The organism is Nocardia alba NBRC 108234, from assembly GCF_001612665.1.
Lineage (GTDB): Bacteria > Actinomycetota > Actinomycetes > Mycobacteriales > Mycobacteriaceae > Nocardia > Nocardia alba.
Window position 1 is genome coordinate 1,153,433 of the sequence record NZ_BDAX01000002.1, and the last position, 103,142, is coordinate 1,256,574.

The following is a 103,142-nucleotide window of genomic DNA, read 5'->3' on the forward strand; positions in this document are numbered from 1 at the left end:
TGGAGCCTTCGAAGCGGCAAGCCTATGACCGCGACCTCACCGCCGGTGGCGTCGCCGCACCGGCGGCGGTCCAGGGTGGCGGCGACTGGCTCGCCCAGGCCCGCGCGGCCCTCGGTCGCGGCGACTATCGCAGTGCCTCCTACGCTGCCAGGGAAGCCACCCACACCGCCGGGAACTCACCCGAGGCGTGGATCATCCGCGCCCGCGCCAATGCCGGTCTCGGACAATTGCAGGACGCGATCTACGAGGCGAGACAAGCTACGACGATCGCGCCGAACAACCCTGATTTCCTCTTCCAGACGGCGCTCATCCAGGAGCAGATGGAGCAGTGGTCCGACGCGCTGACCAGCTATCAGGCCGCCGCGCGGCTGGCGCCGAACGAGTACATCTACCAGATCGCGATCGGTGGGGTCTACCTGCAACACGGCCTGGCCGACAAGGCGCTCGAGGTGCTCGAGCCGGTCCACGCCGCCCATCCCGACGTGGCGCTGGTCGCGTTCTACCTGGCCAGCGCGCTGCTCGACAAGGCCGAGCAGACCCCACGCGTGCAGAACAGCGACTCCTACGCGGCGACCTCCGAAGCCGAGATCGCCACCATGCGTCAACTCGTCGATCGTGCGACGAGCCTGCCGAGCGACGATTTCGACATCGCCAATCGCGCACGAGACATCCTGGAATACCTCGACCGCATGGAGGAGATGACCTGGCAGGTGCCCGGCCTGTTCGGTTTCTCGAGTCTGCGCGCGGTCGGAATTCCCGCGGCCGCGGTGGTTCTGGCATTCATTCTGTTCAGCTCGGGTGCGGTCGGTGTCGGCTTTCTGCTGATCCTGGCGGCCGGCGGCATCGGCTTCCTCGTCTACAAGACGTGCTGGGTGCCCCGTTGGAAAGCGGCAAGTCAGTTGGCACGATGAGCGCACGCGTTATCGGCATCGATCTCGGCACCACCTATTCGGCCGTCGCCGCGATCAATCAGGCGAGGATTCCCGAGATAATCCCGAACCGCGACGGTGGGAGCCTGACACCGTCGGTAGTCCTGTTCGACGGTTCCGACATCGTCGTCGGCACCTCGGCGAAGCGACAGTCGAGCGCTTTCCCATTGGACACCGTGCAGTTCATCAAGCGGCAGATGGGAAATCCCGACTATCGTTTCTATCCCGAATCGACCGACTGCTCCTATCGGCCCGAGGAGATCTCGGCCTTGATTCTGAAATCCCTTGTCTCCAATGCGGGACGCGAACTCACCGAGTACGTCGCCGACGCGGTGATCACCGTGCCCGCCTATTTCGACGAGGCACAACGCACCGCGACACGCCAGGCGGGCGAGATCGCCGGCATCAATGTCATCGGCATCGTGAACGAGCCGACGGCGGCGGCGGTGAGTTTCGGACTCGGTCGCGACTACACCGGCACGCTCTTGGTCGTCGACTTGGGCGGCGGCACCCTCGATGTGACGGTAATGCGCTGCGGCAAAGACACTTTCGACGTTCTCGCCGTCGGCGGAGACCCGCAGCTCGGCGGCTACGATTTCGACAACGCGATCATCACCTGGGCGCTGGCGGAATTCGAGCGCGCGGGCGGTGCCCGGTTCGAGGAGGATTCCACTGCCGGGGCGCAACTGCGCGAACGCGCCGAGGACGCCAAACGGCGCCTGTCGACCGCCGAGTCGACCACGATCTTCATCACCCATCAGGAGCACTCCGCCAAGCTCCGGCTGACCCGGACCGAATTCGTCGAACTGTCACGACATCTGCTCACCCGGTGTGAGTACCTCGTCGAGGAGGCCGTGGAGTCGGCCGGGCTCACCTACCGCGATCTCGACAAGGTGCTGCTGGTCGGTGGGTCGACCCGGATGCCGATGGTGCGCGACCTCGTCGAACGAGTGACGGGGATGCCCGTCGATGTCTCGGTCCACCCTGACGAGGCCGTCGCGCTCGGCGCCGCGATCATCGGCGAACTCCGGCACGCACAGGCGGCCGGTCGAGCGCCGTCGTTGGCCGGTCGTCGGAATGTGGAAATTCGCGATGTGGTGTCGCACGGCCTGGGGGTGGTGGCCGACAACGAGCACGGCGTGGCGTCCAACGCGATGGTCGTGCGGCCGAACCTGACCGTTCCGTGTCAGGTCACCGCGGATTGGTTCTCGACGGTCGTCGATCGCCAGAAGTCGTTGTTTCTCCAGGTCACCGAGGGCGACGAGGACGGTGTCGACCCCAAGTACGTGCGTATTCTCGGCACCGCGCACCTCACCCTCGCCCAACGCCCGGCCGGATCCCCCATCCGCGTCGTCTTCTCCTGCGACCTCGACGGCACCCTGCATATCGAGGTGGTCGATCTGGTCGACGGAACCAACCTGGGCGAAATGGAGATCGACCGTGACGCCAACCTCACGGCGACCGACGTCGAAGCCAGCCGTTCCGAACTGATCTGGGCGAAGGTCATATGACCGACAACTCCGTCGCCGACCAACTCGACAGCATCCGAACGGAATTGGCCGGTCTGTCCGACCTGTTCAAACGCCGCCTCCTCGACGACCGCGGCTACCGCCAACTCGTCGAATCCCTTCAACTCCGCGCCGCCACCGCCGAAGCGGGCCTCGGCGCGGAGTACCTCCTTCCGGTCGTACTCCAGCTCGCCCGCCTGATCGACCGAGCCGAACACAACTCCGCCGATCCCTTCGTCACCTCCTTGATCGAGGAGCTCCACGCCATCCTGGAGACCTGCGGCGTTCAGTCCTTCGGACAGCCCGGGGAACCGGTCGATCCCGACACCCACGAAATCCGGTCGATCAATGGGGAACCCGGTGGGCCGCTCCATGTGGACGTTCTGGTCCGTCGCGGCTACACGTATTCAGGGAAGGTGGTGCGTCCGGTGCTGGTGGACGCGGTGTACCACGACGCCGAGTAGCACCCGGTCGACGTCGTCTCAGCCGGAGAACCGAGTCAGCGATTCGGTGACGCGATCACCGGTACGCATCAGCAAGCGCATCACCTGCACCATCGCGACGACCACCGCGGCGACGAGGACGACCCCGAGGAAGGGCGCGAGCGCGACCAGGCCGGCGATGATCGCCGCGATGTGCGCGGCACGGGTCCAGCCGTGGAACCGGTGAAACCTACTGGTGAGCAACGCATCAGCGATCAGGGCGCCCGCGCACAGGACGAGGAACCCCAACTGGACCGGACCGTTGACCACATGGGTCAACGCGTAGCCCAGGGTCCCCGGCGCGGATGTCGCCAACAGCCAGGCCTGCAGCGGGACCGCACCGACACAGCAGCCGAGAACGGTCCACGCGAGAGTGCGCCAGCGCGACGACCCGGTGACAATCGCGGGCCGGGTCGCGGCTGAGGCGCCGTATAGGTGAACGTCGTTGCGATACTGGTTGATAGTGACGTCGCCGCCGACAGTGCTACCGCGGATCTCGGCCCGGACGCCGGGCTGTTGACGGAACGCGCACATGCCTCAGTTGCCGTTCTGCTCGAGATTGATATCTCGACCGACAGTGGCGCCACGCACCCGCTGGACTCCGGAGTGTGTCATTCGCGCGTTGATCGAGCCATCGACGATCACATCCTCGACCACCATCGCGCTAGACGCCGACCGACCGAGCAGTCCGAGCCCGAACTGGACCGCGACGCAGGCCGCGAACAACGCGACTACGAACGCGATCCACCCGACGGTCCGGCTCTCGGTGAGCAGCGTCGTCGCCACATTCACGGTGCCGGCGACCGCGACCGACCCCACGGCACCGATTATCTGCCGAGTGAGCATTCCCATCTCATTATCCTGTCCGACAACCGATTACGGAACGCACGGTCACAAACCAGTGCGCGATGTGGAATCGACACGCGCACGCGCCGCGCGGTCGTCATCATCTTCTGGCTGCCGGTCCGGCCACCCTTCGGTACGGCGACGGTTGAGTTGGTCGCGGGCGTCGAGGTACTCGCGGTCGGCGTCCATTTCCCGCGCGAGCGCGACGCGGTTCTCCTCCTGCGCGATGCGGGCCTGCGCGGCGCGCTCGTCGGACTCGTCCGACAGTCTGCTCAACCGTTCGTAGGAGGTTTCCCCACCGATCGTTTGCAGCAGCTTCAACAGCACCGGCAGGAGTTCGATGGCGAGGAACGTCGCCCACAGCACCCAGCGCATGCGGTTGACCGACGGGCTTGTGTCACTGAGCGTGTCGAGAGCGTCCAGGCGGGCCGCGAGGCCGTCGCTGTCTGCTGACTTGACCCGGTACGCGTCGGTTTTGCCATCGCGGGCCGCACGAAGGCGGTTGAGTTCAGGTTGCACCCTTTGCAATTCGGCCTGTGCGGATACCGCGTTGATGTCCTCGGCGGCTTTCGCGTCGGCTTTCGCCTTGTTCAGAATCGCCAGCTTCTGGTCGACGACCCGCTGCTTCTCCTGTCGTGCGTCCATCGCCGCGCGCGCTGCCTCGCCGATGCCCTCGACGCCGGTGCTGTTCGGGCAGTTCCAGCCGGCACGCTCACACGTTTCATCCTTGACCGCCTGACTCAACTCCACGCTCGCCTGGTCATAGGCGGCCTGCGCCTGTTGCACAGCCGGATTCCGGTCGATCACCGCGGGGTCACGCGAGGCGGTCGCGCTCAACTCGGCGACCTTCTTCTCCAAATCGGGGATCGTCAGGTAGGCAGGGTCGGCCGCCAAATCGCGCTGATAGTCGGACTCGCTCCGTGACTGCTCCACCTTGATCTGAGTCTGGATCTCGCGGTCGAAGATCTGCAGCACGATCGGGGTCGAAACGACGACGCCGAGCAGGAAGGCGAGCCCGACGCGCGGCACCACCATCACTGTCGTACGAACCCAACCTCTTTGCTTGCTCATCCCGATGACCATCGCGCGGTCCAAAACGAGAATAAAAGCACCCCAGCCGATTCCGAGGAGCACAGCAAGGGGTAGCGGTGCCCGCGCTGCCATCCGGATGGCGAAGGTCATCGAGACCGCGGCGATCGTGGCGGTGCCGAGCAAGATCGCACCGAGGGACAGGTAGCGTGCCCGATCTGACGGCGCCTGTTCGAGGATGTCTTCTCGAATGCCGACCAGCGACAGTAGGAAACGGCTGAACATTGTGAGTCCTCTCGGTTTCGCCATCTCAATCCCGGCCACCCCAGGTCAACACCTGGTGGTCGCGAGTGCGGAGTTCGTCGTAGCGGCGCAACGCCGTGCCGAGACCGCTGTCGACACGGCGCAGCAGGTCGGCGGCTTCGGTGACGAGTGTTTCGACTCGCTCGAGGGCCGACGTATCGGCGACTCCGCTGAGCTGGTCGAGTAGCTGCTTGCTGATATCGGCGTGGATGGATAGTTCGGCGACCCGCGCGGCGTGGTCGTCGCGCAGGGTCTGAGCTCGAGCGCGCGCCTGTGCGCAGTGGTTCGCCGTGGCGGCGTTACCGATCTCGACTGCCTGGATCTGGGCCAAAAGCGCAGTCAGGTGCGAGGACAGTCGCGTCTGCTGGTCCTGCGCGAGAGTGAGCACACGCGTGCTCGTACTCGCCATGTCCCGCTCGAGCTCGTCGGTCGCGACAATCAGGTCGGCTTCCTTACCGAGCAGGGCTCGCTGCTGCTCGCGCAGCGCCGGTAGTTCAGCGGCAAGCGCGCGCAAGCGGTTGAGCTCGGTGATCCGAACTTCGATCTGTTCGTACTCCGCGCCGGCAGCCGCCAATTCGGCCTCGGTGTCGGCTACGCGCGCGAAATCAGCGCGGGCCGTGGCGAGTTCGGCGGTGCGGGCACTGAGCGCGTCGGTGCGTCGGGCCAGTATTTCTGCCACCTCGCCGCCGCTCATGGCGGCGGAGGCGAGGGCTGGTAGGCGGTCGGTCAGGTCACTCACCCGGTCGAGGACGTCATCGAGGGCTATCAGTAGGTCGAGGGCCGACTGGTCGGCACTGTCGCGGTGCGGGGTTCGGCGCGCCAGCGCGTCGGCGATGGTTGCCGCCGACCAGTCGATCGCCTGCCCTAGTGCGCGAACTGCCGGGAATTGAATTGTGTTGTCGGCCAACGTATCTCTGAGGCCGATACGCATTTGCTCGTCGTTCACGCGGCGATCCCCCGTTCCGGCTCGATGGGTATTTCGGTGCTGTCGCCGGAGTCGGCCATGACCCGCAAGCGGCCCCATTCGGTGCGACTCGGGTCGACCGAAAGCCGGTAGCGGCCCGCGGGGAACTGCCGGGCGGCCGACGTGTCCACGGCCAGCCAGCCGCCGTCACCGTCCACTCGAATTCGCATTGTCTGTGCGATCCGTTGCGGCTGCTTGCACTCGATGACCAGTTGCGTAACCGGCACGACCGGGACTGATTCGATGACCTGGGTGAGCAGACCGCCACAGATGCGATGGGTGAGCACGCCGACCACATGCGGATACTCGGTGACCACGCGCACAGCGCCGGCGGCAATCCGGGTTCTGCCGGTCTCGACTCCGGTCGCTTCGATCACTCGCGCCTGGGCGAGCCGTTCGCCGACAGCGATCCGGGCCGACTCCACCACGGGACCGAGGGCGCTGATGCCGGTGAGGGTGAGGTCGAGACGCGTCGAGGGGCTCGCGCGGGCTACGAGCGCGGCGATGACATCGGCGACGACCTCGGCCACCGGACCCAATGCGGCCAGGACAGTCGCCGCGTCGATGGAACCGCCGTGCGCGCCTGCGAGATACACCGGAGTCGCCAGATACTGACGGTGCGTCTGGGCCCGCGCGAGAAGCAGATCGGCGCGCCCGGCGCGGTGCGCGCGTTCGGTATCGAGCGCCGCGACGCGATCGGGGGTCGGCGTGATCCCGCTCGCGCTGAGCATGCGCGCGCTCGGTTCGGCATCGCCGAGCGGAGCGGATCGGGTGTCGAGTACGCGAAGCGCACCGTGCGACCTGAGCACGGCCGCGGCCACGACCGCATGTCGGCCGACCTGGCACACGAGGGTGTACCCGTCCTCGACAGTCGTCGCCGCAACCGCGGCTAGGAGGTCATCACTGTTCGATGAAGTCATCGCGCTCCCCTCGATGCTTCTTGTCGGCCTTGTTGCGACCGAAAGGACCTTTGACGGTCTCGCTGATGAGCTTTCCCCACCGGGAATCGTTGCTGCTCAGCGCTTCCGCCATTCGTTTCGACAGCTCGGTCTGCGCTTTCACATGGTCAGCGAGCCCGCGAAGGTTGTGCTCGCTCGGTTGACCGAATTCGCCGTCAACCCAGGCCGTGATCAGGAAAGCCCCCGGTTCGTATGGCCGCGCGAACTTCCGACCGACGAGCTCAGCGGTGACGAAGTTGGCCAACTCGAACCAGCCGAGCACATCGGGTCCCTGCCACGAGGTGCTACGCAACACCGCGACAAGGTCTTTCGAGGAAACCCCTGCGTTGCTTGCCTGCGCGATGGCGACGGCGAGGTCGGGCACTGACGCCTTGGGCCCGAGCGAGCGAATTCGTTGAGTGGCGATCTCCGGCGACATGGTGCCGGCAGCGCTCAGTTCGCGCTGCCATGGACTCGGCTGGAGCAAACCGGACAACTGGCCGTTGGTCGCTTGGTTCTCGACCTCGATGGCCCGAGTCACCGCCGATTTCGCACTCGCGTCGGTCTTGGTCAGATGGCTCAGCGTCCACAGCCCGTCAAGGGTCGATTGCGCGTTGCGCGCTGACCAGCGCAGACACAGTCGTGCCGCGATCGCGACGATCACCCCCGCCCGCTCCGACGGCGTCATCGGCGTTGTCACCACCAGATCGATCAACCGCGTCCGGTAGGTGTCGCTGGGTTCACTGAAACCCTGTTTCGGCCTGGCTTGCTTGCGGTAGAGGATGAAGTCGATCCGCGCCTGTCGGTCCGGATCGGTGACGAGAGCGTCACTGAGTTGCTCGAGCAGTGCCGAGGGAACCTCGGTCTTGCTGTTCAGCAATATCGACACAACGCGGTCGAGCAACGGTTCGACGATCGCCGAGTCGTGAAGGGTGGCGCGAGCAAGCAGTTCTCGCACCAGTTCTGGATCGATCTGCCACAGGTCCTGGAGAGCGGGACCAGTCGGCGTCACGCCGGCACCGGCATCCAGCGACGCTCTCAACTTCGACCACGGCGACTCGGGCCCGGCTACAGCGTTGACCTGTGCCACCCACTGGCCGCCCTGACCGCGTGTGAAGAACGCCGGTCGGGCGGCGACACGCGCGAAACCGGGAATCGCGGCGACGAGCGGCGCCAGCGCGGTCGTCCAATACTCCTGCTCGATCAGCGCCACCACCGCCTGACCGAGCTCAGTCGAATCGAAGAGTCGCTGGTCGGTGTTGTGCGCGCGGCGCAGCGCGTCACCGAGCATGTGCGCCAGGTCGACCGAGCGAGTGACCGCGGCGAGTTCGCTGAGCGATCGGGCGGTCGGCTTCTCCTCGAGCAACCGCAAGAGCGCGTCAGCGAATCCGTCCTGGTCGCGGTAGAGGTACGCGCCGATCAGTTCGCGATCCGCGACGAGGTCCTCGGCGAGCGCGACCTTGAGGTAGCCCGTCACCACGCTGGTCAATTGGTCGTCGGAGAGATCACCGAAGCGGTCCTGTTGCCCGAGCCTGCGAACTTCGCTGACATCGACGTGCCCGCGCTCGGCCTTCGCGGCGACGATGCTCACCAGGTCGAGGTCGGCCAGGGCCATCGCCACAGTCACCGGATCGCGGTCGCGCATCCCGGACTGCCGGCGCAGATGGTCGAGCACGGTGGGTTCTGTGTGCTCGGCACGCAATGTGTCGAACAGGTCGCGATATGACCGCGCCGCGGGCGAAAGTGGCGTTGGCCGAGCACTTTCCAGATCGATCACGGTGTCGCCACCACGTCCGCGTTGCGCGAAAATGAGCAGTGGCAGGCGGTTGACCGCCACGTCGGCCCACGAGCTCGCCGAAATCCATCGGCGCGCGCCGCCGGGGAGCAATTGCGCGATCGCGTCGAAGACGGCGAGTCGGTCGATCAGTTCGGTGGGGCCGTTGATCAGCGTTACCGGTGTCTCGGGCAGCGCGGCAGCCGCGTCGAGTATTGCCTGCGAGGTCCTCCAGCTGCCGATGGCCGGTGCCGTGCCGGTCAGCTCGAGGTCGGCCGGCTCACTCGCGCTGGGATTCACCGGATCGATCGCGAGCGTGAGCCGTTGCGCAGCAGCGTAGAGATCAGCGAAACCACAGCCGCTATCGATGAATTCATCGAGCTCGACGCAGACGAACAGATTGTTGGCGATCGGACGGTTGGTGCCGTCGATCCGATCGGTCCATTCACGGATCACGATGGACAGATAGCGCTTGTCGCGAATCAGTGGCTGGACGAACCAGGCCCACGGCAACGCCGACGGCCCTTGCTCGTGTACCACCGGCGGGTTGCCCGGACTGCGCGCGAGCACGAGTTCGCGAATGACCGCATCCGAGCACAGTTCGCGGCTCATGGCGCGCACCGAATAGTCGCTCTTGGTGCCGGCGGGCTTACTGACCACCGCCCAGCCAACGGGGATGGTGCGGCTCATGGCATACCGCGCAGGTTCTGATGCATCCACACCAGCGGCTCGAGCACATTGATCGGCTGCACCCTGCCTCTGATTCGCAACTCACCGGATTCGGCGCGAACTGTGTTGGCGAAGTCGCCGAGCACGAACCTTCCTGTAGGCGCGTAGAACCCGATCGACGAGGTGACGAAGAACTCGATGCGGCTCTCGTAGAAGTATTGTGTGAGGCCTCGATAGACCAGATCCGAGTAGGTGAAGTTGTCCTGGCACAGCCGCATGAAGAAATCCTTGGCGCGCCCGTTGTCGACGGACGGGAAGTACGGCCGCTCGACACCACTCACCGTGTAGCCGCGATTACGTGCGACTCGAAAGATCTCCTCGTCGTCAAATTTGGTGACGCACACGGCAACCCGGTGTGGTAGCCGCGGACCCGCGTTGTCGTACTGCATCATTCGCGCAGTCAGCTTCTCCATGATCGGATGGAAGTAGTCGAACGCGTCGCCATCGGTGGCATCGCGAACCGGATCGAAGAGGAAGACGATGCCCTGGCAGTCCTGCAAGTGATCGAGCAATTGGTCTTCACTGGTAGCCGCCGATTGCGCACCTCGAAAAGCGTCGTCACCGCCGCTCGGACGCGGCTCATCGTCATCCATACTCAACTCAGCCGCTATGGGGCGGCTGTCCTCGTTCGTTCGGCCCGTCGTCGCCGTCCCGTAGCTGGACCCCGGAACGTCGAGGACATCCAAGTCGAAGGCATCGCGTTCGATGATTGGTTCTTCGGGCGGAGCCTGTCTGCCCAGGAACCGCCGATTCGTCTTTTCCGGAATCACGGTGCGTTCCCCGATGAACTGAAAGAGAAAGTTCTGCCCGAGAATGGTGGAGGGCGGGAACTCACCCTTCTTGGTCAACAGTTCGGTCGAGTCACGCAGAAAATCACTCGATGCTTCATCAGTGCCGGACATCTTCCAGTTTCCCGCCAAGTCCGTCTGCAGCGCGGCGAGTTTCAGCGCCGCGAGGTACGTGGTCTTGCCGCTGCCTGGAGGGCCCCAGAGCCCGATCCGGACCTGAGCCGGCGGTCGCGGCGTTGCCTGCCCTGGACCTGTCATGTGCTGAACTCCTGCTTGATCGATTCGATGATCGGAAACTGAAGGACCACAGTGCTTTTAGCCGGTTTCGGCAGGCGCATCCGGTCGGTGAGCCAGGTCGGTGTCACCTTCCCGAGTTCGCGACTCTCGCCCGGCAGACTCAGCGCTCGCCACACTGTCGCCATCTGCCGACCGCGCCGCGCGACCGGGTTCAGCCCCGGCGGGGTGTCCCACACCGCGAGCACATCGATCCCGCTGTCGCGCAATCGATCGAGCGAGTCCTGCCAGCGCAACCGGTTCGGGCATGCGGTGTCGTCGCCATAGGGTGCGCGGCGGCCAACGATCAACAGCCGCCTCGGCACCGCCGGCGTTCGCCACGACAGGGTGGTGGCCAGTTCGAGGGCATCTTCGAGCGGAGCGAGGTAATCCGCGCCGTGCACCTGACTCGCCGTCAGGTCCGCGATGGTCGCCATTCGCTGTGTCGTCGAGTCGAATTCGTGCACGCGGACGACGCCGCGCGGTAGCGGTCCGTGATGGTCGTGGTAGCCGATGATCGCCACGCGCAGCCCGGTTCGATGGGCGGTTCGGTCGGCGATCTCGGCGAGCCAGTCCGCGAGCAGCCGCCTACGCTGTCCGACCTCGTCGTCGGTACCACACAGTTCGACGGCGAAAGCGATGTCGACCGCGCCCGTCGGCGGGCGGTAGCGTTCGGGAATCGCCTCGATCAGCGACGCCAGGTTCGCGGCGGCCTCGGCGTCGAGGGTCATCGCACCCGGCCCGCGCACCGCGACGTCGCCGGGCCCGTTGAGAGTGAATTCCACCGCCGCGGCGTCGGTGTCGGGCACATTCCAGCGCAATGCGCGAACCGCGTCGAAATCCCGCCGGGCAGCACCTGCCCGGTGAGTGGTGATCACGACCAACACGTCCGCGGCCCCGGCGGGGAGCTCGATCGTCACCGTGACCGGCGGCGTTTCGATGGCCACGGCGCCGGCGGGAAACAGCGGCACGTCGTGCGGCCGTGTCCATCCGTCACCGTCGATCGCAACCGCGAGTAGGTGATAGCCGCTGCGCAAGGGCGTGTGAGCCGCGAGGGCGCGGATGAGCTGCCTGCTGTCGCGCGAGCCGCTGACGTGGTGGGTGTCGGGCAAGCGAGCGGCGAGCCCGTCCGGCACACGCCAGCCCGAAAGTCGGTGCAGAACAACAGTTCTATCCGATTGGACACTGGTTGACAGCTCTCGATCGGCTCGCGCCGGATCGAGCAGGCAGCTGCGCGCGAGCACTCCGACGCCTCCAGCGAGCTGGAACATCGCCTCCTCCGAGACCGAGGACAGCCCGGATACCAGGTCCGTCCACGCGACAGCGCGCGGTACACCGACTTGCCGCACCGCACCGACCGCATCGGCGGCGAGCTCCAGCACCTCGATGCCTGAGCTGTCGATATCGATAACGGTCAGGGTTCGCTCCCCTGCCTCGACAAGCCACCCGAGCACCGACGTCAAGGCCGCGACATCGGATTCGGTCGGGCGCCGGTGCACAGGGGTGAGTTCATCCTCGGTCGCGGGTGCACCGCGGACGAGACCGAGAAGCATCGCGCGGCGCTGTGGCTCGATCACCGCGGCCGCGCGAGCGGCCGCGGTGAGATCGACGAGGCGGCACGCTCGCGTGAGTTCGTCGGCAAAGGCCTGCTCGCGATCCGGGGTGATCGCGCCGAGCCACGGCCCGGCCTCGAGAACCCAGCCGCAGGCCGGGCAGCTCGGGTCGTTCGACGCGGTCATACAGACCGGGCACGCGCACAGTGTCATCGCAGTTCCCGCGTGGTCGGCACGTCCGCGGCGGTGATCAGCACCGCGCCGTCGTTGTTCGCGGCGAGGCGGGTCGCGCAGCGCAGTTCGACCTCGTCGAACAGATTGCGGACCGCGCGCGCGTTGCCGAAGTGTTTGCCCTGCCGTGCACGCAGACCGTCCAGAGTGCGTCCGGCGGCGGCGAGGACACCTTCGGCGAGGTCGTAGCCTTCGTCCTCGGCGACCTTCGCGAAAATCTGTTCCAGTTCGGGTCGCTCGTAGTCGTCGAAGACAAGTGTTCTGGAGAATCGTGAGGTCAGTCCCGCGTTCTGCCTGACCCACTCGGCCATCTCATCCGGATAGCCCGCGGCGATCACCACCAGGCGACCGCGATGGGTGTCCATCATCGCCACCAACTCGTTGACCGCCTCCCTCGCGAAACTGTTCTGGCCGGTGGCCTCCAGCCCGTACGCCTCGTCGATGAAGAGGACACCATCAAGGGCTTGTTCGACCTTGGCCCTGGTCGCCTGCGCGGTTTGGCCGACATAGCCGGCGATCAAGTCGGCCGAGGTTGTGCTGACGACGTGGCCTTTCACCAGGAGACCGAGGGCGACGAACACGCGGCCCATCAGCCGCGCGACCGTGGTCTTACCGGTCCCGGGCGCGCCGGTGAACAGCATGTGCGGTGCGACCGGCGGTTTGCGGCCGCCCCGCTGCCGCAGCTCGAGCACCTCGACCAGACCCGTGATCGTGGCTTTGGCGTCAGCGAGGCCGATCAACGGCGCGAGTTCGGCGAGTACCTCTTTCACCGGCGCTGTCGTGGCGAGGAAGCTGCGGAGGTTCGCTGGAATGTCGTCGGTTGTCGCCGGTGGAACAGCAGTCGCGTCGGTGAGTTCGACGCGTTCGGCCCAGCGCCGCTTGATCGCCTGCGCGAGATTGCGCATGTCGCGGCCGTTGCCGAAGTCCGCGCCGCGGGTGCGATGAATATTCTCGATGAGCACGCCCAAGCTCTGCCGCAGCTCGTCGGTGATGGGTAGTCGTTCCTTGTCCAGGCGCCCGAGCAGGATCGACAGCAGCTCCGCCGGTGTGAAATCGGGGAAGACGATGCGATTGTCGTGCGGGAAGCGGCTGGCGAGCCCGGGGTTGGTTTCGATGAGTTCGTTGATCGGCGCCTGGTAGCCGGCGATGATGACGGCGAGGTCGTCGCGGTGGTTCTCCATCTCCGCGACCAGCCGGTCGATGGCTTCCTGACCGTGCCCGTTCATCAACTGGTATGCCTCATCGATGAACAGGACACCGCCGAGTGCTCGCTGCACGAGTGCGCCGGTGCGTGCCGCGGTCTCGCTGACATATTGCGAGACAAGGTCTTCCACGGTCGCGGGGATGAGATGCCCTGAACTCAGCAGGCCCATATCCCGATACAGTTCGCCGATCATATTGGCCACCACTGTTTTACCTGTGCCCGGCGAACCGCTCAGCGCCAGGTGCAGCGACATCGGCTCACCTTCGGGGCGGTCCTCGCCCCACAGAACTCGATCAGCGCGCACCGCTTTGCTGTGCCCGCGCAGGAACTCCTTGATCGTGGACATGCCGACCATGTCGTCGAGACGCTGCCAGATATCGCGGCTGTCGGGCGGCGCGGACGCGGTGAGGCCGAGCGCCTCGATGCTGAGCGCGATGCGTTGTTCGGCGAGCACGAGTAACTGTTCGCGCCAGGAGCGCAGCGCGAATCGCTGCTGGGCCATGGTCCTGATCGTGTGGTCGAGGGTGGTCCAGTCGGCGACGCGCAGGCCGCTGGTCAACCGCAGGTGGTGCACGAGCCGACCGATCTCGCGTTCGTCGGCGTAGCCGACCACCGCGGTCCGCGTCGGCGCCAGGTCCGCGAGCCCGGCGGCGAACTCGGGATAGCCGTAGCTCGCGATCGCCTCGACCGCGTCCGCGAATTCCGCACGGGCGAAGAGCAATACACACAGATTGCGGGGCGCGGCCTGGCCGGAGACCCAGCGCAACAGCATCTGTGAGGCGGACCGTCGTGACGACCCGGGAATCTCGGCCAACCAGGTTTCGGCACCCGGAATGACCAGCGCGGTACGGACATCCCGCTTGGTCATCAACCCGTCGAGCATCGTGAGCTGATGCGCGTCATTGGCCCGCGGCGCCGACACCGGCGACGGATTCGGCACCGTCGGTGGCCGGTCCAGCAGCATCGTGCCCATCGGACCGGCGAAACCGGTGCGTGCTCTCGGCTTCGACACCCGTTCGGGAAGTGGCTCACCTCTGGTCAGTGCGCGCGACCGCGCGTCATGGAAGTAGACGGCCCGACGGTAGTCGGTGAAAACCACCCGTTCGAAGCCGCTGTCGCGCAGGACCTCCCAGATCGCCTCGGCGAATTCGCGCGGGCACAGATCGGCACCGACAAAGACATCGGTGGCCCCTGGTCCGTGCACGATCCAGAACACCTCGCCGACCCGAGGTACCCGCGCGCCACGGAATCGTTCGGGGAAGGCGAGGTCGGACGCCGTCGGCGTTGATGTCCGCTCAGCCAAGCGACTTGGTCCCCGGCGTCTTGACAAGATTCGCGACATCGCGTCGCGTCCGGTCCGGAACTGCTGCCACCGTCGTCGACCGCAAGTCGATGCCGGTGCGGTCGTGCACGCTGTCATGGATCGAGGTGATACGTGCTTGTCGTTCCTCCTCGGCGGCCTCGCCATCGAAGCTGTGGATCTCGACCACCGGTGCGCGCGCGATGTCGTCATGGGGAATGATCTCGATGATCACCTCGCCGCCGGTGACCTGGTTGACGGTGCGGGCGAGGAAGGCACGGCGCTGATCCGCCTCGACGTATCCGGTGTCCTCGGCCCCGAGCACCTGGTATTGATGTTCGTCATCGAGTGCCTCGGCGATCAACTCAGCCAGGTTCGCACGCAACTGCGAGGCTCGCACCGCGACGACCGCCGCTTCGACGGTGTCGTCGAGTCGACGATCGAGTCCAGGAATCACGTTCTCCACCAGCGCTTGCAACGCCTCGGTCGACATGGGCTCCGCGTCGTCACGAACTCTGGTGAGCAACTCGGCGACCTCGGTGTCGAGATGGGCGAGCATGCCGTTCGACCAGTGGTCGACATCGGGCGCCTCGGCGGTGTCGACGCCGAACGTGGCGGCCGAATCGATGGTCGCGTTCCCGCGGATCAGCTCGCGCAATCGCACAAGACCACCCTCGGCGGCCAATCGATATGACCGCCACTGCGCGTCCAGAATGGCCAGCTCCGACCGCAATTCGCTCAGTTGCCGGGTGAGCGCGCGCGCCGGGCCGAGCAGAAAACCTGCCGCGACACCGCCGTTGAGCGTGCCGATCAGATCGGCTCGCTCGGCGTCGAGGCCGGCCAATCGGCCGGGACACAGGCGCTCGTGCGGGTAGTCGGCGGCCTGGTCGCGCAGAATTCGCGCGTCGGCGAGGTAGGTCACGGTCAGTTCCGCCGCGCGCGCACTGTCGGTCTGTAGACCAGCGACTCTGGTATCGATCGCGGCGAACTGCGCCTGGCGCTCGGTGCGTTCGTCGGCGAGCGCGCGCTCGAATACCTCGCGCTGCGCACGCAACGCCGTGGCGTTCTCGGCACGCAAGGTCGCGCCCTGGTCGCGCAGCCTCGTCATGATCTCGTGCGTACTCGCGCGCAGCCGCTGATCCGACCGCTGTTCGCTCATCCGCACGTGCTCGCTCAGATCCGCGACGGCGCTCTCGAAACCAGCTTGCCGCCGCGACATCTCGGCCACCGCGCGCTGCGCGCTCTGCTCCGTCTGCTCTTGAATTCGGGTGAGCAGCCCGGGCAGGTCACGATTGACCTGGGCCAGATCGCGCGCCTGGGCTTGCAGCCGATTCCATTCGGTCTCCTCGACATAGATCTGTTTGCGGCCACTCATCCCAGTACCTCACTGACGATCTCGGGCCCCGCTGATTCGAGGGCCAACGGTGTGCGCGGCGCGTGGCTCGTGTGCCGAGCACGGGCGGCGTCGAGGGCGGTGAGCAGTCCGGGTGGCGGCACCCCGACCAGGGTCACCGAGCGCGCGTCGACGTGCAGTTCGGCTGTTCTCGGACGGTCCGCGAAGTCGTATTCGCTGCCGCGCAGCCGGTCGGTGAGGTGGTTGATCGCTTGGTTGTCGCTGCCCCGCAGACCGCGTCCGTTGTCGCGCGCGGCCACGTACGGTCCGTCGATCAGGACGTCGATTACGGCCAGTAGCTCCGCGACCGCAGGCGTCGGCGGATTGTCACGCAGGCGGGCGAGGGTGAATCCGCTGAAGCAGATGACGTCGAGGTCACGCACCGCACGCACGCGTCGCACGACGTCGGCCAGAGCCGCGGCCTGGAGCATGGGTTCCCCGCCGCTGAGGGTCAGCCCACCGATCCGCGGCATGGCCAGGATCTGGGCAGCGAGCGCCTCGGGCGTAACAATCCGATTCGTCTCGAGTGGAATCCAGTCGGGCGCGACGCAACCACGGCAGTTGAGCGGGCATCCCTGGACCCAGACCACGGCGCGGCGACCGGGACCGAGGGAATCCGTCGCGACAGCCGTCGCCGCCAGATTCACCGTCGCTGTCACCATTTACCTTCTCGCACAGTCACTTATCGCCGAACGCCATCCACACAATTGGGCAGCCTACGGACCACGATCGCTCTGCGCTGTACGCCATTCGACCGACATTGCCTGTGCCAAAACGGACAAAACCCCGCGGAACCGTGGACCAGTCCTCGACAAAACGGTCATAGAGGTTCGGTGAACAGCCGCTCCAGGGCCGACGCCGATTGTTGGCAATTGCTGGCATGTTTGATCAGCACCGTATTACCGAGCGCCAGGTTCGGGGCGGCGAAACGAACAACACCGTCGATGGCCACCTCACAGCGCGGGGTGGCCGTTTCGCACCGCGCCAGGTCCGCGCGCCCGAGCACCCACCAGCTCCGGAAGCCGCCTGGTACGACCGCTAGTTGGCCCGCAGAGGCGACGCTACGGCGGTGGGCCCAGCCAGAGCGGAACAGGGCTACGAAGACGTTAGTTCTCCTACTCGAGAGTAATATTCTCCAATTTCGAGCGCGGAGGCCGGGATACGTCCATCATCGTGTCGCCGAACATGTGCGATCCACCCAGAAGTACGCCCAGTTCACCTGGAACATCACTTGCAGAAACCGAGAAGACAAGTAACATGACCCAAGCGTCGAAGCATAGACCGCTCGATGCATCCCCAGACCGACCGGAATGCCTTGCGGCAGCGACGTATCGCGCACATACCCAGCGCATCGATGTGCTCGGGGTGTGCCACGGAGTCCGGCGCGCCGACCTCATCGATCATCGAAACCCTCACTGCGACAGTGATATCACTGGGCACGACGCGGAAAGCACGATGCAGAAGCCGATCACCACCGACCACCACCCGTCTTCGAGCGACCCGACACCGGAGCACCTCCCGCAGCTGTGTCGGCAGCGTTTCCCACACTGGAAGCAGCGCACGGACAGCAGATACCTGCGCCCGTCGGTCGATGTGAACAACGTCGCCACGCAGTTCGGCGCCTCGATTGACTGACCTCGACGAAAACGACAGGCACGCACCGACCATGAAGCGCCGTTCGGCACACCCCGACCGGCAGCGACGGTTCGCGAGGTGGTCGGCGAGATCCGGGGGAATCCGTACCAAGGTTCTCGCTATCGCGCTCGTACCCAGCCTGGTTCTCCTGATCATCGGTGTCGGCGCGACGACATACCTGGTGGATGTGGGACAACACGCCAAAGAGTATGCGCAGAGACAGGAAACGAATCTCGGCCCGACCAGGGAGATGGTCGCCGCGATCCAGCAGGAACGGATGCTCTCGCTGCGGCGACTGGCAGGCGAGGACGTGGATCCATCCGCGCTCGCGGCAGCGAGAACGCGATTCGACAACGTGCTCGCGGCCCTCGTACCCGACGCCAAGCGATTTCAGGACCTCGGCGGCACCAGCTTGGACAGCACCGCCGACGCCTATAACCAGGTAAAAACCGCACTACCGTTGCTACGGGCCGGTGTAGACGTCGGCGCGGTGCCCATCGTCGACGTCTACACCTTCTTCGGCAAAATGCTCGACGGGTTCTCCAACCTGGGTATGGCGGTGGTGCAACGAAACGCACCGGATGCGAATTCGGCCATCGGACTGACCCGCAATATCGAAATACTCCATGTGGTCGAATCGATGTCGAGGGCTAGTTCGCTGACCGGAGCGGCCGTGAAACCCGAGGGTTTGCCGCCCGCGTTGTCGACCGACTATCACAACCTCGTCGGCTACTACCACTCTCAAATCACGTTCCTGCAAGCCGAAATCGACGGCGAGAGCGCACAGCGCATCAAAGAGATCACCACGACACCGGCCTGGCAGCAGGTGACCGCGATGGAAGACGCGATCATCCGTCCGGTATTCACCAAATCCGCTACGACGCCGGTACTTCCGATGAGTATCGAACAGTGGCGAGATGCCGCGACCGAGGTCTCGGATCAGCTGATGGCGTTCTGGGTCGACCAGAACCTGCGCTCGCAGCGGCAGGCCGCGGAATACGGCGACCGCACCGCGAGAAATTCGTTGCTGGCCGGCAGCGCGGTAGTCGTTCTCGTCGTGCTCACTTTCGCGTTGTCACTGCTGCTGGCCGGACGGTTGATCGGCCGGTTGAAGCGATTGCGCACCGAAACCATCGCGCTGGCCGAGGTTCAATTGCCCGAGACCATGCGCCGACTCGGCGCCGGTGAACCCATCGACCCGGAAACCGAGGCCGCGCACCTGGATTTCGGCGACGACGAGATCGGCTCGGTGGCCAAGGCGTTCAACGGCGCGCACACCGCCGCCGTCTCGGCCGCGATCACCGAGGCCCGCACCCGCGAGGGTGTACGGGCGGTGTTCCTCAACATCGCCCACCGCAGCCAGGTCGTCGCGCATCGGCAACTCGAAGTCCTCGACGAAGCCGAGTCGAAACAGGAGAACCCGGAGATGCTCGAGATCTTGTTCCGCCTCGATCATCTGGCCACCCGTGAGCGCCGCAATGCCGAGAATCTGGTCATCCTCGGCGGCGGGCAGCCAGGGCGGCGGTGGCGCCGGCCCGTCCCGTTGGTCGATCTCGCACGCAGCGCTGCGGCGGAGACCGTCGACTATGCCCGGGTACACACGGGCAAATTGCCGCAGATCTTCGTCATCGGTTCCGCGGTCGCCGACCTCATCCACCTTCTCGCCGAACTCGTCGACAACGCCACCTCCTTCTCACCACCACAGGCGCGCGTCGAAATCACCGGCAACATGGTCGGCAAGGGCGTGGTGGTCGAGATCAGCGATCAGGGCATCGGTATGGCGCCCGAAGATGTGGCACGCGCCAACGAAATGCTCGCCAACCCACCGCACTTCGGTGTCGCGGCGCTGTCGGTGGACTCCAGACTCGGGCTCTTCGTGGTCGCGCAACTCGGTGTCCGGCACGGTATTTCGGTGCGGCTCGGCGAGTCCGACTACGGCGGCATCAGGGCGGTTGTGCTGATCCCGTCGGCGGTCATCACCTCCGAAGCCGGGGGCGTCGACCACGCACCGCACTATCTGTCGTCTGCGCCCGACCTCGCCGGCGCGCGCACCGAAGTTCCGGGTACGGGCATGAGCAATATTGCCGCGAACACCGAGAACAGCTCCACGGCAACCGCACTGGACAGCCCCCGACCGCACGTGCAGCACGCGCCTTCGCTCGCTACCGAGGACGACCGGCCCGCGTTGACACGTCGCACACGCCAGGCGAGCGTCGCTCCGGAACCACAACCGGACGTTTCTTCCGAACCACCGCGCAGCCAATCAGCAGCCCAGGCGCGGGACCTGTTCTCCGCGATCGAGAACGGAACGCGACAGGGCCGGCGGGCCACTCCCGATCCATACCCCTCCTCATCGCGGCTGCCTACCACCCCACCTCCGGATCGACAGGACGGCGACGGTGACATCTTCTACCGCAAGTAATCTCGATTGGCTCCTCGACGACCTCGTCGAACGTGTGGTCGGTGTCCGGCGCTCTGTCGTGCACTCCACCGACGGCCTGCTGCTCGGCCGGTCCAAGTCCATGTCACGGGAAGACGCCGAACACTTCGCGGCGATCTCGTCCACCCTCTACGGGCTTGCCCGTAGCGCGGGCGCCCGCTTCGACGGCGGCGGTGTCCGGCAGGCGGTCATCGAACTCGACCGTGCTGTCCTGTTCGTCACCGCGGCCGGCAGCAATTCCTGCCTGGCCCTACAGGCCGAGGACAGCGCAAACTTCGGCATGGTCGCCTACGAGATGAACCTCACCGTGCAACGCGTCGGTAGCTACCTCTCCACCGCACCACGCCGAACTGGTGCTGAGACAGGCCCGTTCCCACTGTCATGAGCGGCGATGATGACCACTGGTTCGTGGACGATTCCCCACTGGTCCGTCCCTACGCGGTGACCCGAGGCCGGACCTCCGGGGCCGACCGAGACGTGGACATGCTGACCACTGTCGCGATCGCCCGGCCCAGCAGGCGACTGCGCCGTACCGAACCCGAATACCTCGCGATCATCGAGCTCTGCAACACACCGGTCACCGTCGCGGAGGTTTCCGCCACCTTGAAACTGCCGCTGGCGGTGACCAGAATACTTATCGGGGATCTCATCGCCGAGGGAAACCTGATCTTCCGGCCCCCCGCCGATACAGGCAACGCATCCAAGGAACTCAACGTATTGCGAGCGGTACTCGATGGAATCCGCAATCTCTGACGTGAACGCCGTACAACCGGCCGTATCGGTCGAAATCTGATCGTCGGTGGCTCAGCGTCGACAAGACCACCATCGGATAGAACCCCGAGTTTCGGGCTGAAGCCCGTAGCGAGTACAGAACAGGAGTCATCGGTGACGTCACGATCGTCGGCTACCGCGCTCGGCATAGGTATGGTCGCCAAGGAGGCGATTCGCGTCGGCTTCGACCGAACCATCGCCGGCCGCAAAGGGATTCCGTTGCGCGTCGAACAGGTGACCGCGCAGTGGCTGGGCGACGCGCTCGAGCTCACGCCGGGGGCCATCGAATCGGTCCGTGTCGTACAACAGGATTCCGGGACGGCGGCCCGCGCCCGTATCGCGGTGAAGTCCGATGCCGATATTCCCGATCACCTGTTCTTGAAGTTGGCGCCGCGCAACTACTTACAGCATGTGCTGATGAACGTGTTCGCGCTCGGCATCCACGAATGTCTCGCCTATCAGGCCTTGGGCAGCAATCCGCCGGTTCGCATACCGCGATGCCATGCCGTCCAGGTCGACCTGGCCACGCAACGCACTTTCCTCGCGCTGGAAGACCTCTCCGAAACAGCCGAATTCCGCACGGTCATCGACTCGGTGACTCGAACCGAGGCCAGTGCGGTCGTCGATGCCTTGGCCGACCTCCACGCGACGTTCTGGCGCACCGACCGGTTCACCCAGGACTTGGCACCACTCGCCGTGCGTTCGGCTGCCGAGATCCGCATCGGCGACATCATCCGCCGCCGGTTCCTCGGCGAGATCACCGGTCACACGGCCGACCTGATACCCGAACCGATAAAAAGACAGTGCCGCATGCTGTTCGAGAACAGCACCGCTATCGACGCGTTCTGGGAAAGCCGGCCACAAACTCTGATTCACGGCGACCCGCATCTCGGTAACCTGTTCTTCGAAGGCGCGAACCCCGGCTTCCTGGACTGGCAGGTCGCGAAAGCGGGCGCCGGTATCCGCGATGTCGCCTACTTCGCGAGCGCGTCGGTCGAACCCGATCTACTCCGCACGATCGAACGAGATCTGGTCGAGCGCTACGCCGGCCGGCTCGATGCGGCGGGTATCGCGGTAGATGGTGATGACCTGTGGTCGCAGTATCGCGCGGCCATTACGGAGTTCTTCCTCGCCGCGGTGTGCACAGCGGAGGCCGGTGCGCGGATGCAACCGCTCGACGTCTCCCGAGTCGGCGTCGAGCGCGCTGTCGCCGGCGTCGTGGCGCACGACAGTTTCACCGTGCTCGCCGCCTTCACCGATGGCAAGCCAGTCTGATACGGGGCCCATGCAGTGCGTGACAGCTGACGGGTCAGCCGCCGAGATCACCAGCGGCGACCCGATACCTGTTGCAGCTCAATACCTTACGGGGCTTCCCTCGGCCTCGATCTTCGTCGGAGCAGACACGAGTCGCGACTGAATGCTCTTGACTTCCTCCCGTGACCGCATTCACACTACTACCCAGTAACAGGACAGCACTGTCCGGTTACGATCCAGCGGGCTGAACGGCGCGTCGTTCGGCTCGCAGCGGGGAGTTGGTGAGAGTGGATCGCTATCACAGCATCCGCGCAGCTCCGGTAGGAACGATTCGAGGGGAACGAACTTGAGGAAAACACGCACCGCCACGACGATGATGTCGGCGATTGCGGCCATGTCGATCGCCTTCTCGGCGACAACGGCATTCGCGCCCGCAGCGCAGGCGGCGACAGACGCCTTCTACACCTATCGCGGCGCCACCCCACTGGGCACGCTCGCGCCCGGCACCGTCCTGGACACCCGGACGCTCGCTTATCACGTCGTCGGTATCCCCACCCCGGTGACCGCCGTTCAACTGCTCTATCGCACCACCGACGCGCAGATGAATCCCGTCGCCAACGTGACCTCCATCCTCATCCCGCCGGGCGCCGATCCATCGAAAGCTGTTGCCTACCAGTCGTACTACGACTCGCTCTCGCCCGAGCACAGTCCGTCGCGCGCGATCGCCGGTGACCTCAGCCTCGGCTCTAGCGTGATGAGTTCGGAGTCACCGTTCGTGGCCGACCTGCTCGTCAACGGATACACCGTCGTCGTCGCCGACACCGAAGGTCAGCAGGCCAACTTCGCCGCGGGCCCCGAGTACGGCATGAACACCTTGGACTCGCTGCGCGCTGCCACCTCGTCGGCGACCACCGGGCTCGACGCGGACACGCGCATCGGAATGGTCGGGTACTCCGGTGGCGCGATCGCCACCTACTGGGCCGCGGCACTGGCGCCGGAGTACGCCCCGGATGTGAACGCGAGACTCGTCGGCGCCACCTCCGGCGGGTTGCTGGTAAACCCGGCACACAACCTCCGCTATGTGAGCGGCAGCCTCGGCTGGTCGGGCGTGGCGGCGATGGCGATCCTGGGCATCTCCCGCTCCTACGACATCGACTTCACGTCCTACCTCAGCCCCTACGGCGCCGCGCTGGTATCGAAACTGCACGCGGCCTCGATCGCCGATGTGCTGTTCCAGTACCCGGGCCTGACCTGGCAACAACTCGTCCGCCCTGAGTACGCCGATCCCAACAGCGTCGCGCCGCTGGTAGAGAAAGTCGACCAGGTGAACCTGGGTTACGCTCCGACACCGACCATTCCGCTCTACCTCGCGCAGGGCGCACACGGCGATCTCGAGGGTTCCAACGGCAGCAACCCGACCGTCGGGCGCGGCGACGGCGTCATGATCGCCGGTGACGTCCGCAGCCTGGCCCGCCAGTACTGCGCCACCGGCAACCGGCAGGTCGAGTACCACGAGTACAGCGACCTGAGCCACATCCCCACCCTGGGCGTGTGGGGACTGGGGATGACCGCATGGATCAACGACCGCTTCGCCGGCGTCCCCGCGGGGTCGAACTGCGATGCCATCGCCCCGGGAAACCCGCTCACCTCCGACCTGTAGGCATATCCACGTCGGGAAACGCCTGTGGGCTGCCAGCGCGCGCTGGCAGCGCACAGGCGACGAAGGACCCGCTGTAACAGGTGTCCAGACCGGCGCAGGCACGATCATGAGGTCGACAGGGTGGCCTCTCGATCGGTTCGCTCGGGCACACGCCCGTGTCCACGGGTCGGGATGTACCAGTTCCAGCGACCGAACAACGACACCGTCGCCGGCAGCAACAGCGACCGAATGATGGTGGCATCGAGCAGGATACCCAACCCCAATCCGGTCGCCATGATCTTCAGATCGGTGCCGGGACCCGTCGACATCGCGGCGAAGGACAGGAACAGAATCAACGCCGCACAGGTCACCAGTCGACCGGTGCGCCCGATCCCCTCGACGATCGCGGTGTCGGTGTCTCCCGTGCGCAGATACGCCTCGCGGATGCGGGCCAGGATGAACACCTCGTAGTCCATCGAGAGCCCGAACAGGAACGCGAACACCAGGATCGGTACCCAGACCGTGATCGCGCCGGTCGCGGGTAGGCCGTAGAGCAGGTCCGATCCGATGCCCCACTGCCAGCACAGCACCATGGCGCCCATCGCCGCGCTCAGCGACACGATGTTCATCAGCACCGCTTTGAGTGCCAGTACCGGCGACCGGAACGCCCGCGCCAGGACCAGGAAGATCAGGATCGACAGCGCCGCGATGACCCAGCCGAAGTTGTCGTAGACCGCCCGCTGGAAATCCGCCCGCGCGGGACCGAGACCGGTCAGACCGATCACCGCGTCCTCGCCCGCGACAGCGTCGGTGGCCCGATCCACCACCGTGGTGCTGGGGCCGCTGATGGTCTGCTCGTACGGAAACGCCAGCACCATGGTCACCTGCGGCCCGGCGCCACGCAGCGGACGGTTGAGCAGTGGATCGGCGCCGTTGGCGGTCACCACCTTCCAGATCCCGTCGACCCCGGCCAGGACCGCACTCGTCCGCGCCGCGGCATCCGAGTGAACGAGTACTTCGATCGGGGTCAGGGCGCCGGTGGGGATTCCGTCGGCTTTCAGCCGCTCGTAGGTGGTCTGCTCGGGCCCACTACGGGCCAGCGACTCAGCCGATGCGACCCCGAACTCCGCGCGCAGGAACGGCACGGTCGCCCCAGCCAGGAGCAGAACCCCCAGCGCGGCGGCGAGCCATCGGCGTCGGACCACCAGGGTGGTCCAGCCGCGCCAGCCCGGCCCGATCTCACGATCATCGCGCCGTCGCGGCCAGTCGAGCTTCGGTCCGACAACGATCAGGATCGCCGGAGTCAAGGTGAGCGTGGCCAGAACCGTCACCAGGGGAATCAGGGCCCCGCCCACCCCGACCGTGCGGATCCACGGCACCGGCAACAGCAACAACGCCAGCAGACCGATGGCGACGGTGATCCCGCTCATCACCACCGCGTGTCCCGCGGTCTCCATCGCGGCCACGACCGCGCCGCGATTGTCGCGTCCGCGTTGGCGTTCCTCCCGCCATCGGGTGACCAGCAGCAGCGAGTAGTCGATCCCGAGCCCGAGCCCGACCAGCGAGATCAGGTACTGCACGACGAAGGAGATGTCGGCGGCGTAGGTCATCGGCAGCAACAGCAGCAGTGCCGCCGGGATCGACACCATCGCTGTCAGCAGCGGCAATACCGCCAGGAAGGAACCGAACACGTACGCCAGCACCAGCAACGCGCCCACGCTAGCGATCACCAGTTCCAGCATCACGCCGACGCCGATGTCGCTGCCTTCTCCGACCGCGAGCGCGTCACGCCCGGTCAACCCCAGTTCCCAGCCCGCAGGCAGGGATTCACGCAACGGTTCGAGCTGCTGGGCCGGAGGAACGGGAACCGCCGTGCGCGGTGGCGGATAGAACACGTACGCGAGCGCCGTTCGCCCGTCACCGGTGACGAACGCCGAGGGGTCGGTGCTGTTGCCCGCGTGATACACCTGCAGTGGGGTGTCGAACATCCGCGCGGTCGAGAGCGCCTCGAACATGGCCGCGATCTGGGGACGGTGCTCGGCGACGGACTGTCCCTCGGGCACCGTGAGGGTCACGATCAGCGGCGAACTCGCCTCTCCCGCCGTTCCGAAAGTCGAGACCACCGCCTTGCCCGCGGTGTCGCCGGGTTGTCCGGGCAGGGCGAAGTCGACCGCGAGCCGGTCGATGGTCGTTTGGGCCAGCCCCGCCCCGGCGAGCAGGACGACGAACCAGATTCCGATCAGAACTTTCGGCAGGGCCACGACGACCTCGGCGAACCGGCGCACGGTGGTGCTCTTTCCTCTGTGTGGGGGCTGTGTTCAGCTCGGCAACGGCCGGGCGACGGCCGCGCCGGGGACCTCGGCGCCGGGATGGATGCTCACGCGCTGGCCCGAGACCGTCGCGATGCCCGGCATCATGCGGGGCTTGGCGGTGCCGGTCATCTCGTCGCCGTCGATCCGGACGGTGATCGAGAGGTTCAGGCGGACAGGCTTTTTGATGAGCTGACGCCACACCAACGTGTCGCCGCTGTACTCGACGTCCCACACCCGAAACGATTCGCCGGTAGCGAAGCTGCGCGCGGTGCCGGTCAGCGATCCGTCGGGCTGCTGCGCGATCTCCACGATGCCGTCGGCGTTGCCGAGTGTCGATTCCATCTTCAGGCGCCAGGTTCCGAAAGCGCTCATGGTGCAATTACCTCCTGGTGAATACGGCGCGAAACCGGTTGTGGGTCAACGCAGTTCGGGGGGAAAACTCGCGTACACACCGTCGATCAGGTCGTCGAGGCCGTTGCGACGAACCGGACGAGTGTCGGTGCGGGTGGTGAGAATTACGCAGTCGTAACGGGATTCGTCCTGCCGGTACCACGCGGGCAGATATCCGCGCACCGTGAAGCGCCGGGCGGGTTCGCGGGGCGAGCACAGTTCGGTGACCACGTCGAGCTTGTCGGCCAGCACGTAGAAGGTCATGTGCTCGATCGGGCCCGCTGCCGGTACGGCACCGTCGAGCACCTGCCACACCAGCTCCCGCACCGCGGCCGGACTCTCGGCGAACACCTCGGTGACGAACGCGGTGCGACTGGGGGCGAACACCGAGAATGCCACCGACCCGGCCGCTGATTCGTGCACATACTGTGGTGCGCCACCCGGCGCGATCCGGGACGGGTAGATCCCCGGCACCGTCCGCACAGCCAGTTCGCCCACCTCGCGATCGACCGGACTTCCGGCTGCGACGACGGTCTTCGGTGGCAGCACCCGCACAACGCTGCACGACGGGTTGATCGAGACCCCGATCAGGTGCTCTTCCCGGTCGCCCAGGAACAAGTGCTGTCCCCCGTCGGTCCCGACCCAGCAGATACGGTGCGGCACACGAGAGAACAGCCGGCGGGCACGCTCCGAACGCGCGTACCCGTAGACCAGCTCGCAATCGGGCTCGGCCAGGGCTGCCTGCACGGTCATGTCGAACATCACCGCGAAGTTCCCGCGACCGGTGTAGTCGTGGCGCACCGCGGCCCGGCACAGCTCATAGGTGTGGTTCTGCGGCTCCGGCCGCCCGACCGAGGCGCCGACCACCGTGGAACCCGCGACGGCGAGAACCCAGATGTGCGCGTCGTCGGCGAGGATCTGTTCGATCAGCGCGGGATCGGTGCACTCGGCGATGGGGTACGAACCCAGGTACACGTCGTGGTAGAGCTCCGCGATGTCCCGCGCGTCCGCGGGTGTCGCGAGCCGGAACTCGATCCCGGGGGCCTGCGTGGCGCCGGCCTCGGTCTGCACACTCATGCGTTGACCTCCGCGCCCCTGGCCTCGGCCCTGACCACCAGGTGCTGATCGAGCGACCGGCGCGGGCTCGGAACGGCGGCCTGTTCGGTCACCCCGGCCACGACCCGGAACACCACCGCGACCAGCGCGTTCGAGCCTTGCAGCAAGTCTGTGCGCAGCGAATCCATCTGGGTCTCGATCGCTGCTCGCTCGGCTGTGTCGAACACCTGCGCGGAGGTCAACAGCAGTTCGGACTCGCACAGCAGCGCGGTGGTGGGGTGGATGCCCACTCCCGCAGCGGTCGCGGCGACCCAGAGCCGCTGGAACGCACGCCCGGCTTCCACCACATCACGGCGTGAATCCCCCGCGCAGGTCAGCGCTCCGACCATCGCGGCCTGCTCGGCCCAGTCCTGACTGAATCGCAGTAGCGCGGAACCCTCTTCGCGCTCGTGCAGGAATCGGGCCACGGGCGCACGCCGCAGCAGTCGAAACGCGGTGCTCTCGGGGAAGCTCAGTTGGAGGTTCTCCACCGGTACCCCGTCGAGCCGGTCGGGGTGATCGGCGTGGAAGTAGAATTCGTCGAATGCCTCGGTGTGCATGTCCTGCACCAGCACCCGCAGCCGGTTACCTACCGCGACACCGTCACCGAATCGACGTTTGACCTCCGGGTCGGCACTGAGCCACAGCTCGGCGGAGAATCCCCCCACCGCGTCGGTCAGACTCGCGTGCTCGGGCTGGGTGAGCTCTCGACTGGTCTCGCGGCTGCGCTGCGCGAACCGGCTCCGCAGCGCCGCGGCCATCGCCGCATCATCCGGATCGACTGCGGCGTCGGCGTATTCGCTCAGCGTGACCCGGGTGTAGATGTCACTGTCGGGACCGTGGGGGTCGTATTCGACCGTGGCGGTCAGCCCACGTGCGCGCGCGCTGATCACGATGCTCTCGGTGACCACGCCCATCACGAGTCGATGCGCGTTGCCGCGGCTGTCCATCAGCGGGTGGGTCGCGGTGTATTCGGGAGCGTGGGCCACCTCGATCGTGCGGCCGTGCACCAGGAATCGCCATTCCTGGGAATTGCCGCCCGAGGGCGACCGCATCGCGTCCTCGAGGATTTCGCGCAGGTCGTCGGGCAGTCGCACCGCCGAGGGCGCTGGTGTCACCGGCGCGGGCGGGGTCGGTCGTCGGGTGAGATCGGCGCTGATACCGAAGGGCAGCTCGGAGTTGCTGCGCCCCGAGGGCACCGGCTGACCGAGCAGGATCGCGCGCACCGCGGTCGCGACCACCGCGCCACCGTGGGTGACCTCCGAGGCCAGCTGCGGCCAGGTGATCAGGGTGCGATCCATTTCGATCACCGAGGCCGCGATCCGGTCGGAGATGTCGTCGACGCCGATCATGGTGGCCATCGCCGCGAGTTGCACCTCTACTGTCGCGTCCTCGAGCATCTCGGTCGTGAGATCCCCCAGGAGTCCGTGCATGATCGGGCGGTCTCGCTCGAGGTCGAACCGTTCGATGTCGAGCACGCCACGGTCGCTGGCTTCCATCACCACCGCAATGCCCAGTTCTCTGGCGTGTTCGCGCACCAGCAACTTCACGAACGGCATGTCGCACTCTTCGACCACCACGTCGACGTGCAGATCTCCGCGCAGGAACTCCCTGATGTTCAGGTCGTCGACGCCGTCCTCGTACACGCGCACATCCAGATACGGGTCCAGCTCGGCGATCCGGCGTGCGGCGAGCACCGCCTTGTTGGTCCCGATATCGGCGATCCCGGCGGCGAGTCGATTCAGATTCGACAGCTCCAGCTCATCGAAGTCCGCCAGTTTCACCGCACCACAGGATCTTTCGAGTGCCAGGGTGAGCGCCACCGCACTCCCCACCGACAGTCCGACGATGCCGACGGTCTTACCCAGGAGCAGATCTTGTTCTCGGGTGGTGAGCTTGTTGCGATTGGCCGCGGTACGCACCTCGACGAACTCGTCTTCGTCGAGGGTGTGCACCAGCGTCTGTGACCACGGGTAGTAGACCCACACTCCGTACTCGCGCTCCGGGACGCCACCCAGCAGCTCCTGCACCACATCGAGGCGGCCATCGAAGCGGCCCCGTTCGGGAGTACGGATGGCGGCGAGGTTCTCGAGCTGGGAGGTGAGTTGATCGTGGCGGTGGGCGATCGCCGAATTCGCTTCGAGCTCGCTCAGCACTCGGACGTCGTCGGGGTCGTCGAGTCGCAGGATGATCGGTCGGTAGTTCACGAGTGGCCCTCCTCGGTGCGACGGGCAACGACGATGCGATGCATGGGTGCGTCGATCAACGCCACTCGTTCCAGCCCGGTGGTGGACAGCCACTGGTCGTAGTCGGCCAGGGTGTAGGTGCTTCCCCCACCGGTGACCAGCATCGACACCGCGAACAGTGCCGCGAATCTGTCTTGCGGTGAATCGCTTTCGGTTCCGCCGACCGCGATGTTGTCGACGATGAAGACGAATCCGTCGTCGGCGACGGCGTCGCGGGCCTTGTCGAGTAGTTCGAGGGCGCCGGCGGGATTCACCAGATGAAAGATGTTCGCGAACAGCACCGCGTCGTGCCCGGTCCCCCAGTCGTCGCGCCAGAAGTTCGCGGTGCGGAGCCGGAACCGGTCGTCCACACCCAGTTCCACACTTTGACCGACCGCGAGACGACCGATGCTCTCGACATCGAGCCCCACCGCCACAGCGCGGGAGAAGTGGCGCAGCAACAACTGGCTGTAGATGCCCGAACCGCACCCGATGTCCAAGAACTTCCGCGATTGCTCGCGGCGCCATCCGGTCCGAGTAGTCCAATCGATGAGCTTGTCGACGATGGGTGGTGCCCAGAAGTTGATCCCGGTGACCAGGTCCTCGTAGGCGTGGGCGGTGATCTCGTTGTTGCCGATCCCGTCAGCTGCGCGGACCCCGTCACGCACGGACTGGTCGAGGGTGCGCCACGCGCTACGCGACAGCCCGCGGTTGTAACCGATCTTTCCGGTCAGGCTGAAGATCGAGTCCGAGCTCAGGCTCGCGGCCACCGCGGGGTCCGCGCTGTAGCGCGAGTTCTCCCCGTCCGGAATGCTCGTGACCCAGCCATAGGCAACGAGTGCGTCCAGCAGCACCTTGACTGCGCGCGTGTTGGTGCCGGTGACAGCGGCGATCTCCTCGGCGCGCAGCGGCCCCGCCCTGAGCGCACCGAAAAGCCCTAGGCTGCTGGCAGTCTCGAGCATGGCGGGCTGCCACTGCGCCACCAATGCCGCATAGATCGCGTGCGCTGATTCGCTCGTGCGGTCGGTGCCGATCTCTTCGAAGTCCACGACCGAGTCGAACCGGAAGTGGTGATGACTGTCGACTGTTCTTTGCAATGCACAACTCCTACGTTCTCGATGCTGTAGCTGCGACGCCGAAGCTGCGAAACGGTGTCATAAAAGTGAGTCCCCTCGGTTTCAAAGTACACCAAGGGATTTCAATTGCCGAACGATGTGCCCATCAACACATTCGGCCGAAACAGGTTGCCGGGCAACAGGACACAACGATTCTTCGTCGACCGACAGGTCGGCTGACCAGGTCCGGACAATCAACTCGATACACATTGGATTTCCCGACAAAAAAGGGAAGTACCCGCAATCCATCGCCCCGAGTCCACATTCAGGACGGGCCGCCCGAATTGCCCGATTAATGAACGTGTAAGCGAATAGCGCTGCGGCCCAAGCTCCTTTCGATGCCCCTCGAACAGTCGGCATCAAGAAGGACAGGGAACCTGCAAAAGATCGAGCCGACGTTGCGCCCGGCGGGATGACCGTTCCGACGGCGCATCGCCGGTGGCCGACTGGACCTAGCGAACTGTCGCGGCTACTACGCCGGGCGTCCTGCCGCGAGCCGCTGCTGCAAACCGGCGATGATCACCTCGAGATCGAAGGCGAGCCGATCCTCCTCGGCGCTCCGGCCGACACCCTGACTGACGGCGACTACCTCGCGCAGCCTCGGAAAACCCGTTTCCGCAACCACACTCAGCGTCGCCGCCAGTTCCGCCACCGCGGGATCTCCGCCTTGTCGCGCGGTGAGTGCCCCTCTTCCCGCCGCAGACACTCGGCACGCTCCCACCGACCGCCGTGGTGCAACGCGTGCCGGGGCCTGCCGAAACCTCAACAAGAACATACTTATCTAGAATGAGAAGTACTTTTTCGCATGTGAGAATTATTTTTCCCGCTACAGGGAAAATCATGGCCGAAGCGCCCCACCGGCACGATCGCGGTAGTAGACAAGACCCGTGCGGCCCGTGACCTGGACGGCATCGCACACAGTCGCCGCCGAGGCGCCGGCCAGCATCACTCTCAGCAGGGAAGAGGTACGCCGATGTCACCCACCGAGTACCGGGTCGTCCAATGGACCACCGGCAATGTAGGAACGAGTTCGGTGCGAGCGCTCGCCGCCGACCCCACCATCGACCTGGTGGGCTGCTTCGCGTGGTCACCCGACAAGGTCGGACGCGACATCGGTGAGCTGGCAGGAGGCGACCCGCTGGGCGTGGCCGCCACCGACGACGTCGAAACCCTGCTGGCATTGAAGCCCGACTGCGTGGTGTACAACCCGATGTGGTTCGACGTCGACGAAGCGGTGCGGATCCTGTCCTCGGGGGCGAACATGGTGACCACCGCCTCGTTCATCACCGGCCACAACCTCGGTGACGAGCGCGAGCGACTGGAGCAGGCGTGCCGGCTCGGCGGGTCGACCCTGTTCGGTTCCGGGGTCAGTCCCGGCTTCGCCCAACTGCTCGCGATCGTCGCGGCCAATGCCTGCGACCGGGTCGACAAGATCACCATCGCCGAGTCCGCCGACACCACCTTCTACGATTCCCCGGCCACCGAACGTCCGGTCGGCTTCGGTACCCCGATCGACGACCCGAACCTGGCGGGCATGGCCGCCAGCGGAACCGCGGTGTTCGCCGAAGCTGTTCGGCTGGTTGCGGATTCGCTCAGCATCACCCTCGACGACATCACCTGCCAGGCCGAATACGCCCAGACCACCGAGGACCTCGACCTCGGCTCATGGACCATCGCCAAGGGGTGTGTGGCCGGTGTCGCCGCGAGCTGGCAGGGCCGCGTCGGCGATCGCGTCGTCATCGATATCAATGTCCGCTGGCGCAAGGGTCAAACGCTGGATCCGGACTGGAAACTCGATGGCGACGGGTGGAAGATCACCGTCGCGGGCCGACCGACGGTGAACATGAGCGTCGGATTCCTCCCCCCGCCCGATTTCCAGGCCGAAACCATCGCCGACTTCATGGTTCTCGGCCACATCATGACCGCGATGCCGCCCATCCACGCGATCCCCGCGGTCGTCGCGGCCGCCCCGGGCATCGCGACCTACACCGATCTCCCACTCACCCTGCCTCGCAACATCATCGCGCGGACATGATGAGCAGTTCCCTCGCGAAACCGGCCGGACCAGCAGGACGGTCAGGTGGGGCTGAGGGTGGCGAGGACTATTTCCAGGGCTTTGCGCATGTCGTCGGCTTCGATGCGCATGAGGGTCGCCTCGTCCAGAGCGTACGGGTCGAGAGATTCGTTCATGGCCAGGCGGTATTCACGTTCTTCCTCGGCCGCTTCGATGATGTTGCGGATGAAGCGGCCGTTGCCCGCGAGGTCGATGCCGCGGCGCGGGAGGCCGCTTTGATCGGTGTCCTCGGCGGTGTAGAGGTCGGCGCAGGCGGCGCGGAGAAGGTCGATGGCTTCGTCGGAGGTCGTCGAATCGCGTTTCTCGGCGATGAAGCGACCGATTTCGCAGAGCTCGTCCGGTGAGTAGGAGTCGAATTTGACGCGTTTGGCGAAACGGGAAGCCAGGCCGTCGTTGCTGGCGAGGAACCGGTCGATCTCGCCGTCGTAGCCCGCGATGATCACCACCAAGCGATCGCGATCGTTTTCCATGCGGGCCAGCAAGGTGTCGACAGCCTCGCGGCCGAACGCGTCACCGCCGGAGAGACCGCTTTGGATCAGGGTGTATGCCTCGTCGACGAACAAGACGCCGTCCATCGCCGAGTCGATGAGCGCGTTGGCTTTGATCGCGGTCGAGCCGAGGTGCTGACCGACGAAGTCGGCGCGTTTGGCTTCGACGACCTTGTCGGTTTTGAGCAGGCCGAGGCCACAGTAGATCTTGGCGACGACGCGGGCGATGGTCGTCTTGCCGGTACCCGGCGGTCCGGTGAAGGCCAGGTGCTGGCCGCGCGGCATGCTGTTGAGGCCCTTCTCGGCGCGGATCTTTGCCATGGTCGCCGACGATTGCAGCTTGGCAACCTGCACTTTCACCGCGGCGAGACCGATTTGCGCGGTCAATTCGGCGCGGGCGGATGCCAGGATCGTCTCGGCTCGGTGGTGCTGTTCCTCTTCGGCTGCTTCCTCGAGCGAGGGCGCCGACGCGGGGTCCCAGCGGTTGGTTCGCGCCTCGATCTGCTCACGGTTGGTGACCAGGATGCGGAATTTGGGGTCGGACATGGCCTGGGCGTTGGAAGCGAAGCCGGGGACCTGGGTGTACACGGTCTCGAACAGGGCGCGCGCCTCGTCCTCGTTGCCCTGTTCGCGCAGCGCCAGCCCGCGGCAGTACATCGCGGCGGTGCGGGCGGACGGGATCGGGCCGCGTTCGGCCAGTTCCAGGCGGCGCGTCGCCTCACCGAACAGGCCGAGGTGCGCGCAGGCGGTGCCGACCATGACGTGCGCGCCGGCCGCCATGTACTGGTCTTGCCATTCGGCCGAACCGGCGAGCACCGCCATCACATCGGGCCACAGTTGGGCGGTGAAGTACAGAACGCCGCGCGCGTAGGCGCAGACCCGGTCGTCGACGACGCGATCGGGATCATCGGCCAGGGTGGCGCGGCGCTTGTCCAGTTCGGTGAGCAGTTCCTCGGCCTCATCGAACTCCTTGTCCTCGATGAGTCGCATGGCCTGCGCGAGCCAGATTTCGGTCAGGCCCGCCACCGGGTAGTCGATGAACTGGCCGAGGTGGAACCGGCCCGCGAGCTGGCGCGCCGGGAGGCCGAGGCGACGCTGCTCGCGCAGGAGGGAGGTGGTCGAGGTGCGGTGCAGGTGACGCAGGGTTTCCTGGGTCAGTTCCCCGGCCGCTACCCGGCCGAGCCAGGCATCGCACATGTCGGGGTCGAGTTCGGTCGCCCGCCGGAAGGCGACCTTGGCGTAGTCGAGGTTCTTGGCAGCCTGCTGCCCGTCGACCGGCAGACCGAGCGAGAGGACGCCCGCGTCGAAGATCTGTTGTGCTTGCCGAATCGCTGACATGCCCGCGAACCTAGCCCGGGTGGGGGCCGGTGGCACCCCCGCGCTGATCTCGACCACCCCGGGTTCATCGGCAGTTCACGCACCGCGACCGGCCTTTTCGCGATAACCGCACGTCGCGCTCTGGTCGACGGTTACGACGAGGCGAACACCTCCGGCACAACCTGCCGCGCCCGGTGTGCGTTGCTACGGTCCCGAACGTCGCAACCAGGGAATTCGGGAGTCGTCACGTGATGGAGTCAACGGCGATCGAGCCGCAGCTGTGCCGGGTCTCGATCATCGGCGGAAACACCCAGGTCGATGTGGTGCTGCCCGCGACGGTCCCGATCGCCAATTTCATTCCCGACGTTGTCGATCTGGTTGCCTCGCGCAATCCCGACCTGTCGGAGAACGAGGAAGACGGGCCACTCGCCGCGCAGCACTGGACGCTGTCTCGGCTCGGCCACACCGCGATCGACCCGGTCCGCACGCTGACCGAGGCCGAGGTGTTCGACGGCGACCTGCTCGTGCTGCGCGCGGTCGATTCGGTCGAGGCGCCCGCGCTTTTCGACGATGTCATCGACGCGGTCGCCCGCCTGACCGACAACGCCTTCGCCAGCTGGACCGCCGCGACTGCCGGTCGGGTCGGGCTCGCCGGCACGGTCGGGGCAGTGCTCGGTGCGTGCCTGCTCCTGCTCGTCGCCGCCGGGGACGGGCTCGGCGTCGTCGCGGGTGTGAGCGGGCTGAGCGTGGGATTGCTGACCCTGGTCGGCGCCGGTCTTGTCGCGCGCTTCTACGCGGCGACTCTGCCCGCGACCGTGCTCGCCTTCTGTGGGCTCGCCCTCGCGGGGACAGGGGCCGTCGCGCTCGTCCCCGGCCCGCTCGGGGCGGCGCACGTGCTGCTCGGCTGCGCCGCGGTGGTGCTGCTGTCGGTGATCACGATGCGGTTGCTGGCGGTGCGGCCGACCATGTTCACCTCGGTCATCACCCTCGCGTCGTTCGGCACCGCGGCGACCGGTATCTCGACGGTGTGGTCGGTCGAACCGGCGAAAGTGGCTGCGGGCGTGATCTTCTTCGCGCTGCTCGGGATCACCCTCGTGCCCCGCATGGCGGTGGCGGCGGCGCGGTTGCCGGTGCCGCCGGTGCCGACAGCCGGTGGGGTGATCGATCCGCGCGATCACGAACCGCGACCGACCATCGAGGGCATCGGCGCGATCGGCGCGACGGCGATTCCGTCGGCCGCGGGACTGGGTGAGCGGTCACGTCTGGCCAATGACTATCAGACCGGGATGGTGGTCGGCATCGTCGTCGCGACGGTGTTCTCGACGATCATGGTCGTCACCTCCGCAACCGAACATCTGTGGCAGACAGGGCTTTTGGCGATCGCGGTAGGGATCGTGCTGGCCAGACGCGGGCGGGCGTTCTCGGATATGACGCAGGCCGCGGTCATGGTCCTCGGCGGGTGTGTCGCGCTGATCGTGCCCACTGCGCTCTTCGGCATCGGTCTGCACGACTCAGCGCTGCTCATGGCGGGCGCGCTGCTCGTTGTCGCCGCCTTGGCGATGCTCATCGGAGTGGCCGGACCCAATCTGGAGATCTCCCCGGTGGTGCAGCGGGCCGCCGAGTTGTTGGAGTACTTGATGATCTGCCTGATCGGGCCGCTCGTCTTCTGGATCATCGATATCTACGCGATGGCCCGCAATGGGTGAGGCGCTGCGCGCGCTCGTTGTCGCGGTGGCGCTGACGATGATCGGGGCGGGCGCGGCGGCGGCGATCGAACCTCCCGTTGTCGACCCGGGCGCGTTGATCCTCAGCGCTCCCGTCGCGCCGCCCGAACCGGCCCAGCAGCGACTGCTGTGTTCGCAGCCGAACTGGACCGGGCATCAGCCGGTCGGTGTGCCGCCGGTGCAAAAGGCGCTCGGGCTCGCTGACGCGCACGCGTTCAGTCGTGGTGAAGGACAGGTCATCGCGGTGATCGACACCGGGGTCAACCGACATCCGCGTCTTCGGGTCGACCCCGCCGGCGATTACGTCGCCGACTCCGATGGAACGGCCGACTGCGACGGGCACGGCACCCTCGTCGCCGGGATCATCGCCGCGCAGCCCGCGCCCGACGGGGGGGACGGGTTCGTCGGCGTCGCACCGGCCGCGACCGTACTCGCGATCCGCCAGACCAGCCTCGCCTTTCAGGGCAAGAACAGCTATGCCGCCAACGACCAGCCCGGCGGCATGTCGGCCGGCGGGTACGGGACGGTCACCACGCTCGCCAACGCGGTCGTGCACGCGGTCGATTCCGGCGCGACGGTGATCAATATCTCCGAGGTGTCGTGTCAATCGGCCGGGACCAGCTCGGTCGACGGCGCTCTCGGCGCGGCGTTGAAATTCGCCTACGACCACAATGTCGTCGTCGTCGCGGCGGCGGGCAATCTGCAATCGCAGGGGGCGTGCAAGGAACAGAACGGAACGGCTGGCTGGAGCGCGGTGCGCACGATCGCGACACCCGCGTGGTTCGCGCCGTATGTGTTGTCGGTCGGTTCGGTCGAGCTCGACGGGTCGCCGTCACCCTTCACCCTGTACGGGCCGTGGATCTCGGTCGCCGCGCCCGGCAGCAACCTGATGTCGCTCGATCCGACACCGGGGGGGACGGGCCTGGTCAACGGCACACCGCAGGCCGACGGCCGGATCGCGCCGGTCTCGGGCACCAGTTTCTCCAGCGCCTACGTCGCCGGGCTCGCCGCGCTGGTGCGTGCGCGTTTTCCTTGGCTGAGCGCGGGACAGGTGATGGAACGCATTGTCGCGACCGCGCACGCGCCCGGCAACGGCCATGACGCGCGCACCGGTGCCGGCATGATCGACCCGGTCGCCGCGCTCACCGCCGTACTACCGGCCGCCACCGCGAAACCCTTGTCGGCCATGGCAATAGCAGGCCCCACCCCGACCGTCCCGGTGAGTCCGTGGCCGCGCCGGATCGGCATCGGCGGCGCGACCGCGTGCCTGACGGTCCTCGCGCTCGTGCTCGCCTTCTCGATTCCCTTCCGGCGCAGACAGCGCGCGCCGCTGGTGCTGCCAGGCGACGACTAAGGAACAGCGATGAGTACACAAGGTTTCATTCGACTCGCCCGCATCGCCCCACCGCGTCCGCCGGGCGGTGAGGTGGTACTCAACGCACCGCCGGAGATCACCGCGCCGGTCCCGGCACCCCTGTGGCAGCGGCTGCTGCCGCTGGTGATGGTGGTCGCCATGGTCGGCATGATGGGGTTGATGTTCACGATGAGCGGCAAGGCGATGCTCACCAACCCGCTCACCATGATGTTTCCGATGATGATGCTGATGTCGATGGTCGGCATGTTCGCGGGGCGTACCGGCGGCGGTGGCAAGAAGGCGGCCGAGCTCAACGAAGAGCGTAAGGACTACTTCCGCTACCTCGACCAGCTGCGCCGCGATGTGCGCGGCACCGGGGTCGCGCAGCGCGAGGCGCTGATGTGGAGTCACCCGCATCCGGCCGACCTGGGCGCGCTGGTCGGAACCCGGCGCATGTGGGAGCGCAGACCGACCGATCCCGACTTCGGACACGTCCGGGTCGGCATCGGCAGCCACCGCGTGGCGACCAAACTTGCGAGGCCGGAGACCGGCCCGCTCGAGGATCTGGAGCCCGTCGCGACGGTGGCGCTGCGACGGTTCGTCCGTACCCATTCGGTCGTGCACGACCTGCCGACGGCGATCTCCCTGCGCGCGTTCCCGGCGATCAATATCGAAGGCGACCGCGAACACGGCAGAGCGCTTGTTCGCTCGATCCTGATGGAGCTCGCCACCTTCCACGGACCCGACTCGATGATCTTCGCGATCGCGACGGACGAACCCGACGGCCAGGCGTGGCGGTGGACGAAATGGCTTCCGCATCTGCAACATCCACGCGACACCGACGGCCATGGCACGAGTCGGATGCTGTACCAGTCGCTTTCCGAGCTGGAGACGGCATTGTCGGAGGAGTTGCTCGAACGGGGCCGATTCCTGCGCAACGCCGCGTCGACACCGGGCCGGTTGCATGTGATCGTGGTGATCGACGACGGTTACGTGAGCAGTTCGGAACGCACCATCAGCGACGCCGGACTCGACTCGGTGACGGTGCTCGACCTGACCGCCCCGCAAACCGGGCTCGCGGTGCGCCGCGGCCTGCAACTGGTGGTCGGCGCCGAGCGGATCGGCGCGCGCACCGGCGGCTCGGTGGAGAACTTCGCCGGGCCGGACCGGGTATCCCACGAGGTGGCGGCGACCTTCGGGCGGACGATGGCACGTTACCGGATCGCCACGACGGCACAGATCGTCAACCTCGGCGAGGAGACCAGCGGCGACCCCGGCTTGATGGCGTTGCTCGGCGTCGCCGACGCGGCGACGATCGAACCGGACGCGGCGTGGCGACCGCGCTCGGCGCGCGAGCGGTTGCGGGTGCCGATCGGGATCACCCTGGATGGCACGCCGGTCGATATCGATATCAAGGAGTCGGCGGAGAACGGCATGGGCCCGCACGGGCTCTGCATCGGCGCGACCGGTTCCGGCAAGTCGGAATTCCTTCGCACACTGGTGCTTTCGATGGTGACAACCCATTCGCCCGACCTGCTCAATCTCGTTCTCGTCGACTTCAAGGGTGGCGCCACCTTCCTCGGCCTCGACCCGCTCCCCCACGTCTCGGCGGTGATCACCAACCTCGAGGAAGAGCTCTCCATGGTCGACCGCATGCGCGACGCGTTGGCCGGTGAGCTGAATCGGCGCCAGGAATTGCTCAGGGCGGCAGGCAATTTCGCGAACGTGACCGAGTACGAGAAGGCCCGGACCAACGGCGCCCCGCTCGACCCACTGCCCGCACTGTTCATCATCGTCGACGAATTCTCCGAATTGCTCTCGCAGAAACCCGATTTCGCCGAGCTGTTCGTGATGATCGGGCGCCTGGGACGGTCGCTGCGGGTGCATCTGCTGCTCGCTTCGCAGCGGCTGGAGGAGAACCGGCTGCGTGGGCTCGACTCGCACCTGTCCTATCGGATCGGCCTGCGGACCTTCTCGGCCGGCGAGTCACGGCAGGTGCTCGGGATCACCGACGCCTACCACCTGCCCGGTCAACCAGGCGCCGGCTACCTCAAGAGCGACGCGTCGGATCCGTTGCGGTTCAACGCGACATACGTGTCGGGCACCTATGTGCCGCCGGTGGCCGGCGACGGCAGCCGCCGAGGCGCGACGACGGCCGCCGGCGAGGTCGGCCTGTTCACCGCCGCACCGGCGCAGGCCCGTGCGGTCTCCCGCGACCCGGTGCCTGTCGAGCTGCCCGATCTCTCCGAATTGCTCGGTGCGGAGCCCGCCGATGCCCCGGCGCAGGAACGCTCACTGTTGCAGGTCGTCGTCGAACGGCTGACCGGGCACGGCCGACCCGCGCACGAGGTGTGGTTGCCACCACTCGACATCTCGCCGAGCGTGGACATGATGCTGCCCGAACAGGATTGGCGTGACGAGGGCAATCGCCTCGGGAATCTGTGGCTGCCCATCGGCATCATCGACAAGCCCTATGAGCAGAAACGCGATGTGCTGACCGTCGACCTGGCGGGTGCGCAGGGCAACGTCGCGGTGGTCGGCGGACCCCAGTCGGGCAAGTCGACCACATTGCGCACCATCATCATGGCCGCCGCGGCGACGCACACACCCGAACAGGTGCAGTTCTACTGCCTCGACTTCGGTGGCGGCACCCTGTCGGCACTGGCCGGATTGCCGCACGTCGGGTCGGCGGCGGGTCGGCTGGAAGGCGACCGGGTACGGCGCACCGTCGCCGAACTGTCGACGCTGCTGCGCCAGCGCGAACGTCGCTTCCTCGACCTCGGCATCGAGAACATGCGCGACTTCCGCCGACTCGCCGCGCAATTGGCCGAATCGCCCGCCGAGGAACGTCAGGCTCATCCCCTCTCCGCCGACCTCTTCGGTGACGTGTTCCTTGTCATCGACGGCTGGGCCGCGTTCCGCGAGGACTTCGACATGATCGAGTCGCAGGTCCTCGCGCTCGCCGCGCGCGGACTCTCCTACGGAATTCACCTCATGCTCGGTGCGAACCGGTGGGCCGAGATCCGGCCCGGGGTCAAGGACCAGATCGGCACCAGAATCGAACTGCGCCTCGGTGATCCGTCGGATTCGGACATGGACCGCAGGGCCGCGGTCGGGGTGCCGATGAACCGGCCGGGCCGGGGTATGACCAAGGACAAGTTGCACATGCTCATCGCCCTGCCTCGCCTCGACAGTGTGGTCGATCCGGCGAGCCTGGCCGAGGGCGTCGCGGCCGCCAAACGCGAGTTGACCGAGTTCTACGGTGATCGCCGCGCGCCGGCGGTGCGGCAACTGCCCCTCGAGCTCGACCGGCCGCAGGTCCTCGCCGAGGTCGAGGCACACGGCATCGGCCTCGACCATCGGCGGATCGCGATCGGGCTCGGTGAGTCCGAACTGGCCCCGGTGGTGCTCGACTTCGAGCAACAGCCGCATCTGCTCATCTTCGGCGATATCGGCTGCGGGAAGACGACCCTGCTGCGCAATATCGCACAGGGCATCGTCGCCAACTCCCAGCCCGACGAAGCGCGAGTGATCCTGGTCGACTACCGCAGGACCATGCTCGGGGCGATCGAGGGCCCGCACCTGGCCGGGTACTCGACCTCGGCGCAGACCTCGGTGCCGACTATGAAGGAAGTCGCCGGGTTCGTCTCCCAGCGCATGCCGGGTACCGACATCACGCCCGCGCAATTGCGCGATCGCAGTTGGTGGACCGGGCCCGAGGTGTATGTGATCGTCGACGACTACGACATGATCGCGTCGAACAACCCGCTGCTGCCGCTGGTCGATCTGCTCCCCCAGGCCCGCGACATCGGCCTGCACCTGATCATCGCACGTCGGGCCGGTGGCGCCTCGCGCGCGCTCTACGATCCGGTGCTCGGCCCGTTGAAGGACATGTCCGTCGACGGCTTCCTGATGAGCACACCCAAGGACGAGGGCGTGATTCTCGGTGACGTGCGACCGGCCCAACATCCGCCTGGGCGTGGACTTCTGGTCTCGCGCATCCACGGGCGCGAGCTCGTGCAGGTCTGTCAATTGCCGCCGGTGTGACCGGCGTCGAGCGCGAGAAGGGGCACATGTCGATGGTCGAGTTCGCAGAGCAGGGGGCCGAGTCGCCCGACATCGGGTTCGCGCTGGCGTCGGCGATCGTGCCGACCGATCCCGCCCGCGCGTTGATCGAGGCGATCGGTGAGCCGGGTCCCGTTGGCTGGCAACGGTTTACCGCGTCCTTCGCGATCACCGTTGTCGCCGCGGTCGGGGCGGTGAGCTACTTCGACGCCGAGGAAAGGCACACCAGTATCGACGCTTCGGCGGCGATGCTGGAGGCGGCGCGGGGACTGCGGGAGCAGTCTGTCGGCGCGGAACGGGGGCCGTGGTGGCGGGTCACGGTGACGGCCGAGGCCGACGGCGGGTACGAGGTCGACTACGACCACGGTGACGAGCCGTTTCCACCCGAGCACCTGTTCACCCCCGAGGCGTATCTGTTCGACCTGCACACCTATCCGCGCTCGCGCGTGCCGGTGTGGCTGTCGGCCTACGTGTTCCACAACACGTGGCAGCTACGCAGTGCGCGGGCCGCCGCTGATGCTGCTGAGCGACCACCTGTCCCGGCGCCGGACGAGTTCCCGGCGCTCGGGGTGTTCTTCACGCGGTGGGCCGCTATCGCGGCCGCGTTCGTGGCAGTGGGGTCGGAGTACGGGCCGCGAATCCTGCCCGCGCTCGGAGTCTTCGAAGGGGCCGGTCGCAGCGGGTCGACACTGCACGTACTGCCCGGTCGACGGGCCGTGCTCTCGGGCGGTGTGTGGAACGCGCCCGAGCTCGATGCCGCTTACAACGATGGCACGCCCTATCCCGATCTCTACGCGGGTGCGCCCGCGTGGGTGACCGATCAGGTCCTCAATCCGCGCGCGAGTACGGGACTGCTCTCGTTCTGTTACTGGTGGGAGGGCGGGAGCTGGTATCGCGGGCAGTCGCCCGGCGCGGCCGCGGTGAGTTCGGCCGTACCAGGGGTGTGGACGGTCGCCGATGTCGCCGAGGTGATGTGCGCGGTCGCCTATCCCGATGCCGCGCGGCCGCCGCGCGCCGCGATGCTCGACCTGATCGCGGCGGCCGAAGCGGGCACGGTGACGCGCGAGCTGGTCGAGAAGTGCTTCGCCGACCCCTCGCACGATGTCGCGGGCGCGTTCGCCGAGTTGTCGATGGCGGGACCGATCAGCATGTGAGCGCGCTCAGCGGAAACCGGCGCGCGAGTCCTCCTCGGTAGCCTCGACGCCCCCTGCCGCACGGTGCATACCGTGAGCGAACTCGGCCAGGGTGCGCGCTACGTCGAGACCGCCCTGCAGCAGATTCGTTCGCATCCCCACATAGCCGTTGGCGCCCGTGGCGAAGGACTTGCCGTAGGAGTCGGTGCCCCATGGCGGGTTGTCCGACGACCCACTCACCACCTCTGGCGCCGTGGCGCCACTGTCGTTGACCGCGAACGGGTCCCCCGCCACGGACAGGGTGCGAATCAAGGTGTTCACCGCGTTGCCGACCGCCTCCGCCACCTCATCCATGGCCGTCGCTGCCGCCTGCAACTCGCTTGTCGAGTCGACAATGATGCGCTGCGCCATCGGTTTCCCCTCCGTCACGGTGTGTGGGGAGTCGATTGTGGTCGGCACGGTCGGCCAGGTTCGGACACCTGAGCCGACACCACGGAAACACTGCGTTAACTCACGTCTCGAAACGCTAATACTGTTGTGTCAGAAGATATTTCGGATACTTCGCGAACCAGCATGCACCGACGGTTATCCGGGCCTCGGGGTCGCCGGGTCACACAGGATCGCCTGGCCGCCATGGATCGCCCGGCAGCCGTGCATCGCCCGGTAGCCGCGGGTCACCCGGCAGCCGCGGGTCGTGCGGCTCGCGCGGATCACCGGGGAATCTGGGGTCACCCGGTAGCCGCGGATCATCCGGTTCGCGCGGGTCACCGGCGAATCTCGGGTCGCCCGGCTCGCGCGGATCACCGGGCAGCCGTTGGTCGCCGGGCAGTCTCGGGTCGCCGGGGGCGCGTGGGTCGCCAGGCCTGCGGGGTTCGCCGGGGTCGCGAGGTTCGCGGGGTTCGCCGGGGTCGGGCGGGGTCGTGGGAGTGGGGGTTGGCCGGCCCCAGGCATCGGGGGGTGGGGCGGTGGGGGCGTGGTAGATGGGGACGGGTTCGTTGTGATGTTTGTCGATCTTGGAGCGGGTCTTGCCGCGTAGGTCGGTGCCTTTGCTCTGGTAGCGGTCGGTGCCCTCGCCACCCTGTCCGTATTCCTTGCCGATGCGTTCACTGCGCATCAGCGCGCGCTTCCACCAGGTGTTCTCGTCGGCGCCGGGTTGGGTGATCTTGCGGGCCTCGCTGTCGGCCTTGCGGTCGATCGCGTCGCGGTCGACGCGGACCATCCGGACCTCGTCGGCGCGGGTTTGCGCGGCGTCGGCCTTGCGTTGCAGGTCGTCGGCTTTGGTCTGGTGTTCGTCGGCGCGGGTCTGGTGCGCGCTCGCCCGTTCGCGGGCGGTCGCGAGCTCGTGCACCGCTTCGGTGTGGGCGGTGCGGGCTCGGGCCAGAGCCTGCTCGGTCGCGGCGACGCGTTGGGGGTTCGGCGTCGCGGCATCCCGCGCACTCGTGAATTCCGCTTCCGCTGACCGAACTCGGGCGCCGGCGTTCTCGCTCGCGGTTCGCGCCTGTGCCACGTTCGCGTGCTCGCTCGCGGCCCGTGTCTGTTGCACGGTCGCGCGCTGCTGGGCGTTGTCGGCGCGGCCCTGCCACTGGTCGGCGCGCTGCTGGGTCGACTCGGCGCGCTCGTGCATGGTGTGCGCGCGGTCGCCCATCCGACGCCCCCACGGCGGCTGCCGATCGCCCGCCTGGTCCGTGTCGGGGCGACCGACCGCGCGGGCGCGTTGCTGTTCAGGGGTCGTCGGGTCGGCGGTGCCGCGCAGCCGGGGTTGGGCTTCGCGTATCTGCCGGTTGTGCTCGCGCAGGTTGGCGGCATCTTGTCGATCGAAGGCGCGCGCCGCGCGTTGCCGAACGGCCGGATCGGCATCGGCGGCGCCCGACGGGCGAGCGACCGGGGCAGGTTTCGGAATGGGTTCGCGTGGTGCGCCACCCACCGCGGCCAACCTGTTAGACGGCACGTACACGTTGCCTTCGGCGTCGAGCTGAAAATGCCGGAGGAAGCCGGTGGCGGCCGATCCCTTCGGTACCCGATTCAGCTGGAACAGCCCGCGCGCGCCACCGGCGACCCCGCCGCGCACCCCGCCGCCGACCAGCGAGGCCGCGAATCCGCTCCCGCTGAACGCGGCCTGCCAGTCGCCGGTGTTCATCGCCGAGGCCATCGCACCGCCGAGCGTGCTCACCTCACCGGCGAACGCGCCGATCGCCACACCGCGCGCGACCCCGGCGACGGGTCCGAGCCCATTGGTCAACCGCCCGATCGACGCGTCGAAACCGATACCGCCCCAATGTCCGGCGGCGCGCCCGAAAATGCCGCCGAGCATGGACGACCCGAGCGAGAGCGCCGCCTGATTGCCGTCGAAGTGGCGGCGGGTGCCCGCCGCGAGCTGCCCGCCCTGCACCAATCCGTCGATGATCAGCGCCTGTCCGCCGGACACGCTCGCCTTGACGGTGTAGGTCGCCAGATTCTTGACCACGAGTTTGGTCCACGCCCGTTGCCCGACCGCGCCGACCGCCTTCAGGATCGCCTGCTCGATCCGGCTGACCACCGCGTCCTCGAGCGCGCGCAGACTCGACCGCGTACCCGAGACAGCGGCTGCCTCGAGGGCGGGCGCGGTCGGCGGGAACATCCACGCCCAGGTGATCTCGGCGAGCAGCAGCGCGTAGGAGATGATCATCATCAGCTTGGCCGCTTGCACGGTGGTGCCGAAATCGAAAGCGGCGTTGCCGACTTCGTCGAAACTCGCGGCCAGGTCGGTCAGCGAGCTGTCGCCGTCGAGCAAGGCGGTGAACAACGCGTCGATGGTCTGCGCACCTTCCCCGCTACGGTAGGAGCCGCTCGCGGTCCGCCGCACCTGGGTCAACGGATCTACTTGCGCGGCAATCTCCTTCGCGGCCCCGTGCCAGGCTCTTCCCATGGTGAAGAGCACATCCTCGTCGCCGAGGGGCGGGTCGACGCCGACGAGCCAACCGAGCCAGCGCAGGTCCGGTGGGATGTGAATGCTCACGCCAGGCCGAGCGCGGTCGCGGGGTCGAGGGTGGTTTCCGCGTCGTAGGCGGCGGCGTAGCCACCGAGGTAGCTCGCCCATGCCTTCTCGATGATGGCGGTCCACAGGGGTTGGTCGTCGTCGATGGCGGCGTAGCGGGGCGCACCGGTCGTGGCGTCGGTGTGAAAGGCGCGGTTGACGGTGATGTACTCGACGGTGCCGTCGGCGGCGGTGACCCGGACTTCGAAGGTGTCGTCGTCGAGGACGGTGATCAGCTCCCTGATCCGGTCGGGTCGTGTGGCTGCCGCGTCCCGCAACGCCCCGAGCAGGGCGGACTCCCCGAGCGGGCCCGGTCGTACATCGGCGGGACCGACGGCGTCGCCGAACGCCGGATTGGTGAACACCCGCTGACTCGCGTCCGGGAATTGTCCCGGCATCGTGCGCGCGGGCGGCATTGTGGGGTCGTCGTGCTCGATGATCTCGACGGTGACGTGTTCACCCCACTGCTCACGGTGCACGGTGTGCCCCGATCTCGTTCGCGCGGGGTTCGCCACGACCACCGCCGGATGGGGCCTGCTGCCGTCGGCGGCCGGCTTGCCGGCGCGGCCGAAGACTCGGCGCCAGATCGAGCCACCGAATTCCTTGGTGACCTGCCCGACGACGAAGCCCGCGAGGCGAGTGACCGGGAGCGGGCTGACCAGAGCTTTGGTGATCTGGTGTCCGGCGACCGCGGCCGCGAGTTCGGTCGGCACACTGGTCGGCAGCGCGAATTCGCCGGCGCGCACCGCACGCAGGACGGCGGCCAGGCGGGTGCGCACAGTCGCCACGTCCTGGCGCAGCGCCCAGTCGCGAACATCGGTCACCGGTTGCTGGCCGGCGAGCGCGGCGAGCAGGTCATCGCCGCCGACGCGACGGATCAGTTCGACGAGAACCGCACTCGACGAGGTCGTTTCGTCCACCGGCGCGGCGCTGTCGGCAAAAACCCACTGCGCCAAATACTTTCCGTACTGCCACAGGGCCCACGTCGCGACCGAACTCACCGGGTAGTCGCTGAACAGCGCCTTCGCGAGGCCGTCGATGTCGTATTCGGCGAGGATCGGGGTCGTCGGGGTTTCGATGACCGGCGGGTTCGCGACAACGGCGGCCGCAACCACCGTTCGGTCGACCGTGCCGTCATGCCGTACCCGGTCATGTCGCGGACGCCGCCCGAACACGGTCGGCCCGGCGCCGAATTCCGTGGCGAGCCTGCGCGTTACCCACGCGGCCGATTCCAGGAAGACCGTGTCGCTCAGTAGCGCTTTCGACAGGTCGTGCGCCGAGACGTAACGCAGTGCCCGTTCGGTGAGTGAATGGTCGGACGCCGGGAAGGCGAAGGTTCCCGCCTCGACGTCGGCCAGGAAGCCGGACACCTTCCGCCGCAGCGTCGCGGGGTCCTGCGCGGCCGCCCAGTCCCGCACCGAGCTCACCGGAGTCGGTCCGTGCACGGCGGCGGACAGCTCGGGGCCGCCGATCCGCGCGAGAGCGAGCGCGCCGGTACCGGGGTCGGCGGGCGGGCGGCCGAGTGCCTTGTCGGCGGCCCAGCTCGCCCATTCCCACAGGTACTGGCGCACAGCCCACGCCGCGACGGAACCGACGGGGTAGTTGCCGGTCACCGCGCGCGCGAGCCCGTCGAGGTCGAGAGGTTCGGGAATGCGGTCGAGCCACTCGGGTGTGCCGACGAGTTGGTCTAGGTCGGCGACCGCGATACCGATCTCGTTGACGAGCGCTTCGGTGCGGGTGGCTTGCCGGACGCTCGGATGCGCGAGTGCGCCGTCCATCGGCGCGGCGTTCGCACCGGGGGCGAGCACTCGTGCCCGCGCGCCGCGCACTCGGCTCTTCACGGCGGAGGCGATCTCACCGGCCGTCTGTCGACCCAGCCACGCGGCCAACTCGGTCACCATCGTGTCGCTCAACAGCGCTTGCGGGACGGGGTGCGCGGCGAGTGCGCGCAGTGCCGACGCCGGTGCCGTGTGCGCTGTCGCCGGGTCGAATTCGCCCCGCTCGACCGCCTGAAGAAGCTCGCGCACAGCAATTTTCAGCTCGGTGATGTCCTGTCGGGCGGCCCACCTACGCACGGCCGAGACCGGATAGGGACTGTTGATCACAGCGACGAGTTCCTGGCCGCCGATCGCCGCCGCGATGCCCATGCCGAGACCCGGGACCGGCGTCGGCACAGCGGTTGGTCTGAGCCAGCCCCAGCGTTCGGCGAGGTGCCGGTTGAGCGCCCAGATACCGACCGCCGCGACGGGGAATTCCCCGGCGAGGCCACGGGCGAGGCCGTCGAGGTCGTAGGCGGTGATCCAATCGGTCGCCGGGGTGGTCGGGATGGGTGCCACGACGGCGGCGACGGGCGCCTCGGTGGTATCCGGGTCGTGTCCGGCGAGTGGGACCGAACCGTCGATGACCATCGGGACTGCCGACCGCACTGTCGGCGCGGATCGAATCGCGACGGTGTCGGCCACTGGTTGAGCGCCGCTCGTCGCTCCGGTGTGCGGCGCGGCCACTATCGGTGGGGTGCTGCGCGTCAACCGTCGCCACCAGCGACGGAAGCCGGAACGTCGCGAATCATTGTGGGCCACAATTGTTTCAGCGGAAGTCTGGACAGAGGCCGGGCGTAGGCGGCGCAGCGCGCGACTCAGTCGGGTGGCGATCGAGCCGACCTGAATCGGGGCGGAGGCGCCGAGCGGGGGCGTGGACCCGAAGGCGGCGAGGGTGCCCGGGCCCGCCGTCCCGAGCACGCTGAACAGGTTCGCGTGCGCTATCTCGACGGGGATCTCGGGTCCGCCGAGGGGGTCGCGCAGGACAATGGCCAGCGGTTCGCTGTGCCGCCCACCGGTGCGCAGCACCGCCGCGACCGAGTAGCCGTGCGCGGGGCGTAGCCCGAGTTCGTTCGCGAGCTGTTCGGGCAGAACAGCTTTGGTGCCGAGGTTGACCGTGTCACCACGGTCGAGCAGGTAGTCGATGCGGTCGGCGAGCCAGCGCTTGGCCGGATCGGCGCTCAACGCTTCGGTCGACTCCCACGCGGCAAGCTCGGCGACCAGCTTCGCGGTCGCCGCGGCCGATCTCTCAGACAGTAGAGCGGCGAACGTCGGGAGGTCGTCGGCGCGCGGGTGCGCCGACCACACCGGCAGGAGCTCGGCGATGACCTCGGCGACCGCCTCATCGCCGAACAGTTCGGTGAGCGCGGTCCGATCGAGCCCGGTGATGGCGTGGGGTGTCAGATCCCGCGCGCGCATCGCTTCGGTCACGCCGGCCACGACCGCACCCATCGCCGCGTCGAGCACCGCGCCCACCGAGGCCGCGTCGCGGATCGCCGTGAGCTCGGCGAGGGTGCCGGAATACCAGTTCACCACCATGCGCGCGACGCCGGCGCTACCGATGAGGTCGGTCATGGTGTCGAGGTCGAGGTGCAGGGCCGTGGTCGCGAGGGGCGCGTCGATCGCCCTGGTCGGCTGACGCCGTCCACCCGCGCCCGCGGCGAACGGTGGCCGCAACCACTCGGCGGCATCGCCGAGCGCGCCCATCGCGATGCCCGCGTAACCGAGCCCGCCGCCGCGCAACTGGGCCCACGCCTTCTCGATCACGGCCGCCCACAGCGGCGTGTGCTCGTCGTGCGCGGCGTAGATCATCTGACCGTCGGCGTCGACGGGGAAGGTGTCGTCGACGGTGACCCAGGTCGGGCCGCCCGTGCGTGGATCGTGGAAGCGGACGGTGAAGGTGCGCTCGCCGTCGGTGCGCTGCTCGGTGATCATGTCGGTGATCAGGGTCGGGTTGTCCTCGGCGAGGCCGATGAGGTTGGCCAGGAGGTAGCAGTCGGCGACCCCGCCTTGACGGACATCGGTCGGTCGCGGCGTCGATCCGTTGAACAGCTCACCGCGCGCGACGCCGAGACCGACCTGAGCCGGCGCGCGGTGCGCCGACGACGAGCCGACGTGGTCGGGGCGATAGTTCGGGGGCGCGACATCGGCCTGTGGTTCGACGAGGTCGTGGTGTTCGGCGAGCCACGCGTTACTCAGCACCGCGGAACCGGAATACCCGGCCAGGGATACGATATTGGGAATCGGTTGTGCTACAGGTGATTCCATGCGCGACACCGCCGCCTGCGCGGCGATGACGAAGTGCGCCCACACGGGGGGCGTGGTCGGGGTCGCCAACAAGGCGATCGGCCACTGCCCACTCACTCGGCTGACCCGCACCCAGCGCGCCCGCCCGTCGACTACCAAACGGACCTCGACGGTGTCGGTCACCCGGTTGTCCGGGGTTTCCCGCAGCGACTCCCTGATGATCGCCGGCGTCTCGGCCGCGAGCGCGCTGAGTTGCGCGGCGGCGTCGTGGTGCTCGGCGAGCGCGGCGCCCTCCTGCCCAGTGCGCGCCAGCGGGAGCGGCCCGCTCGACCCCCACAGCGGATGGCCGAGCCGCCACGCCCCGCCATCGACCGGAACTGTCGACAGGTCGATCACCGGGTCGGCCGGGTCGACGTCGCTCGCGGTCAGCCGCAGCGGTCCGGTGGGGATCACGCCCGATGCGTAGACAGGCGCACCGGCGAGCTGAAGTCGATCGTTTCCGGTAGCGGCATAATCGGGCAGCGCGGTTTCCTCGACCAAGCGCGCGTCGAACTCGGCGAGCCACTCGTCGTTGACCAGGCGTCGGGTACGGGGGTCGGCCGGATCGCGGATGTCGTAGTGGTCGACGCCGTCGATGATCTCGGTGCGGCCGTTCCAGAACACCTCGGTGCCGCCGTGCTCGGCGCGGCTCGAGTCGTCCTGGTCGATCGTGTATTCGTCGGCGGCGCGGTTGGCCAACAGGATGAGTAGGGGCCAACTCGCCTGGGTGGCGGGCCATTCGAATTCGCCGTCATAGTACGGTTCGACCCGCACCCAACGCGGCCGACCCTGTACCGCGAGCAGCACATCGATAAGGGTCGCGGTCGCTTCGGTCGCTTCGGTCACCCGGATCATCGCGCGGATCGCGGCGGGATCGGTGCCGACCAGCTCGCGCAGCGCGGCGACCGCCGGTGTCTCGGGGAATCCGAGCAGGTCCTCGACCGATGGGCCGTTCGCGTGCCACAGCGGGCCGGTCAGCGGGCGCAGTCGGTAGAGGCCCGCGCGTGCCGCGTCGTGCGGGTCGACCCAGAACGCCGCCTGACGTGCCTGATCGTGGGTCTCGGGGCGGTGTACGAGGAGGTGGTCGGGCAAAGTCGGGTGGCGCGCGGTCGGGTCGACGTAGATCGCGTCGCCGTCATCGAAGCCGTCGGGCGCGCCTTCCGGCAGCCAGCGGCGCTGGAATTCCTGATCGTCGGGCGAGTAGCTGGTGAAACCCGCGTCGTAGAGGTCGTCCTCGCGGACCCAGCCCGACCCGTTCGCCCCGGTGACATAGAGCCACGTTCCATCGGGACCGGTGTGCGAGGCATCCTGGCCTTCGTTGTGGCCGAAGGTGTCATCGTCGGTAGGTCGCAGCACCTGGCCGCGGTCGGTGACCACCGGCGCGTTCGACATCGCGACACTGGCGTTGGTTCCCCACACGATCGGCATCGAGGGAACGCGGATGTCGGGCAGCGGACCACGGCCCTGCGGGTAGACAGCAGCGTTGGCGATCGGTGCCGGTAGCGCGGGTGCCAGGGTGAGCGGATGGCGCTCGCCCGCGACCCCGACTCGTGAGCGGATGGGCATCGTCACCACGGGAACATCCGGTAGCGGCGAGGCCGGCACCGGCTCGACGAGCCCGAAACTATTGCCGTTTCCGGCTTCTCGGGTGAGTGCGGCCGCCGCGGCCATGGCTTCGAGGACGATGGCGGGCCAGATCACGGCGTCCGGGTCGGGCCAGGGCAGACTGGTGAGGCGGTCGACGCGCAGCCAGCGAGCGACGCCGTCGACGAGCAGGTGGACGTCGTAGGTCATCGTCTCGTAGTCGGGTCGAACCATCCGCCGGATCGCCACCGGGTCCTGTTCGACCAGCGCGAGCAGGGCGGCCAGATCGGGCGAGTAGGGCAGGTCGTCCAGGTCGGCGGCGACCGGTCCGTCGACGTCCCAGGGTCGGCCACGCAGATAGTTGGGTGCGCGCAGCCCGAGCATCTCGCAGCGATCGAGCCGAGCGAGCCATTCACGCCCCGCGTGTGTCAGCCAGAGGTGGGCCACATCGCCTTCGAAATGCGGGGTCGCCTCGATCATGACCAGGTCTGACCCGCGCAGGGTGAGCACGGCCGGCCCGGTCTCGGTGTTGTGCACCGCCAGGTCGACCGTGCGGTGCAGGGCCGAGCCCTCGGGATCTGTGTGATATCCGTTGGCGCGCAAGGAGGTGAGCCACACCCAGCCCGAACCGCGCGCGCCGTGCACGAACAGCTGTTCGGCGCCGTCGACAAGGCGTCGTGAGGTGGGGCCCGGCTCGTGGACGAGAGAGCCGTCCGGGTGTGGGCGAAGGGCGACGCCGTCGACGGTGGCGAGCGCGAAGCGCGAGAACGTGACTCGTGCGCGTGCGCCATTGATGCGCACGAGGTCGGAGTCGGTCGGTGGCCGCGTGCGGTCGGCGTCGAAGGAGGGGTCTGCCGGGTCGGGTGTGAGTTGCTGGAAATCATCGGCCAGTCGCAGTCCGGCCCTGCGCAATTCGGCGAGCAGCGCGTCATTGTGCTCGGCCGTGATCGGGTATTGGCCGCCACGATCCGAGAGCGCGCCCAGCACGCCCTGGTCGACCATGATCTCGGCGGCCGCGTTCGCCGGGCCGCCGTCGAGCAGGGCGGCATGTGAGGCGTCCCCGGCTTGTTCGGGAGTCGGCACGAAGATCACCGAGAGCCGGTCGGTGACGATCGGCAACCACCCCGAAGGCGTTGCCGTCGTGTCGACGACAGCGCCGGTCTTCGCGTAGCGCAGGAGCCCGTCCGCGCCGACGAGCACGCGGGCGTCGGCCCGGTCGGCGAGGTGTGCGAACGTGGTCGACACCGGTCGAACAAGGACGGGTCCGATGTCCTCGCCGACCGATGAGGCGGAGTCGTCGGTCACGGTCGACGCGGAGTCATCGGTCACCGACGCGGTGTCATCGATCGCCGCCGACGCGATGTCATCGGTCACCGGCGTGGGGGCATCGGTCGCGGGCTGGGTGTCGGCGGGGGCATCGGCCACCGAGGACGGCGAATCACCGGGCTGCGTGAGCCAGCTCGCCATCTCGACATCATCTATGCTCGAATTATCTTCCAGCTCAATGATATTCGGGATGATGAAGGCCTGGCTCTCGCGGACGAGATTGCTGTAGTGGTTCTGGCCGGTGCGCAACAACCACAGCCCCGCCACCGCGGCGCTGTTCTGCTGATGGGCCCGCAGTGGCACGCCCTGCTCGGCGACTACAAACACCCGCAGGTCGTAGGCGATGGCCAATAGGATCGGCGCGAGATCGCCCGCCTCGACGGCCCACCGTCCGGCGGTGGTGAGGTCGACGGCGATCCGCTCGACGTCGTCGTCGGTGTAGTTATTGCCTTGGGACAAGGCTTGCAGCGAGGTGCGGGCGACCTCGGCCAGCCGCTGCCGCAACGCGGTGATGGCGGCGGCCTCATCACCGGCCGGACGCAGGTGCGCGGGCATGGCACGCACGACCGCGCGATAGAAGCAATCACCGTCGGCCTCGACCTCGATCGCGCGCAACCGCTGATTGCGCAGGAACACGCGCTGATTCACCGTCATCGCGCCGAGCGAGACGAGGGCGCCGATATCGCCACGACCGCCGGGAATCCCGTCGGGACCCCAGATATCGGTGCCGATATCGGTGCCGGTCTGACCCCAACCCACCGGTTCGGTGTCACCGACAACGACGAATTCCTGGCGGTCGATGTCGAGTAACGCGACGAACTCGGCGAGCGGCAGCGTGACCGGCGCCGGGTCGAGCCGCGACCGCAGCACAATGCCCTCTGGGTGCACGGTGGCAACCAGATAGCTGTGACCTGTGCCGAACGCGAGCTGGGTACCGGCCGGAAAATGCCCGGTCAGCACCTCAGCGAGCGTGGCGAGCCGCGCGGTACGACCGAGGTCGATGCGCGAGCTCTCGCGCCAGGACGGCAGTTCGACGCCACGCTGACGTTTCGCCGACGGCTCCGGCGTCGGCTCGTCGTCGGCGCCGCGTTTGGCCGGCGCGGCACCATCGGCCGGCGCGAAGTTCAGTATCTCTTGAACGCGTGGCGCGTCGTTGCCGTAGGCGGCGCGCGTGCCCGTTCCCGCCGAGGTGAGTCGCGCGAATTGGTTGAGATGACGCAGTGGCACGACGATCACGCCCTGGTGCAACGCCCGCGAACCGTGTGGATCAGCGAGCGACACCGTGACCACTTCGCCGGTGACCGCGTCGCGTTCGACGCCGACGACGGTGTGCGCGTGGTTGCCGAGAAGCATCGTGTGCGGCAGGCGGTCCTGTCCCGGCGTGGGCCCGCGGGTGCCGAGAGTGACGGTATCGCCGTGGCTGAGCAAGCGGGCGATCCGCTCGCCGACCCAGCGCGCGATCACCGAGTCGGTCAACGGGTCGGTCGACGCCCACTGCTCCATCGCGATGCGCAGCGGTTCGAGTGCCGGCGCGATGGCGGCGAACTCGGCCGCGCCGAGCTGCTCGATCAACGCGGCCCGTTCGGCCTTGGTCATGCCGGGGCCCATGGTTCGCGTCGCCGCGACGCCGAGGGCGGAAACGAGCATCGCGGAGAACCCGGTCCACGTCGACGCGTTCTGCGTCTTCAACCACTCTTCGTGAGCGAGGACAGGGTCGGTGACCGAGGGATCGGCCCGCAACCGCGCGAGTTCGTCCGTCGCGCGTTTCCAGCCACTGGCGTCGCGCCACAGATCGGTCCAATCCGACCACTGTTTCTCGAACCCGGCGATCCGGCGGGCGAGGGCAGCGTTGCCGAGCAGCTCGGTGAGCGTGTCGACGCCGAGCGTCATGGGGTGGGCGAAAAACGGATCACCGACCGATTGGATGCCCTGTGTACGCCCCGTCCAGCGTCCGATCACGGTCCGTGGCCAGATCGCCCCCGCTACCCGCTGTTCATCGTTGCCGTAGATTCCGGCGTATCCGCGTTCCTTTCCTTGATAGAGCGCCCACGCCTTCTCGATCAGCGCGGCCCACAGCGGATGCCCCGGCCGGTGCGCGGCATAGGCCGAGGTGCCGTCGAAGGTATAGAAATTCCGATCGACCGGGACCCAGACCTCGCGGCGGCTCGTCGGGTTCTGGTGCCCGTCGTCGAAGAATCGGACCGCGTAGCCATCGCCTTCGACACGGATCATGGCCTCGATCATTTCCGGATGCGTCCGCGCGAGACCGATCAGCACAGCGAGGACCGCGCAGGTTCCGGCCGCGCCCTGGACGACATCGTCCGGTCGCGGACGCCCTGTCGCCCCGAACAGCGGGTTGTCGGCCTCGACCAGCCCGAGCACCGGCAGGCGGTTGGCCGCGAGCAGGTCGGCACCGACCCAATGCCACGCGCCGGTCGGCTCGGCGAGCGCTACCTCGCCCGGTCGGGCCTGGTCGAGTCGAACCGCGACGATCGTCCCACCCTCGAACGACACCGACCGGCCGGCCGAGACGAAGGTCAGACCTGCTGTGGGGATCGTGAGCATGCCCGCCGGCACGGTCGTCACCTGGCCGTTGGTGTCATGGGCGACGACGGTCGAGTGTCGCCCGATCTGCACGAAATCGTCGCTGACCGCAAGACCGAGTTCGGTGATGAGGTAGTGCAGCGACCTGTCGTTGATCCTCGGGACCGGCCTGCCGTATTCGGTCGAATCATCGGCCATCAGACGCAACGTTCCCGCGACGACCTCGATTTCGGCGACCGCCGCCGCGACGTCACCGCGCAGGATCGTCGCGGGGGTCACCGTGACCGCCGCCGCCGAGATTCCCGAGACGTAGATGTTGGCGCGGCGGTCCATCACCATCCGCGCGCGTCCGCCGAGATCGGCTGTCGTATCGAGCAGAGTTCCGTCGGTTGCCCGGTACAGCAGTCCATCCGGCCCGATGACGACCCGCAGGTCGGCTACGGCGTGGTCCGACATCGTCAGATCGGCTGGGTCATTGTCGGGGAAGATGCCGGGGAGCCTGTCGACGTCCTCGGTTCGCTCGGGCGGGACCGGCGCGTTCGTGGTTCCGAGGGTGACGGTGTGCCGCGGACCTGGTTGCGGCACTTCGGCGAACAGTTGGGTGAGGTCGGATCCGTGGTCGGTGACCGCACGCAGTGACCGCCAGGCGACGGCGTTGTCGAAGACGGCTGACCTCGCCGAGTCCAGGTCGGCCAACTGTTGGGCGTGCAGGAAGAGCAGTGGCCAGATCGGGGCGGCGGGCGGCAGGTCGATCGGCAGTCCGGTCATGCCGTCGACCCGCACCCAGGTGGCCCGGTCCGCCACCTTGAGCAGCACGTAGATCCTGCCGTCGTCGAAGGACTGGATCATCGAATTCAGTACGTACGCCGGCTGATCGGCCAACTCGGCCAGCTGCTCGATAGCCTCGGTCAATCCGAGCGCGCGAAGGGCCGCGCTCTGCCGGAACGGCTCCAGGTCCTCACCCCGCGCGCCCTGGGGTGCGGTGATGAGGCCGCCGATCTGTCGGAGCAGCTCCGTCGACGCCTGCGCTGTCGGCAGCACGTACACCTGGGTATCACTGGCGACCAGCAGCTGGCCCGCGTCTTCGGGGTCGGGGCTGAGGAGCACCGACGTACCCACCGGCAGCTCGACCACTTCGGTCACGGTGATCGTGTCGGTGCCGAAGGGTTCCTGCCTCGGCATCGTGGTGACCGCGAGCGGGGCCGACAGGTGGACTGCGCGCGCCGTAGGGGTCAGCGTGGCGCTCGTCGGAGTTCCGATCGGCGCGAGCGCGATCGGACCGATCGGCAGTGGCAGGCTGGGTTCGGTGACCTCGTCGAGGGAATAGACCGAGCCGATCGCGGAATGGACGGCGTAGTTGTCGAATCCACCGAGCGGGCCCGCGTGCCAGCTCGAATCGCTGTCGGAATCCCAGTGCGCGACCGGTTCGGCGGTCGGCGCCGGGACCTGTGGTGCCGCACCGAACGCGCCGTGCGTGCCCGGCCCCGACGAGCTCATCGCCGAGAACATGTTGAGGTTCGCGAGTGGAATGGTCAGTTGCGAGGCGGGCGAGTAGGGGTCGACAACGACCAGCCCCGTCGGCGACCCACTGCGCTCGACACCACCCGACCACACCACGCGCACAACGGAATACGCGTGCTTGGGGAACAAGCTATTCGCTATCGGGTTGCGGGGCAGTGTGGATTTGGTGTTCGCGGTGACGGTGTCGCCGCGCTCGATCAGGTATTGGGCGCGTTTGGCGAGCCAGCGGGCCACTGTTGTGTCACGCATCGTCCGCCCCGAACGCCACGCGCGAACCTGGTGTTCGAACGCGGTCAGCCCGGTGTTCAGATGGTCGGCGATGAATGCCGCGAAGGTGGTGTGGCCGTGCGGATCAGCCTGCCATGCGGTCTGGGCCGAGGTAACGATGCGAGCGAGTCCGGCGGCATCGAAAAGATCGGCCACCTCGACCTCGGTCAGCGTAGATGTCGACGAAAGACCTTCGCGTGCAATTGCTTCGGTGACTGTCGCGACGGCGGCCGTGGCCGCCGCACGCACCCGGTCGAGCAGGGGCATGGTCGTGTTCGTCGATGACGAGGGCGCCTGCGCCGACGCGAGCAGCCAGTGCGCCACGTCGTGGTCGCCGATCAGCTCGGCGAGCAGGTCCTGGTCGAACTGCAACGGCCAGGCGAAAACCATCTCGTCGACGCTGCGCGTCGGTTGGGCACGGCCGGACTCGCCGACGATGGTGCTCGGCCGCAACTTCCCCGCGGCCGCACCCGGCAGGCCGACCTCGGCGCCGTGATACCCGTGGTCGCGGCCGTGGTAGGCGGCCCACGCCTTCTCGATCACCGCGGGCCACATCGGCTGACCCGAGGTGTGCGCGGCGTATTTCATCGCGCCCGCGTTGTCGGTGTAGAAGGTGTCGTCGACTTTGACCCACACCCACCCCTGTTCGGGGTCGTTGAACCGCACCGAGAAGGTCCGCGCCCCGTCTGCACCGACTGTCTCGGTGACCATGTCCGTGATCATGTCCGGATGGCGTGTCGCGAGGTCGATCAGGGTGGACATGAGATAGCAGTCGCCGACGGCGCCCTGCTTGACATCGGTCGGCAGTACGAGGCCATCGATGCCGAAAAGTGGTCCCGTCGCGCGCGCGGACCCGATATTGAGCGGGAACGGGTTGCTCGCGCGCAGCCATCGACCGTCGCCGGGGTCGAGTTCGAACAGGGCCGGATCGGTTGAGGTGAGCCGCAACGGAATTCGTGAGCCGGGTTCCAGGTGCGCGGCGCCCTCGGCTGTCGCGACAACGAGACCTTCGACCTTCGCCCGCAGTACGCGTTTGCCGCCTCGGTTGTGTTCGGTGAAGGCAGCGGCGAGCACCGAGGCGGAGATCGTGGCGAAATACCCTGGAAAGGACTCGATTTCGTACCAGGTCCCCTGCAGATCGGTCCATGTCTGGCTGACCGGGATGGACTTGCTGACGTCGACAGTGACGAGCGCCCTCGAGTCGGTGCCGACGACAAGGCGCCCCCGTGGCGCACTCACCACGGCGGTCGGCGTCGAGACCGGCAACTGAGGCGGCGGCTCGGTCCTCGTCCCTGGCAGCACATGCGTGGTCGGCGCGGCTGCTGCCGCGCTGACGGTGATACCTGTTGTCGCACTTGCCAACCGACTGGCCATAGCACCCGCGACGAAGGGCGAGTCCGCCTCCGAGTGAACCGATATCTCCGCGGCGGCGAGGTCGAGCATATGAGCCGGTGTCCACCCGGTGAACGGGTTCGGCCTTGTGGTGCGTGGGACGGGCGGGGGTGCGATGGGCGCGGCGCTGGGTTCGTCGCGCGAGGGGTGCTTGTCAGCGCTCGATTCGGAATCGTAGTGCGGGTTGGCGACCCAGGCGACGGTAAGCCCCCGCAGGCGGATGAACCCGTCGATGCCTTCGGCGCCGATCGCGACGGCGACATCGTTGTGGTCGACGACCTCGATCGCCGACCCGGTCGCGTTGATCCGGACGGTGTAGCGGTGGTGCGTCGCGTCGCCGAGCAGCACCTGCTCCCCCGCGTCGAACTGGCGGGTGCCGACCAGGGCGAGCGGTGCCGGTTCCATGGCAGCGCGGTGGTTGACGACTGGGGTGTCTTCCGCGTCCCAGACCCTCGGCCCCCTGACGGGCTGGGTAGGAATCGTCGGCGCGCCGTCATCCGCCGTGGTCTCGGCACGGGCATCGGCGTCGCGAATATCGCTTTGCCACTGCGCAATTCGGTCGGCAAGAGTTCGATAGCGGGCAGCGTCGGGGTAGCTCGGCAGCGGCCGGTTGGTGCCGATGGCGACCTCCGCGTCGGAGAAGGCGAGTGCCTCGTCCTCGCGCTGACCGTTGGTCGCCGCGTGCGCTTCGAGAATCGCGGCGGCCCATGCGGGGACACCGTGCCAGGAGGCCGCCCACGACGGCGCGGGCAGGTCGGTCGCGCGGGGCACCCGGACCCAGGCCGGGCTGCCGTCGACCATCAGGTGCACATCGATCTCGTCGCCCACGTGACGCACCATCGCGACAATGGCTCGCCGGCCCGCCGGATCGGCGATGAGTCGGCGCAGCTGACGCAGTGGCGCCGAGTCGGGCAGGTTCGGCAGGTCGGCCACGCTCGGTCCGGTCGGTGCGAAGAGCATGCCGGTCAGCGCCGAGACCGGAGCGAGGCCGTGCCGTGCCGCTTCGGCCGGGGTGAGCACGAAACTCACCCCGTTCGGGCGTTCGACCCATAGCGTCGACGCGTCGAGCCAGCTGACCCGCAACCGTTCGGCCGCGTACACCCGCGTAACTCCCCCGGTTGCTACGGTCACATCAACGCGCTGCGCGAATCTGCCTATGTCGGCGCGCGATTCGAAACCGGCGGCGGACAGCGCTGTCTCGTCCACCCAGCCGGTACCGTTCGCGCCACTCACCCAGCGCCAGGTGCGACCGGCGACGTGGCGGACCGTCGCCTCGCCCGGCACGTGGTTGAACAGGCCGCCGGGGATCGGACGCAGTTCGATGCCGGTGTCGGTGCGCAGGATGGTCGCCGGTGCGATGACGCGTCGGCCGAGCAGTGCGACCCGGCGCGCCGGCGCGTGGGTCACGGTCCCGATGGGTACGAGTGCGACTGGCGGGTCGACGACGGCGGGTTCGGTGATCGCCGCCGCCGCGACGGCGAGCTGGTCGTCGCTGGTCACCTTAGGCAGGCCCACCGCTTCGTCCATCGACGTGAGGTCGGCAAGCGGTCGCAGGTGCGCGAAGCGGTCGGGGTCGGTGGCCCGGCGGAAGGAGCGGGAGAGGTCGTCGACGAGGAATCGGGCGTTCATCGTCGGGTCCGCGTCGTATTCACCACCGCGATCGACCAGCGTGCGCACCGTGCCCGCGTGCACCTCGATCTCGGCCGCCGCGATGGCGGCCGCGCCGTCGAGCAGCGCGGCGTGGGTGATCCGGTGCGGGCCCGACTGCGCGGACTCGGGCACGGCGTACATCGTGCCGTTGGCGTCGACCACGAACAGCGCCCGCCGGTTCGCCGGGTCCTGATGCCACTGCGCGTTGCCCGTCGTGGTTCGTCCCTCGCCCGGCCGGGCACCCCAGGTGGTGTCGAAAAGTCCGTTGTCGCCGGCTCGGCGCAGCAATCCGTCGGTGCCGACGACGATTCGGTAGGCGTCACGCTGCGCCGCGGTGAGTCGCGGGAACGCCGCACCGGGTGTGGGGTGTGTCTCGGTGAGGCCGGCGGCCGGTGGGTAGGTCGGCGGGATCGGCGCGTCGTCGGTGCCCAGGACGAACGCGGTCCGTGAGCCGACCGAGCCGATCGCGCGAAAACGGTTGAAGTAGGCGGACCTGACCTCGATCGCGGCACCGTCGTGCGGGTCGATCAGCCGCACAGAGGTCACCACCGGCGTGCCGTCGACGTCCTCGACGGTCACGCCGGCGACCGCGTACACGTGCGATCCGCGCAACCAGCCGAGCAGACGCTCCTGGCCGACCGGGATCGGCTTGGTCTGCACGGTGAGGATGTCGCCGGAGCGCAGGACAGCGTCGGCGTCGAGGAATCGGGTGTCGCCGGGGACGCGTCGAGTATCCGAAGGTGCGAAAAGGGCAGCCAGACGATCGCCAACCCATCGGGTGAGCGCCGAATCATTCTGGCGAGCAGGCGATTCCCAGTCATCCATCGCCTGCGTGAGCGTGGCGAGCACGGTATCGGGCACCTCGTGCTCACCCAACCGGTCGCCGAGGAATGCGACGAATCCTGTCGATGTCGCCAGCTCCGGCTGGTCGGGAAGCATTGTCCGCCAGTGTGATTCCAGATCCAAGATCGCGCGCGCGGCGGCCTGGTCGCCGAGCAGGTCGGTCAGCGCATCGAGGCTCATGGCCATCGGATGGGCGAAGTAGTGATCGTCGACGGCGCGGATCGCGTGCGCCCGGCCGGTGCGCTCACCGACCGGTTGTGGCGGTCGCAGAGCAGCGGCGGCCGCACCCGGCTGACCGCCGTAGATGCCCGCGTAGCCGCGCCCACCGCCTCGATAGACCGCCCAAGCCTTCTCGATGACCGCCGGCCACAGCGCGCGATCGGTCGCGGCGTAGGCCGACTCGGCGCCATCGGCATCGCCGAAGGTGTAGAACTGCCGGTCGACGACGATTGTCGTGGTCGATCCGTCCGGTTCGGTGAATCGCACCGCGAACCCGGCGTCGCCGGGCAGTTCGGTGATCATCTGGGCAATCCACTGCGGGTTGGTGTTCGCGAGGCTGATCAGATCGGCGAGCAGATAGCAGGTGCCAGCCCGGCCCTGGCGCACGTCGGCCGCGTCGATGGTCGGCCCGAACAGCGGCGTGTCGACCCTGCGCAGGACCGGGACCGCTTCGGTGAAGGCTTCCTCGGCGGCCGGTTGCCACTGCTCATCGGCGCCGGGCGAGCGCATCATGAGCTGATCGGTCACCGTGTCGCGCCGCACCGCGACCTTCGTCCCGCGCTGGAACACCCAGCGCCGACCCGACCCGTCGGCCCACGGCACGACGAGCGCGGCGGGAATCGCCATCGCGGGCGGAGCCACTGGTTCGGGATACCCGGGCAACACCGGGTCGGCGGCGATCACCGCGGCCACGTACGCCTCGAGGATCAGCGATGCCCAGATCGGTGCGTTCGGGTCGTTCGAGAACGGCATGGTCGAAGCACGATCGACCCGCACCCATCGGTTGCGCCCGTCGATGGTGAGCAACACATCGACGCCGACGACCTGCCGATCGCTGACGATGGTCGCGCCGCCGCCATCGACAACGTTGCCCAGTTCGTCGACCGTATTGCCAACAGCGGCAACGACATCGGCTCGGACTGTCGTGACCTGACGACCATCATCGACGACATAGCGCATGATGTTCATGACCTGCTGGGGCGTCATCGCCCGCAGTCGCCGCGCCACCGGCCAGGTCGGCAGGAACGCGGCATCGGCGGAGCGCGGGCCACCGGGACCGAAAATCGGGCCCGCCAGCAGGGTCGGCCGCCGCAGTCCGACCTGTTCGGCGATCGTCGAATCGATCCAGTGCGATCCGATTTCGGTGTGCAGCAACACCTTTCCGCCAGCGCCGACCGCGGCGTCGACGACGACGCGCTCGCGCTCCCAGAGCGCGAGGTCGGCTCCGAGCTCGACAATCCGCCCGTACGTGCCGGTCAACTGGTCCCAGCGGTAGCCCGCCGCCGTCAGCGCGGTCAGGGTCACCCAATGCTGACCGTTGGCTCCGATCACCGCCACTTCGACCACACCGTCGGGGCTGCGGGTCGGGTGGCCGGGCGGGACCGTGAGGGTCCCGTCGGGCAACGGCTCGACGGGTGCGTCGGACACCGCGACGAGCGCGGATCGGCTCAGCGTCATTGTGGTGCCGCTGACCTGTGTCAACCGCAACCAGTGTGCCTCGGCGGCGGTCGTCCATACCCGCCCGCGACCGGTGTGCACCGCGACCCGCGTGGGGTCGGGCTGCCATGGCCCGACGAAGACGGTGTCGGTCTCGAAAAGTATGTCGCCGCTGACCAATCGGAGGCCACGGCCGAAGTGACCGAGCGTCTCGTTCCAGTAGAAGTGGTAATTGCCGAGCTGTTCTCGCGAGATATTCACCCGCCCGTTCACAGCTTCGACCTCGTACAGGTCGTTCCCGTTGCCGTCGGTGTACTCGCGCAGCAGACGCAACACGCCGCCGGGATGTGGCTCGACGAGGTGACCAGCGGCGACGAACGGCGGATGTGTCGTGATTACCTGCCGTGGAATGCCAACCGGTGGGAGGTGCTCGCCCGCAGGCTCGTCGGGGCGCGCGCCGATAGCGGGCAGGGTGACCCGGTCACTCGCCAACGCCGACGGCGCGGCGACGGTTACCGCGCGGCGCGGCTCGAGCGTGTATCCGAAGCTGGTGACACTCGCGAACTGGTTGAGCGCGTGCGCGGGGACCGTGACCCGGGTCCCCGTCGCGTCGACAACCACGATCTCGACGACCGCGCGCGAACGACCGTCGACCACAACGGTCTCGACCCGATAGGCCGAATCGGCGAGGAGCCCGGGAACTGTCGCCTGATGCGTGGATCCAAGCTTGGTCGCCGCCACGAGCATCGATGTCCGTTCGAACGTCTCCCGGATGAAGGTTTCCGCCGACCAGGTCAGCGCCGATTCGCCCTGCGGCACGCCTTCTTCCCACGCGCGCATGGTCGCGAGCATCGGGCGCAGGTCAGGGGCGGCGGCACCGGCGAGCCGTTGGACGAACTTCTCGAAACCGTCCGCTGTCGTCACGTGCGTGCGGCGCAGCACGTCGGCCAGCGCGGCGCTCGGATCAGCGTCGGTGTTCGCGGCGGCGATGGCGTCGAACAGCGGCGTGAGTAGCGGGATCGCGTGCGGGGCACGGGCGAGGAGTTCGCGCAGTCGCCGTAGCGCCACGATCTCGGTACGCGTGCCGGGTCCGTAGATGTCGCGCAACAACCGGTCGAAGGCGCGGTCGTCGGTACTCGGGTGCTCGCCGAACCACGCGCGCACCAGGCCGACCGCCAGCACCGGGTCGGGGGCGCCGGCGAAGGCTGCTCGTGCCCGTTCCCATACGTCGTGCTCGGATTGCAGGAAAGCGACAGCGCGCCACAGCTCGACCGGCGCGACGCGATGCCACGCGGTGGTCAGCACCGTCGCGAGATCGGCGCCGAGCCAGGCGTGCAGAAGCTCGGGACTCAGGTACATCGGATGCGCTAGGACGCGGTGGTTGGTACCGGTGAGCGGGGACAGCTGACCGGCCGGATTCCACCCGTACGGCGGAGTGAGGGCGGCCGGAATCGTGGTCGGCTCGCTGGCGCGATAGCCGGGGAGCGGACCGGTTTCGGTTGCAGGCGACTCGCCGAACAGATCGGCCGCCGGATCGTTGTCCTGATACACCGCCAGCGCCTTGGCGATGACAGCGGGCCACAGCGGTTGGCCGCGGGTCGTGGCGCGATAGTCGGCGTTGCCGTCGACGACCGGGAACTGGCGATCGACGACGACGCGTGCGACAGTCCCGTCCGTACGGTGGAAGACCACCTCGAAATTGCCGTCGGCGCGTTCGCGCACCAACTGTGCTACCCAGCCAGGATGGCGCGCGATGAGCGCGCGCAGGGCGGCGGCGTGCGGTTCGACACCGTCGGGAGCGAGGTCGCTCGCGGCCGGTCGACCGGTCGGACCGAAGAGCTTGTGGTCATCGCGGCCGAGTGTCGTGAGCTGACTCGGCCACGAACGCGGCTGGGCGAGTTGGTGATTGATCGGTCGGTCGGCGGGGTGCGCACGCGACGAGCGCGCCGACGGCGTGCCCCACATGTCGTCGACCACTTCGATGTGCGGGGCCGTCCCGCCGCGTTGGACGCGGCCGGTCCGCAGTGCGCCCATGGCCGCCTCGAGGCGGGCCTTGCCGTCGCGCGGAGCCGCCGCGACCGCCGACTTGATCCAGGTCGCGACCGAGGCTCGGGGGGTCGACGCGCGGTCGAGCCAGACGATGGTCGCGGTCGACCCCTTACCCGCCAGCTCCTGCACGGTCGCCGCGTAGAGCTCCACACCGGTGTTCGCCGCTGTCGTCGGTGCGACGCTCGCCCCTGGGACATGCCAGGTAACGACCGACGCGGTGACCGGATTGCCGATGCTGAGCACCAGTGATCCGGCGCCGTCGAACGCCGACGGTTCGACCCGCAGCAGGAACGCGCGGGGCGCGGCGGTGGCGCCGCGGCCGGGGAGCGCGGCGGCTTGGGCGTCCGCGGTCGCTACCGCTCGGTCGAATCGGGTGAGCACGGCAAAGCGCAGCGCGTTCGCGGTAGCGGACTTTCCGGTCCCCGCGCTCGCGCGCGAACGGGCCAATTCGTGCCGCAGGAAGCTGCGGTTCATCGTGTCGCGGACGCCGACCGGCAGGCCGTCGGATTTGCGTAACCGGTGATATTCGGTGACCAGCCGATACTGGTCGGCGTCAGCGAGCTCGTCGAAGCGCAGCGCGGCCCACCAGGCGCGCCCGTGCCGTTCCCACCAGTGCGCGGCCTGGCGCGCGCGGGTTGTCGCGTCGGTGAACGAGCCGTTGACATCGAGGTCGGCGGGAAGTTTCGGCGGCCGTTGGTATGCGGGTCGCGGGCGCTGCCGACCGCCGAGCGGGCCGACGATATCGACCGTGTGCGCCACCGCTGTCGTGGTGGCTCGCGCACCCGAGGGTTGCTCGACGAGCGATGCCGTCGGATCGATCACCCATGGCTGCCTGGTCTGAATGCTCGACGGCAGCACCGTCCGCGCGATTTCGCCATCGCCGAGAACGAACTGGGTGGCCGGTCCGGCGGAAGAGATGTAGATGAGCTGGTTGAAGTGGCGGACCGACAGGTCGGTTGTCGTCCCGTGCGGGTCGCGCAGGAGCAGGTGGGTCACATAGCTCGGGTCGTTCGGGTCGGACCGCAGTCCGACCACGGTGTACGCGTGGTCGGGTTGCAGGCCGGTGCCCGGGTGCCTGGCGCCGGTTGGGGTCGACTTGGTCGCCACCATCACGGCGTCGCCACGGGTCAGCAGCGCCTTGACGCGGTCGCCTGCCCAGCGGGTGAGCACGCGGGTCGCCTCGTGGGTGTCGTCGAGTTCGGTCTCCGATTCCCAGGTGGTCATCAGGTCCATGACCGGCTCGAGTACCGGTTGCGCCGTGGCCCAGTCCTGCCCGAAGTTCGCTGCAAGAAACTTCCGGAAGCCGATGCCGGTGCGCGCGTCGTTGGCACGCAACCACGTGTCGCGGTCGATGGTGGGGTGCCCCATCGCCTGCCGAAGCGCGTTCTCGGCGTTCCAGGTGGCCGGACTCAGCCAGCTCTTGGTCCAGGCGAGCCACTCGTCCTCGAGATCGAGCACCGTGTGCGCTATCGCGAGCGCGGCGGCCACGGTGACGGTGACGGTCGAGTCGTTCGCGGCGATGATGAGATCGGCGAGCGCGTCCGGTCCGAGCATCATCGGATGAGCGAAGTTGCCGTCGTCGACGCCGCGGCTCGGCTGCGCACGTCCCTGGCTCGTGACCGACACAACCGGCCACAACGCGGTCGTGGCCGCGCCGGACTTTCCGCCGACGACACCCGCGTACCCGAGTGCGCCACCCTGGTGAATCGCCCACGCCTTCTCCACGAGCGCGGGCCACAGCGGCTGCCCCGGTTCGGCGAGCGCGTAGGCCATACGGCTGCCACCGCCGGTCTCGTAGACGTAGAAGCGACGGTCGACCGGTACCCATTCCTCGACACCGTCGCGGACGAAACGCACGGCGATTTCGCCGGTTTCGGAGTTCACGTCGAACATCTGCCGCACCCAGCCCGGATGCGCGTAGGCCATCGCACTGAGTCCCGCGTGCAGGTAACAGGTGCCGAGGCCGCCTTGCACGACGTCGGCGGCCGAGATCTGCGCCCCGAAGATATCGGCGTCGATGACGGCGAGTCGAGGCATCACGAGCCCTCGACCCGCCAATTCGGTCGCCGAGATCTGGCGCCACTGACCGCCGTCCGGTTTTCGCACCCAGATGTGCTCGGCTCGCTCGCCCGGCGCGGCGAGTTCCCATCGGGCGGCGAGCTTGTCGCCCGAGGCAAGGTGGATCGCGTCGCTGCCGGTCCCGATGACGAGCCCATCGGCGGGCACGATCAGTTCGGCTGAGGGTGCCGAGTCGGTCACCTGGTCGACGTCGGCGGCGACCGCGCGGACCGCGACGGAGACCGGCTCGACCTCGTCGAAGGAGAAGCTGAAACCCCCCATGAAGGCGTCGTTGTCAGCCAGCTGCTGCACTGGTCGACCGACCGCGACCGAGGTATCGAGTGCCTCGTCAGCGGTCGTTTCGTTCAGACCCGCGATGAGCCGACCCTGGCGACCGCGGGTATCGGCGTAGGCGGTAAGCTCGGCGATGGCCGCGTCCTGCTCGATCGCCAGCACGCTCGCCTTGGCCGCGAGCAGCAACACCGGCCAAATAGGCTGTGCTACAGCACTGTTCGATGGTCCGGCGAACCAGTCGATCGGTAGCTTCGTCGACCGATCGACTCGCACCCACTGCGGTGTGCCACGCACCGTGAGCAGCACATCGAGTCCGGCGACGTCACTGTCGGGCAGTGGGTCGTCATGCCCGACGGCGGTTCCGTCGGTGAGGACGAAGCGGGTCATCGATAGGATCGTGGCGGGATCGGTCGCCAATGCCGCGAGTTGGTCGAGAATCGGCCAGGTCGCCGTGCCCGCCAAGCCCCGATAGTGCTCGAGGTCAACCGATTTCGGCCCTTCGGCGCCGAAGATGGGCCCGCGCGAATCCCGATCCGGAACGAGGCCGACACCGGCCGCGACCTCGGCCGACACCGTGTGCGTCATGTCGCCGACGGCGAGCAGCACGGTTGTCGCGTCGGGACCGGGCGCGACAACGACCAGGTCGTGCTCGAACACCTCGACGCCTTCGGCGAGGGTGAACGCCCTGGCGTACCACTGCTTGTCCGGCTGCCAGCGGTACCCGGCCACCGCGAGGTCGGTCGGCGAGACCCACGCCGTACCGTTCGGTCCGGCAACCGGGATCCGGTCGACTCCATCGACTCCCGGGACGAATCCATCCTCCGGCAGCAGGATCGCGCCGATGTGCCCGGGGACCGGCAGATTCGACGACTCGACGAGCGTGGGCCGCGACCCAGCCGGAGCACGCACCACCGTCGTACTCGTCGCTGCGGTGGCAACCAACGGCCACGCGACCGTGGCCCCGAACATGGCGGCGACGGCGCGACCAGGGTTTCCCGTCGCGACAGTCGGCGCGACAGCACCTGGGGGCACCGCCCGCGGCTGCGACCGCGACGGCGGAGTCCAGCCGCCCACCAACAACTCGATATCGGCATCGGTCATCGGCGCGGTGAGCACGGGCGGTGGCGTCGTCGACGCGATCGACTCCGATGTCGACGTCGCATCGAAGGGCGCGATCGACTCCGAGGCCGGCAGCGCATCGAACGGCGCGAGCCGCGAAATATGTTCGGCGACGATCGCATTCGCGGCGAGTACCACAGCGGGCCAACCGGCTACCGCCTCGTCCGCACCGGGGACCAGAGTCCTCGACCGGTCGACACCTACCCAACGCGGCTCACCGGCGACTTCGAGCAGGACCTCGATCGCGATGACGTCGGCGTCTTTGAGCACCACAGCACCGTCGGCACCGTCGGCACCGATGATGTCTCCATTGTCGTCGACCCAGTTACCCTCATCGTCCACCACCGACCCCGGAACGCGCAGAAGCTGGGCTCCGGAGCGAACCACAAACCGCAGCATCGACCCGATCACCGCCGGGTGCCTCGCGTGTTCACGCAACTGCGCGACGACGGGCCACCCGGGAAGCGTGTCCAGATCGGTCGCGGCCGGTTTGTGCCCGCCGAAGATCGGGCGTGGCAGGCGATTCGGGCGCAGGAGTCCGACCGCCGCCGCGTCCGCCTCGCCGAGCCAGTGCGCGCCGCTCGGCAACCGCACGAGCACTTCGCCGGGTCGGTCCATCCGTGGATCGACGACAACGCTCTCGTACTCCCACCAGGTCACGCCACCGACCGTCACGGTGCGCGCGAATCCCCCGCGCGCCGTATCCCACGTGAACCCGCTCGCGGTCAACGCCTGCCCGGTCACCCAGTGCTCGCCGTTCGCCCCGACAACCAGGTACTCGGTGGCCGTCGACGCCGCCACGGTCAGAACTCCGTCGACGACCACGGCGACGTTCTCGCGCGAACGCAGTAGCGGCGCGAGCGAGGTAGCGCGGTTGGACGGCAACAGGATCCCGGTGTCGACGGCGAAGGCACCGATCCCGACGAACGGTATCGATCCATCGACCGCCAGCTTCCGCTCGATCGACCGCGTTCGGTCGGCCGCCGCGCGCGCCCGGCTGTCTGTCACCTGCTCCGAAGGCGCGGGCGAGGAACGCACAACTGGTACCTGGCCGTCGGCGTCGAGCCGCCGCAGACCAGCCGCCGCTGGTCGCCCGATATGACCGACCGCATGCCAGCCGCCCGGCTGCTCGAGCGCGGCGAACTGTTCGGTGCTCAACGACGTCAGGTCCATCGTCAGTTGATGGAAATCGGCGTGGACGTGCAGGCCCTGCGCGGCCCAGCGGTCGAGTGCCTGGTCGATCCGCTCCCTGTTCTGTGCCCTGCCGAAGAACTCGTCGACAGCCGTGTAGGTGATGCCGTCGTGGATCTCGAGTTGCAGCAGCGTGCTCGCCCCGACCTCATCGAGCGCGGGCTGCCATCGACTCGGATCACCGGTCGCGTCGCCGGGCAGCAGATAGGTGCGGCCGTCGGTGGTGACCGCGACATTCGCGCGCCTGGTGCGTGGCGAGTTGAGCTGTCCCCACCCGGTCTGCGCGGGCAGCCCGAAGGGGGTGACCCAGCGCCCGGTCGCCGCGTCGATCACGATCTGGTGCGACGCGAGCTCCACGGTGGTGAACGCGGCCGCGCCGAGATCGGTTGCGGTCGGCTCCAGTCCGGGTGCGATCTCGCTCATCGACTGCGCCGTGGCATGTCCCGGTGACACCGCCGACCACAGGTATCCGTCTGCGCCGTGCTCGGCGAACAGCACGGTCACCGGGTCGTCGTCGTTCCCGTCGCGCAGTCGGGTGACGCTGCCGTCGGGATGGTGGACATCCAGGTTCAGGTTCAGCGCCGAGGCGCCGGCCTCGAGCCGCTCCGACATCGTCGCGACGGAAGCGCTCTCGGCCCGCAACACGTCGTACGCGGCGACCGACGTCGCCTCGGGCTCCGTGAGCAGCAGATCACGCGCGAGTATTTCGAGCAGCCCGTCGGTGCCCGGCTTCGCTGCTCGCTGCCACACCAGGCTGTCCGGTGCTTCGACGCCGTCGATCGAGGGCAGGACAACTCGCTCGTCCCGGACGGAATCGTCAACGGTCGAGCGTCGGTCTACGTCGCGGTCGGCGGTGTCGTCCGACTGGTGCTCGGAGTCCGGGGGCAGCACCCGCCGGTCACGCGATGCCGTCTCGGTCGGCTCGATCCGGCCGTCGACCGGGCCGGTCAACGCGGGGACAACACCGTTGGAGAGGAGGGTTCGGCGCGCATTGTCGGACTGCAACGATGTCGCGAGCGCGACAATGTCTGTCTCGGCGGCCCGACGTGTGGCGAGCGCGTCCGCGAGGTCTTCGACCGCACGGGCATGGGCAGCCTCGGCGGCCGGCCGGTCCTGCTCGGTGGCGTCGTCGAGCGCCTTCTTGGTCACGCTCTCCGTGGTGACCGCGTCCTCGTGCGTGGTGACCGCGTCGGTGTAGCGGGTGATGGTGATGGCGTGGTGCGGCGACTTGGCGAACAGGGCGTCGTCGGCGGCCAGGAAGTACTCGACACTGCCGTCCTGCCCATTGCGCGCCGCGCGGCTCTCGGCCTGGACATCGATATCACGGAATTCGGACTTGCCCGAGATCTTGACCTGCAGACCGCCGTCCTCGGCCACCTTCGGACTGATCTCGATATCGACGCCGCGACCACCCTGCCGGTTGATCACCAGGATCTTGCCGCGCTCACCGGCGGTCGCCAGGATATCGGCGAGATCGCGCTCCCAGTTCTGACCGTGTTCGACCATCCACTCCGCGTCGATCGACTCGAACCGATCGCGCGCGATCCCCATGGACTCCAACAGTTTCGAGATCGCCGAGACCTCGCTGTTGCGGTTGGCGATGATCAGTTGTGGCAGCGCGTTGTTGCCGCCATCGGGCGTCTTGCCCGCCTCGTAGGCCGCCGCCACGCGGGCCGCGATCGCCCGATGCTTAGCGGCTTGGTCGACCGCCGTATTCGCATCGTGGGTGACCAGCTTCGATTCCTCACGACGCGGAATCGAAATGACTTCCGACATCCCGTATTTGGTGACCAAGATGTCGGAGAGCCCGGCCACGGTGCCCGAAGCGCCCGTCAGCGACTTGTAGTTCTCGCCGAGCATGTCCTTGGCCGTCAGCGACTGGCTCGATGCCGAGTCACCGCGAATGTGGATGCCGTGCTTCGCCTCGATCGCCTGTGCCAGCCCGCCGTTCCAGCGGCTCTCGGTCGAGGTCTTCGGGTCGAACATCACCGCGTGGGTCATCTGGTCGATGATGTAGACCTTGCCGTCCGAACCGATGACGTAGTGGTCGCCCTCGACGAATTCCCAGCGCGCGGTCGCCGCCGACTGCACCCGAGCAAGCAGGTCGTCGACGTCCTTGGGTGTCGCGTTCGGGAGGTCCTGCTGGATCAGTTCCTTGACAGCCTCGGCGCCGTCCTTGGTCATCGTCGCCGGACCTGACGGCTGGTCGGCGGTCCGACCGAAGTGCTCCGGGGTGAGACCGCCGGATTTCAGCTGCGCGGTGAGGAACTCGTGCGCGTATTCGACGCGTTCCTTGACCTGCGGCGTCGCGTCACTCGGCCCGTCGGCGATGATCCAGGTGGTGTCGGAGTAGTGCAGTGCCTCGTCGATCTCGTCGATGACGGCGATATCGCCGGCCATCTTCTTGTTGCGCAAATGGCCGAAACCCGCGTCGCTGAGTGTGCCGACGAAAACCGTTGCCCGGTCCAGGTTTCCCGAGCCGACCACGCCATTGGGCGACATCCGCACCAGGTTGTAGGAATCCTCGCCGAGCACCTTGAAAACCTGCTCGTAGAGTCGCATCGCGTCATTGGCGAGGGTGTCGCGGGTGGTGAAGACGTGCACGTTCTTCCCGCCCGCGGCCTTCATCATGGCGTCGGCGAGGAACACCATCGTCTTGCCCTCACCGGCGGCCATGTTGATCGGGCCGTTGCGCATGGCCATCGCGCCCATCACCTGGGTCGCGTACATCGTCTTGCCGTCCTTGATGACAGCGCCGTCGGCGTCGTACTTGGTCGTGCCACGGCGGATGACCTCCGTCGCCGCGGTCACCGCCCTGTGATACTCGGCCATTCCTTCGGCATCGCGCGCCGCCCACTTGGCACTGCCCGCCAACGCCTCAGCCAGCTCTTGCGGGGTCCGCTTGCCCCACTCGACCGGGTCGTACGCGGCGAGAATGTCCTCGGCTTCGGCCATCAGGTCGCGCGGCGGTCCGTCGGGTTTGTCCTCGACCGCTTCGTCGCCGCGCAGCGCGCGCAGCGATTCGAGCGTTTCCTCGTCGAGGCTCGGCCGACGCGGCGCCGCTTCGGGCCAGGAGTCGACGTCGGTGTGCTTGGTGCCGTGGTGATCGAAATGCTGAACCCGGTCGTAGATCCCGAGCTCGTCGAGCGCCGCCTTCACTCGGCCCGGGGCCGGCTGATAGGCGCCTGCCCAGTCGTGCACCGCGACCAGTTCGCCCTTGACGAATTGGCCACGGAACGCGGCGTACACACCCGCGTTGTGGAACGCCTCGTGTTGCAGCGTGCTGCTGACGTACCACTGCCCGTCGTGGTCGACCACGATCGTGCGCATCGCGTCGGCGGTGCCGCCTGCCCAGCGCTGCAGCAGCGGTCCGCTACGCGGGGTGTCGATCTGGCTGCGGCCGTTCTTGGCGATGACTTCGTCGCCGTCCTCGCTTCGGGGCCGCGCCCGCCCCTCGGCATCGCTTGCCTTGCTCGTCTCCTTCGCACCCTCGGCCTTGGGGGCGGGTTGCGGCCCGTCTTTGGTCCAGGTGTTGTTCTCTGCGTCGAATTTGTAGCGGTAGTCCGACATTTCGTCGCTGTTGAACCGGAAGACGCCGCGCGACAACGGCTTGTCACGACCGCGTACCTCGCCGGCTCCCTCCACGGGCGGGGTCGACGGCTTCTCCTGTCCGTACAGCGGACGCAGCGGTTGATCGCCGTCGCGGTACTGCCGGAACAGTTCACGTCCCTCATGGGGAGACTTGTTGCCGTGCAGCGCTTCCCAGATCTGCTGGAAGCCGATGACGCCACGGGCGAACTGCTTGAACCCGGGCCAGGTCGGCCCGAGCAACGCCGAATCGACGAGCCGCCAGCGATTGCCGGTCACCGGATCGTGGGTGCCCGCGTTCGACCCCGCTCGCCCGCCCTCGCCGCTCGGCTTGCTCGACTCGCTCAACTTGTCGGCCTGAGACTTCGACCCGTCGCCGGTGTCCGATTCGGGGCGGTTGTGCACCACCGATTCCGCGCCCTCGCGGTGGCTGTTGACCGGTTCGACTTCGACCCTCGAGGTGATGGACGCGCCGTCGTCATCGCCGCGCCGAGAGCCAGGTGCGACCTCATCGGACCGGTGACCAGCCGAGATGTTCGACTCGTGCGATGTGCTCGCCGAATCGCGGACTTGCGACTGCGGGGTCGCGCGCGTCAACTCCGGGCCAGGCTGTGTCATCCGGGAATCGGCACTCTGGCTGCGCGGACTCGACGACGGGGTGACCGAGCGCTCCGAGGTCGACGGCGGCTTCGCTGAGCTCTGCGCAGAATTGTCACCGGTAGGTCGAGTCAGCTGTTCATGCTGTCCGGTCAGCCGCGGGTGCTGGCTCACGACCGAATCACTGACCGGCGCATCATTCTTGGGTGTCGTGGCCGAGGTCGAGTCGCTATCATGTCCGCCTGCGCGATTGCCCGAACTCTCGGACGTATCACGCGAACCGTCGGTGTGCGTGCTCGCGGACGAATCATGCGTCGTGTCGCGAGGATTGGTCGAGCTAGTAGTACCGGTGCCGTCGTGGCCGTCCGACCGGTCGCCGGTCGCACCCGCGTCATCGCCGGTCGACCGGCCGGAGTCGGTCGCGTCCCGGCTCGCGGTGTTCGGATTCGGCACATCACTGTCGGCCGACGACTTCGACGGCGTCGCACCGTCGCCGGACGGCACCGATCCCGGCTTCGGCCCGACCCCATCGGTGCGCGGCGGCGGCGTCGAACCACCGTCGTGCACACCGACGTTCACGTCGACGTGGACATTCCCGCCGCCCGAACGGAGTCCGCGAATACCCCCGCTGAGCGCACCACCCGCACCCGCACCGAGCATGCGTGGGTCGAGCGTGAACGGTCCACCTTCGATGATCTGCTTGGCGACGCCGCCGCCGACCATACCGCCGAAAGCACCACCGACGCCCTGGCCGCCCAGCTGCAGCACCTGCTGCCAGGTCTTGTTGAACTCGGTCCCGGTGATCTTGGCGCCGCCGTGCTTGATCAGGTCACCGGTCGCCTTGCCGAACAGGGCACCGAACGCGCCACCGAGCGCGCCACCGAGCGCGAAATGCCCGACCGCGTTCCAGTCGACCCCGTCACGGTGGTCGGCGGCCATCTGACCCAGCTGGATCAGCAGATCGAGAATCACCTGCTGGAGCATGGCGTTCAACGCCGCCTGGATCACCTCGAGCAGCAGGCGCTTGAGCCAGGCGAAGACCAGCTGCCAGAACGTCATCGCCGCGGTCTGCACGGCGGGCGCGGTCGGCGGGAAGAACCACGCGATCGCGATCTCGACGACCAGCTGCACCAGACCGGCGATGATCATGATCTTGTTCTCTTGGATGGCGCAGCCGACCTTGTCGCACGTCGACGCGACATTCTTCATCGACGCCGCGATCGCCTGCAACGACGAGGTGTCGGATTCGTCGATAAGGCTCTCCAACGTCTTCGCCATCGAGCCGCCCTTGGCCGAGCTGTAGCTGGCGATGATGTCGTCGATGACATCGCTCAGGCTCTCGACCAGATCGGTGAGCTCGGCAGCCGACCCCGACCACACATCGGCCAGCGCGAACATGCCGTTCTCGCTGCCCTGCGGCCAGGCACCGCCGGCGAGGTAGCTGAGGAATTGCAGATCCTCGGGAATCTTCAGGTCGGATTTGGCGATCGCGTCGGGAATTGCCATCTACTGCCCGCTCCGCCAACCGGCCCGCTGCCACGCGTCCTGCGGCGTCGTCTCCTGTTCGACCTCCTGCGCCGGCTTGCGCCGTTCCTTTCGCTTGTTCTTGCTCTCCCCCGCCGCACCGCCCTGCGGGGACGCGCCGGTCGCTGGCATACCCGGCATACCGGGCGGCATCATCGTGGCGGATGCGCCGGCGCGCTGCCCGGTCGTCGCCGCCGTCGCCCGGGTCGCCAGCTTCTCACCGTCGTAGGCGGCCTCGGTGACGCGACCCTGCAGCGTGCCCGGCACGGTCGGACCACCACGTCCGCCGCCCGGCGACCCGCCACCCGGTGCGCTCTTGTCCACCGGCAGACCGGTTGTCGGATCGATGGCGCGATAGCCGAGCGGGGCAACCACACCCGGCTGGCCGTCGGTTCCGGTCGTGATGGCGTCGGTCAGGGGTGCGCCGGACACGGACCCGAGCGAGCTGCCGAGGTCGCTGCCGGTATCGGCGAGACCGGACACGGTCGACCCATCGGGTGCGGGCGACTGGGCGTAGTTGACGACCGGCGCGCCCCCGCTACCCAGACCGGTTCCCGCGCCGCCGGGCGTCGGGGTCCCTGATCCGCCACCGGCCCCGGAGGATCCACCCGAGGTGCCGCCACCAGAATTCCCGCCGCCACCACCGGATTTCGGCGGGTTGTCGGCATCGGAGTTCTTGCCGAAGTTCGGGTCCGAACTGAGCGGGCCCTTGTACGGGCCAGGATTGCCGTGCGCGTCCTCGTTGACATAGTTGGTCAGAATCCACTGCGCGTACAGGTCCTCACCCAACGAGAACGCCTTGCCCGCCGCCTCGACCGACCGCCCGTAGTTCACCAGCAGTTGACCGAAGACCGGGATCGCGCCTTCGGCATTCGACCCGGTACTCGCATTGCCGACCAAGGCGTCGACCGCCGAGAGGTAGCCCTTATCGCCCGCGGCGAACTGTTCGCCGAGTTCGTCGTCGCCCCAGGGCTGACCGAGCCGGTCCAGGTTGTCGCTGAGGCGCGTGAGGATGTCGAAGAGCCCACCCGAGAGGCTCGGAAACTCGGCAAGGCGTTTGCCGCCCTCCATCAGCTTGTCGGGCTCGACCTCGATGGGCGCACGGGAGGTGTTCGACGGCGAGGTGTACGAACCGCCCGAATTCCCACCGCCGGAGTTGCCACCGCCGGAATTCCCACCGCCCGAATTCCCACCACCGGATGGGCCACCGCCCGAGTTACCACCTCCGGACGGGCCGCCACCGGATCCTCCCGAAGACGGCGTATCGGGGTCCGAACCCGACTCGTCGTCACGGTCGTCCTCGTGGCTCGGCTGTGACGGTGACGGAGTCGGCGAACCGCCCGAGTGTCCGCCGGAGCGCTGACCGGGCTCATCGCCGCCGGGGTACTTCGGATCATGGGGACCGTGCGGATGTTTCGAATCGTCGGGGTCGTGCGGATGTTTCGGATCGTTGGGATCGTGCGGACGCTTCGGGTCGTGCGGATGCTCAGGGTCACGCGGCTCCCACGGCCACCGCACCCGCCCATCAGCATCGGGCCAACCGAAACGACCACCGGGACCGAAAGGAGAGTTCCAGCCTCCGGGCCCGGTGGGCTGGGGCAGGAACGGATTGCGCACGGGGTCGGGAAAGGGCGAGGTCACCGTCGCCCCTTGTTCTCCGCCGCGTCACACACCCCGCCATCGTTGCCCCGACCGCGCGAGGGCGTCCGGTGGCGAACGCGGAGTTCACCTGCGATTCAGCTGTTCACCCAACCGTAAGCTCGGCGGCCGTCACCACGGGGAAACTCGCGGTCACGACAAGCCCGTGCGGTTCGGCGATATCGACGAAGAAGAGCCCGCCGTACTGCGTGACCAGCGTCGCCGCGATCGACATCCCGAGCCCCGACCCGCCCGATGTCGCCTGCGCCCCGCGAAAGAACCGGGTGGTGAGCTGGTCGAGCTCATCGGCCGAGACGCCGATACCGTTGTCCGACACCGAGACAACGACCGATTCGCACTCGCGGCCGACACTGATCACCGTGCGCGCGTCCCGTCCGGCATACCGCACCGAATTGCTCAGCGCCACATCGAGTACCTGACTGAGCACACTCGCCGGCACCGTCGCGATCAGCCCCTCGTCCACGGTGTCGGAGGTCAATGTCATGCCCGCGCGCACGTACGCGTCGAGCCAGGCGTCGATCCGCTCGCGCACGACCACGACCGGGTCACAGCGCGGTGCGGCGGGCACCGTCGACCCGGCTTCTCCGCCATTGCTGAGCAATCCATCGAGTAGTTGCGACAACCGGTCGACCTCGCTCACCACCCCGACGAAGGTCGCCGCCGCCTCATCGTGGGCAACCATCGGCCGCAACGCCTGGAGGCGAACGGCCAACGCGGCCAATGGATTTCGCAGCGAATGGGCGGTATCGGCAACAAGTTGGCGTTCGGCGGCGGCCAACTCGGCCACCGCCCTCGTCACCGTCTGCACCCCCACCGCGAGTTCGGCGATCTCGGGCGGTCCGGCCGCCCGCCTGGTCGGTGCCCCGTGCGCGCGCACCGGCAGGGTCGAGGTCAGCGCACCGACCTCGCGCAACAGTTTCGACACCGGCCGCAAGATCCACCCGGCGACCCCGAGCGCGAGCGCGAGAAAGACGAGTATCGCGGTCAACGTCACGCAGCCGAGTTGGATCCAGCTGTCGGCGATCCCGTGCCGCGTCGCCTCGGTCGAGATCGCGATCACCACCACCCCACCCGCCTGCGGCCAGGTCCCGATCGGCTGCGCCACGATCATCGGGCGCTCGGTCCACGGGTACAGCGGCTCGGGCGGCACGAATTGGTGGGCATTAGTCGTCACTTCCACCACCCGTTGGTTGCCTCGGTCGACCCCGAGGTCCACCATGACCCGCCCGCTGTTGGCGATCACGAGCAGCCCATTGCCGGTCTGCTCGTAGTACGACTGTGCGGTGGCCTCGAGTACACCGGGGCTCGCCGAGGCCATCGCGGCGAACCGGTTGGCATCCTGGATCCGCGCGATGACCAGACCCTGGGTGCGGCTACCCGCGATCGCGTAACCGATTCCGGTCGCGAAACAGATCATGCAAATCGCCGCGAGCAACGTGAACGAGGTGACCAGCCGAACACGCATCGCCGCTCACCGACACCAGCGGTAGCCGAAGCCGTGGATCGTGGTGATCAACCCGGGCCGATTGAGCTTGGCGCGCAACGCGCCCATGTGCACGTCGAGCGCCCGCGAGGTCGACGAGGTCTTCTCACCCCAGATCTCGAGCATGATCGTTTCGCGACTGACCGCGACCCCGACCTGGTCGGCGAGAACGCGCGCGAGCGCGAATTCCTTCTGCGTCAACGAGACCGGTGCACCGGCGACCTCGACGTGGCGGGCCGCCAGGTCGACGCGGACATCCCCGGTCTGCACGACCGTCACGACCTCGTCGACCGGGCTCACGCGCCGCACGATGGTCTCGATGCGCGCAGCGAGCTCGCCGACGCGCGGCGGCTTGACCATGAAGTCGTCGGCGCCGGCCCGCAAGCAGGACACGACGGCGAGCTCGTCACCTTCGGCGGTGAGAATGATGACCGGGATGGAACTGACCTTGCGCAGCTGGCGTAATACCAGGTACCCGTTCACATCCGGCAGCCCGAGGTCGAGCACGACCGCGTCGTAACCGGTGTGCGAGGTGAGCACTTCGAGCCCGTTGGCGAAGTGGTCGACCACGGCGAAACCATGCGCGCGAAGCCCTTCGACGACCGCGGCCGCCACACCGGCGTCGTCTTCCACAACCACTACCCGCACGACCCTGGTCCCTTCACACACGTCCAGGAGCTACCTGAACAAGGGGTGAGGATACAACACCAAGATTTTCCAGCCTTGACAGAATTGCCAACTATCGAGTAGTGACACAATGCCATTAAATGTCACATCGTAGCGCGATCCGGCAGGTCAGGCGGTGGCGCGACCGGCTGTCCCCGCGCCGGCGGCGCCGAGCTGAGGCGGGACGGCGATCGGCTGGAAGCCGACCAACCGCGGCGCCGGCGGCAAGCTGGTGAACCGGCGACGAAGATTACTCAGTTGCCGGAACACCTCACGCAGTTCCTCGTGCAGCAGGCGGATCTCCTCGTGCAACTGCTCGGCCTCCTCGATCAGGTCGGCCTGGAAGATTCGCCCTTGCTCGAGCTGTGCGCGCTCGGCCCGCGAGCGGGCGAGCGTCTCCTCGGCAGGCGTCCGTCCCGGCATCGACCGAGCGCTGAATTCGGCACTCCGGCGGCGAACCGAAGCGACCCTTTCGATGTCGCGCATCCCAACACCCAACCTTTCGATCTTTTCTCGAACCCGTATCGAATTAAGCGCTCCCCCTTCCGGAAGGTCAATAGTCAAGCCATTTATTTAGTATTCACTTTGCATGCCACTGCGGATCCCTGGGAATCTTTAGATTTCCTTGATAAACCCTGGAATCCCTTGAGGAGCATCCTCGTACACAATTGAGACCCGGTCTGATCACCTACACCGAATCGGACGGTAACCCGCTCGACACAAAACAACCGGATACTTTCTGTAAACGACGACGACTGATACGCGAAATCGCGCATCCCGGTCACGGTCAGCTCAACCTGTCGACCTGCTCGCGCGCGCGTTCGGCCGCGGGCAGCCGCGCGGCCAGAATCAGGATCACCGCCATCATCACGACAACGAGGAGCAGGAGCGCGACGACACCGTGCCGGAAGCCGACGAGAAACGCGGTGCGCACCGCGCTCGCCAGTTGCCAGCCGAGTTGGTCGTCGACCGAGATCGCGGTCGCGACACTGCGGCCGAGTGGTTCACCGGTGACGGTGAGCCCGTCACGGGCGGCGACCTGGGCCGGTACCACGAATTTCGCCTTGTACCCCTCACCGACGAGGCCACTCACCATCGCGACCCCGAGCATGCTGCCCAGCTGCACGACCACCGACTGCGCCGCGAACGGGATGCCGTGGCGCGTGGCGGGCAGCGCCGCGCTGATGGCGCCGAGCGCGACGGTCATCACGATGGCGAGCCCGGCGTTGACCACCGTCGCCATCACCACGATCGGCACGAGTCCACCGTCGACATCGGCCAGCAAACCGACAGCGAGACCGTCGAGAACGGTCGTCAACCCGACGATCAGCGGCACGATCGAATTCGTGCGCCGGTAGAGCGCCGCGCCGGCCCACGCGCCGAAACCCGTCGCCGCGCAGGTCGGCCCGAAAATCGCGAAGCCGGCGAGGACCGGGTATTCGGTGCGTACCGCCTGCAGGTACTGGACGACGAGAAACACCATGCCGAACGTGGCGACAACCGCGGTGGCGAGTGCGAACATGGCCGGACGTACGCGCGGCTCGGCCCGCAACAGCCAGTCGTGCGGCAGTTCGACCGCGCGCCGCATCATGGTGGCGACCACCAGCAAGCCGGTGCTGGCGATCAACGTCACCAGCACCGCGGGCGAGGTCCAACCCCAGTCCGGCGCGGTGATGAAGCCGAGGGCGAGCAGTGCCGCACCGGCGACGGTCGCGATGACGCTGGGCCAGTCGACAACCGCGTCCGGGTCCGGCCGCGAGGCGGGAACGAGCACGATGATGCCGACGAACAACGCGATCGCGATCACCGATTCCACCGCGATCACCCGCGTCCACCACACGTGCCCGAGCAGCAACGCGCTGATCAGCGGCACCACCGTCACCCCGGCCGCGATCGCGGCGCCCCACAGCAGAATCGCTTGCGCCCGTTGCAAACCCGGGGCACTCGCCCGCAACAGCGTCGCCAACGCCGCGGGCACCATCGCGGCGGCGCTCACGCCCATCAGGATCCGGGCGATCATCAGCGGCAGCGAGGTCGTCTCGAGGGCCAGATGGGCGAATTGGCCGATCAGATATCCCAGGTAGCCGTAGGTGAGCAGCGGTTTCGGGCCGAAACGGTCGCACAGCACGCCGCCCAGCATCAGAAACGCCACGTGGGAGATCACATACGACTTCGGGATCCATAGCGAGAAGGCAAGGACATCGCGGTCACCGAGCTGCTGGAGCAACGTGGGCACCGCGATGGCGTGCATCGAGATGTCCTTGCTCACCAAGAATCCGGTCGCGCACACGATCAACAGGACCGGCCAGCGTCGACGTGGCAGCCCGACCTGGTTCGGCGCGGGTTCAGCCGGTGCGGACCTGGTCGAGCGGAGGCTCCGAACTGTCACTTGTACCCTTACTGGCCGCGCGGTTCCCCTGCGGAGCAGTTTCGGCCATCGGCGCCAATCCCGCCAATCGACGTGGCGCGAGCAGTTCGTCGACCTCGGCGCGGGTCAACACGCCTTCGGCTACCACCAGATCGGCCACGCTCGTCCCGGTGGCAAGGGCCTGTGCAGCGACTTTCGCGCACTCGGCATAGCCGAGCTCGGGTGCGAGCGCGGTGACGACACCGACCGATCGGCGCACGCCCTCGGCCAGATACTCACGGTTGGCGGTGATGCCCGACACGCAGGCCGTCGCGAGGGTATCGACGGCCGCGGTGAGGTGGGTCAGCGACTTCATGATGCTGTAGACGATGACCGGCTCGAAGGCGTTCAGTTGCAGCTGTCCGCCTTCCGCGGCCAGGGTGACGGTGAGGTCGTTGCCGATCACCTCGAAGGCGACCTGGTTCACCAGCTCGGGGATGACCGGGTTCACCTTGCCCGGCATGATCGACGAACCAGCTTGAGCGGTAGGCAGATTGATCTCACGCAGCCCGGCCTGCGGGCCGGAGGAGATGAGCCGCAGGTCGTTGCAGATCTTGGAGAGTTTGACCGCCACCCGCTTGAGGATTCCCGAAACCTGCACGAAGTCACCGCAGTCCTGCGTCGCCGCGATGGGATTGTCGGCGAGGGTGACCAGTTCACCGGTGATCTTGCGCAGATGGCGGCAGGCCAGCTCCGCGTAGTCGGGGTGGCCGTTGATGCCGGTGCCGATGGCGGTGCCGCCGATATTGCACTCGAGCAGCAGTAGCGTCCCCTCGGCGAGCCGGTCGCAGTCCTCGCGCACCATGGTGGCGTAGGTGCCGAATTCCTGGCCGAGGGTCATCGGCACCGCGTCCTGCAACTGGGTGCGTCCCATCTTGATGACGTCGGCGAATTCGATGGCCTTGCGGTCGAAGGCATCGGCGAGGCCGGCGAGCGCGGCGACGAGTTCGCGCAGGTAGCCGACCAGGCACAGCTTGATCGCGGTCGGGTAGACGTCGTTGGTCGACTGGCCGAGGTTGACGTGGGTGAGCGGGTGCAGTCGGTCGTAGTCGCCGCGCGCGAAACCGAGCAGCTCGAGGGCCCGGTTGGCGATTACCTCGTTGGCGTTCATGTTCGATGACGTGCCCGCGCCGCCCTGGATGGGATCGATGGGGAACTGGTCGAGCAACGCCCCGGCCCTGATCTCCGCGCACGCCGTGCTGATCGCGTCGGCGCGGCGCGGGTCGAGCAGTCCCAATTCCCGGTTGGCTCGGCACGCGGCCTGCTTCACCGCCGCCAATGCCGCGATGAGCAGCGGGAAATCGCCGATCGTGGCGCCGGTGACGTGGAAGTTCGCCAAGGCTCGCGCGGTGTGCACGCCGTAATAGGCGCTCATGGGCACGGCGAGGGCGCCGATCGAATCATGTTCCAGTCGGGACTCGGCCATCGATTGCGCGGTCGACATCAGCACTCCTTGCGATTGTCGTTTCGACGCCGGCGACAGCGCGCTCGGCGCCACGACGTCGAGACAGAGTGAAGCATCGGCGCGACAGTGCCGACGTCGCGAGAGAGCCTCGTGGACAAGGTGTTCATCTGGATGAACACCACCAACGCGGAAAGCACACTCACCTAACAAGGAATTAACGGAAAGTCGACAGCTAGTTGATTATCGCGCCGGTAAGCTCCGTTGCTCGACGACAAGTGAGGGCGAAACCATGGCTGAAACAATTGTTATTTCGCCGGGTGAAGTGCGCGCCGGCGGCAACGAACTACTCGCCGCGAAAGCCGACTTGGATGCCGTTCTGACCACCCTGCGAACGGTGGTCGCCGCCAACGGCACCGAAACCTGGGGTGATGATTCCTATGGTCGGCAATTCGCCGACGGGAAAACCGGGTATCGCAGCTCCCGGACGAACCTGCTCGACGGTATCCGTGAATTCGCGACCACGATCGGCGAGTTCGGGACCGGCTTGATCGGTGCGGCCGACCGAACCGATCGCACCGAGACCGGCAATACCGCGCGCTTCTGAGGCGCACCTGTGTCGCTGCACTGGCCGTCCGAGTTACGGCTGCTCACCTACGTCATCGGGCAGGTCTGGCCCGACGGCGACGAGGACAAGATGTTCGCCATGGCCCAGGGCTGGCTCGACGCCGCCGCTGTCATGGAGTCGAGCGTCGCTCCCGCGCTGCGCGCTGCCGAACAACAAGCACTGCGTGGCTATGTCAGTGGCAGCGGGCGCGCTTTCATCGCCACCGAACTCGACAAACTGGTGGTCGGCGAGCAGTCGATCGAGCAGCTGGCCGCCAACTTCCGCCAGATCGGTACGTCCACACGGCATGCGGCGACCACCATCGAAGAGACCAAGATCATGATCATCTTGTCGGTCACGATGCTTGCCGCGCAGATCGCCGGCGCGTGGTTGTGGCCGCCGACCGCGCCCGCGGTCGAGGCCGCGGCGATCGGTGCCACGCGCGCGACGGTGTACCGGGTGAGCAATCGCGCGCTCGCGGTCATCGGCGAGATCCCGCATCTGGGTGAGCAATTGGTGAAGGTACTGCGCTATCTACCACGGTTGTCCGATGAGCCGGGACGCGTCGCGCGCATTCTCGCCCAGCGACCGACCGCTGTGGCCGCCAGAGCGACTCCTGGTCTCTACGAGGGTTTCGTCGGCGCCGGACTACGCGGCACCACCGCGCGCGCGTTGGCCGAGCTGCCCGCCGACACCGTGAAGTTCTTGCTGGAGAAGGGCATCAACAACGTCATCGTCTCCGGCGGGCTCGACGTGATGGTCCAGGGCATTCAGCTGGCCGAGGGTCACCGCGACGAGTTCAACACCACCGAACTCGGAATGTCGATCGCGGCCTCGGTCGGCGGGTGGTACGCGGGCGCGCTCGTCGCGACCCATGTCGGCCGTTTCGGGGCCAAGTTCCTCACCGGGCTCGGCAAGGATCCCACGGCTGGGCTGTGGGGCGCCGGCCTCGGGATGGCGGCCGGCACCGTGCCGACCGTGGTATCCACCCTGGTCGGCGGTGGGATCGCGGCGGGCTTCACCGGGTCGTTCGATCCGACCGTCGGCTTGATCGGCGCATTGTCGGCCAACTCGATCATGGGTCTGCAACGCGGCTACATCGGCATGCGTGGACTCGAGCCGGCCGCGACACGCGGCGATGACGGGGTGATCATCGCGACCGACCGCGCCCTCGGCAGAACCCGGACGGACGGCGGCGCGGGCTCGGCCGACCAGCCCGATGGCAATGGCCGGCCGACCACGCTGGCCCAACCACCAGAGGCACCGACGAAGTCGACCTCGGAGTTGATCCAGGAGGTTCGCGCCCGCGACGTGTCGGGATATCGGGAGGCCCGCGACCGAGATCACGCGGCCATGCGATCGGATACCCCACCCGCGCAACCACGCGCGCACCGCGATGCCCATCTTGCCGAGCAGCGGAGCACGATCAGCGAATTGTCGCGCAGTCAGCGGGCCGTGCTCAACGCCGAGCTCGATCAGGTCCGGGCGCGCAGTAGAGCGACAACGCCCGACGACCCCGCATTGACCTTCGCCACTGAGCGACTCGGAGCGGCACAACTGGCCGACGCTCGTGTTCGCTCCGATGTCGAACGTGCCCTGTCTGATTCCGCCGCCCCGGCCCCGGTCTCCGCCTCGCGCGCCCGAACCGATGCCGAGGCGTCGGACACCATCGCATCGACCGAGCTGCCGCCACACCGACGGGCAGAGTCGGGCGAGGACCAGGCGATCACTCCCGCACCGCGACGTGACACCGACATGCCGGAGGACAGCGCGGACGTCGCCGGATCCGAAACCACACCGCCACAACGCGATAGAGCCAGCTCTTCGCACCACGAGTCGCACGCTCGACGCCGTTCCACCGACGACGGCTCCGCCGAACACGACTCGACCGGTGATCGTCGCCGCTCGACCGACGACGACTCGACTGCCGAATCCGCACCGCGTCGGAGCACTGCCGACGACTCCACCGACGCGCCGCTCTCGCGCGCAGCCGAGGCAGAACTCGCCAACGCCGACGGCCGCATCGCCGATCTCAAAGCCGCGCAAGTCAATTCGGCCCGAGCGCTGGACCAAGCCAACGCCCGAGGTCTCGAGCAGGCGACTACGCGCCGGGACCTGGCGCGTGCGGACTTGGCGCACGCCAAGCGCCTCAACGACGCCGACAACGAGATGCTCGTCCGGCGGCGCGGTGATGAAGAGTCCGCCCCGGACGAACTCAGGCCGACGATGCGTGCTGCCATCACCGACCTCGAACGCCAGATCGCCGCCCGTGACCGCCATATCGACGATACCGCCGCCCGCGTCGCGATCGCCGAGCAGCAGCTGAGCACTGTGCGCGCCCCGCTCGACCGGGCGGCCGACGAGCAGGACCGGGCGATGGCCGCGGCGCGCAAGGCCGTCGGCGACCTGCCGAGTCCGAGTCGCGGCGAAGGTGAACAGTTCACGAACCACGCCGCGCGACTGCGCGCGGAGCTCGACGAATTGACCACGACCCACGACAATTGGCGCATCGAATCCGGTGTCGCCCAACGCCGAATCGAGGCCGAACTGGCCGCGCTCGACGCGAGCTCGCGCACCGAACGAAGCATGATCGACGGCGGCTACATGAGCGGCAAACCACGCCCGCGCAAGCTCCCGCTCGACCACACCATGCCGGATCCGTTCAGCGCCCCGCTCCCACCGGCGGGTTTCGACTTCTGGCTGACAGGGGGCCCCGATGCACAACCCACTCCACTCCCCACCGACGACGAGCATCCAGACCCCGAGCCCGACCAACCGCCCGAACCCGACTGATGACCCGGACTTCGCCTTCACCTTGCGCGCGGAACCGGTCGCGACGGCCCCGTCCGATCCCCTCGCCGACGCGCACCGCACCGCGACCCGACTCGCCACGTCGATCACCGACATCGTGATCACCGCCGGTCCCCCACAGTGGCGTTCACTGCACATCAGCACCTCGGTCACCACCACCACGATCACCGCCGACGCGGTCTTCACCACTGCCGACAACCGGGCCTTCGAAGTCGAACTCCCTACCGAGGCAATCGAATTGATTCAGGTTCTGCGGCTGGCGACCATCGCTCTGCGGAACTATCCCTGGTGGTACGCGGCCATCGAACGCGACGACTCGGCCGCGATCACCTACGACTTCGGCTACGGCGAACATCCCTTCCCCCCCGAACGTCTACTTCCCGCCACGGCCTACCGCGCCGATCTCGCGGTCTACCCGCGTGAACGGCTGCCGGTCTGGTTGGCCGCCCACCTGGCCGTCGACGACGGGTGGCGAGTGGGACCGACCCTGGCCGCTGCCCGCGCCGACCCGGCGGCGGTCGCGACGGCGGTCCGGTTTCTCGCACCGACGACCCTTTTCGCACGATGGAGCGTCCTCGCGGCCGCCGCGGTCACCGTCGGAAGTATGTGGGGTCCACGGATTCTCGGATCATCCGCGGTTTTCGAAGCGTCCGACGGCGGGGGCGCGACGCTGTCGCTGCTGCCACGCGGGCGTGCGGTGCTCTCGGGCGGGCTGTGGAACGCGCGAGAACTCGACGACGCCTACCACAGCGGTGGTGCCATGCCCCGATTCTTCACCGGCGCCCCGGACTGGCTCGACCTGAGCGTGCTCAATCCACGCGCGCTCACCGGCGAGATGTCGTTCTGCTACTGGTGGGACGGGTCCGGGTGGGCGTGCGGCCAGTCGCCGGACCCCACGACCATCGGACCGGCGATTCCCGGTATGTGGACCCCGCGCACGGTCGTCGATATCGTGTGCGCCGTCCTCGGCCCGACGGCGGTCCGATCAGCGGTGGCGACGCTGGTCGAGGCGGCCGAGTCCGGCACGGTGACCCGCGAGATCGGTTGCGCCGCCTTCGACATCGCCCCCGATGCCGAGACCGACACCGCGTGGGGGCAGCTCGCGCTCGCCGGGGTCACCCGATGATTCGGCACCGATCCCGCACTAGCCCAACTGATCTCGCAGACCCTTGATCGTCGCGAGCAGGTCGTCCAGCGGCGGCGGCGCCTGCTCCTCGGGGATCACCGCGCCCATCAGCGCGGTCGACTTCGCGGCCACGTCGAGCACCGCCGTACGCGATGCCTCGGTGACCGCGGCCGCGATCTCGGCGAAACCGAGCGCGCCGATATCGCCGCCGAACTTGATGTCGACGGCGATCCCGTCGGCGTTCACCGTTACCCGAACCCGCCGACGACTCGCGGTGCCGACGCCGACGAGTTGGGTGCGTTCTTCCTGAATTCGGTTGAGGTCGGCCATCTTCGCTTGAAAGTCGGTGACCACCTTGGCGAAATCATCCACGCGCAGGCTCCTTTCGGCCCAGATCGAGGTCAGCGATCCAGAATTCGGTGGCGGTCGTCGGGTTGTTCGACGTTGGTCGACGGTGCGGTCAGCGGCGCGCGCAGTGGCTGTGGCATCTGCGCGCGGAAGGCGGCGAGGTCGGGGAACAGGTCGGTGATCTGCGGCAGGCTGTTCGCGCGCGTGGTCAGCGGCGCGAGCAACCGGGCCTTCTCGGTTTCGACCTCGGCGGCCGCTACCTGCGCGGCCTTCACCGTCGCTCTGGCGATCTGGCCGAAGCTCACACCGCGGAGTTCGTCGGCGTAGACCGTCTCGATGATCGACCCGGACGCGTTGACCGTCACCGTGATTCGGCCGTGTTCGGCCGAGGCGGTCGCGGTCAACGCCGCTACGGCACCACGTATTCCCGCCATTCGGCCGAGTGTCTCGGTGACCGAGTCGAAAAGGTCGGCCGTCTCGGCGGCCGCGCGGTTGTTCTCCGGCCGGATCATGACACGGCCACCTCGGCCAACGCCTGCGCGAGCCCGTCGGACTCGACGCGCAACCCGGCGTAGCGAGCCAGGTAGTCGACAACATCACCGGCCGGAAGCTGCCCGGCCAGGTCGGGTAACAACACCAGAAACCGCGTCGGGTACGGCTCGGGCTCACCGACGAGCGCGACCAGCTGACCATCGCGCATCCGCAGCACGAGCAGCGGCTGGTCGTCCTCGGCGACATCGGCGAAGGGCGCCTTCACCGCCCATTCCAGGTCGGTGATGGTGATGTCGACCCAGCCGATGGGTGTGCTCGCGCCCAGCGACGGCCACTGCCGTGGATCGATCGAGACGAGCGCCGGGTCGGGCCAGGGCCGGCGGCGGTCGAGTTCGGTGACGAGTCGGCCGAGGAAGTCGAGGATCGGCTCCTCGGTGAACCCGCCCGCGAGCTCGACGGTCGTGGCAGGCAGTGCGCCGGCGGCCACCGCGTGCGCCAGCGCGGGATAGAACTGCTCGACCGTCGCGGCGTAGCTGACCCGGTCGATCAGGTCGTCGGCCGCGTCGACGATCAGCTGCGGGTCGGCGAGGTCATCGACGTAGATCATCGACGCGCACAGTTGCACGACCAGCGTCGGCTCGGCTTCGGCGTCGGCGGGCTCGGCCGTCGTGGGTGCGGCCCCCTGCGCGAGCAACCCACCGAGTGAGAACGGCCGATCCGGCGCCTCGATGAGCGACGGGTCGGGATAGGGATCGCCGGTGTTCGGGCGATACCGCAGGTACAGCTCGGCTTCGGCGGCGCTGAGCTCGGCGACGAAACCGACCTCCCAGGCCAGGGCGGCCGCGATCTGGTCGGTCGAGAGCAGCCCGTCGGGCAGCACTTCGTCGGTGGCGAGGAACCGTGGTTCGACCGCCGCCGTGCTGCCGAGGCTGACATGGAGGTCGTTCGTGTCGGTCGCGCATCTACCGGTCGCGTCGACGGCGCCGGGGGCGATGGTCACACAGGTGCCGCCGATAGCGACCACCATGGTCCCGTCGGCGTGTTTGCCGAGTAGCCGTGGCATATCCGCTCCTTATCTCGGGTGAGGCGACCGTACTGATCCCGACCGGGACGGGCGAGTCGAGCCGGGATCGGCGCACCTGGCGTTCATCTGCCCGTCACCGGGCTCACGGGACATTGCCATCGGCACGCACGATGTCGCGGGCGATGAGCGCGGCAGATCGCTCCAGCATCGGCCCGGCCGGCAGCTGGCCGATGAACTGCCATGGCACGAGTTTGGGTTTGCCGAGCCCGAGCACGGTGGCCGTCGCGGTGTCGGGGATGCCGAAACGGACACCGGTATCGGTGACGTAGAACAGCGCATCCCGGCGCGTGCTGTCTGGCTCGATCCCGGTCGCCTGCACGAATTCGCCGGTGCCCGTGGGCAAATAGACCGATCGGGCGCCGTCACCGGAGACGGTGGCCACCGGCGCGGCGGCCGCGTCGAGCGGAAGTGCCCGTCCGACGAGCACATTCAGCCGCGCGGCCTGCGCCTCGCCGGTGCGCGACCAGGCCGCGCAGGCGATCGGGTCGGTGTCGGTGGACACCACGGTCGGGGTCTTGGCGGGAAACTGCCCGACCGGCAGCACATCGAGCACCGGCAAGCCTCCGATGGCGTCGGGCGCGACGAGCGGAATCACGGTGTGCCCCATCGAATCCGAACTTCGCAGCAGCTCAGCGGTGAACTCGCTGATCTTCTGCACCCCGTCGGCGAGCACGACATAGGACTGCGCCCCGCTCACCGTCTCGACCCGAAGCACGGTGCCGACAACGAAGTTCCCGTTACGCACCCGGCTCGGGCCGCCAGCGCCCGGCACGATCGGCACGGCCAGGTCGGGCACGGCGACCGTCGCGTTGAGCAGGCTCGTCCCGACCGGGCGTTGGCGGACGCCGCGCAGGCCGAGGGTGGCGACCATCGCATCGCTGTTCATGTCGACGCGGGCGCGTTTGCCCTCGTAGATCAGGTAGGTCGCGCCGTCCCTCGTCACCAGCAACGCCTCGTCGGCCGCCGCGGCACGGACCTGAGATCCCAAGCGTGGTGGGCCGTCGAGCACCGTTGTCCGCACGCCGTCGATCGAGTCCTCACACAGCGTCCACGCCGAACTGTCGCGATCGCGGGGACCCGGCAGCGCCGATGGCGCGCCGGGAATGCCGAGCAGCGGACCCCGTGGCATCGAGGTCAGCTTGGTGTCGGAGACCGAGGTCGGCGCCTCGTCACTCTGGGTGATCAGCCGCGCCGAGGCGAGATTCAGCACCGGATGCAGCGTCTTGTCGACAACGACGTAGACCGCGCCGCTGCCCGACCCGAGCAGAATCTTCGCGTCGCCGACCTGTCCCTGCGGACGCAGGAAGGCGAGCACCGCGCAGCCGGCGGTGACCAGGATCGCGAGCACGAACCCGGTCATCAGCGAACGGAATTGCACGCGCATCGGATCGTGCAACATGCGCACGTCGCGACGCACGAGCGCGTGCTCGAAACGCTGCAGCAAAAAGCGATAGCCGTTTACCTGAGCGCGGGTTGTCAATTGTGCGGGCATGAGCGATTCCTCTACGCGCGTGAACAGTGTGTGCGTGAACCCGCACATTCGATCGACCTGTGGGAGGCTACCGCACCACAAGGATGCGTGCGATTGGAGATGACCGAGAGTGAATAACGAGATACCGCCCATGATTCCACGCCTGCCATTAGCCGTTGTACTACCGGCAATGGGCGCAGGCACGATGGCCGCGACCGGGGCAATCAGTTTACGCGCACCGCTGTGGTCGGCCATTGCGCTCGGTATCGCGATCGCCGCGCTCGGTGCGACAAGAATTCACCAAACGAATATTTGGCGAATTCTCCACATGCGCATCGAACTCTGGTTGCGAAATCGCCGAGGTGCGCTACCGGCACCCCCGACCGAGCCGTTCGATATCGCCATTCCCGACTCGCCCGGCGCGCAGTGCGGCATGCGGTGGGACGGCACGCATCTGATCACCATGCTCGCGCTCGACCGGACAACGGTCACGCCGACGCTGCTCGCGACCAACGGGCCGAGCAACGGGGTCACGCTCTCACTCGCCGATGCCGCCGATTGCCTCGCCCAGTTCGATATCCGCCTCGCCGCTATCGACGTGGTCACCCTCGGGATGCGCACCAAGGGGCCCGACGATGTGGTCCGGCTCTACGAACGCCTGCTCGGTCCGCTGCCCGCTGCCGCGACTCAAACCGTGTGGCTCGTCCTGCGATTCGACCCACTCGACAATGTCGAGGCGATCGACATTCGCGGTAGCGGCCAGGAGGGCACGGTCCGGACCGCGCTTGTCGCGACCCGCCGGGTCGCCGCGCGTCTGGCGAGTCAGCGGGTGCGAGTCACCGCGTTGACCGCCGCCGAACTCACGGCGGCCGAGTCCGCGATGTTCCACGATATCGCGCCGCAAGAGTGGACCGAGGGCTGGCGGACGCTGCGGACAAACGGCTTCGAGCTCGCTGGTTTCGGTCTCGCCCCCGACCATCTCGACGCCACGGACCTCGGCGCGGTGTGGCGGTTGCCTGCCAAATCGGTACTCACCCGAGTTCGGCTCACGCCGACGGCGGCGACCGCACCCGGCTCGCGTGCGAGCTCGGTCGCGGTGTCGGCGCTCATCCGGCGGGACCTGGCCGGCACCGGCCATCACGATGACGACGGCACGCCCCGTGAGCTCGGCCTGCGCGCGCTGCGCGGCTGCCAGCGTCAGGTGCTGCTCGACGGCGGCCAGCTGGAAGCCGCGGATCTGCTGCGCACGACGCCGCAGCAACTGGCCGAGTTCACGGTCGCCGCGGCCGGGTCGGGTCAGGTCATCGGCGCGACGCGCGAGGGACTCGGTGTCGCGGTGCCGCTGTTCGGCCCCGGCATCCGGCGGGTGGAGATCGTCGGCGGCCGCCGTCTCGCCATGCTCATGGTGTTGCGCGCGGTCGCCGTCGGCGCCCAGGTGATCGTGCACAGCTCGCGACCGGCGGACTGGGCCTGCCTGGTCGACGCCGTCGGCACCCCCACCGCGCTCGCGGTCTCCTCACCGGGCAGCGCCCAGTACACCGCGGCGGCGACGATGATCGTCTACGACGGTGTCGCCTCGACCGGCCAGGTCTCCGACGCGACCGCCGTGCACGTGCGAGCGGCCATCGAGGCACCGTCGGCGCTACTCGGGGCCGACGTGGTCCTGCTCGAGGACCCGACCGACCCGACCACGGTTCGGGTGCGCACGCAGGGCGAGGAACTCACCGTCGCGGTCGTGTCGATCGCGGCCGAAGCCGCCTATCTGACTCCGGCCGAGACCCGAGCCGAAGCCGAAAGCGCGCCGGCGGAAAGCGAGCCGGTCTTGGCCGCCGTATAACAACGATATGGGCCCGTCGCCAAGTGGCGACGGGCCCATATAGTCTGCCGATCGACAGCTAGAGATAGAAGTCGTCGGCGACCGAGCCGTCGGTGGCCAGCGCGTGCGCGAGCGCCTTCTCGACGGCGCCCTTGAGGGATTTGAGTTGGATCAACAGGTCGGTCATATCCCCCATCAACTTGTCGTGTGTGTGCTTGAACGCGGCAGCGCCGCCGTCGGCGCCACCCTGCCAAGCGATGCCGGTCAGGGACTTTTCGGCGTCGGTGGCATTCTTCTGCTCCTCGGTGATATTGGCTTCGTACCGTCCGAGATCGATGATCAGGGCTTGGACGCCCGCGGGGTCATACAGCATGTACTCGTTCCTTTCTAGTTGTAGTTGGTGCTCAGCGTTGTGAAACCGTCCATGCTCTCGTCATCGGCGGCGGCGACCTTCTTCTCACCCGCGATCAGCGCTTCGGCGACAAGTCCGAGATCCTTGTTGATCTCGCGAATCCGATCTTGCAACCGATTGGCGGCCGCCTCGAACGCTTTCTGGGCGCTACCTTTCCACTTCGGCTTCGCATCCTCCACCGCGGCGAAAAGACCATCGACCGCCTTGTCGATCGGGGCTATCACCGCGGCGTATTCATTCGCGTGCTTCTGGAAAGTCGCGAAATCGAGATGCACAGCATCTTGACCGGACATCAGGGGTCCTTTCATCGAGGGATGTGACATTGCCGGAGCACAAACTCCGGACGTTATTGGGGGATAATTCAGCGATGAATCACGGCATCCACCGACCGGTGGGCAACGACTCGATCATCGCCGCGATCACCTGGACGAGGCGGCGGTCGCTGCCGGGAGCGAGGGTGGTCCACACGCGCCCGTCCTCGGCGATCCGGCCACCGGCGATCACGCGACCGGCCGCGGTGTCGTAGACGGCGGCGGTCGCGGGCGCCCGGCTCGCCCACGCCGTAGTTCCCTCGTCGTTGTGGTAGCAGACCAGTTCGCCGAGTGCGGTCGGTTCCCGTAGGGCGAGCCCGAGGGTGGTGGCGTCGCGTTCGCAGAGCCCGAGGTGGTAGGCCGCTTCGGCGTGGTCGATTGCCGGATCGTCGAAGCGGGTGCGTAGGTCGTCGGTCGGCGCGGTCAGTGTCGGCACATCGGCGGGCGGGCACCGACCGAGCACGCCGACCAGGGGTTTGGCGAGTTCGACCGGGTCCTCGTCGCCCCAGACCGAGCGCACATCGAGCCCGTCGCCCGCGCGGATCGCGATGGCGTGGGCGAACCCGCGCCGTGCCAGGCACACCCTGGTCATCGCGTTGCCGCGCCGCAGCCGCAGCACCAACGCGCGCTCGGGGCGAGCGAGCACGGCGAACGCGGCGGCCAGGCCGTCGTCGACGACGGTGTGTTCCTCATCGAGCACACCGTCGGCACGCAGGTCCGACAGCGTCGCCGCCCGTGCTGCCGTGAACAGGTCAGGTGTCCGGTGGGTGTTGCGAACGGCGAGCACTGGCGGAAGAACCTGCACGCCGAGGAGATTCGCGACGGTGAGTATGCCGTCGACGGTGAGCGTAGTCATGCGGCACCCGCACCATCGGACGGACCAGCCTCGGCGCGCACGCCACCGAGCACGGCGGGCGCGGTGGCGAAACCGGCTTCGACCACGATGTAGTTCGCCGATTCCTCGGGCTCCGCCGCGCTCGCACGTTGCCCGCTCGCGAACGGGGTCGACGACGAGGTCCCCGCCGGTGTGGTCGGCGGCGCGACCAGCGGCGGGGCGGCAGAGGCACCGGAAACAGCCGAACTGAGCTGTGGCGCAACGGTTGTCGCGATCGGCGCGGTCGAGGAAACGACCGGGGTCATGACCAGCGTTTCGGCCCCGACCACGGTCGTCGGAGTCGGGGCGGGCAGGTGCAGGTTCGACAGGTCGATGGTCGGCACCGACCCGGTCAGGGTCTCCGGTGCGACCGTCGCGGTCATCGGTTCGGGCGTTTGCGGCAGATCCGACGGCCGGGCGAATGCCTGCTCGGCGAGCAGCGCAGCCGCCGCTGAGACCATGGGCGCCGGATCCTGCTCCCACGGGGTGGCGAGTTGGGTACTCGCGGACTCGTAGGTGGCCATCACTCTGGCCGCGAGGTCGCCGAGCTCGTCGACCTGATGCTCGGCCTGATCGAGCATCCCGGCCAGCGGAGCGCCGAGCAACGTCCCGTTGACCAGTTCCTTCGCGGCGTCGATCGCGGCGGTCAGCTCGCCGAGGTGCGGCATCGCGAGGTGCGCGATCTCGTACGACACCGCCTGTTCGGCCGCGACTGCCGCGTTCTCGGTCGCCGCCGCGGTGATGTCGTCGAACCAGTCGGCGAGCAGCGCCAATTGGGCGAGCCCGTCAGCGTTTGACTCCGAGGCCCACGCGGTGCCGATCATGGTCAGCAGCGCACGGTACTCGGTGCCTGCCCCGGCGAGGCCGAGCGCGAGCGTGGAATACGCCACACCCGCCTCAGCCATCGGCCCCGGGCCGGGCCCGGTACTCAGCTCGGTCGCGAGTTGCTGCGGCGCAACGGCATTCCACATCGTGCCGGTGAACCCGGCTTGCGGCGGCTCGAGCATCTACATCAGCGATCGGAAGAGATCGCTGCCGTCATCCTCGGTGCTCTCGACCAAGACGGCGTGCGCGCGCAGGTTGGCCGCGACCTGACGCAGTTGCTCGATCCCGCCCGCGTAGGACTGCTGGAACGAGTCACCGACCGTGCCGATGGTCTGCGCGGTGGTCCGCGAGACCGGGTCGAGCGCGGCTGCGACCGGGCTCAGCGACGCGGTCCGCAGGCGCAGACTGCCCTCGAGTCCGTCGGCCAGCTGGTCGAGCCGGCCGGCGGCGGTCCTGGCCAGTTCGTGATCGATTTCGATGCGGCTCATGGAAAATCCTCCTAGAGGCTGAACTTGACGTCGTCGTTGGTCGGCCCGGCGCCGTCGCCGGTCGGGGTGACGCCGATGACCGGTGTCGAGGCGTCAGCGGGCAGTCCGCCGACCAGTTCGTCGACGTGGCGTGCGTCGACGAACTCCTCGTGCGAGCCGCCGGATCGGGTGCGATCGAGCCCGGCGAGCCCACCTGCTCCCGATCCGGGCAGCAGCGGCGGCAGCACTTCACCTACGGTCACCGCGGCGCCGGGGGCACCCCCGGCGCTGCCGAGGGTCGGCCCCGTGAGCACCCCGTCGACCTGCCACGCGCCGAGCGGTGTCGCGGCGGGCGTCACCGGCCCCGCACCGTACGTGGCGGTCGACAGTGGCTGTGCCGCAGTGGTTGTCAGATCGCTCTTCGGGGTTGTCGTCGCCGTCGGCTTCTCGGTGCCGGTCGTGGTCTGTGGGAGCACCTGGGTGCCGACCTGCCCGACGAGGGAGAGCAGCGGGGTGACCACCTGCTGCAGCCGGCTGAACACCTGCTGCAAGTCGACCTGGCCTGCTGTCGAAGTTGCTTGCGCCACCAGTGGTTCCGTCGCAGCGGTCGAGGCAGCTCGACTGACTGTCCCGGTCGTGGGCGAAGCGGTCGTCGCCACCGTGCGCGCGCTGTTCGCCACCTTGGGCACCTTCGGCTTCTTGACCGGTACCGGTTTGCCCGCCTCGGTCATCTCGGCCGTGTGCCCGACCAGTTGCGCTTTGGTCTGGGCGGTGATCGTCATCGCCTCGGTCCCCGCCTCGATCGCACTCGCCAGCAGTGCCGCCTGTCCGGGCGGGGTGACCAGCGTCGGCCCGAGCGCGACCGAGGTCATCGCGAATCGTGTTGCCACCACGGCCATTTGCGCATATCCCGTCGCGACGGTGCCTGCGGCGGCTGCCGTTGTCAGGTCGACGCGCATGGCTTGATCCGAGATCGTGGCCGAGGTCGCCATGGTCTCGGTCGCGGCACCGGCCGCGGCTTTCGCCCCGGCCGACTCCATCGACTGCAACAGCTGCAGCCCCGTCGACAGCAGCTGCATCGCGGTGCTCACCGAGTCGACAACGGTCTGCAAGACCGCCTGCGGGCTCACCGCGCCCGTCCCGTTCAGATTCCCGTCACCGAAGCCGCCGAACAGATCGGTCACCGGCTTGATCAGCGCGGCGGGGTCGAGCACGGGCAGCGGCGGCAACCCCGGCAGGGGCGGCAGGGCAGGCAGTTGCGGCAGGGGCGGCAACCCGATCCCCGCGAGTACCGCTTGCGGGGAGGTCACTTCGCTCGACCGAGCGGGGTGAACGACTCGGCGCTGTGCCGCTCGCTCGTCTCGTAGGCGTCGGCGGCCGCGTGCGCGGTGTGCCCGGTGGCGGCGAGGGTCTGCGCCAGGTCGATGACGGCGGTGAAGTGGTTGGCCTGGGCGAAGGCGAAACTGGTGAGGAACTCCTGGCCGATCAGCCCGAAAACCGGTACCGCGGCCGCGATTACCGCGACCTGGTCGGCCACCCCCGCAGCGGCGATCGCCACCGCGCTCGCTTCGGACAGCTCGCCGTACTGACGGAATGTCTGCGGCTCCACATGGACTACGTTCATCGCGGCACCCTCCTCGGGCTGATGATCTGCGAACTCGAAAACAGTGGGTTCGAGCAGGAAATCTAGTGAGAAACACGCCTGCGGCAACCGCTCGGATCGCGCGAACCCAGCTGTTCACGTGCGCGTTATTCGTTCATCTCGGCGTTGAATTCGGTGACCAACGCAGCGCGTCCGGCGAGCGCTCGCCGCGCGGCGAGCGCGGCGGTTTCGACGAGAGCACGCCCGAATTCGTCCGGGGTCATCTCCGAAATCGCCTGTGTGAGTGCGATATCGAGCAGTTTCGCGCCCGCGTCGACGGTGATGGTGATCGCGCCGCTCGCGTCGGTGTGCGTGACACGCAACGCGGTGAGCGAGTCCTCGAGCCGACGCAGGGTATCGAGGCGGGCGCGCGCGGTCTCGTGCAGTGTCTCGAAATCAGTCGACATCTGTCCTATGCCCGATCCAGCCAGCTGCGCGGCTCATAGTCGTGGTCGGCCTCGTAGCCGAGTTCGGCTTGTTCGACCTGCGCCAAGACCGGAAGTCCGAGCAGATCGAGCGCGTCCGGCGGCACGCCGAGGTCGGCCAGGTAGGCCCGTCGACGCAGACCGGCGCGGTCGGCGGCCTGCCTGCACAGCACAAGCAGGTCGGCGGCGAGGTCGGCGGGGCTGCGCCGGAGCTGATCGGCGTGCACCCGTACCGACAGCGGTAGGCCGGAGTCTGTGGTACGCACCGTGATCGCGCCGCCGCGCAGTGCCGCCTCATCGACGGTGTAGGCGTCGAACCGACCTTCGACGAACTCGCCTTCGTCGGTCTCGCCCGCAGGACCGGCCGAGTCCGTACCGGTCTCCGGCGGCTCCGGATCATCGGTGGCGAATCCGTCGAAGGGCAGCCACGCGTCCCACGCATCCGGTTCGATGTCGCGGTCATACATAGCGTTCGTCCTCCAAGGTCTGCTCGACCGTCGCGATATCGGCGCCGATCAACTCGGCCAGGTGCGCGCGGTCGACCGGGGTGGCGATCTGCTCGTCGTCGGTCAGGATCGCGTAGCGTCCGTCGTCGACCAGATCCCGCCAGTCGATCCGATAGGGACGCACTCCGCGCGGCCCGAAAATCGAAGCACCGAGCCGGGTTTCGATCATGCCGAGGCACTCCACCGGTTGGCTCAACCAGGTCGCGCTCGCCCGCTCGCCATCCAGCTCGCTGTCGTAGACCCGTGACGCTCGATAGGGCGAGTCGGTGCCGTCCGCCCGCCCGGCGGTACTCAGCACCAACCGGGGTCCGCGCCCGGCCGCGCAGAACGGCAGCGCCCCGACGACGGCGGCGGCCAGCCGCGTGCCCGACCCCGAGCTGACCGTGAAACCACCACTGTGCCAGATAGTTTCGCCCGGCAGTTGGCGGATCAGGGTCGCGCCCTCGCCCTGTCTCGCTGCGATGACGCGCACCCGCCGCAGCGGGTCGCCCGCATCGCGTGGATCGAACGCCTCCGCCGTGACGACCACGTCGGCGTTGGCGACCCGGTTCAGCGCGGCGTACAGCGCACCGTCGCCGGTCTCGGCGAGCACGTCGAGCGCGGCGAGCGCCAGGCGCTGCCACCCATCGGCGTCCTCGCCGCGATGGAGCGCGAACAACGGGAGCGGCAATCGGTCCTTGAACAACGAGTCCCACGCGGCGATCAGTTCGACATCGGTGAGGTGCCAGGTGCGGCTCATCGGTCGAGCACCGGCCGCACACTGCGCTCGGGCACGCCGAGCGCCTCATCGAGATGCTCGGTCGAGTTCAGGTACTCCTCACGCTTCTTCTCACGTTCGTCACCATTGCCGGCCCGACCGGGCACCCCGCCGAAGGGCATGCCCGATCCGAATCCGCCGGACGGGCCCGCTCGACCGACGAATCGTTCCTCCGGTATGGCGGCTACCCGGGGAAAGAGCTTGGGCTCGATAGTGCCCAGCTTGGAGACCACGCCGCCGCGCAGTCCCCCGCTGCCACCACCGCGCAGTATCGGCGCCCCACCGCTCGGCGGCAGCATCGCATTCGTCAACAATGGTGTGCCGAGCGGTGTTTCGGTCTCGGTGCTCGCCAGGGTGTTCAGTGGATTCATCTCCTGGTTCAGCAGCTCCGACAGGCTCGGTGTCGACTCCGGTGTCGTGGTTTCCGGGCTTGTGCTCTCCCCCGGCGTCTCGCCGGTCACCGGCGACTGATTGCCCGATGGGACATCGCCGTCACCGCTGCGCGGTTGACTGATCGGGGTGTCCTCGCCCCCGGAACCAGACGATGTGCCACCACCACCGCCGCCGGACGAGGTCTCGTCCCCGCCCTCCTCGTGCGTCTCGTTCGACGGCAGGTCTTCCGGCGGATCGTTGGATTCGATGGGCGGCGGGTTGATCGCGGCCGGCACCGGGAGCTTGACGATGCGCGTCGTTGTCGTCACGTAGTTGTTGGAGTAGTAGGTCTGGAAGTTCTCCTGATACCGCGTCAGGTTGACACTGTTGAGCATCTGCGCGGTGATGCTCGTCCCCGGCGGCGGCTGGGGGGTCGGCGGCATGGCGTTGGTCTTGGTCTGCTGCAGCCAGCCCGAGGTGAAGAGCAGCGCGTCGCTCATCAGCCTCATGTCCGTTGTCAGTTGCTGGGAAACGGTGACGTAATTGTTGGTCGCGGCGATCGCCCGCTCCGCGCCGGCACCCTTCCACTCGTTCGACACCGAGTTGATGCTGGTCCGCAAGGTCGTGAAGCCGGTGTCCAAATGCGTGGCAAGCCACGACCACACGCTCGCGGCGGCCGCGACGGCGGGCGCGTCGATCCCGTTGCAGACCACCCACAGCGTCTCCCAGCTCAGTTGCGCGCCGAGCTCTGGACCGAAGCTGAATGCGTCGTATTCGGTGCCGGGCGGCGGCGCGGTCGGCGCGGTCGGCACTGTCAGCACGGGCGGAACACCTTTTGGCAGTGTGCCTTTGGGATCATCGAAGGAGATCTCGTCGAAGCTGACCTCCGAATCGTGCTCGGTGCGCTGATACTTCTGGCCCGCGGCGACGAAGGTCTCGCCCATCACGGTGAGAATGTCGCGGTGGCTGTTCACTCGATCGAGCAGTTGGGTGCCGAACTTCACGTTGAAGATCGTCCACATCAACTGACCCGAAACACTCGCCGCCACCGGCGGACTCGCGACGCCGACGTTCTGATGAATCCAATCCTGCGCGCCGACGACGAGTTCGAGCATGGTCTCGACATGGCCTGCGGCCCGCTGCGCGGCCCCCGGTTCCAGCAGCAACAGGCCGTTGCCCGCCGCTTTCGGCAAGTCGGTCCACAGCGACCCGCCGGGACCGTTCTCGTCAGCTGCCATTGCCACTCCCGTGTTGGTGAGAAACCTCGCGCCTCAGCGCAATTGGTCCCGGAGAAGATTCAGCTCGGCCACCATCGCGGCCGGGCCCTCGTAGTGCGGCCGGTCATCGCGGCCGGTGCCGTAGAGCGCGGCGACCTTGCGCGCGACCGCGGCGACCGCGACCCGTGAGCACTCGACGATCACCTCGGCGAGCTCGTCGTAGTCGAGATCGCCGACATTGCCGGAAAGGCGCAGGTCGATCATCACCCCGTCTGCGTTGACCGCGACCGTCACCCGGCCACCCTCGGCCGCGCCGACCGCGTAGAGCAGAGCGCGTTGCTGTTGCAGCTCGATGAGTTCCACCGTTTCCGGGTCGTCGTGACCGGGCACGGGGTCCGGGCGCGGATCGCGCTCGTCGGGCGGGGTGAGCAGGGCCCGCGGCGGCGGTGGCAGTTCGTCCTGCGGTGGCAGCCAGTCGACCAGATCACTGAGTTTGGGCAGGCGCGCGTGCAGCGAGCGCAGTGGCGCGAGCAGCTCATCGGCTCGGTCGCGGACCTGCTCGGCGGCCTGCTGAGCCGCGCGCACCGTGGACCTCGCCAGCTGCCCGTAGCTCAGTTCGTCGATGTCGTCGGCGAATTCGATACGATCGACCGCGCCCGACGCGTCGGCGACGACGGTGATCCGCTCGCCCTCGACCGACACCGTCGCGGTCAACTGCCGCTGGTGGATCTGGGCGGCGGCGATGCCACTGATCAGCTCGACCACCTCGTCGAGCACCTGCGTGGCCTCGCCGCGTAGCCGATCACCGGCCGCGCCGCGCTCATTCCCCGTCGTCATACACGCTCCCCCGGACAAATCCGGTGCGCGCCTCATCGCCACGCACCAACAGCACTTCACCGATCTGCCGTTCTATCGCCTTGGCCAGTCCGGCGGCATCGGTGGCGACAGCGGCTACCGGCGGACCGATGTCGATCAGATATCGACCGTCGTCGACGTGGTCCTCCCAGAACACCGTCTTGCGCACCTGGCCACGCGGCCCGAACGCGGAGTGGCCGTGCGTGATCAGAATCCGGCCGACCGTCGCCTTGGGGGCGCGCTGCCAGTGACGACCGAGTACCTCGTGGTCGCCCTCGCCCGCGTCGTAGAGGGTGCTTCGCCCGTGCCAGTGGTCGAACTCGGCTGTGCTGTCGTGGCTCGGCAGCACGACGCGACCCCGGCTGCCTGCCGCCACGTCGGGCAGCTCGGCCACGAGCAGCGCGGCGAGGGCGCTCGCGTCGCATTCGGTCAGGACGAGCTGATCGTGACTGTCGCGGGTCGTGGTGTGATGCCCTCGCATGACCAGGGCCCGATCACCGAAACGCTTGGCCGTCAGCGTGATATCCCTACTGAAGTCCGTGGGATCCCGCTTGTCGCGACCGAGCACGGCGATCCGCACGTCGGCGGTGAGTGCCTTGGTCAGTACCTCGGCGAGCGCGGGGTCCCAGTCGGCCCGCAGCTCGCCCCACACTCGTGCCTTGACGAACTCGTACTCGTAGGCGCGTCGAACTTCCGATCGAAAAATGAAGGGCCAGTTGCCGTTTCGATCGAGCAATCGCTGCCGCAGGACGCGGTACTCGAGGCCGGTGAGGTGCCATGTCTTGTCCATCAACGCTGTTCCTCCACAGTGACCTGGCGCCCGAGGGGAACGCTCGGCGTCGGCTCGACCTCGGTGCGCAGTTGGGCGGTGGTGAACACCGGCTCACCCGCGCCTCGATCGCCCTCGGGGAGCAACGCCCGAATCATCGGTTCCAGCACGGGAATCGGGCCGGTTGCTCCCGGCGGGAGCAACGCGAGCTCGAGCTCGCCGATGTCCTCGCCGATCTGTTCGGCGGCGGCCGCGATCGCGTCCTTCACTGTCATCGAGCCGTTCTCGACGGCCTTGGCCAGGGCTTGCAGACCAGGGCCGAGCTGGGCGATCAGCTGATTGCCCAGCTGGACCAGACTCGGCAAGCCGGACGAGATCAGTTGCAGGACTTCGGAGAACAGGCTGAGTAGATCGGTTCCGGTCGATCCGCTGCCACCACTCGACCCGGTGGAACCACTCGCCCCGGTCCCCGGACCGGTCGGTCCGCTTGCTTGTCCCGGGCTGCCGGACGACGTGCCGGTACCGCCGCTCTTCTTCTCGTCCTTCTTGTCGTCGTCTTTCTTGCCGCTGTCCTTGCTGCCGCCGCCTGATCCTTGGCCTCCGCCGGATCCTTGGCCTCCGCCGGAACCTGATCCGCCGGAACCGCTTCCGCTTCCGCTTCCGCTGCCGCTTCCGCTGCCGCTGCCGCTGCCGCTGCCGGAGCCACCGCTGCCGCCGGAGCTGCTGCCGCTGCCTCCGCTGCTG

At 67.8% G+C, this 103,142-nt stretch carries 65 protein-coding genes (1 of these 65 cut by a window edge); 18 read left to right on the top strand and 47 right to left on the bottom strand.

Translation table 11 applies throughout. The annotated features are described in order from the left end of the window. The 3 genes in view from NA12_RS06945 to NA12_RS06955 are tightly spaced (each overlapping or abutting the next) and all read left to right on the top strand, a layout consistent with a single transcriptional unit that may run on beyond the window. A protein-coding gene (locus NA12_RS06945; RefSeq protein WP_165914821.1) for a J domain-containing protein crosses the window boundary here: on the top strand, nucleotides 1-911 show its 3' portion. 187 nt of this gene lie to the left of the window's left edge; only the last 911 of its 1,098 coding nucleotides appear in the window; the start codon falls outside the window, past its left edge; the stop codon is at nucleotides 909-911. Next, nucleotides 908-2,440 (top strand): Hsp70 family protein, encoded by a 1,533-nt coding sequence (locus tag NA12_RS06950; RefSeq protein ID WP_067447158.1) that lies wholly within the window; start codon nucleotides 908-910, stop codon nucleotides 2,438-2,440. Before NA12_RS06945 ends, NA12_RS06950 begins: the two co-directional genes overlap by 4 nt. Next, on the top strand, nucleotides 2,437-2,901 hold the full coding sequence (locus NA12_RS06955) for a nucleotide exchange factor GrpE (protein ID WP_067447159.1): 465 nt from the start codon (nucleotides 2,437-2,439) through the stop codon (nucleotides 2,899-2,901). The genes NA12_RS06950 and NA12_RS06955 overlap by 4 nt, the downstream gene beginning before the upstream one ends. A gap of 18 nt (nucleotides 2,902-2,919) precedes the next feature. Here NA12_RS06955 and NA12_RS06960 read toward each other — a convergent pair whose 3' ends face one another. The 12 genes from NA12_RS06960 to NA12_RS07015 all read right to left on the bottom strand — a co-directional run bounded on the left by NA12_RS06960 (nucleotide 2,920) and on the right by NA12_RS07015 (nucleotide 17,250). Continuing rightward, nucleotides 2,920-3,453: a hypothetical protein gene (locus NA12_RS06960; protein WP_067447161.1), complete on the bottom strand. Its 534-nt coding sequence runs from the start codon at nucleotides 3,451-3,453 to the stop codon at nucleotides 2,920-2,922. Between the two features lie 3 nt (nucleotides 3,454-3,456). Continuing rightward, nucleotides 3,457-3,771, bottom strand: coding sequence for a hypothetical protein (locus NA12_RS06965; protein WP_067447163.1), 315 nt, complete (start codon nucleotides 3,769-3,771; stop codon nucleotides 3,457-3,459). A gap of 39 nt (nucleotides 3,772-3,810) precedes the next feature. Further along, nucleotides 3,811-5,103, bottom strand: coding sequence for a DUF4407 domain-containing protein (locus tag NA12_RS06970; RefSeq protein ID WP_084472418.1), 1,293 nt, complete (start codon nucleotides 5,101-5,103; stop codon nucleotides 3,811-3,813). Between the two features lies 1 nt (nucleotide 5,104). After that, nucleotides 5,105-6,043, bottom strand: a complete 939-nt coding sequence (locus NA12_RS06975) for a coiled-coil domain-containing protein (protein WP_067447167.1) — start codon at nucleotides 6,041-6,043, stop codon at nucleotides 5,105-5,107. Continuing rightward, the gene (locus tag NA12_RS06980; protein ID WP_132369899.1) at nucleotides 6,040-6,981 is read right to left on the bottom strand and encodes a hypothetical protein; all 942 of its coding nucleotides are present in this window, start codon (nucleotides 6,979-6,981) and stop codon (nucleotides 6,040-6,042) included. Before NA12_RS06980 ends, NA12_RS06975 begins: the two co-directional genes overlap by 4 nt. Continuing rightward, a complete protein-coding gene (locus NA12_RS06985; RefSeq protein WP_067447171.1) occupies nucleotides 6,962-9,463 on the bottom strand; it encodes a hypothetical protein in 2,502 nt (833 codons plus the stop codon). The genes NA12_RS06980 and NA12_RS06985 overlap by 20 nt, the downstream gene beginning before the upstream one ends. Continuing rightward, on the bottom strand, nucleotides 9,460-10,548 hold the full coding sequence (locus NA12_RS06990) for a hypothetical protein (RefSeq protein WP_067447174.1): 1,089 nt from the start codon (nucleotides 10,546-10,548) through the stop codon (nucleotides 9,460-9,462). Before NA12_RS06990 ends, NA12_RS06985 begins: the two co-directional genes overlap by 4 nt. Next, nucleotides 10,545-12,302: a hypothetical protein gene (locus NA12_RS06995; protein ID WP_067447176.1), complete on the bottom strand. Its 1,758-nt coding sequence runs from the start codon at nucleotides 12,300-12,302 to the stop codon at nucleotides 10,545-10,547. Before NA12_RS06995 ends, NA12_RS06990 begins: the two co-directional genes overlap by 4 nt. A gap of 23 nt (nucleotides 12,303-12,325) precedes the next feature. Next, nucleotides 12,326-14,854, bottom strand: a complete 2,529-nt coding sequence (locus NA12_RS07000; RefSeq protein WP_165914822.1) for an AAA family ATPase — start codon at nucleotides 14,852-14,854, stop codon at nucleotides 12,326-12,328. Beyond that, nucleotides 14,847-16,226: a coiled-coil domain-containing protein gene (locus tag NA12_RS34100; RefSeq protein ID WP_067447180.1), complete on the bottom strand. Its 1,380-nt coding sequence runs from the start codon at nucleotides 16,224-16,226 to the stop codon at nucleotides 14,847-14,849. The genes NA12_RS07000 and NA12_RS34100 overlap by 8 nt, the downstream gene beginning before the upstream one ends. Then, entirely contained in the window at nucleotides 16,223-16,906 is a 684-nt protein-coding gene (locus tag NA12_RS07010) for a 4Fe-4S single cluster domain-containing protein (RefSeq protein ID WP_067447182.1), read from the bottom strand. Before NA12_RS07010 ends, NA12_RS34100 begins: the two co-directional genes overlap by 4 nt. Nucleotides 16,907-17,064: 158 nt before the next feature. Beyond that, on the bottom strand, nucleotides 17,065-17,250 hold the full coding sequence (locus NA12_RS07015; protein WP_067447184.1) for a hypothetical protein: 186 nt from the start codon (nucleotides 17,248-17,250) through the stop codon (nucleotides 17,065-17,067). 251 nt (nucleotides 17,251-17,501) lie between these two features. Here NA12_RS07015 and NA12_RS07020 point away from each other — a divergent pair, with 251 nt between their 5' ends. From NA12_RS07020 to NA12_RS07040, 5 genes are all read left to right on the top strand, one after another. Next, on the top strand, nucleotides 17,502-17,879 hold the full coding sequence (locus tag NA12_RS07020) for a hypothetical protein (RefSeq protein ID WP_132369901.1): 378 nt from the start codon (nucleotides 17,502-17,504) through the stop codon (nucleotides 17,877-17,879). Nucleotides 17,880-17,910: 31 nt separating this feature from the next. Then, nucleotides 17,911-20,301, top strand: a complete 2,391-nt coding sequence (locus NA12_RS07025; protein ID WP_067447649.1) for a sensor histidine kinase — start codon at nucleotides 17,911-17,913, stop codon at nucleotides 20,299-20,301. Beyond that, nucleotides 20,279-20,704, top strand: a complete 426-nt coding sequence (locus tag NA12_RS07030; protein WP_067447188.1) for a roadblock/LC7 domain-containing protein — start codon at nucleotides 20,279-20,281, stop codon at nucleotides 20,702-20,704. The genes NA12_RS07025 and NA12_RS07030 overlap by 23 nt, the downstream gene beginning before the upstream one ends. Next, nucleotides 20,701-21,072, top strand: a complete 372-nt coding sequence (locus NA12_RS07035; protein WP_067447190.1) for a DUF742 domain-containing protein — start codon at nucleotides 20,701-20,703, stop codon at nucleotides 21,070-21,072. The genes NA12_RS07030 and NA12_RS07035 overlap by 4 nt, the downstream gene beginning before the upstream one ends. A 132-nt stretch (nucleotides 21,073-21,204) precedes the next feature. Next, complete coding sequence (locus NA12_RS07040) at nucleotides 21,205-22,365, top strand: phosphotransferase family protein (RefSeq protein ID WP_084472420.1); 1,161 nt, start codon at nucleotides 21,205-21,207, stop codon at nucleotides 22,363-22,365. 171 nt (nucleotides 22,366-22,536) lie between these two features. Here NA12_RS07040 and NA12_RS34105 read toward each other — a convergent pair whose 3' ends face one another. Further along, the gene (locus tag NA12_RS34105) at nucleotides 22,537-22,740 is read right to left on the bottom strand and encodes a hypothetical protein (RefSeq protein ID WP_165914789.1); all 204 of its coding nucleotides are present in this window, start codon (nucleotides 22,738-22,740) and stop codon (nucleotides 22,537-22,539) included. Between NA12_RS34105 and NA12_RS07045 the strand changes: the two genes are divergently transcribed. Continuing rightward, complete coding sequence (locus NA12_RS07045; protein ID WP_243654937.1) at nucleotides 22,739-24,004, top strand: lipase family protein; 1,266 nt, start codon at nucleotides 22,739-22,741, stop codon at nucleotides 24,002-24,004. The two genes, NA12_RS34105 and NA12_RS07045, sit on opposite strands and share 2 nt — an antisense overlap. Nucleotides 24,005-24,108: 104 nt before the next feature. On the opposite strand, the gene NA12_RS07050 is transcribed toward NA12_RS07045, so the two are convergent. From NA12_RS07050 to NA12_RS07075, 6 genes are all read right to left on the bottom strand, one after another. Then, nucleotides 24,109-26,268, bottom strand: coding sequence for an MMPL family transporter (locus tag NA12_RS07050; RefSeq protein WP_067447196.1), 2,160 nt, complete (start codon nucleotides 26,266-26,268; stop codon nucleotides 24,109-24,111). A gap of 33 nt (nucleotides 26,269-26,301) precedes the next feature. Beyond that, entirely contained in the window at nucleotides 26,302-26,667 is a 366-nt protein-coding gene (locus NA12_RS07055) for a hypothetical protein (protein ID WP_067447198.1), read from the bottom strand. A 45-nt stretch (nucleotides 26,668-26,712) separates the two neighbouring features. Then, on the bottom strand, nucleotides 26,713-27,762 hold the full coding sequence (locus tag NA12_RS07060; RefSeq protein WP_067447200.1) for a GNAT family N-acetyltransferase: 1,050 nt from the start codon (nucleotides 27,760-27,762) through the stop codon (nucleotides 26,713-26,715). Continuing rightward, complete coding sequence (locus tag NA12_RS07065) at nucleotides 27,759-29,987, bottom strand: Rv1355c family protein (protein ID WP_067447202.1); 2,229 nt, start codon at nucleotides 29,985-29,987, stop codon at nucleotides 27,759-27,761. The genes NA12_RS07060 and NA12_RS07065 overlap by 4 nt, the downstream gene beginning before the upstream one ends. Further along, nucleotides 29,984-31,102 (bottom strand): class I SAM-dependent methyltransferase, encoded by a 1,119-nt coding sequence (locus NA12_RS07070; RefSeq protein WP_084472422.1) that lies wholly within the window; start codon nucleotides 31,100-31,102, stop codon nucleotides 29,984-29,986. Before NA12_RS07070 ends, NA12_RS07065 begins: the two co-directional genes overlap by 4 nt. 490 nt (nucleotides 31,103-31,592) lie before the next feature. Then, complete coding sequence (locus tag NA12_RS07075; RefSeq protein ID WP_067447208.1) at nucleotides 31,593-31,772, bottom strand: hypothetical protein; 180 nt, start codon at nucleotides 31,770-31,772, stop codon at nucleotides 31,593-31,595. Between the two features lie 321 nt (nucleotides 31,773-32,093). Here NA12_RS07075 and NA12_RS07080 point away from each other — a divergent pair, with 321 nt between their 5' ends. Beyond that, the gene (locus NA12_RS07080) at nucleotides 32,094-33,155 is read left to right on the top strand and encodes an NAD(P)H-dependent amine dehydrogenase family protein (protein WP_067447213.1); all 1,062 of its coding nucleotides are present in this window, start codon (nucleotides 32,094-32,096) and stop codon (nucleotides 33,153-33,155) included. A 41-nt stretch (nucleotides 33,156-33,196) separates the two neighbouring features. On the opposite strand, the gene eccA is transcribed toward NA12_RS07080, so the two are convergent. After that, nucleotides 33,197-35,020 (bottom strand): type VII secretion AAA-ATPase EccA, encoded by a 1,824-nt coding sequence (eccA, locus tag NA12_RS07085; protein WP_067447214.1) that lies wholly within the window; start codon nucleotides 35,018-35,020, stop codon nucleotides 33,197-33,199. A gap of 230 nt (nucleotides 35,021-35,250) precedes the next feature. Here eccA and eccD point away from each other — a divergent pair, with 230 nt between their 5' ends. The 4 genes from eccD to NA12_RS07105 are packed head-to-tail and all read left to right on the top strand — an operon-like array spanning nucleotide 35,251 to nucleotide 43,296. Further along, nucleotides 35,251-36,705, top strand: coding sequence for a type VII secretion integral membrane protein EccD (eccD, locus tag NA12_RS07090; RefSeq protein ID WP_067447215.1), 1,455 nt, complete (start codon nucleotides 35,251-35,253; stop codon nucleotides 36,703-36,705). Next, a complete protein-coding gene (gene mycP / locus NA12_RS07095) occupies nucleotides 36,698-38,077 on the top strand; it encodes a type VII secretion-associated serine protease mycosin (protein WP_067447217.1) in 1,380 nt (459 codons plus the stop codon). The genes eccD and mycP overlap by 8 nt, the downstream gene beginning before the upstream one ends. 9 nt (nucleotides 38,078-38,086) lie before the next feature. Further along, nucleotides 38,087-42,124 (top strand): type VII secretion protein EccCa, encoded by a 4,038-nt coding sequence (eccCa, locus tag NA12_RS07100; RefSeq protein WP_067447218.1) that lies wholly within the window; start codon nucleotides 38,087-38,089, stop codon nucleotides 42,122-42,124. A gap of 32 nt (nucleotides 42,125-42,156) precedes the next feature. Beyond that, the gene (locus NA12_RS07105) at nucleotides 42,157-43,296 is read left to right on the top strand and encodes a hypothetical protein (protein ID WP_132369903.1); all 1,140 of its coding nucleotides are present in this window, start codon (nucleotides 42,157-42,159) and stop codon (nucleotides 43,294-43,296) included. 6 nt (nucleotides 43,297-43,302) lie between these two features. Here the strand turns inward: NA12_RS07105 and NA12_RS07110 are convergent, their stop codons facing one another. The 9 genes from NA12_RS07110 to NA12_RS07150 form a co-directional block, all read right to left on the bottom strand. Then, nucleotides 43,303-43,686, bottom strand: coding sequence for a hypothetical protein (locus NA12_RS07110; RefSeq protein ID WP_067447221.1), 384 nt, complete (start codon nucleotides 43,684-43,686; stop codon nucleotides 43,303-43,305). A gap of 199 nt (nucleotides 43,687-43,885) precedes the next feature. Further along, nucleotides 43,886-46,270 carry a WXG100-like domain-containing protein gene (locus NA12_RS34395; protein ID WP_067447223.1) on the bottom strand — a complete coding sequence of 795 codons (2,385 nt, stop codon included), beginning with the start codon at nucleotides 46,268-46,270 and terminating at the stop codon, nucleotides 43,886-43,888. Further along, nucleotides 46,267-75,576: a C2 family cysteine protease gene (locus NA12_RS07120; protein WP_067447226.1), complete on the bottom strand. Its 29,310-nt coding sequence runs from the start codon at nucleotides 75,574-75,576 to the stop codon at nucleotides 46,267-46,269. Before NA12_RS07120 ends, NA12_RS34395 begins: the two co-directional genes overlap by 4 nt. After that, nucleotides 75,577-77,235: a hypothetical protein gene (locus NA12_RS34880; protein WP_157106381.1), complete on the bottom strand. Its 1,659-nt coding sequence runs from the start codon at nucleotides 77,233-77,235 to the stop codon at nucleotides 75,577-75,579. It lies immediately after the preceding gene. A 103-nt stretch (nucleotides 77,236-77,338) separates the two neighbouring features. Continuing rightward, complete coding sequence (locus NA12_RS07130) at nucleotides 77,339-78,718, bottom strand: sensor histidine kinase (protein ID WP_067447230.1); 1,380 nt, start codon at nucleotides 78,716-78,718, stop codon at nucleotides 77,339-77,341. A gap of 6 nt (nucleotides 78,719-78,724) precedes the next feature. Continuing rightward, the gene (locus NA12_RS07135) at nucleotides 78,725-79,384 is read right to left on the bottom strand and encodes a response regulator transcription factor (RefSeq protein WP_067447231.1); all 660 of its coding nucleotides are present in this window, start codon (nucleotides 79,382-79,384) and stop codon (nucleotides 78,725-78,727) included. A 147-nt stretch (nucleotides 79,385-79,531) separates the two neighbouring features. Continuing rightward, nucleotides 79,532-79,888, bottom strand: a complete 357-nt coding sequence (locus NA12_RS07140; protein ID WP_067447233.1) for a hypothetical protein — start codon at nucleotides 79,886-79,888, stop codon at nucleotides 79,532-79,534. A gap of 301 nt (nucleotides 79,889-80,189) precedes the next feature. Continuing rightward, nucleotides 80,190-81,791, bottom strand: coding sequence for an MFS transporter (locus NA12_RS07145; protein WP_132369911.1), 1,602 nt, complete (start codon nucleotides 81,789-81,791; stop codon nucleotides 80,190-80,192). After that, the gene (locus tag NA12_RS07150) at nucleotides 81,748-83,253 is read right to left on the bottom strand and encodes an aspartate ammonia-lyase (protein WP_243654938.1); all 1,506 of its coding nucleotides are present in this window, start codon (nucleotides 83,251-83,253) and stop codon (nucleotides 81,748-81,750) included. Before NA12_RS07150 ends, NA12_RS07145 begins: the two co-directional genes overlap by 44 nt. 250 nt (nucleotides 83,254-83,503) lie before the next feature. Between NA12_RS07150 and NA12_RS07155 the strand changes: the two genes are divergently transcribed. The 3 genes from NA12_RS07155 to NA12_RS07165 are packed head-to-tail and all read left to right on the top strand — an operon-like array spanning nucleotide 83,504 to nucleotide 87,755. Next, nucleotides 83,504-83,818, top strand: a complete 315-nt coding sequence (locus NA12_RS07155) for a hypothetical protein (RefSeq protein ID WP_132369913.1) — start codon at nucleotides 83,504-83,506, stop codon at nucleotides 83,816-83,818. A 9-nt stretch (nucleotides 83,819-83,827) separates the two neighbouring features. Continuing rightward, the gene (locus NA12_RS07160) at nucleotides 83,828-86,611 is read left to right on the top strand and encodes a WXG100-like domain-containing protein (RefSeq protein ID WP_067447239.1); all 2,784 of its coding nucleotides are present in this window, start codon (nucleotides 83,828-83,830) and stop codon (nucleotides 86,609-86,611) included. Further along, entirely contained in the window at nucleotides 86,535-87,755 is a 1,221-nt protein-coding gene (locus NA12_RS07165) for a hypothetical protein (protein WP_067447240.1), read from the top strand. The genes NA12_RS07160 and NA12_RS07165 overlap by 77 nt, the downstream gene beginning before the upstream one ends. 18 nt (nucleotides 87,756-87,773) lie before the next feature. Here the strand turns inward: NA12_RS07165 and NA12_RS07170 are convergent, their stop codons facing one another. The 4 genes from NA12_RS07170 to eccB form a co-directional block, all read right to left on the bottom strand. Further along, a complete protein-coding gene (locus NA12_RS07170; protein ID WP_067447242.1) occupies nucleotides 87,774-88,127 on the bottom strand; it encodes a YbaB/EbfC family nucleoid-associated protein in 354 nt (117 codons plus the stop codon). 29 nt (nucleotides 88,128-88,156) lie between these two features. Further along, on the bottom strand, nucleotides 88,157-88,615 hold the full coding sequence (locus tag NA12_RS07175) for a YbaB/EbfC family nucleoid-associated protein (RefSeq protein ID WP_067447244.1): 459 nt from the start codon (nucleotides 88,613-88,615) through the stop codon (nucleotides 88,157-88,159). Continuing rightward, entirely contained in the window at nucleotides 88,612-89,658 is a 1,047-nt protein-coding gene (locus tag NA12_RS07180; RefSeq protein WP_067447248.1) for a hypothetical protein, read from the bottom strand. Before NA12_RS07180 ends, NA12_RS07175 begins: the two co-directional genes overlap by 4 nt. 103 nt (nucleotides 89,659-89,761) lie before the next feature. Continuing rightward, a complete protein-coding gene (gene eccB / locus NA12_RS07185; RefSeq protein WP_067447651.1) occupies nucleotides 89,762-91,171 on the bottom strand; it encodes a type VII secretion protein EccB in 1,410 nt (469 codons plus the stop codon). A gap of 130 nt (nucleotides 91,172-91,301) precedes the next feature. Here eccB and eccE point away from each other — a divergent pair, with 130 nt between their 5' ends. After that, the gene (gene eccE, locus NA12_RS07190; RefSeq protein WP_084472423.1) at nucleotides 91,302-92,987 is read left to right on the top strand and encodes a type VII secretion protein EccE; all 1,686 of its coding nucleotides are present in this window, start codon (nucleotides 91,302-91,304) and stop codon (nucleotides 92,985-92,987) included. 58 nt (nucleotides 92,988-93,045) lie between these two features. On the opposite strand, the gene NA12_RS07195 is transcribed toward eccE, so the two are convergent. From NA12_RS07195 to NA12_RS34315, 14 genes are all read right to left on the bottom strand, one after another. Beyond that, nucleotides 93,046-93,339 (bottom strand): hypothetical protein, encoded by a 294-nt coding sequence (locus NA12_RS07195; RefSeq protein WP_067447252.1) that lies wholly within the window; start codon nucleotides 93,337-93,339, stop codon nucleotides 93,046-93,048. A gap of 14 nt (nucleotides 93,340-93,353) precedes the next feature. Then, complete coding sequence (locus NA12_RS07200) at nucleotides 93,354-93,671, bottom strand: WXG100 family type VII secretion target (protein WP_067447254.1); 318 nt, start codon at nucleotides 93,669-93,671, stop codon at nucleotides 93,354-93,356. Between the two features lie 79 nt (nucleotides 93,672-93,750). After that, nucleotides 93,751-94,545, bottom strand: a complete 795-nt coding sequence (locus NA12_RS07205; RefSeq protein WP_067447256.1) for an ESX secretion-associated protein EspG — start codon at nucleotides 94,543-94,545, stop codon at nucleotides 93,751-93,753. Further along, complete coding sequence (locus NA12_RS07210) at nucleotides 94,542-95,570, bottom strand: PPE domain-containing protein (protein WP_067447260.1); 1,029 nt, start codon at nucleotides 95,568-95,570, stop codon at nucleotides 94,542-94,544. The genes NA12_RS07205 and NA12_RS07210 overlap by 4 nt, the downstream gene beginning before the upstream one ends. Further along, nucleotides 95,571-95,876, bottom strand: a complete 306-nt coding sequence (locus NA12_RS07215) for a PE family protein (RefSeq protein ID WP_067447262.1) — start codon at nucleotides 95,874-95,876, stop codon at nucleotides 95,571-95,573. It abuts the gene before it with no gap. Between the two features lie 11 nt (nucleotides 95,877-95,887). Further along, nucleotides 95,888-97,165, bottom strand: a complete 1,278-nt coding sequence (locus tag NA12_RS07220; RefSeq protein WP_067447264.1) for a hypothetical protein — start codon at nucleotides 97,163-97,165, stop codon at nucleotides 95,888-95,890. Continuing rightward, on the bottom strand, nucleotides 97,162-97,479 hold the full coding sequence (locus NA12_RS07225) for a type VII secretion target (protein WP_067447653.1): 318 nt from the start codon (nucleotides 97,477-97,479) through the stop codon (nucleotides 97,162-97,164). The genes NA12_RS07220 and NA12_RS07225 overlap by 4 nt, the downstream gene beginning before the upstream one ends. Nucleotides 97,480-97,604: 125 nt before the next feature. Beyond that, nucleotides 97,605-97,904 (bottom strand): YbaB/EbfC family nucleoid-associated protein, encoded by a 300-nt coding sequence (locus tag NA12_RS07230; protein ID WP_067447266.1) that lies wholly within the window; start codon nucleotides 97,902-97,904, stop codon nucleotides 97,605-97,607. Between the two features lie 5 nt (nucleotides 97,905-97,909). Next, nucleotides 97,910-98,389, bottom strand: a complete 480-nt coding sequence (locus tag NA12_RS34585) for a hypothetical protein (RefSeq protein WP_243654939.1) — start codon at nucleotides 98,387-98,389, stop codon at nucleotides 97,910-97,912. Next, nucleotides 98,382-99,167 carry an ESX secretion-associated protein EspG gene (locus NA12_RS07240; RefSeq protein WP_067447268.1) on the bottom strand — a complete coding sequence of 262 codons (786 nt, stop codon included), beginning with the start codon at nucleotides 99,165-99,167 and terminating at the stop codon, nucleotides 98,382-98,384. Before NA12_RS07240 ends, NA12_RS34585 begins: the two co-directional genes overlap by 8 nt. Beyond that, the gene (locus NA12_RS07245) at nucleotides 99,164-100,795 is read right to left on the bottom strand and encodes a hypothetical protein (protein WP_067447270.1); all 1,632 of its coding nucleotides are present in this window, start codon (nucleotides 100,793-100,795) and stop codon (nucleotides 99,164-99,166) included. The genes NA12_RS07240 and NA12_RS07245 overlap by 4 nt, the downstream gene beginning before the upstream one ends. Nucleotides 100,796-100,828: 33 nt before the next feature. Continuing rightward, entirely contained in the window at nucleotides 100,829-101,611 is a 783-nt protein-coding gene (locus NA12_RS07250; RefSeq protein ID WP_067447272.1) for a YbaB/EbfC family nucleoid-associated protein, read from the bottom strand. Next, entirely contained in the window at nucleotides 101,595-102,419 is an 825-nt protein-coding gene (locus NA12_RS07255; RefSeq protein WP_067447274.1) for an ESX secretion-associated protein EspG, read from the bottom strand. The genes NA12_RS07250 and NA12_RS07255 overlap by 17 nt, the downstream gene beginning before the upstream one ends. After that, a partial coding sequence (locus NA12_RS34315) for a hypothetical protein (protein ID WP_176579730.1) occupies nucleotides 102,419-103,142 on the bottom strand: 724 nt, incomplete at its 5' end. The genes NA12_RS34315 and NA12_RS07255, both read right to left, overlap by 1 nt.

Coding starts and splice junctions, on each gene's coding strand:
- NA12_RS06990 (WP_067447174.1), bottom strand. CDS start 10,548: ATGACAGGTCCAGGGCAGGCAACGCCGCGACCGCCGGCTCAGGTCCGG.
- NA12_RS06980 (WP_132369899.1), bottom strand. CDS start 6,981: ATGACTTCATCGAACAGTGATGACCTCCTAGCCGCGGTTGCGGCGACG.
- NA12_RS07245 (WP_067447270.1), bottom strand. CDS start 100,795: ATGGCAGCTGACGAGAACGGTCCCGGCGGGTCGCTGTGGACCGACTTG.
- NA12_RS07155 (WP_132369913.1), top strand. CDS start 83,504: ATGGCTGAAACAATTGTTATTTCGCCGGGTGAAGTGCGCGCCGGCGGC.
- NA12_RS07120 (WP_067447226.1), bottom strand. CDS start 75,576: ATGGCAATTCCCGACGCGATCGCCAAATCCGACCTGAAGATTCCCGAG.
- NA12_RS07035 (WP_067447190.1), top strand. CDS start 20,701: ATGAGCGGCGATGATGACCACTGGTTCGTGGACGATTCCCCACTGGTC.
- NA12_RS07130 (WP_067447230.1), bottom strand. CDS start 78,718: ATGCGTGTTCGGCTGGTCACCTCGTTCACGTTGCTCGCGGCGATTTGC.
- NA12_RS07255 (WP_067447274.1), bottom strand. CDS start 102,419: ATGGACAAGACATGGCACCTCACCGGCCTCGAGTACCGCGTCCTGCGG.
- NA12_RS07205 (WP_067447256.1), bottom strand. CDS start 94,545: ATGACTACGCTCACCGTCGACGGCATACTCACCGTCGCGAATCTCCTC.
- NA12_RS07010 (WP_067447182.1), bottom strand. CDS start 16,906: ATGGTGACAGCGACGGTGAATCTGGCGGCGACGGCTGTCGCGACGGAT.
- eccE (WP_084472423.1), top strand. CDS start 91,302: ATGATTCCACGCCTGCCATTAGCCGTTGTACTACCGGCAATGGGCGCA.
- NA12_RS07140 (WP_067447233.1), bottom strand. CDS start 79,888: ATGCGCGACATCGAAAGGGTCGCTTCGGTTCGCCGCCGGAGTGCCGAA.
- NA12_RS06950 (WP_067447158.1), top strand. CDS start 908: ATGAGCGCACGCGTTATCGGCATCGATCTCGGCACCACCTATTCGGCC.
- NA12_RS07045 (WP_243654937.1), top strand. CDS start 22,739: ATGTCGATCGCCTTCTCGGCGACAACGGCATTCGCGCCCGCAGCGCAG.
- NA12_RS07150 (WP_243654938.1), bottom strand. CDS start 83,253: ATGTCGACCGCGCAATCGATGGCCGAGTCCCGACTGGAACATGATTCG.
- NA12_RS07060 (WP_067447200.1), bottom strand. CDS start 27,762: ATGAGTGTGCAGACCGAGGCCGGCGCCACGCAGGCCCCCGGGATCGAG.
- NA12_RS07200 (WP_067447254.1), bottom strand. CDS start 93,671: ATGTCCGGTCAAGATGCTGTGCATCTCGATTTCGCGACTTTCCAGAAG.
- NA12_RS07110 (WP_067447221.1), bottom strand. CDS start 43,686: ATGGCGCAGCGCATCATTGTCGACTCGACAAGCGAGTTGCAGGCGGCA.
- eccB (WP_067447651.1), bottom strand. CDS start 91,171: ATGCCCGCACAATTGACAACCCGCGCTCAGGTAAACGGCTATCGCTTT.
- NA12_RS07195 (WP_067447252.1), bottom strand. CDS start 93,339: ATGCTGTATGACCCCGCGGGCGTCCAAGCCCTGATCATCGATCTCGGA.
- NA12_RS07240 (WP_067447268.1), bottom strand. CDS start 99,167: ATGAGCCGCACCTGGCACCTCACCGATGTCGAACTGATCGCCGCGTGG.
- NA12_RS06955 (WP_067447159.1), top strand. CDS start 2,437: ATGACCGACAACTCCGTCGCCGACCAACTCGACAGCATCCGAACGGAA.
- NA12_RS07210 (WP_067447260.1), bottom strand. CDS start 95,570: ATGCTCGAGCCGCCGCAAGCCGGGTTCACCGGCACGATGTGGAATGCC.
- NA12_RS07225 (WP_067447653.1), bottom strand. CDS start 97,479: ATGAACGTAGTCCATGTGGAGCCGCAGACATTCCGTCAGTACGGCGAG.
- NA12_RS07250 (WP_067447272.1), bottom strand. CDS start 101,611: ATGACGACGGGGAATGAGCGCGGCGCGGCCGGTGATCGGCTACGCGGC.
- NA12_RS07165 (WP_067447240.1), top strand. CDS start 86,535: ATGCACAACCCACTCCACTCCCCACCGACGACGAGCATCCAGACCCCG.
- NA12_RS07180 (WP_067447248.1), bottom strand. CDS start 89,658: ATGCCACGGCTACTCGGCAAACACGCCGACGGGACCATGGTGGTCGCT.
- NA12_RS34100 (WP_067447180.1), bottom strand. CDS start 16,226: ATGAGTGGCCGCAAACAGATCTATGTCGAGGAGACCGAATGGAATCGG.
- NA12_RS07080 (WP_067447213.1), top strand. CDS start 32,094: ATGTCACCCACCGAGTACCGGGTCGTCCAATGGACCACCGGCAATGTA.
- NA12_RS06965 (WP_067447163.1), bottom strand. CDS start 3,771: ATGGGAATGCTCACTCGGCAGATAATCGGTGCCGTGGGGTCGGTCGCG.
- eccD (WP_067447215.1), top strand. CDS start 35,251: ATGGAGTCAACGGCGATCGAGCCGCAGCTGTGCCGGGTCTCGATCATC.
- NA12_RS34105 (WP_165914789.1), bottom strand. CDS start 22,740: ATGGCCGCAATCGCCGACATCATCGTCGTGGCGGTGCGTGTTTTCCTC.
- NA12_RS07230 (WP_067447266.1), bottom strand. CDS start 97,904: ATGTCGACTGATTTCGAGACACTGCACGAGACCGCGCGCGCCCGCCTC.
- NA12_RS34585 (WP_243654939.1), bottom strand. CDS start 98,389: ATGTATGACCGCGACATCGAACCGGATGCGTGGGACGCGTGGCTGCCC.
- eccA (WP_067447214.1), bottom strand. CDS start 35,020: ATGTCAGCGATTCGGCAAGCACAACAGATCTTCGACGCGGGCGTCCTC.
- NA12_RS06960 (WP_067447161.1), bottom strand. CDS start 3,453: ATGTGCGCGTTCCGTCAACAGCCCGGCGTCCGGGCCGAGATCCGCGGT.
- NA12_RS07175 (WP_067447244.1), bottom strand. CDS start 88,615: ATGATCCGGCCGGAGAACAACCGCGCGGCCGCCGAGACGGCCGACCTT.
- NA12_RS07020 (WP_132369901.1), top strand. CDS start 17,502: ATGACCCAAGCGTCGAAGCATAGACCGCTCGATGCATCCCCAGACCGA.
- NA12_RS06995 (WP_067447176.1), bottom strand. CDS start 12,302: ATGACCGCGTCGAACGACCCGAGCTGCCCGGCCTGCGGCTGGGTTCTC.
- mycP (WP_067447217.1), top strand. CDS start 36,698: ATGGGTGAGGCGCTGCGCGCGCTCGTTGTCGCGGTGGCGCTGACGATG.
- NA12_RS07055 (WP_067447198.1), bottom strand. CDS start 26,667: ATGAGCGCTTTCGGAACCTGGCGCCTGAAGATGGAATCGACACTCGGC.
- NA12_RS07215 (WP_067447262.1), bottom strand. CDS start 95,876: ATGAGCCGCATCGAAATCGATCACGAACTGGCCAGGACCGCCGCCGGC.
- NA12_RS07105 (WP_132369903.1), top strand. CDS start 42,157: ATGGTCGAGTTCGCAGAGCAGGGGGCCGAGTCGCCCGACATCGGGTTC.
- NA12_RS07025 (WP_067447649.1), top strand. CDS start 17,911: ATGAAGCGCCGTTCGGCACACCCCGACCGGCAGCGACGGTTCGCGAGG.
- NA12_RS06970 (WP_084472418.1), bottom strand. CDS start 5,103: ATGGCGAAACCGAGAGGACTCACAATGTTCAGCCGTTTCCTACTGTCG.
- eccCa (WP_067447218.1), top strand. CDS start 38,087: ATGAGTACACAAGGTTTCATTCGACTCGCCCGCATCGCCCCACCGCGT.
- NA12_RS06985 (WP_067447171.1), bottom strand. CDS start 9,463: ATGAGCCGCACCATCCCCGTTGGCTGGGCGGTGGTCAGTAAGCCCGCC.